This is a genomic window from Arthrobacter ginsengisoli (genome assembly GCF_031456935.1).
GTDB lineage: Bacteria > Actinomycetota > Actinomycetes > Actinomycetales > Micrococcaceae > Arthrobacter > Arthrobacter ginsengisoli.
Genome location: NZ_JAVDVQ010000013.1, coordinates 1 through 114,367 on the forward strand (window position 1 = coordinate 1; position 114,367 = coordinate 114,367).

Annotated in this window: 102 protein-coding genes, 5 tRNA genes and 1 riboswitch (1 of these 108 cut by a window edge); of the genes, 55 read left to right on the plus strand and 52 right to left on the minus strand. The window is 66.6% G+C overall.

The window, feature by feature from the left end:
• Positions 1-103 precede the first annotated feature (103 nt).
• Positions 104-409 (plus strand): hypothetical protein, encoded by a 306-nt coding sequence (locus J2X01_RS14605; protein WP_310058783.1) that lies wholly within the window; start codon positions 104-106, stop codon positions 407-409.
• A 16-nt stretch (positions 410-425) separates the two neighbouring features.
• Here the strand turns inward: J2X01_RS14605 and J2X01_RS14610 are convergent, their stop codons facing one another.
• Together J2X01_RS14610 and J2X01_RS14615 are read right to left on the minus strand one after the other, a co-directional pair.
• Positions 426-1,052: a DedA family protein gene (locus J2X01_RS14610; protein ID WP_310058786.1), complete on the minus strand. Its 627-nt coding sequence runs from the start codon at positions 1,050-1,052 to the stop codon at positions 426-428.
• A gap of 110 nt (positions 1,053-1,162) precedes the next feature.
• The gene (locus J2X01_RS14615) at positions 1,163-2,140 is read right to left on the minus strand and encodes an RluA family pseudouridine synthase (RefSeq protein WP_310059067.1); all 978 of its coding nucleotides are present in this window, start codon (positions 2,138-2,140) and stop codon (positions 1,163-1,165) included.
• 155 nt (positions 2,141-2,295) lie between these two features.
• Here J2X01_RS14615 and J2X01_RS14620 point away from each other — a divergent pair, with 155 nt between their 5' ends.
• On the plus strand, positions 2,296-2,955 hold the full coding sequence (locus tag J2X01_RS14620; protein ID WP_310058790.1) for a helix-turn-helix domain-containing protein: 660 nt from the start codon (positions 2,296-2,298) through the stop codon (positions 2,953-2,955).
• Entirely contained in the window at positions 2,948-3,640 is a 693-nt protein-coding gene (locus J2X01_RS14625) for an SRPBCC family protein (RefSeq protein WP_310058793.1), read from the plus strand. The genes J2X01_RS14620 and J2X01_RS14625 overlap by 8 nt, the downstream gene beginning before the upstream one ends.
• Before the next feature lie 211 nt (positions 3,641-3,851).
• Here the strand turns inward: J2X01_RS14625 and J2X01_RS14630 are convergent, their stop codons facing one another.
• On the minus strand, positions 3,852-4,004 hold the full coding sequence (locus J2X01_RS14630) for a hypothetical protein (RefSeq protein WP_310058796.1): 153 nt from the start codon (positions 4,002-4,004) through the stop codon (positions 3,852-3,854).
• On the opposite strand from J2X01_RS14630, the gene J2X01_RS14635 reads away from it, so the two are divergent.
• The gene (locus tag J2X01_RS14635; RefSeq protein WP_310058798.1) at positions 3,997-4,311 is read left to right on the plus strand and encodes a hypothetical protein; all 315 of its coding nucleotides are present in this window, start codon (positions 3,997-3,999) and stop codon (positions 4,309-4,311) included. The genes J2X01_RS14630 and J2X01_RS14635 overlap by 8 nt on opposite strands.
• 122 nt (positions 4,312-4,433) lie before the next feature.
• Here the strand turns inward: J2X01_RS14635 and J2X01_RS14640 are convergent, their stop codons facing one another.
• Positions 4,434-5,951, minus strand: coding sequence for an ATP-binding protein (locus J2X01_RS14640; protein WP_310058801.1), 1,518 nt, complete (start codon positions 5,949-5,951; stop codon positions 4,434-4,436).
• Between the two features lie 164 nt (positions 5,952-6,115).
• Between J2X01_RS14640 and J2X01_RS14645 the strand changes: the two genes are divergently transcribed.
• The 7 genes from J2X01_RS14645 to J2X01_RS14675 are packed head-to-tail and all read left to right on the plus strand — an operon-like array spanning position 6,116 to position 11,781.
• Complete coding sequence (locus J2X01_RS14645) at positions 6,116-7,255, plus strand: acyl-CoA dehydrogenase family protein (RefSeq protein WP_310058804.1); 1,140 nt, start codon at positions 6,116-6,118, stop codon at positions 7,253-7,255.
• A 23-nt stretch (positions 7,256-7,278) separates the two neighbouring features.
• Positions 7,279-7,659, plus strand: coding sequence for a hypothetical protein (locus tag J2X01_RS14650; protein WP_310058808.1), 381 nt, complete (start codon positions 7,279-7,281; stop codon positions 7,657-7,659).
• Positions 7,660-7,661: 2 nt separating this feature from the next.
• Positions 7,662-8,198 carry a nuclear transport factor 2 family protein gene (locus J2X01_RS14655; protein ID WP_310058810.1) on the plus strand — a complete coding sequence of 179 codons (537 nt, stop codon included), beginning with the start codon at positions 7,662-7,664 and terminating at the stop codon, positions 8,196-8,198.
• Positions 8,195-9,475, plus strand: coding sequence for an aromatic ring-hydroxylating oxygenase subunit alpha (locus J2X01_RS14660; RefSeq protein ID WP_310058812.1), 1,281 nt, complete (start codon positions 8,195-8,197; stop codon positions 9,473-9,475). The genes J2X01_RS14655 and J2X01_RS14660 overlap by 4 nt, the downstream gene beginning before the upstream one ends.
• Positions 9,465-10,022 (plus strand): aromatic-ring-hydroxylating dioxygenase subunit beta, encoded by a 558-nt coding sequence (locus tag J2X01_RS14665; RefSeq protein WP_310058814.1) that lies wholly within the window; start codon positions 9,465-9,467, stop codon positions 10,020-10,022. The genes J2X01_RS14660 and J2X01_RS14665 overlap by 11 nt, the downstream gene beginning before the upstream one ends.
• Before the next feature lie 11 nt (positions 10,023-10,033).
• Entirely contained in the window at positions 10,034-10,774 is a 741-nt protein-coding gene (locus J2X01_RS14670; RefSeq protein ID WP_310058816.1) for an SDR family NAD(P)-dependent oxidoreductase, read from the plus strand.
• A 47-nt stretch (positions 10,775-10,821) separates the two neighbouring features.
• The gene (locus J2X01_RS14675) at positions 10,822-11,781 is read left to right on the plus strand and encodes a PDR/VanB family oxidoreductase (protein WP_310058818.1); all 960 of its coding nucleotides are present in this window, start codon (positions 10,822-10,824) and stop codon (positions 11,779-11,781) included.
• A gap of 167 nt (positions 11,782-11,948) precedes the next feature.
• Here the strand turns inward: J2X01_RS14675 and J2X01_RS14680 are convergent, their stop codons facing one another.
• A complete protein-coding gene (locus tag J2X01_RS14680) occupies positions 11,949-12,569 on the minus strand; it encodes a response regulator transcription factor (protein ID WP_310058824.1) in 621 nt (206 codons plus the stop codon).
• 220 nt (positions 12,570-12,789) lie between these two features.
• Here J2X01_RS14680 and hpaC point away from each other — a divergent pair, with 220 nt between their 5' ends.
• The 3 genes from hpaC (at position 12,790) to J2X01_RS14695 (ending at position 16,126) form a co-directional block, all read left to right on the plus strand.
• Positions 12,790-13,308: a 4-hydroxyphenylacetate 3-monooxygenase, reductase component gene (hpaC, locus tag J2X01_RS14685; protein WP_310058826.1), complete on the plus strand. Its 519-nt coding sequence runs from the start codon at positions 12,790-12,792 to the stop codon at positions 13,306-13,308.
• Positions 13,309-13,331: 23 nt separating this feature from the next.
• A complete protein-coding gene (locus tag J2X01_RS14690; RefSeq protein WP_310059070.1) occupies positions 13,332-14,618 on the plus strand; it encodes an amidase in 1,287 nt (428 codons plus the stop codon).
• 113 nt (positions 14,619-14,731) lie between these two features.
• Entirely contained in the window at positions 14,732-16,126 is a 1,395-nt protein-coding gene (locus J2X01_RS14695; RefSeq protein ID WP_310058829.1) for an MFS transporter, read from the plus strand.
• 59 nt (positions 16,127-16,185) lie between these two features.
• Here the strand turns inward: J2X01_RS14695 and J2X01_RS14700 are convergent, their stop codons facing one another.
• Entirely contained in the window at positions 16,186-16,455 is a 270-nt protein-coding gene (locus J2X01_RS14700; RefSeq protein ID WP_310058832.1) for a hypothetical protein, read from the minus strand.
• Between the two features lie 508 nt (positions 16,456-16,963).
• Between J2X01_RS14700 and J2X01_RS14705 the strand changes: the two genes are divergently transcribed.
• The 3 genes from J2X01_RS14705 to J2X01_RS22045 all read left to right on the plus strand — a co-directional run bounded on the left by J2X01_RS14705 (position 16,964) and on the right by J2X01_RS22045 (position 18,363).
• Positions 16,964-17,206 (plus strand): muconolactone Delta-isomerase family protein, encoded by a 243-nt coding sequence (locus J2X01_RS14705; RefSeq protein ID WP_310058835.1) that lies wholly within the window; start codon positions 16,964-16,966, stop codon positions 17,204-17,206.
• Positions 17,207-17,257: 51 nt separating this feature from the next.
• A complete protein-coding gene (catA, locus tag J2X01_RS14710; protein WP_310058838.1) occupies positions 17,258-18,106 on the plus strand; it encodes a catechol 1,2-dioxygenase in 849 nt (282 codons plus the stop codon).
• Between the two features lie 113 nt (positions 18,107-18,219).
• Positions 18,220-18,363: a helix-turn-helix domain-containing protein gene (locus J2X01_RS22045; RefSeq protein WP_374724976.1), complete on the plus strand. Its 144-nt coding sequence runs from the start codon at positions 18,220-18,222 to the stop codon at positions 18,361-18,363.
• 609 nt (positions 18,364-18,972) lie between these two features.
• On the opposite strand, the gene J2X01_RS14715 is transcribed toward J2X01_RS22045, so the two are convergent.
• The 3 genes from J2X01_RS14715 to J2X01_RS14725 form a co-directional block, all read right to left on the minus strand.
• Entirely contained in the window at positions 18,973-19,572 is a 600-nt protein-coding gene (locus tag J2X01_RS14715) for a TetR/AcrR family transcriptional regulator (RefSeq protein WP_310058841.1), read from the minus strand.
• A gap of 186 nt (positions 19,573-19,758) precedes the next feature.
• Positions 19,759-21,345, minus strand: a complete 1,587-nt coding sequence (locus J2X01_RS14720; protein ID WP_310058843.1) for an APC family permease — start codon at positions 21,343-21,345, stop codon at positions 19,759-19,761.
• A gap of 144 nt (positions 21,346-21,489) precedes the next feature.
• The gene (locus tag J2X01_RS14725; RefSeq protein ID WP_310058846.1) at positions 21,490-22,896 is read right to left on the minus strand and encodes an aldehyde dehydrogenase family protein; all 1,407 of its coding nucleotides are present in this window, start codon (positions 22,894-22,896) and stop codon (positions 21,490-21,492) included.
• Positions 22,897-23,170: 274 nt separating this feature from the next.
• On the opposite strand from J2X01_RS14725, the gene J2X01_RS14730 reads away from it, so the two are divergent.
• A complete protein-coding gene (locus J2X01_RS14730) occupies positions 23,171-25,108 on the plus strand; it encodes a primary-amine oxidase (protein ID WP_310058848.1) in 1,938 nt (645 codons plus the stop codon).
• A 25-nt stretch (positions 25,109-25,133) separates the two neighbouring features.
• The gene (locus tag J2X01_RS14735; protein WP_310058850.1) at positions 25,134-25,577 is read left to right on the plus strand and encodes a hypothetical protein; all 444 of its coding nucleotides are present in this window, start codon (positions 25,134-25,136) and stop codon (positions 25,575-25,577) included.
• Positions 25,578-25,734: 157 nt separating this feature from the next.
• Here the strand turns inward: J2X01_RS14735 and yczR are convergent, their stop codons facing one another.
• Positions 25,735-27,237 carry a MocR-like transcription factor YczR gene (yczR, locus tag J2X01_RS14740; RefSeq protein WP_310058852.1) on the minus strand — a complete coding sequence of 501 codons (1,503 nt, stop codon included), beginning with the start codon at positions 27,235-27,237 and terminating at the stop codon, positions 25,735-25,737.
• A 61-nt stretch (positions 27,238-27,298) separates the two neighbouring features.
• On the opposite strand from yczR, the gene yczE reads away from it, so the two are divergent.
• Positions 27,299-27,931, plus strand: coding sequence for a membrane protein YczE (gene yczE, locus J2X01_RS14745; protein WP_310058854.1), 633 nt, complete (start codon positions 27,299-27,301; stop codon positions 27,929-27,931).
• Positions 27,932-27,933: 2 nt separating this feature from the next.
• On the opposite strand, the gene J2X01_RS14750 is transcribed toward yczE, so the two are convergent.
• The 7 genes from J2X01_RS14750 to J2X01_RS14780 all read right to left on the minus strand — a co-directional run bounded on the left by J2X01_RS14750 (position 27,934) and on the right by J2X01_RS14780 (position 39,844).
• A complete protein-coding gene (locus J2X01_RS14750) occupies positions 27,934-28,791 on the minus strand; it encodes a DNA-formamidopyrimidine glycosylase family protein (protein ID WP_310058856.1) in 858 nt (285 codons plus the stop codon).
• Positions 28,784-33,850, minus strand: coding sequence for an ATP-dependent helicase (locus tag J2X01_RS14755; protein ID WP_310058858.1), 5,067 nt, complete (start codon positions 33,848-33,850; stop codon positions 28,784-28,786). The genes J2X01_RS14750 and J2X01_RS14755 overlap by 8 nt, the downstream gene beginning before the upstream one ends.
• A gap of 141 nt (positions 33,851-33,991) precedes the next feature.
• Positions 33,992-34,633 carry a DUF4232 domain-containing protein gene (locus J2X01_RS14760; RefSeq protein ID WP_310058861.1) on the minus strand — a complete coding sequence of 214 codons (642 nt, stop codon included), beginning with the start codon at positions 34,631-34,633 and terminating at the stop codon, positions 33,992-33,994.
• A 101-nt stretch (positions 34,634-34,734) separates the two neighbouring features.
• On the minus strand, positions 34,735-35,451 hold the full coding sequence (locus tag J2X01_RS14765; protein WP_374724978.1) for a YcnI family copper-binding membrane protein: 717 nt from the start codon (positions 35,449-35,451) through the stop codon (positions 34,735-34,737).
• A 196-nt stretch (positions 35,452-35,647) separates the two neighbouring features.
• Positions 35,648-36,280, minus strand: a complete 633-nt coding sequence (locus J2X01_RS14770) for a hypothetical protein (protein ID WP_310058867.1) — start codon at positions 36,278-36,280, stop codon at positions 35,648-35,650.
• A gap of 192 nt (positions 36,281-36,472) precedes the next feature.
• Entirely contained in the window at positions 36,473-38,872 is a 2,400-nt protein-coding gene (ppsA, locus tag J2X01_RS14775; RefSeq protein WP_310058869.1) for a phosphoenolpyruvate synthase, read from the minus strand.
• A gap of 153 nt (positions 38,873-39,025) precedes the next feature.
• On the minus strand, positions 39,026-39,844 hold the full coding sequence (locus J2X01_RS14780; protein ID WP_310058871.1) for a pyruvate, water dikinase regulatory protein: 819 nt from the start codon (positions 39,842-39,844) through the stop codon (positions 39,026-39,028).
• A gap of 115 nt (positions 39,845-39,959) precedes the next feature.
• Between J2X01_RS14780 and J2X01_RS14785 the strand changes: the two genes are divergently transcribed.
• Positions 39,960-40,163, plus strand: coding sequence for a hypothetical protein (locus J2X01_RS14785; RefSeq protein WP_310058873.1), 204 nt, complete (start codon positions 39,960-39,962; stop codon positions 40,161-40,163).
• A 305-nt stretch (positions 40,164-40,468) separates the two neighbouring features.
• Here the strand turns inward: J2X01_RS14785 and J2X01_RS14790 are convergent, their stop codons facing one another.
• Positions 40,469-41,164, minus strand: a complete 696-nt coding sequence (locus J2X01_RS14790; RefSeq protein ID WP_310059073.1) for an SDR family NAD(P)-dependent oxidoreductase — start codon at positions 41,162-41,164, stop codon at positions 40,469-40,471.
• 147 nt (positions 41,165-41,311) lie between these two features.
• On the opposite strand from J2X01_RS14790, the gene J2X01_RS14795 reads away from it, so the two are divergent.
• Positions 41,312-42,088, plus strand: coding sequence for a type 1 glutamine amidotransferase domain-containing protein (locus J2X01_RS14795; protein ID WP_310058876.1), 777 nt, complete (start codon positions 41,312-41,314; stop codon positions 42,086-42,088).
• A 119-nt stretch (positions 42,089-42,207) separates the two neighbouring features.
• On the opposite strand, the gene J2X01_RS14800 is transcribed toward J2X01_RS14795, so the two are convergent.
• Positions 42,208-42,295: transfer RNA gene (locus J2X01_RS14800), tRNA-Ser, on the minus strand.
• A 173-nt stretch (positions 42,296-42,468) separates the two neighbouring features.
• Between J2X01_RS14800 and J2X01_RS14805 the strand changes: the two genes are divergently transcribed.
• Genes J2X01_RS14805 through J2X01_RS14820 form a run of 4 tightly spaced genes read left to right on the plus strand, consistent with a single transcriptional unit; the run spans position 42,469 to position 46,460 of the window.
• The gene (locus J2X01_RS14805; protein ID WP_310058878.1) at positions 42,469-43,518 is read left to right on the plus strand and encodes a zinc-dependent alcohol dehydrogenase; all 1,050 of its coding nucleotides are present in this window, start codon (positions 42,469-42,471) and stop codon (positions 43,516-43,518) included.
• Positions 43,519-43,521: 3 nt separating this feature from the next.
• Entirely contained in the window at positions 43,522-43,920 is a 399-nt protein-coding gene (locus tag J2X01_RS14810) for a 6-pyruvoyl trahydropterin synthase family protein (RefSeq protein WP_310058882.1), read from the plus strand.
• Between the two features lie 43 nt (positions 43,921-43,963).
• Entirely contained in the window at positions 43,964-45,202 is a 1,239-nt protein-coding gene (locus J2X01_RS14815; protein WP_310059076.1) for a glycosyltransferase, read from the plus strand.
• Between the two features lie 4 nt (positions 45,203-45,206).
• A complete protein-coding gene (locus J2X01_RS14820; protein WP_310058886.1) occupies positions 45,207-46,460 on the plus strand; it encodes a DNA glycosylase AlkZ-like family protein in 1,254 nt (417 codons plus the stop codon).
• A gap of 46 nt (positions 46,461-46,506) precedes the next feature.
• Here J2X01_RS14820 and J2X01_RS14825 read toward each other — a convergent pair whose 3' ends face one another.
• The gene (locus J2X01_RS14825) at positions 46,507-47,010 is read right to left on the minus strand and encodes a nucleoside deaminase (RefSeq protein WP_310058888.1); all 504 of its coding nucleotides are present in this window, start codon (positions 47,008-47,010) and stop codon (positions 46,507-46,509) included.
• A 61-nt stretch (positions 47,011-47,071) separates the two neighbouring features.
• Between J2X01_RS14825 and J2X01_RS14830 the strand changes: the two genes are divergently transcribed.
• The 3 genes from J2X01_RS14830 to J2X01_RS14840 all read left to right on the plus strand — a co-directional run bounded on the left by J2X01_RS14830 (position 47,072) and on the right by J2X01_RS14840 (position 49,059).
• Positions 47,072-47,938: a phosphatase PAP2 family protein gene (locus J2X01_RS14830; protein WP_310058891.1), complete on the plus strand. Its 867-nt coding sequence runs from the start codon at positions 47,072-47,074 to the stop codon at positions 47,936-47,938.
• Between the two features lie 12 nt (positions 47,939-47,950).
• Entirely contained in the window at positions 47,951-48,586 is a 636-nt protein-coding gene (upp, locus tag J2X01_RS14835) for a uracil phosphoribosyltransferase (protein ID WP_310058894.1), read from the plus strand.
• Positions 48,587-48,681: 95 nt separating this feature from the next.
• A complete protein-coding gene (locus tag J2X01_RS14840; RefSeq protein ID WP_310058897.1) occupies positions 48,682-49,059 on the plus strand; it encodes a VOC family protein in 378 nt (125 codons plus the stop codon).
• Positions 49,060-49,107: 48 nt separating this feature from the next.
• Here J2X01_RS14840 and J2X01_RS14845 read toward each other — a convergent pair whose 3' ends face one another.
• The 3 genes from J2X01_RS14845 to J2X01_RS14855 all read right to left on the minus strand — a co-directional run bounded on the left by J2X01_RS14845 (position 49,108) and on the right by J2X01_RS14855 (position 52,504).
• A complete protein-coding gene (locus tag J2X01_RS14845) occupies positions 49,108-49,866 on the minus strand; it encodes an aggregation-promoting factor C-terminal-like domain-containing protein (RefSeq protein ID WP_310058901.1) in 759 nt (252 codons plus the stop codon).
• Positions 49,865-50,024: riboswitch (cyclic di-AMP (ydaO/yuaA leader) on the minus strand. (Overlaps the previous gene by 2 nt.)
• Before the next feature lie 104 nt (positions 50,025-50,128).
• The gene (locus tag J2X01_RS14850) at positions 50,129-51,760 is read right to left on the minus strand and encodes a sensor histidine kinase (protein ID WP_310058904.1); all 1,632 of its coding nucleotides are present in this window, start codon (positions 51,758-51,760) and stop codon (positions 50,129-50,131) included.
• 3 nt (positions 51,761-51,763) lie between these two features.
• The gene (locus J2X01_RS14855; RefSeq protein ID WP_310058907.1) at positions 51,764-52,504 is read right to left on the minus strand and encodes a response regulator transcription factor; all 741 of its coding nucleotides are present in this window, start codon (positions 52,502-52,504) and stop codon (positions 51,764-51,766) included.
• 625 nt (positions 52,505-53,129) lie between these two features.
• Here J2X01_RS14855 and J2X01_RS14860 point away from each other — a divergent pair.
• Positions 53,130-53,993: a winged helix-turn-helix domain-containing protein gene (locus J2X01_RS14860; protein ID WP_310058910.1), complete on the plus strand. Its 864-nt coding sequence runs from the start codon at positions 53,130-53,132 to the stop codon at positions 53,991-53,993.
• Between the two features lie 98 nt (positions 53,994-54,091).
• On the opposite strand, the gene J2X01_RS14865 is transcribed toward J2X01_RS14860, so the two are convergent.
• Positions 54,092-54,901 carry an alpha/beta fold hydrolase gene (locus J2X01_RS14865; protein ID WP_310058914.1) on the minus strand — a complete coding sequence of 270 codons (810 nt, stop codon included), beginning with the start codon at positions 54,899-54,901 and terminating at the stop codon, positions 54,092-54,094.
• A gap of 176 nt (positions 54,902-55,077) precedes the next feature.
• Between J2X01_RS14865 and J2X01_RS14870 the strand changes: the two genes are divergently transcribed.
• From J2X01_RS14870 to J2X01_RS14905, 8 genes are all read left to right on the plus strand, one after another.
• On the plus strand, positions 55,078-55,281 hold the full coding sequence (locus tag J2X01_RS14870; protein ID WP_310058918.1) for a dodecin family protein: 204 nt from the start codon (positions 55,078-55,080) through the stop codon (positions 55,279-55,281).
• 54 nt (positions 55,282-55,335) lie between these two features.
• A complete protein-coding gene (locus J2X01_RS14875; RefSeq protein WP_310058921.1) occupies positions 55,336-55,863 on the plus strand; it encodes a SixA phosphatase family protein in 528 nt (175 codons plus the stop codon).
• A 56-nt stretch (positions 55,864-55,919) separates the two neighbouring features.
• Complete coding sequence (locus J2X01_RS14880) at positions 55,920-58,625, plus strand: winged helix-turn-helix domain-containing protein (RefSeq protein ID WP_310058925.1); 2,706 nt, start codon at positions 55,920-55,922, stop codon at positions 58,623-58,625.
• A gap of 130 nt (positions 58,626-58,755) precedes the next feature.
• Positions 58,756-59,046 carry a DUF8691 family protein gene (locus tag J2X01_RS14885; RefSeq protein ID WP_310058928.1) on the plus strand — a complete coding sequence of 97 codons (291 nt, stop codon included), beginning with the start codon at positions 58,756-58,758 and terminating at the stop codon, positions 59,044-59,046.
• 99 nt (positions 59,047-59,145) lie between these two features.
• Positions 59,146-59,919, plus strand: a complete 774-nt coding sequence (locus J2X01_RS14890) for a DUF4386 domain-containing protein (RefSeq protein ID WP_310058931.1) — start codon at positions 59,146-59,148, stop codon at positions 59,917-59,919.
• 70 nt (positions 59,920-59,989) lie between these two features.
• Complete coding sequence (locus J2X01_RS14895; RefSeq protein ID WP_310058934.1) at positions 59,990-60,439, plus strand: hypothetical protein; 450 nt, start codon at positions 59,990-59,992, stop codon at positions 60,437-60,439.
• Positions 60,440-60,556: 117 nt separating this feature from the next.
• The gene (locus tag J2X01_RS14900; protein ID WP_310058937.1) at positions 60,557-61,108 is read left to right on the plus strand and encodes a hypothetical protein; all 552 of its coding nucleotides are present in this window, start codon (positions 60,557-60,559) and stop codon (positions 61,106-61,108) included.
• A 75-nt stretch (positions 61,109-61,183) separates the two neighbouring features.
• The gene (locus tag J2X01_RS14905; protein ID WP_310058939.1) at positions 61,184-62,215 is read left to right on the plus strand and encodes an EamA family transporter; all 1,032 of its coding nucleotides are present in this window, start codon (positions 61,184-61,186) and stop codon (positions 62,213-62,215) included.
• Positions 62,216-62,776: 561 nt separating this feature from the next.
• On the opposite strand, the gene J2X01_RS14910 is transcribed toward J2X01_RS14905, so the two are convergent.
• The 4 genes from J2X01_RS14910 to J2X01_RS14925 form a co-directional block, all read right to left on the minus strand.
• Positions 62,777-63,436, minus strand: a complete 660-nt coding sequence (locus tag J2X01_RS14910; RefSeq protein WP_310058942.1) for a TetR/AcrR family transcriptional regulator — start codon at positions 63,434-63,436, stop codon at positions 62,777-62,779.
• The gene (locus J2X01_RS14915; protein ID WP_310058945.1) at positions 63,433-65,481 is read right to left on the minus strand and encodes a YhgE/Pip family protein; all 2,049 of its coding nucleotides are present in this window, start codon (positions 65,479-65,481) and stop codon (positions 63,433-63,435) included. The genes J2X01_RS14910 and J2X01_RS14915 overlap by 4 nt, the downstream gene beginning before the upstream one ends.
• Positions 65,478-66,182 carry an ABC transporter ATP-binding protein gene (locus J2X01_RS14920; RefSeq protein WP_310058949.1) on the minus strand — a complete coding sequence of 235 codons (705 nt, stop codon included), beginning with the start codon at positions 66,180-66,182 and terminating at the stop codon, positions 65,478-65,480. Before J2X01_RS14920 ends, J2X01_RS14915 begins: the two co-directional genes overlap by 4 nt.
• Positions 66,183-66,299: 117 nt before the next feature.
• Positions 66,300-67,757, minus strand: a complete 1,458-nt coding sequence (locus tag J2X01_RS14925; RefSeq protein ID WP_310058952.1) for a dihydrolipoyl dehydrogenase family protein — start codon at positions 67,755-67,757, stop codon at positions 66,300-66,302.
• Between the two features lie 105 nt (positions 67,758-67,862).
• On the opposite strand from J2X01_RS14925, the gene J2X01_RS14930 reads away from it, so the two are divergent.
• Positions 67,863-68,606, plus strand: coding sequence for a FadR/GntR family transcriptional regulator (locus J2X01_RS14930; RefSeq protein WP_310058954.1), 744 nt, complete (start codon positions 67,863-67,865; stop codon positions 68,604-68,606).
• Positions 68,607-68,707: 101 nt separating this feature from the next.
• On the opposite strand, the gene J2X01_RS14935 is transcribed toward J2X01_RS14930, so the two are convergent.
• Positions 68,708-68,781 (minus strand) — tRNA-Arg (locus J2X01_RS14935).
• Positions 68,782-69,057: 276 nt separating this feature from the next.
• On the opposite strand from J2X01_RS14935, the gene J2X01_RS14940 reads away from it, so the two are divergent.
• Together J2X01_RS14940 and J2X01_RS14945 are read left to right on the plus strand one after the other, a co-directional pair.
• The gene (locus tag J2X01_RS14940; RefSeq protein ID WP_310058957.1) at positions 69,058-70,890 is read left to right on the plus strand and encodes a phosphoenolpyruvate carboxykinase (GTP); all 1,833 of its coding nucleotides are present in this window, start codon (positions 69,058-69,060) and stop codon (positions 70,888-70,890) included.
• 226 nt (positions 70,891-71,116) lie between these two features.
• Positions 71,117-72,517, plus strand: coding sequence for an FAD-binding oxidoreductase (locus tag J2X01_RS14945; protein ID WP_310058960.1), 1,401 nt, complete (start codon positions 71,117-71,119; stop codon positions 72,515-72,517).
• Between the two features lie 109 nt (positions 72,518-72,626).
• Here J2X01_RS14945 and J2X01_RS14950 read toward each other — a convergent pair whose 3' ends face one another.
• From J2X01_RS14950 to J2X01_RS14965, 4 genes are all read right to left on the minus strand, one after another.
• Positions 72,627-73,787: a globin domain-containing protein gene (locus J2X01_RS14950; protein WP_310058963.1), complete on the minus strand. Its 1,161-nt coding sequence runs from the start codon at positions 73,785-73,787 to the stop codon at positions 72,627-72,629.
• Between the two features lie 175 nt (positions 73,788-73,962).
• Complete coding sequence (locus J2X01_RS14955; RefSeq protein WP_310058967.1) at positions 73,963-74,412, minus strand: RrF2 family transcriptional regulator; 450 nt, start codon at positions 74,410-74,412, stop codon at positions 73,963-73,965.
• Between the two features lie 20 nt (positions 74,413-74,432).
• The gene (locus J2X01_RS14960; RefSeq protein ID WP_310058970.1) at positions 74,433-74,939 is read right to left on the minus strand and encodes a hypothetical protein; all 507 of its coding nucleotides are present in this window, start codon (positions 74,937-74,939) and stop codon (positions 74,433-74,435) included.
• 4 nt (positions 74,940-74,943) lie between these two features.
• A complete protein-coding gene (locus J2X01_RS14965; protein ID WP_310058973.1) occupies positions 74,944-76,362 on the minus strand; it encodes a phosphomannomutase/phosphoglucomutase in 1,419 nt (472 codons plus the stop codon).
• 149 nt (positions 76,363-76,511) lie between these two features.
• Here J2X01_RS14965 and J2X01_RS14970 point away from each other — a divergent pair, with 149 nt between their 5' ends.
• Positions 76,512-78,710: a RecQ family ATP-dependent DNA helicase gene (locus J2X01_RS14970; RefSeq protein ID WP_310058976.1), complete on the plus strand. Its 2,199-nt coding sequence runs from the start codon at positions 76,512-76,514 to the stop codon at positions 78,708-78,710.
• Here J2X01_RS14970 and J2X01_RS14975 read toward each other — a convergent pair.
• The 4 genes from J2X01_RS14975 to J2X01_RS14990 form a co-directional block, all read right to left on the minus strand.
• The gene (locus tag J2X01_RS14975) at positions 78,655-80,139 is read right to left on the minus strand and encodes an MFS transporter (protein WP_310058978.1); all 1,485 of its coding nucleotides are present in this window, start codon (positions 80,137-80,139) and stop codon (positions 78,655-78,657) included. The genes J2X01_RS14970 and J2X01_RS14975 overlap by 56 nt on opposite strands.
• Positions 80,136-81,740 (minus strand): phytoene desaturase family protein, encoded by a 1,605-nt coding sequence (locus J2X01_RS14980; RefSeq protein ID WP_310058981.1) that lies wholly within the window; start codon positions 81,738-81,740, stop codon positions 80,136-80,138. Before J2X01_RS14980 ends, J2X01_RS14975 begins: the two co-directional genes overlap by 4 nt.
• Positions 81,741-81,840: 100 nt before the next feature.
• Positions 81,841-81,928 (minus strand) — tRNA-Ser (locus J2X01_RS14985).
• Positions 81,929-82,011: 83 nt separating this feature from the next.
• Positions 82,012-84,252, minus strand: a complete 2,241-nt coding sequence (locus J2X01_RS14990) for a prolyl oligopeptidase family serine peptidase (protein WP_310058984.1) — start codon at positions 84,250-84,252, stop codon at positions 82,012-82,014.
• Positions 84,253-84,367: 115 nt separating this feature from the next.
• Between J2X01_RS14990 and J2X01_RS14995 the strand changes: the two genes are divergently transcribed.
• Positions 84,368-86,347, plus strand: a complete 1,980-nt coding sequence (locus J2X01_RS14995; protein ID WP_310058987.1) for an FAD/NAD(P)-binding protein — start codon at positions 84,368-84,370, stop codon at positions 86,345-86,347.
• Between the two features lie 194 nt (positions 86,348-86,541).
• Here the strand turns inward: J2X01_RS14995 and J2X01_RS15000 are convergent, their stop codons facing one another.
• From J2X01_RS15000 to J2X01_RS15010, 3 genes are all read right to left on the minus strand, one after another.
• A complete protein-coding gene (locus J2X01_RS15000) occupies positions 86,542-91,089 on the minus strand; it encodes an ExeM/NucH family extracellular endonuclease (RefSeq protein WP_310058990.1) in 4,548 nt (1,515 codons plus the stop codon).
• A gap of 422 nt (positions 91,090-91,511) precedes the next feature.
• On the minus strand, positions 91,512-92,288 hold the full coding sequence (locus J2X01_RS15005) for a VOC family protein (RefSeq protein WP_310058993.1): 777 nt from the start codon (positions 92,286-92,288) through the stop codon (positions 91,512-91,514).
• 217 nt (positions 92,289-92,505) lie between these two features.
• Positions 92,506-92,593, minus strand: a tRNA-Ser gene (locus J2X01_RS15010).
• Positions 92,594-92,758: 165 nt separating this feature from the next.
• On the opposite strand from J2X01_RS15010, the gene J2X01_RS15015 reads away from it, so the two are divergent.
• From J2X01_RS15015 to J2X01_RS15045, 7 genes are all read left to right on the plus strand, one after another.
• On the plus strand, positions 92,759-93,742 hold the full coding sequence (locus J2X01_RS15015; RefSeq protein WP_310058996.1) for an NAD(P)H-quinone oxidoreductase: 984 nt from the start codon (positions 92,759-92,761) through the stop codon (positions 93,740-93,742).
• 132 nt (positions 93,743-93,874) lie between these two features.
• Positions 93,875-94,411: a PadR family transcriptional regulator gene (locus J2X01_RS15020; RefSeq protein ID WP_310058999.1), complete on the plus strand. Its 537-nt coding sequence runs from the start codon at positions 93,875-93,877 to the stop codon at positions 94,409-94,411.
• A gap of 208 nt (positions 94,412-94,619) precedes the next feature.
• Complete coding sequence (locus J2X01_RS15025; protein ID WP_310059002.1) at positions 94,620-96,920, plus strand: carbon starvation CstA family protein; 2,301 nt, start codon at positions 94,620-94,622, stop codon at positions 96,918-96,920.
• A gap of 13 nt (positions 96,921-96,933) precedes the next feature.
• Complete coding sequence (locus J2X01_RS15030) at positions 96,934-97,125, plus strand: YbdD/YjiX family protein (protein WP_310059005.1); 192 nt, start codon at positions 96,934-96,936, stop codon at positions 97,123-97,125.
• 174 nt (positions 97,126-97,299) lie between these two features.
• Positions 97,300-97,980, plus strand: a complete 681-nt coding sequence (locus J2X01_RS15035) for a bacterial proteasome activator family protein (protein ID WP_310059007.1) — start codon at positions 97,300-97,302, stop codon at positions 97,978-97,980.
• A gap of 7 nt (positions 97,981-97,987) precedes the next feature.
• On the plus strand, positions 97,988-98,443 hold the full coding sequence (locus J2X01_RS15040; protein WP_310059011.1) for a hypothetical protein: 456 nt from the start codon (positions 97,988-97,990) through the stop codon (positions 98,441-98,443).
• A 105-nt stretch (positions 98,444-98,548) separates the two neighbouring features.
• The gene (locus tag J2X01_RS15045; RefSeq protein WP_310059014.1) at positions 98,549-99,394 is read left to right on the plus strand and encodes an aldo/keto reductase; all 846 of its coding nucleotides are present in this window, start codon (positions 98,549-98,551) and stop codon (positions 99,392-99,394) included.
• 100 nt (positions 99,395-99,494) lie between these two features.
• Here J2X01_RS15045 and J2X01_RS15050 read toward each other — a convergent pair whose 3' ends face one another.
• The 9 genes from J2X01_RS15050 to tmk all read right to left on the minus strand — a co-directional run bounded on the left by J2X01_RS15050 (position 99,495) and on the right by tmk (position 107,957).
• Positions 99,495-99,674 (minus strand): hypothetical protein, encoded by a 180-nt coding sequence (locus J2X01_RS15050; protein WP_310059016.1) that lies wholly within the window; start codon positions 99,672-99,674, stop codon positions 99,495-99,497.
• Between the two features lie 36 nt (positions 99,675-99,710).
• The gene (locus tag J2X01_RS15055) at positions 99,711-100,694 is read right to left on the minus strand and encodes a hypothetical protein (RefSeq protein ID WP_310059018.1); all 984 of its coding nucleotides are present in this window, start codon (positions 100,692-100,694) and stop codon (positions 99,711-99,713) included.
• A gap of 240 nt (positions 100,695-100,934) precedes the next feature.
• Positions 100,935-102,272, minus strand: coding sequence for an MFS transporter (locus tag J2X01_RS15060; protein WP_310059021.1), 1,338 nt, complete (start codon positions 102,270-102,272; stop codon positions 100,935-100,937).
• Between the two features lie 709 nt (positions 102,273-102,981).
• On the minus strand, positions 102,982-103,329 hold the full coding sequence (locus J2X01_RS15065) for a hypothetical protein (protein ID WP_310059023.1): 348 nt from the start codon (positions 103,327-103,329) through the stop codon (positions 102,982-102,984).
• Between the two features lie 160 nt (positions 103,330-103,489).
• Positions 103,490-104,008 carry a cupin domain-containing protein gene (locus J2X01_RS15070; protein ID WP_310059026.1) on the minus strand — a complete coding sequence of 173 codons (519 nt, stop codon included), beginning with the start codon at positions 104,006-104,008 and terminating at the stop codon, positions 103,490-103,492.
• A 353-nt stretch (positions 104,009-104,361) separates the two neighbouring features.
• Positions 104,362-104,434: transfer RNA gene (locus J2X01_RS15075), tRNA-Thr, on the minus strand.
• A gap of 94 nt (positions 104,435-104,528) precedes the next feature.
• Positions 104,529-106,091, minus strand: coding sequence for an alpha/beta hydrolase (locus tag J2X01_RS15080; protein ID WP_310059029.1), 1,563 nt, complete (start codon positions 106,089-106,091; stop codon positions 104,529-104,531).
• 70 nt (positions 106,092-106,161) lie between these two features.
• A complete protein-coding gene (locus tag J2X01_RS15085; protein ID WP_310059032.1) occupies positions 106,162-107,304 on the minus strand; it encodes a DNA polymerase III subunit delta' in 1,143 nt (380 codons plus the stop codon).
• Positions 107,301-107,957 (minus strand): dTMP kinase, encoded by a 657-nt coding sequence (gene tmk, locus J2X01_RS15090; RefSeq protein ID WP_310059034.1) that lies wholly within the window; start codon positions 107,955-107,957, stop codon positions 107,301-107,303. The genes J2X01_RS15085 and tmk overlap by 4 nt, the downstream gene beginning before the upstream one ends.
• Positions 107,958-108,045: 88 nt before the next feature.
• On the opposite strand from tmk, the gene J2X01_RS15095 reads away from it, so the two are divergent.
• A complete protein-coding gene (locus J2X01_RS15095) occupies positions 108,046-109,251 on the plus strand; it encodes a trans-sulfuration enzyme family protein (RefSeq protein ID WP_310059037.1) in 1,206 nt (401 codons plus the stop codon).
• Between the two features lie 9 nt (positions 109,252-109,260).
• Positions 109,261-109,617 (plus strand): DUF2516 family protein, encoded by a 357-nt coding sequence (locus tag J2X01_RS15100; RefSeq protein WP_310059040.1) that lies wholly within the window; start codon positions 109,261-109,263, stop codon positions 109,615-109,617.
• A 23-nt stretch (positions 109,618-109,640) separates the two neighbouring features.
• Here the strand turns inward: J2X01_RS15100 and J2X01_RS15105 are convergent, their stop codons facing one another.
• Complete coding sequence (locus J2X01_RS15105; RefSeq protein WP_374724977.1) at positions 109,641-110,489, minus strand: class I SAM-dependent methyltransferase; 849 nt, start codon at positions 110,487-110,489, stop codon at positions 109,641-109,643.
• An 88-nt stretch (positions 110,490-110,577) separates the two neighbouring features.
• On the opposite strand from J2X01_RS15105, the gene J2X01_RS15110 reads away from it, so the two are divergent.
• Positions 110,578-111,324, plus strand: a complete 747-nt coding sequence (locus J2X01_RS15110) for a phosphoglyceromutase (protein WP_310059043.1) — start codon at positions 110,578-110,580, stop codon at positions 111,322-111,324.
• Between the two features lie 107 nt (positions 111,325-111,431).
• On the opposite strand, the gene phoU is transcribed toward J2X01_RS15110, so the two are convergent.
• Positions 111,432-112,094, minus strand: a complete 663-nt coding sequence (phoU, locus tag J2X01_RS15115) for a phosphate signaling complex protein PhoU (protein WP_310059046.1) — start codon at positions 112,092-112,094, stop codon at positions 111,432-111,434.
• A 205-nt stretch (positions 112,095-112,299) separates the two neighbouring features.
• Here phoU and J2X01_RS15120 point away from each other — a divergent pair, with 205 nt between their 5' ends.
• Complete coding sequence (locus J2X01_RS15120; protein ID WP_310059081.1) at positions 112,300-113,556, plus strand: sensor histidine kinase; 1,257 nt, start codon at positions 112,300-112,302, stop codon at positions 113,554-113,556.
• Positions 113,553-114,233 carry a response regulator gene (locus J2X01_RS15125; RefSeq protein ID WP_069950658.1) on the plus strand — a complete coding sequence of 227 codons (681 nt, stop codon included), beginning with the start codon at positions 113,553-113,555 and terminating at the stop codon, positions 114,231-114,233. The genes J2X01_RS15120 and J2X01_RS15125 overlap by 4 nt, the downstream gene beginning before the upstream one ends.
• A 130-nt stretch (positions 114,234-114,363) precedes the next feature.
• On the opposite strand, the gene J2X01_RS15130 is transcribed toward J2X01_RS15125, so the two are convergent.
• A protein-coding gene (locus J2X01_RS15130; RefSeq protein WP_374724979.1) for a hypothetical protein crosses the window boundary here: on the minus strand, positions 114,364-114,367 show its 3' end. 539 nt of this gene lie beyond the right edge of the window; 4 of the gene's 543 nt are visible here — the last part of the coding sequence; its start codon lies off the right edge, out of view; the stop codon is at positions 114,364-114,366.

A 114,367-nucleotide genomic window follows, 5' to 3' on the forward strand; every position in this document is an offset into this window, starting at 1 on the left:
TTTAGTTGAGTGTTCACAAACCCGGCTTAACACTCTCCGCCTTACTTTAAAAGCCTCCACGCCCGTTCCCAGCAATAGGACTTACTCATCTAGGCTTGACCGCATGCCGTCGTTCCAGACCAGACTGAAAATCACCGGGCTCAAGCCGGGCAACCCGCCGGAGGCCGTGATGGCTGCCGCCGTCGAGGCGCTGGCGACGCGGCATCACGTCGAGGCGAACCAGCTCGACCTGGCAGGCGGGGTTCCGCAATTGAACCTGCGCTTCCTCGTGGAGCCCACCTCCTACAGCGGCGAGAACAGCCAGGCGCTGGAGTCGGCAGCGATGATGCGGGACGCCGTCGAACGCGTCGCCGTGACTGGAAACCTGATGGTGCTCCGCCGCAACCGCGGCCGCTGGGCGCCGGTGTAGGCGCCGGGGCCTGGCCTCAGAAGTCCAGTTCCACGTCGGGATCGTCCACGACCGGGGAGCGGTTGCCGCGCCGCCGCGTGACAATCACGCCAACGCCGGCGCCGATTACGAGGCCGACGCCGACGCCGATCAGTGAACTCGCCCAGAACGGCAGTCCGGTGGCTGCGCCGGTGACATAGCCGAGACCCACGGACCAGACGGCCCAGAGAAGGCCGCCGAGTGCGGCGCAGAGGCTGAAGCCGCGGGTGGAGACGTTGGCGATGCCGGCCGCTGCAGTCGTCGCCAGGCGTCCCCCGGGGATGAAGCGGATGCCGATGATCGCCCCGTAGGTGGTTGACCTGCCGGCCTTCGCGATCGCTGTATGCACGGCCCGGTGGAACGAGCGGCCCCACCGCCAGCGGTCCAGGACATGGCTCAAGCGCCGCTTGAAGAGCTGGAACACCAGGATGTCGCCGAGCCAGGACGCGGCCGCCGCGACGAGCACCACCAGGAGGGCGTTGGCGCGCCCGGCGGCGGACAGTGCGCCGCCGGTGATAACGACCATTTCGGACGGAACGGGCGGGAAAATGGCGTCGCCCATGACAATCGGGATGATCCAGAAATAGATCGTGTTCCCCCAGCTGTCCGCGCTGCCGAAGTCCATGGGCACAAGGTACCGCACTTCCGGCCCGGTACCTTCCCGTGTCGGCGGACGTGCCCGGGGCGCTTCCCTCGGGGGCGCGGCAGGTCTGGGGACCCGGCAGGTCTCCGGCGCTAGCGGGCCTCGCTGAGCTCCAGCCCGCTGCGGTGTTCCACCCGCTTGCCGGTGATGGGGTCCACGAAGCGGATCCCGCGGGCGAGGAGCTGGAGCGGCTTGGCGTAATCGTCCGGCGCCTTGTCCAGCAGCTCGGGGTAGAAGGCATCGTTGACGATTCCCAGCCCCAGCGAGGCCATGTGCACGCGAAGCTGGTGGGTCTTGCCCGAGTGCGGTTCCAGCCGGTACAGCGCACGGCGCCCGGCGGCGCCGTCGGCGGCGTTGCAGGCGACCTCGGCGCCGGGCGGTTCTGAGCCGGGGCCGTCAAAGGTCCGCAGCCGCTCGATCCGGGTCTCGGCGTTGGGTTCGCCGTCGACCACCTCGGCAAGCAGGTAGCTGCGCGACTTGGTCATCCGGTTCCGGACCACCGCGGGGTAGTCGACGGCGGGGTGCCCGGGAGCCGGTTCGGCCGCCGCGACACACTCGTATTCCTTCTGGACCTGGCGCTTCTCGAAGAGCACCTGGTACTTGCCCCGGGTCTCCGGATTCGTGGAAAGCAGCAGGATTCCGGCGGTCATGCGGTCCAGCCGGTGCATCGGAATAAGGTCCGGCAGGTCCAGCCGGTTCCGCAGCCGCACCAGCGCGGACTCCTGGATGTAGGTGCCGCCGGGCGTGGTGGGCAGGAAGTGCGGTTTGTCCACCACGAGGAGGTGGTCGTCCTGGTGCAGGATGTTCAGCTCGACCGGGATCCGGGTCTCCGGCGGCAGCGTGCGGTAGTACCAGATGAAGGTATGGTTCCGCAGCGGCGTGGCGCGGTCCAGGGGAATGCCGGCCTCGCCCACGATCTCGCCGGCGTCGAAGCGGTCCTCGATCCCCTGCGGGTCGATATGGCCCCAGCGGTGCATCATGTAGTCCATCGCGGTGTCCCACGGGCCCTCGTCCGGGAGGCGGAGACGGGTCGCGTTGACGCCGTCGCGCACGGGCAGAGGGGATTGCATCACCGGTCCATTCTACTTTGCACGGCGCGGCCGAGCGCGCGCCGGCCGGGCACTGGGTCGGCCGGGCGCGCGCCAGCGGCTACTGCGGCGAGGGACCGCAACCGACAGAAAAAAAGTTCTTGACAAATAAAACTGTCGGACGCCAGACTGGATGCATGTTGGACATCGAAGTGATCGAAGACCCGGCCGCGGCGGAGGCGTCCCTGGACCCCATCCGGACGCGCATCCTGCTGGAACTGGCCCAGCCCGGGTCTGCCACGCAGCTTGCGGCGAAAGTCGGCCTTACCCGGCAGAAGGTGAACTACCACCTCAAGGCCCTGGAACGGCACGGGCTGGTGGAACTTGTGGAGGAGCGCCGCAAGGGCAATGTCACAGAGCGAATTCTGCAGGCGCGTGCGGCTTCCTACCTGATCTCCCCGGCGGCGCTGGCTTCCGTGGCCCCGGATCCCCACAGGTTTTCGGACCGCTTTTCGGCCTTCTGGCTGCTGGCGCTCGCCAGCCGGATGGTCCAGGAAATGGGCCGGCTGATCGCCGGAGCGGCCGCGGCCCAGCAGAAGCTTGCCACCTTCGCGATCGACGGTGAGGTCACGTTCCGCACAGCCGCGGACCGGGCCGCCTTCGCCGAAGAACTCGGCGTCGCCGTGACCCGGCTCGTGGACAAATACCACGATGGCGGACCGGGAGCCACGGAGCCCGGCGCCACCGCTGGCACCGGGCGCAAACACCGCCTCGTTGTCGCACTCCACCCTTCGCTCAAGACACCGCCAACGGCTCCATCCACCAACCCCTCAGCTAAGGAGCAGGACAATGACTGACAAGCGGAACTTTGAAATCACCGTGGACACCGAGCTGCCCGCCACCCCGGAACGCATCTGGGAGGCGGTCACCACCGGCACCCCCGCGTGGATGTTCCCCACGGACCAGTGGCCCGCCGTCCGGACAGTGGAAGACTACCCCAGCCATCTGGTGTCCCGGATGGACGGTCCGGACGGCTGGTTCAACCAGCTGGAGCACGTGCTGGAACCGCTCGACGGCGGCCGCGCCCGGCTGCACTACGTCCACAGCGGAATTTTCGCCGAGAACTGGGACCAGCAGTATGACGGCGCCAGCAAGCACACCGAGTTCTACCTGCACACCCTCGGCCAGTACCTGAAATACTTTGACGGCAAGCCGGTGGTCTTTACCGACGTCCAGGCCCCTGCCGCCTCGGCGACGCCTGACGGCTTTGTCCGGCTCAAGAAGGCGCTGGGCGTCGACGGGATGACGCCGGGCAGCACCGTGGAACTGGAGCTCGACGGCGTCGGGAAGCTCTCGGGTGAAGTGGACTTCGCCAACGAAAACTTCCTCGGCTTGCGCACGGCCGACACGCTGTACCGGTTCTTCGGCCGCAATGCCTTCGGCGCCACAGTCGGCATGACAGTCCACGACTTCAGCGGCAGCGGGGATCCCGCATCCACGGCCGAGGCCTGGGGCGGCTTCCTGGCGAAGGTTTACGCCTAGCCGGTCCGCACCGCGACGCGGGGCCGCTGCGACCCACCAACTGTCTGGCGACACTCAAATGCCTGGCGCCACCGAATTTCGGTGTCGCCAGGCATTTTTCGCGTCCCAAGGAACCGCGGGCGTCGCGAGGGCATTCACGCCATAACCCGTCCGGCCACTCGTTCCACAACCACTTCATCCTCAGGTCCGTGGCGCTCGGCTCTCCACCGGGTCACAGGCGGCGGGCACCGACGCCATGACGGACCTTGCTGGTCTTCCGGCGCACGGAGCCAGGGCAGGAAGCCGCGTCGACGTTGTGGAAGACCGTCAGTACCGGCCAGATGACGGCACCATCACCCGCCTGAAGAAGTATTTCGATGAGCATCCGCGAGCTCCATGTCTCCCGTGGCTTCTACGGGGCGGAAACGCTGCCGCTCACCGCCGACGACCTCGGCGCTGTTCCGGCCGCCCTGGGCGCCGAAACGGGAAACCGGAACGACACCGCAGAGATTGATGCCCTGCGGCAGGGGCTGAAATCCTCCAACGAGGGTGCCGTGAAAACCTACGGCCCGATTAACCGCTTACCCTCCGACATGCCGGACGCGTCGATGAAGCCACAGCGGAGCCATCCAGTCACGGGTGACCCCGCGCGCCGTAGCGACCCTCCGGCAAGACCCGTTGGTCCGTCGTAATGGCCTTGTTTCATGGACGCCGCGGTCATCTTTGATTTCGAGAAGCAGCCCATTTTGGCCTCTCCCGACGGCGCGAAAGCCTGAACGGCCATGCGAAATAGTGAACTACATATCAGGTGTTTTTATTCATTGGCCAATGGAAGCTCAAAAGTGAACGAGGCACCCCTGGACTCATTCTCTTCGGCCCAAAGCCGGCCATGCTGGCGTGTGATGATCCGGTGGCTAAGGGCCAGACCTATGCCGCTGCCGGTGGCTTTGGAAGTGAACACGCCGTCGAAAATTCTCCCGTCCGGGATATGTGCGATGCCCTTACCGCGGTCAGCGACGCGGAACACGCCTGATTCCGCGGTGGCGAAGGTGGTGATAGTGACATGACGCTCGCGCCGTGGCCATGTGGACATCTCGTCGATGGCGTTGTGACACAAATTCAGGATCACCTGTCCGGTTAATATCTTTTCGCAGCGGATCCAGATGGGCGTATCGCTCTTGACCACCTGAATTTCCGTTTCATGCTGCTGGCCACGGAGCTGAATGAAGTACAGGCAGTCCTCGACGATTTCGTTCAGGTCGACGATCTGTTCGGATTGTTCAAGTTGGACAACGAAGGCGCGAAGGCTGGATACGATCTGGTTGGCGCGGTTTATTTGTTTTTTGGCGTTTTCCAGACCGTACTCCAGGTCTTGAACCGCAGTGTCCGGATTGCGCAGCCGTCGGGACACACCGTCAACGAAGTTGGTGGCGGCGGCCAAGGGCTGTCCCAACTCGTGGGCGATGGCCATGGCCATGTCGCCCATGGCGTTGTAGCGGCCAAGATAGTTGAGGTGCTCGAGGTCCCGACGGTGTTGTTCCTCCGCGGCCACCTGGTCGGTGATGTCATGTAGGAGTACAAGTGTCCCTTTGAGATCATGCTCCAGCTCGAGATGCTGGCAACTGGCTCCCACCCACACCGTGGTTTTGTCGGGTCGGGACAGCTCCAGGCGGATGCTCGTGGAAGATCCGTCCGGCTGGGGCGTGGCAAGGGCCTTTTCAAGCGCCTGCTTCGAGCCGGGGGAGCAGAGCTCCAGAAATCTGGTCCCGACCAGCTCGGCGGTGCTGAGGCGGAGCTGGTCCGAAGCGGCCGAACTGGCATAGCTGACGACCGATTCGGCATCCATGACGAGGATCCCCTCCGCCATGTGACTCAGGAAGGCCTGCAGCCGCCCTTCCGTGCGTTGGAGGTCGGATTTGAGGGATTCCTCCTTTTCGATATCGCGGAACTGCACCATAACTATGGGGCGGTCTGCGAGGTCGACCCTCACCGCAATGGCCTCGGTGAGAAAATCCCGCCCGCTCTTGGAGCGATACATCCATTCGGTACGGCTGGTGCCGTGGTCTGCGGCATCCTGAAGCCACTGGACGCCGGCTGACCGCCGGAAGCGCGGGTCGGCGCTGCTCATGTCTGGTGCCTTCAGCGGTTTCAACTCGGACAACGTGAAGCCGAGCATGTCGCACGCCGCCTGGTTGGCCCACAGGATGTCCTTCGTGGCGGCGTCATGGATGAGGATGCAATGGGTGAGGGACTGCACGAGACGGGCGAAATCCGAGGGACTCGGGAACTGCTGTTCGCGTTCATCGCCGGGCATCGGCAGGGAAGTAGACACACCAGATCCTACTGCGCACAGAATCCGGACCGACATAGGTGAATTCCTTAGGCCAGGCAGGTTTTTTCGCTGGCCTAGGGAGTGAATCACCAATTGTTGCGTTCCTAACCGGGCCATAGCTTTGGAAACAGACAACGACGACGACCAACCCGTGGGAGCCCAACATGACAAATGTCCTGGATGCCGCATCACCGATCACTCTGGATGAAGTGCTGCTTACAGTCGAGCGCCGTCGCGAAGAGTTCAGTGCCCAAAAGTCAGTCCCGATGGATGTTATTGAGGCGTTCAAGAAGGCCGGCGTGTACCGCGCCGCGACCCCGCGGCGTTTCGGCGGCGATGCTTTGCCGCCGTCGGAATTCCTGCGCATCGTAGAACGCATCTCTCAGGTTGACGCCTCGGCGGGCTGGGTGGCGAGCTTCGGTTCAGCCGTCTATCTCGCAGCCTTGCCGCTGGAGACCCAGGCCGCTCTCTATAGCGGAGGCCCCGACGTCGTGTTTGCCGGCGGGCTCTTCCCCGTGCAGAAGGCTGAGCGCGTTGACGGAGGCTGGAATGTTGCAGGCGAGTGGAAGTTCTCCAGCGGATGCCGGGGGGCTGACCTCATTGGTGTGGGGCTCGCCGGCGGTGAGGGAACCCAAGGCAAGCCACTCACGGCGCTTTTGAGGCCGGAACAGGTTGAGATCGTAGAAAACTGGGACGTGGTCGGATTGCAGGGCACCGGCAGCAACGATCTGCGGGTTCACGGTCAATTTGTTCCCGACGAGTGGACCTTCATCCGCGGTGGGGAGCCCACGGTCGACGAACCCCTGTACCGCTATCCCGCTATTGCATATGCCGCCCAGGTGCTCGCGGCCGTGAATCTCGGCACCGGCCGCGCCGCCCTGGATTACGCAATCGGCGCCGGCAGTGGACGCACGGGGATCACGGGCGCGCCGAAGCTCGCCGATCGCGCCTACTACCGGATTGACATCGCCAAGGCGGAAGCTGCGCTGCTCTCTGCCAGGGCCTTCTTCTACGAGATTTCCGACGAGGTCTATGCCACGGTCGAGTCCGGCGACAGCCCGACGGACAAGCAGAAGGCGCTCCTGCGCCTGGCGTCGACTCATGTCGCCAAGGTCGGCGCCGCAGCCGTGCAGGCCGCCTACACCCTCTCGGGGACCGCCGCCATCTACGATGCCAACCCCATGCAGCGCTACCTCAGGGACGCCTCCGTCGTGACCCAGCACGCCTTCCTGGGCGACGGCATCTACGACGGGGCAGGCGCGGTCCTTATGGACATTCCACCGTCCATCCCGGCCTTCATCTGATTCTGCAGCAACAAGGAGACAACGTGACTACAAACCCATCAGAACCACTGCGCGTACTGTTCTGCATCGGCATCAACCAGAACTTTTTCGATTTGCCCAAGAGCGGCATCGGCGCCGTCTGGACCGCCTTCTCGGGCATGATGTCCGAAATGGGCCAGATGGACGGCGTCAATGTCATCGGAAACATGGATGACGACTCACACGTGGTCGGTCCCTCCGATGGTTGGCCGTGGACCTGCTACATCCTGGCCGATGTCGACCGCCAGGAAACGGTCAAGGCAGCGTGCAATCTGTTCCGCACCACCATGGTGGGAGAGCACGCTTTGTGGCACTACGCCAAGATCGAGGCGAGGATCGGGCGCGCCCTGATCATCCGGGACGACGTCCCAGTGGCTGCGGGCTGACGATGGCACGTATCTCGACGTCGGAGCTGGCACTGCGCCTCACAGCTGTCGAAGCCACAGGGGCAGTCCGCCGCACCATGAGCCGCTATATGGACCTCTGCGATGTCCCTCGGGCCGCCTTTGCACCGGAGGCCCTGGCATCACTTTTTTCCGATAACGCCATTTGGGAGGGAACCGGTCCGGCGTACAGCGGCAAGTTCGGCCGGATCGAAGGCAAGGAAGCCATCCTTGCCATGTTGTGCTCATACCTCCCCCCTTCACCGCACTTTCGGCGGAACATCCATCTCCTGGGCGAAGGCCACATCACTGTCGCCGGAGAAACGGCTGCTGGGAGCTGGATCATGCAACAGCTCTCCGAGTACCGGGACGGCGACCAGGACCTGATACTTGCCCGGCTAATCGTCGACTTTGACATACGGAACGGCAACGCCGCCATCAGCCATTTCCGGACAGAACAGCTGTTCTCCCGAACCCCGTCCAGCGCCCACATCACTGAACCAGCAACACCCGACCTGCAAAACCCTAAGGAGTACCGATGACCGCCCCAACTTCAGACCGGGCCAGCGATTTCGCATCACTGGCAGCCGAGGACCGCGTCGCGGCCAGGCTCTACACCGACCCCGAGATTTTTGACTGGGAGATGGAGAAGATCTTCTACAGCACCTGGGTGTGGGTTGCACACGAGAGCGAGATTCCCGACGCCGGGAGCTTCAAGATGTCTCACATCGGCCTGCAGCCGGTGATCGTCAACCGCGACCGGAAGGGAAACTTCAATGTCCTCCTGAACCGGTGCCGGCACCGGGGAGCGAGCGTCTGCGAAGTGCCCAAAGGCAAGGCCAATGGCTTCACCTGCCCCTACCATTCCTGGTCATACTCCCTCGAAGGGAACCTGCGCGGCATCCCGTATCCCGACGGCTACGAGGGCGTTGCCGAGAAGCGTGACCTGCCCCTACAGCGGCTTCGCGTCGAAAGCTATAACGGCCTCATCTTCGCCACCTTTAGGACGGACATCGAACCGCTGGCGGACTTTCTTGGCGATGCAAAGCTATGGATCGATCGCTTCATGAAGCAGGGGGCCGGCTTCCCAGTCAAGGTCCAGGGCGAGCACAAGTTCCGCTTTGACGGAAACTGGAAAATCCAGCTGGAAAACACCACCGACGGTTACCACTTCCCGATCGTGCACCGCTCCTGGATGGCCTCGGTGGACGCCGAAACGGCAGACATGTTGTCCTTCATGACGGACGAGGAAGCCGTGACCCACGCACTCGGCAATGGACACAGCGTTGCCATCATGGTCCCCGAGCACGTGGATCTGGAAGATGACGACGGCACGGAAGAACTCCAAGAGAGGTTCCGTCCCATCATCGACGAACTCTCCGAAACGATGCCGCCAGAGCAGGTGCGCCGCATCGTCCGATCAATGCACGGCGCGGGATACAACCTGAATCTGTTCCCGAACCTGTCACTGTCAATGTCCTTCTTCCGCGTTCTGCGGCCGATCTCCGTGAACGAAACCGAAATCCAGCACATGGCGCTGGGCCTCGACGGCGGACCGGAGAGTGTCAACCGGGAACGCCTGCGCATCCACGAACACTTCCAAGGACCCTTCGGGTTCGGCACATCGGACGATTCGGAAGCATGGGACCGGGTCCAGCGCGGAGCTGTAGCCAACCCCGAGATGCCCATCCTGGTCAACCGCGGCCTTGGCCGGGAGGTGGCCGCCGATGAGGGGTGGAAAACATCGCATGTCACGGACGAAACAGGCATGCGCGAGTCATACGCAATGTGGAAAAGGATGATGAACGATGACAACTGAGACCATCGAAGAGGGTACGGGTATTGATAACCGCCCCGCACAGGAACCTTACGACCTAGGCCTGGGCAAGCTTGCCGATCCCCTGGTGGGGCGCGCCATCGAATTGGTCTGGCACGAAGCCAGGCTCCTCGATGACAAGGCATACGAGGCCTGGCAGACCCTCTACACGGAAGACGCGAAGTACGTCATCCCTGTCGATCCGGACACGGATGACTTCGAATCATCACTAAACATGGTCTATGACGATGCCAGGATGAGGCACATGCGCATCACGCGCCTGGTTCAGGGATACTCCATGTCGGCGGTGGCTGCGGCCCGCACCACCCGGACCATTTCACGGTTTACCGTGGAGGAGCAGACAGCTGAAACGGTCACGCTGCGGTCCGCGCAGGTCTTGGTGGGCTTCAAACGTGAAAAATTCCAGGTACTTGGCGCCGATCTCACCCACCGCATCCGGTTCAACGGTAACGACGCCCGGATCGAGCTCAAGCTCATTCGTCTTGTCAACGCCGACGCCGCCGTGAACGCCTCCGGCTTCCTGCTCTAAGGACTTCGACCATGAATAAAGTCGCACTCGTCACCGGCGCAGCCCGCGGGCTAGGTGAAGTCATCGCCCGCAAACTCCACAAGGAAGGATTCCGCGTCGCCATCACGGGCACCACTGCAGCCTCCGTCAATCCGCTTGCCAACGCCCTTGACCCCTCCGGGGAGACCGCCTGGGCAGGTGCACTCGATATCCGCAGCAAGACAGATTTCGAAGCTGTCCGTGATGCTCTCGGGGAAAAATGGGGCGGCACTGACGTCCTGGTCAATAATGCCGGGCGTTCCAAGGTTGCACCTGTTCTGGAAATCACTCCGGAAGAGTTTACCGAAAACGTGGATATCAACCTCAGGGGAACTTTCCTGGGCTGCCAGGTATTTGGCCCACATTTTCGGGAACGCGGCTACGGCCGCATTATCAACATCCACTCGCTCGCAGGACACAACGGCGGGACTGCCACTGGCGCCCACTACGCCGCATCGAAGGGTGGCGTGTCCACGCTGACCAAGGTCTTCGCCCGGGAGTTTGCATCCTCCGGTGTGACCGTCAATGCCGTTTCGCCCGGACCGCTGGATCTTCCCGTCGTCTACGAAACCGTTGATCCCCAGAAACTGGACACCATAAAGGCAACCATTCCGGTTGGGCGGTTGGGGGATGCCGAGTTTATTGCCGACACAGTCGCGCTGCTCGCCTCCCAAGGTGCGTCATCGGTCACCGGGGCCTGCTGGGACATCAACGGCGGACTCTACATGCGTTAGCCGCCGGCCAGCACGTCACCAACAGAAAAGGAAAGGAGCGTTGCCCCATGGGTATGTTCAAAGTACGCGTAGCCGAAGTGCTGGAGGAAACCAGCAACATCAAGTCCTTCCGCCTCAAGCGTGCGGATGGGGCACCGTTCGGTCCCTATCCGGCCGGCGCCCACATCGACATCGTCGGCCCGACAGCCGTATTGCGCCAGTACTCGCTTTGCAGCCCGCCCGATGATCCCGACGACTATGTTGTCGCGGTCAAGCTCGAGGCGGCATCACGAGGCGGCTCGGCCGCGCTGCACGATCAGGTGGAAGTAGGCCATCAACTGGAAATCAGCACGCCTCGAAACCTGCTGTCCGTGGCACCAGGGGCGGACCAGCACGTCCTGGTGGCGGCGGGAATCGGGGTGACGCCGATGATCAGCATCGCCTATCACCTTCACAGGATCGACGAAGAGTTCGAGTTGCACTACTTCGCCCGATCTCGGGAGGAGGCGGCATTCTGCGACCTGCTCAAGGACCGAAGCGGTTTCGGCGATCGCGTCTTCTTTCATTTCGGCCTTGCCCGAGACGAACAACCAGCAGTCCTCGGCAGTGTTCTGGCGCCACTCACTAGCTCGTCTCATGTGTATACCTGTGGACCGCAGGGCTTTATGGAGCGGGTGAAAGAAATTGCCTCCGCCGTCATTGCCGAGGACAACGTCCACATCGAGCATTTCCAGGCCGGCGAGGCAACCGACACAGACAGTGACACCCCGTTTGAAGTCGAACTGGACGACGAAGTCTACGAAGTGCCCGTCGGAAAATCCATCGTTCAGGTCCTTGCCGACAACGGCATCGAAGTAGACACCTCATGCAAAGAAGGAATCTGCGGCACGTGCATCATGGGCGTTCTGGGCGGCCAGCCCGACCACCGGGACCAGTGCATGTCAAACAGCGAAAAGAAAGCCAACGACCAGATCGCCGCATGTGTGTCCCGAGCCAAATCTCCCCGGCTGACGCTGGAGCTCTTCTGACTGACGGCACCTAGAATCGGCCCGCCTCCCCGTTCCAAGGAGTGTTGTTCCTGGGAACTGACCTGCAGCCATCAGCGCCTGTTCAGCATGCACCGCAGTGAAGTCTTCCCCGCCGCGGCGGGGAAGACTTCACTGCTTTACTGGCTCCGCCCGGTCATCCGGGATCTTCAAAGAACTGACACGTGATGTTGAAGGATGTCGCGGACGAGGGTGGCAATGCTGTCGGCGCCCGTCTTCGCCTTGATCCTGGTCCGGTGAACGTCAATTGTCTTGACGCTGGTTCCCAGCTTCCGTGCGATGTTCTGACTTGGCAGCCCGTCAATGACGAGGGCCAGGATCTGCCGTTCGCGCGGGGTCAGACCCGCAATGCGCTCCTCAATTTCCCGGCGGCTTCGGTCTGCTGCAAAGCGCTGACGGGCCAGCTCGAGTGTCTCTTGGACAACGTCCAGCATGTGCTGGGGGTCGTACGGCTTCTCGAGGAAGTTCACAGCGCCCTGTTGGAGGGCTTTGACGGACATCCGGATGTCGCCGTGTGCCGAAACAAAAATGATAGGCAGCGGAGAGGAGATGCTGTTCAGCGTCTCCTGCAGCTGAAATCCGCCAGTCCTGGGCATCCGCACGTCCAAGACAAGGCACGCGGGGACGGCAGGGTCGTAGTTGTCCAGGAATGACGCGACATCATTGTAGATGCGGGAACGGATGTTGACTGATTCCAGAAGCCAGGACAACGAATCGCATAGCTCCTGATCATCGTCGACGATGTACACGAGTGCTTCCGGTAAATCCATGATGGCGACCTTGCAGAGCAGAGAAATGGGCTTAAACGACGCTATCGACGGTCGGCCCGCACAGTCAATACTGCCGCCGTAAGGATGCTACCTACCCGGCTAAAGCGATACCTGCCGGCCAGTGGGACAAATTGCAATACTTATTAACTCCAATTCCTCCTAAATTCTCATTACGAACTAATGGAAGGCCCAATGAGGGCCGCGTCGTTTGGAGGAAGAAATGCCTGAACTCAGTCAGATCCAGAAAGACTTCCGGTCTGCCATGGCGCACTTGCCGGCGGCGGTGAATGTCATCACTACTGGCGGACCATTCGGCCGGGTAGGCATCACCGTCAGTGCCGTGTGCTCGGTAACCGATTCCCCTCCCACGGTCCTGGTCTGCGTGAATCAGTCCAGCGCAACGCATGACATTTTCAACAGTAACGGTGAAATCTGCATCAACGTCCTCAGCGGCGAACATGAGGAACTGGCCCGCCACTTTTCCGGAGCCACCAAGGTGCCCATGGAGGAACGTTTTGGCTGGGATATCTGGGAGGAAAGCTCAGGATCCGTGCCGGTGCTCCGGGATGCATTGGTCAAAATCGTCGGGCGCGTTAGCGAACGCTCCGTGCAAGGATCCCATTCGGTAATTTTCGTCCGGGTCGAGCGTATTGAAGTCCAGGGGGAGCGTGACAGCCTCGTGTACTTCAAGAGGCAGTTTCATCGCCTTTCCGTGACTCCTGAGCTGGTGACTGTTTGACGTCCCCGGACGCGCTCCTTCAGATGGTTTCGGACCTCAGGGCTGGGCGGACCAAGCCGAGCCGGGTCCTCGCCGATGCCCTCGAGCGGGTGCGTGCGAAAGAACCCGCGGTGCACGCCTGGGTGAGAGTCGACGTCGACGGGTCAGCCGCGCAGGCGGAGGCGCTTGAAACCGCTGGTCGGCAAGGACCCCTTTGGGGGATTCCGGTTGCGGTCAAGGATCTGATCGACGTCAAGGGTCTTCCTACCGGCTGCGGCAGCCCTCTGCGCGGCCACGAGCCAGCAACGGCGGACGCGGATTGTGTGCGCTTGTTGAGGGAAGCCGGAGCTATCATCGTGGGCAAAACGGTGACAACCGAATTCGGATACTTCGCCCCGGGACCGACGCGCAACCCAGTGAATCCTGCGCATACCCCCGGCGGTTCCTCGAGTGGTTCCGCGGCCGCAGTGGCCGCCGGCATGGTGCCTCTGGCGTTGGGGACGCAGACCGCGGGTTCGCTTACCCGGCCCGCCTCCTACTGCGGCGTGGCCGGCTTTGTGGCCGCGAAGGACCAATTCTCAACTGCCGGGGTAACCGGGCTTAGCCACTCGTTTGACTCGCTGGGACTGATTACCAGAACCGTTAGGGACTTGCGGTATGCGTGGGAATCCCTCAGCCGATTCGAAACAGTCGAACACGATGGCCCTTTAGACTCGGTTGAACTTCTGCTCTGGGACGGAAGCGGACTCGGCGAAGTTTCCACGGAAATGTCCGCGGCACTAATCGCCGCCGAATCGACCCTCAGCCGGCAACTCGGGTTCCATTTCTCCGAATGGTCCGACCATGGAATGGTCCGGGACCTCGCCGAGCAGCATGCCACGGTCATGGCCAGCGAAGCCTCCGCAGCACGTGCCGAAGAGTTGGCACACCACCATGAATTGAGTGTGCCCTTCGCCGAGCTTCTCACCTCCGGCCGTTCCCTGCCCCACCACGAATACACCGCCGCCCTCGAGCTCATTGCAGTGTCCCGGCAGAGGGTTCTCGCCCTGCTTGAACGTTTTGACGCGGTTCTGGGCCCCGCGGCACTGGGAGCTGCTCCGGCAGGGTTGGAAGCAACCGGCAGCCCAATACTCAGCCGCCCCTGGCAGGCGCTTGGCTTGCCAGTGCTGACAATTCCGGGACCTTCCTCTTCCGATGGCTTGCCGCTGGGGCTGCAACTTATCGGTGCTCCCGGACGAGAACCCCGACTGTTTGATATCGGGCAGCGCATTGAAGAATCCTTGCGTCCAAAAGGTGTCAAGAAGGGCGCGACGCTGCCCCTGTACCACTGACTGACTGTGTCCCGCGGCCGCGAAGGCCCCTACGGATTTCCGCTCCTAAATTTCCACGAAACCCCACAAGCGAGGTAAAAATGACGTCTACCGCCCCAGCCAAAACAGGCTCTATGGCTCATGCATTACAAGTAGGCAAAATGAACAGGCGAGCATGGATCATTACGGGCCTGCTTGTCCTCTTCCAGATAATCGCTTTCGCTGACAAGGCTGTACTGGGCCTGGTAGCCCATCAGGCCATCCCCGAACTCGGCATCAGCAACGTTCAGTTCGGCTTCATTGGAAGCGCCTTCTTCTTTCTTTACGCTGTTGCCTCGGTAGTAATCGGCGTCTGGGCAGGCAAGGCACCTATTAAGTGGATCCTGCTCGCCCTGGGACTGAGCTGGGCCATTCTGCAGTTCCCCATGCTCTTTGGCGGTGGCGCCGCAGTGCTGCTGGTTACCAGAATCATCCTTGGCGGGGCCGAGGGACCCGCGACGGCGATGTCCTTGTCGTCGGCACACTCATGGTTTAAGCCTTCCGACAGGTCCCTCCCAAGCAACCTCATCGCGATCGGTTCCACCCTCGGACCCGTTATAGCGGCTCCGGCCCTGGCACTGATAATCGCAAACTTCGGTTGGCGGTGGGCTTTTGGGGCACTCGGCCTCGTCGGGCTCCTCTGGACCGCCGTGTGGTTCTTTGTTGGGTCAGATGGTCCCTATGGTGCGAAGTTCGGGAAGAAAAGCGCAGGCCTTGGAACAGGCCACTCGTTTGACGAAGTAGCTGTTGATTCCGCTCCAGGCGATGCCTCTGCCTTTGACAGGCAGCAACCCGTTCCCTGGCGTTCCATACTGCTCAGCGGGTCTTTCCTCGTCGCCGTCTTTGCGGGCTTCACGAACTTCTGGACGCAAGGGTTTCTGACAACGTGGTCGCCGAAGTATCTTGCCGGAGTCGTCAACCTCTCACCCGAGATGGTCGCCCTCTTTTTCACTTTCCCCTGGCTCTTCGGCGCCGCTGTTCTGCTTGTCCTCGGAATTCTGGGCCGCTGGCTGATGCGACGCGGTCATAGCGTCCACCGGTCCATCGGAATTCCCTTTGGGGCATCGCTGACCGTCGCCGGTCTGTGCTTTCTCCTCCTGCCGGCGACCTCCGGTGCGGCATCTGTTGTTCTCCTGACAGTGGCAGCCGGCTGCAGCGTCATCTATCTCATGGCCCCGAGTGCCATGGCCTACGCCGTCGGCCCGCGCCAGAGGCCTGTGCTCATGGCGACGCTGGGCGGCATCGCGTCCATAGGCGCCATCATCTCCCCAACAGCCGTTGGCCTGTTCATGGACGCCGCCGGATATCGGACGCCGGAGCCTGGCAAGAAAGACACGATCGACATGATCGCCCATATGACAGACGGAGTGCACCAGTCGTTCGGTGTGGCCGGAACGCTGCTTCTGATTGCCGGAGTGCTGTCAATGGTTTTTCTGAACCCGGACAGGACGGGCCTCCGGTTGCAGGGAAAGCTCGCGCGACTCGGCTAAAAGCCGACGAAAAGAAGGGCTCTGTTGGTTTCCCAACAGAGCCCTTCTTTCATTGTCGGTCAGCGCCACGCGGCGTCAGCGGTCCAATACTCGGAGCCGTTGGCGCTTACTCCGCGTTTCCAGTCCGATGTTCGGCGCAGCTGGGGTTCCACCCTGGCAGTTACCGCATCTGCTGCGGCAGGGCCGTCCTCGTCCACCTGCCAGTGGACCCAGTTCACTTCAAGACCGGCGTCGTCATGCACGAACAGATCAACATGGTGCCACCCGTATCCGAACGTGTCCGTGTAGCAAGTCAGGAACATCCGGTCGTGGTTCTTGGGATGCGGCATACAGGTACTCCTTTGCATCGTATTTCAGATACCGTACGACGCAATGTCCCTGCGCCAATAGGGGATAAACCCTTACTCGACGTGGTGATACTTCGTCTGTCGCCTTTACGAGCGGAAGGAAAGAATACTTCACATGGGAGGGCATGTGGAGACACAAGACTCGGTGCTGGCGATCATCAACAAGGCATTCGAGCCCGCCATCGTGGGCCTGGACCCGCTGGATCCGCTGGACCGGGCAAGATTCACCAGATCCTCGCCAGGACCGTCCATAACAAACCGCCAAGGGCGGCTTGGACATTGCCCTCTGGGGCATCATCGGCAGGGCCGCAAGCATGCCGGTATCGGCGCTTCTCGGCGGCTATGCCGCGGAGATGAATGTGAGCCACATACTCGGTTTCAAGCCGGCGCCGGAGCTTCTGGACGAAGCACTTCGGGTACGCGGTGAATACGGGATGACCACCTTCAAGCTGAAAGTCGGCCGCAAGCCACTGATCCTGGACATTGAGGCGTGCCACACGCGGAAACGGCCAAATCAGCCGAGAAAGCACTCTCGCAGGCCCTGCAGCGCGACGGCCAAGGGCGCCACCTCTGGCGAGTCTTGGGGCAGTACGCGAATTACTCGGTCTTCGATGTGGCTGGCAACGACGAGCTGCACGAAATTCTCCAGGGCCTGCCCCTGTACCCCTACCTGGCCATTCAAGTCACACCCCTGGCCCAACACCCTTCCTCCCTCGCAGCATCCGAAAACTAACCACCCATTTCCGCTTCGACGCGGAGGCGGAACGCAAAGAAAGGACATCAAATGTCTGCAGAAATTGAAGCAACGGCCGCTGATTCCGGAGCCAAGGCCACCGAGCGCTTCCGGTCTGACAAATCCTCGGCCTTGGCAGTGAGCGCCGACCGAGTCAGTCGACTCGCCTCCCGTGCCATTAACGCCCTCGTTGAAACCGTTCTGGAAGAAAAGGTCACCTACGAGGAGTACAACGCGCTGAAAACGTGGCTCATTCAGGTTGGCGAGACCGGAGAGTGGCCGCTCTTCCTGGACGTGTGGCTGGAACACGCGGTGGAAGAAGTCGCCAACAGCGGCCGGGCAGGCAGCAAGGGCACCATTGAAGGCCCGTACTACGTCCCGGGATCGCCGGTCCTCGAGTCGCCTGCGACCCTCCCGATGCGCGAGGACGAACCAGGGACGCCGCTGGTTTTCCAGGGCAAAGTAACTTCAGTTGCGGGTACAGCCTTGGCGGGCGCCTCGATTGAAATCTGGCACGCCGATGATCTGGGCTTCTACTCACAGTTCGCCCCCAATATTCCCGAGTGGAACCTCCGGGCGACGGCGCTCACTGACTCCGAAGGTTTCTTCCGGATCCACACGGTCCAGCCTGGGCCGTATCAGATCCCTACGGACGGTGCCTGCGGGCAGTTGATTGAGGCTGCCGGATGGCATGCATGGCGGCCGGCCCACCTGCACCTGAAGATCGCGGCAGCCGACCATCAGCTGATCACGACCCAGCTGTATTTCACGGCCGACAAGCACCTTGGCGATGACATCGCTTCGGCGGTGAAGCCCGAGCTGGTACTCGACCCGCAGGACAAGGCAGACGGTACGGGTCGAGAGGTGACGTACGACTTCGTACTCGCAACGGCCCAGTAGCACCTTTCCACCGGATGGCACCGTCCACGCGTTCCCTTGATGGGGGATGTGGTGCCATCCGGTGGATTGCCGTGTCAGGCCCGGACCGTTTCCCGGCGTGTTGCTCTCGTGTCATGAAACAGGGGTATTCGAATTCCGCTGCGTGCCGGCTACTCGGCATCCACCGGCACACAGGCCACCATTGGCTGAACAGACGAAAAGGCCAACGGCCTGCTTCGCCAAGACTTCCAGGAAGGAACGGACCTCAGCGCCATTGACGAAGCTGAGGTCCATCTCGCGGTCGATGAAGTCAATGGCTGGCCCCGAGCCATCCTCGGAGGGGTCAGTGCGATCGACAGATTCGCTTTCCGCGAGGGTGGAGCATGAACGTGACAAATCGCAACTTCCGCTAGGGTGTCGAATATGGGTCCGGCAGCCGTGCGAAATGTAAAGACAGTGGCGCTGGCTCTCCTGGTCCGGGCTGTTTCGACCGGTGCACTGCTGGGCGCGTGTATCAGCGCGGTCATATCAGCGATTTCGACCGTTCAGGCGGTCCTGTATCCGGAGCAGTTTGGGCCCTGGGGCATGAATGGTGGCCAGATTTTCTTCATGGCCATGGTTGGGCTCGTTGTCGGAGCCGTTGCCGGACTGGCAACGGGTGCCGGTTCCGCAGCGGCGCTTTGGATTGACGCCACTACGTCCTCCACTGGCAGGATTCGGAGCCGGCTTCGCCACAGTCTCCGGGTTGCTGGCAGCCTTTCATACTCGTCGGCTTATCCGCCGATACCATTCCACCGGCCAAAGCAGGCCCCCTGAACGTTCGGCCGAGTACAGGGCCACGGCCAGGCGCGTCCAGTCTTTAAAGCAGAAATGCTCCCGCGCTGGATTTACGTCTGGGGGGTTTGAAGGAGATTCAACATGGCCTCCAGCTGGGAAATGAGCTGGAGCCGAGTGCTGGTGCCGGGGGCGAGGGCAACGCTGATTTGCGCCCCAAGAAGCATATTCATAAGGATTCCGGCAAAGTCTTCATCGCTCACCGTCGAGAAGGTCTCTCCTGCAGCCCGGGCATCCCTCAAGTGGACCAGGATTCGTTCGCGCCATAGTTCCATCGACCGTTCGTGGAGCGCTGACTTAGACGTATCTCCCAAGGCGCGTTGCCAGAATCCGATCACGATCCGGGCTTCGCTCTCCTTCTCTTCATCCAGCGGGAGCACCTCGTGGCAGAACACACGGAGAGCGGCCAGGCCGGTATTGATTCCGGTGGCCGTGTCGATCCTTTTGTTAGTTTCGTGAAAGACATGCTCGAAGGCAAAAGCAAGCAGATGCTCTTTACTGCCGAAATAGGGCTTGAGGGCACCATTGGCGAATCCGGCCTCAGCTGCGATTTCTCGCATGGTGGCGCCTTCAATGCCGTCGCGGGCAATGAGCCGCCACGTGGCACTGACCACATCTGCACGCCGCTGGTCATGATCGACAATTTTCGGCAAGGAGACCTCTCTCTACCCGACGCTTTTCCCTGGACTTCCTCTAGGGTAGTCGCACCCTCGTCCGGCGCCCTTGGGCGGCAGCCTTGGCTCTGTCCATTCAAGCGAAGAACGGGGTAATGCGGATCGGCATCCCCCGTCCCATGACAGGGGACGGAGGATGCCGCGCAGGAGTCCAGCTATTTATTGCTAATTGACCCGAACTTCGTCGCAGTCCGGCGCCTGGAGATCATACTCGTTCTCCCCCGGAGTGCCTTCGCCGCCATGGCCGATGTACTCGTAAACAGCCGGAGACTTGATTTTCAGGTGATGGCCCCACCACAATCCGGCGGCACCGGGGACGATCGCGATAGCCGGCAGCACCCAGGACAGAGGCGATGGGCCGGAGGATCCGATAAGAACATCGAAGTTCGCCAGGATAAGCACGAACACGCCTCCGAGAGCCAGCGCGCTTAGCACCGGGGCAATGACAGTGGTCCAGAGGGCAAGCTCATGGTCGTTGCGGCGGAAGTATCCAATGACAGCCAGCGAAACCAGAACCAAGAGTAAAACGAGTCCGGCGGCGGCGGAGTTCGAAAGCCACGTAAAAAGGGTCAGAACCGGAAAGAGCGGACCCAGATCGGATGCATTGCCGGCAACAGCGAACGCCACGATGACGATCAGCGCGGTTATGGATTGAGCAACAGATCCGGCGACAGGCGCATGGGTGCGGGGGTTCACATAAGCCAGTCGCTGAGGCACCACGTTTTCCCTCGCCAGCGAGAAGACGTAGCGGGCCACAGCATTGTGGAATGCCAGGAGCGCCGCAAAGAGACTCGTCAGAAACATCATCTGCGCAAGGTCAGCCATGAGTGTCCCGACGTTTTGACCTAGAAAAGCAAACAGCAACCCGGGGCCTAATTCCCTAGACGCCGCCACGATTTGGCCAGGGCCAGTACCGGTCATCATGGCCCAAGCGGAGAATGCGTAAAAGACGGCGATAATGGCTACAGATATATACGTTGCCCGGGCAATGGAGCGTTTCGGGTCTTTCGACTCCTCGCTGTAGATCGCCGCCGATTCAAAACCCATGAAGCTGGCAATACTGAATGCCAAGGCAGCGCCGACTCCGGCGGTAAACAGATCGCTTGGCATGAGGCCCGTCGCCGAAACCCCTTCCGGCTGGACAGCAAATGCGGCAACGTCGAAGACGATGACTGCAAGAAATTCCAATCCCACCATCACGGCCACTACCCGCACAGAGAAATCAACCTTGTTGATGCCGAGCCACGCGACCACCAAGAAGGCAACTCCGGCAGTTGCCCACCACGGGACATCCGCCCCGGTCTTCTCATTGATGAACGTAGCCGAAGCAAAGCCGAAGAGGCCATAGACGGCGATTTGGATGGAATTGTACGCGGTGAGGGCTACGAAAGAAGCTCCTACACCGGTCCTCTTGCCAAGGCCCTGGGCGATGTACGCATAGAACGCCCCGGCATTTCGGATTCGCGAACTCATGGCGGCATAACCCACGGTAAACAGGGTCAGGCAGGCTCCGAGCACAAGGAAGGAAAGGGGAACACCGAGCACCCCTGTAACCGCAAAGTTGGCAGGATAACCGCCGGCGACCACCGTGAGCGGTGCCGAGGCGGCAATGGTCATGAAGACCAAAGCGGGAACACCAAGAGTGCGCCGGCTCAAGCCCGGCGGTTGGGCAACGGCAGGGACTTGCGGAGATTCGTGGGACATTTTCAGCCTCCGGGGAATAGTTGAGGTGATGACGCAGAGGGTCTCCATTGACCGACTCTGCATGGCTTCTTTCCTGCAAAATATGGGGTGGCCGACCAGTGACCACGCAGTCCGGGTTCGTCAGGAACGGGACGCGTGATCACGTTGCCGTTCTTTGCCGGAGGAGGAATCGGGTGGGCCGCCCGGCCGGGGTCAGCCGTTGATGACCTGCGGAACGCCGAGGGCCTTGAGGCCTTCGACGCCGAATTCGAGTCCGTAGCCGGATTGCTTGGAGCCGCCGAAGGGAATCATGGGGTTGACCATGCCATGGGCGTTGATCCACACGGTCCCGGCTTCGAGACGCGCCGCGACCTTGCGGGCTTCGGCGGGGTCGGCGGACCAGACGGAGGCGCCGAGCCCGACGTCGAGCGCGTTGGCCTTGGCCACGGCGTCGTCCACGGTGGTGTAGCGGATGATGGGCAGTGCGGGCCCGAATTGCTCCTCGGCGACCAGCGGGTTGTCGTTGTCGACGTTGGCGACGAGGGTGGTGGGGTAGAAGTATCCGGGCTGGTCAGGGTCCGGGTTGCCGCCGAGCAGGATCTTGGCGCCGGAGTCGCGGGCGGCTTCCACGAGCCTGGCGACGATGTCGTACTGCTGGCGGTTTTGCAGCGGGCCGAGCACGTTGTTCTCGTCGAGCCCCACGCCCATGGGCATGGCGGCGGCGACGTTGGTGAGGGCTTCGCAGACTGCGTCGTAGATGTCGGTGTGGACGTAGAGGCGCTTGAGCGCGGCGCAGGTCTGGCCGGTGTTGATGAAAGCGCCCCAGAACAGGCCTTCGGCGATGGCCTGGGGGTCGGCGTCGGGCAGCACGATGCCGGCGTCGTTGCCGCCGAGCTCCAGGGTGAGGCGTTTGACGGTGTCTGCGGAGGACCTGATGATGGCCTTGCCCGTGGCGGTGGAGCCGGTGAACATGATCTTGCCGATCGCGGGGTGTCCGGCCAGGGCCTCGCCGACGTCGCGGCCGCCGGAGACCACCGTGAGGAGGCCCTCGGGGAGTTCCTGGTTGAGGATTTCGACGAGGGCCAGGACGGACAGCGGGGTGTATTCGGAGGGCTTGACCACCACGGCGTTGCCCATCCGGAGTGCCGGCCCAATCTGCCAGATGGTGATCATCATGGGCCAGTTCCAGGGCCCGATCGCGCCGACGACGCCGATGGGCCGGTAGTGCAGTTCGGCGCGGGTCTCGCCGTCGTCCACCACGGTTTCCGGCTCCATTGGAGTGCCGGCGGCGGCGCGGAGCCAGGCGGCGCAGCCGCCGACCTCAAACCGGGCATTCGGGCCGTTGAGCGGTTTGCCCTGCTCGCGGGAGAGCAGCCGGGCGAGTTCTTCGGCAGAGCGTTCGACGGCGTCGGCGGCCCTGAGCAGGGCGGCGGACCGGGCGTCGTGGCCCAACGCTGCCCACGCCGGCTGCGCGGCCTGGGCGCTGGCGACCGCTCGCTCAAGGTCCTCAACAGTGTGGACGGGTGCCTCCCCGACGGGCTGCCCGGTGGCGGGGTTCAGAATTGTCCGGCTGGATCCCGGCGACGGTTCCATGGTGCTGGTGGTTGTGCTGGTGCTCATCGTGCTCCTTTTAGGGGGAGGAAGGGGTTGCCCGTGTCACGGGGGAGGTTTTGCTGGTGGCCATCGGCGCACTCCGCGCGCTCTTAGCGCGCTGCCGTCACTGTCCGGCACATTCTGCCGTGTGACACAACACACATTAGAAGCTCCGTCATCTTTTTTCAACACCTGTCGAAAAAAAATCTCAGGGCCCGTCTTGCACTTGTGGGCCGGGTCACAATCGCGTATTATCTACAGTCATAGAAAAACAATGTTTCGAAGTCGAACCGGAGGATCCATGCGAACTTCAGTACTGCAAACGGCCGTCCGCCACGCGTTGGCGTCCCCTGACGAAATCCATGAAGCTCAGTCGCTGTTGAGTGCTAACGGCCTGCTGGGACCGGAGAAGCGAATCGCTTATCTCGGCCTTCTGGATCCGTCGCGGGGGCAGGAAGCGGAGGACCGTCGGTTCCGCGCGTTCATCCATGACGTGTCGGGTGCTGCGCCGACGGACGCGGTTGTTTCCGTTTCCACGGGGACGCTGATCTCCGCCCTGGAGCTCGACACAACAGTCACCGGAGAGCTTCCCGTACTGGAGGAGGAGTTCGAAATTGTCGAGCAGCTCCTGGCCGAGGACGAACGGTGGCTCAAGTCCTTGGCCGCCCGGAACCTGGATGTCAGCAAGGTCCGCGTCGCCCCGCTGTCCGCCGGTGTTTATGAGTACCCGGAGGAGAGGGGCCGGCGCATCCTCCGAGGGCTTGCCTTCGTGCAGGATTTTCCCGAGGACAGCGCGTGGGCGCACCCGGTCGATGGCCTGGTTGGATACGTCGACGTCGTTAGCAAAGCCGTGACCCGGGTGATCGACACCGGCATCTTCCCTGTGCCGGCTGAACACGGCAACTACACCGATCCGGAGCTGACCGGCCCGCTGCGGACCACCCAGAAGCCCATCAGCATCACCCAGCCGGACGGGCCCAGCTTCACCGTCTCCGGAGGAAACCATGTGGAGTGGGAGAAGTGGAGTCTCGACGTCGGCTTCGACGCCCGCGAAGGCATCGTGCTGCACAATATCGCCTTCCGTGACGGCGAACGGCTCCGGCCCATCATCAACAGGGCTTCCATCGCCGAGATGGTGGTTCCTTACGGTGATCCGTCGCCGATCCGGTCCTGGCAGAACTACTTCGACACCGGCGAATACCTGGTGGGCCAGTACGCCAACTCGCTCGAACTGGGTTGCGACTGCCTCGGCGACATTACCTACCTCAGCCCGGTGGTCAGCGACGCGTTCGGCAATCCGCGGGAGATCCGCAACGGCATCTGCATGCACGAAGAGGACTGGGGCATCCTGTCCAAGCATTCAGATATGTACACGGGCATCAACTACACGCGCCGCAACCGCCGCCTGGTGATTTCCTTCTTCACCACGATCGGCAACTACGACTACGGCTTCTACTGGTACCTCTACCTCGACGGCACCATCGAATTCGAGGCCAAGGCCACCGGCGTCGTCTTCACCTCCGCCTTCCCCGACGGCGGATCGGACAACATTTCGCAGCTCGCTCCGGGCCTGGGCGCGCCGTTCCACCAGCATATCTTCAGCGCCCGGCTGGACATGGCCATCGATGGGTTCACCAACAGGGTCGAGGAAGAGGACGTCTTGCGGCAGGCCATGGGGGTTGGAAACCCCCGCGGCAACGCCTTCTCCCGCACGCGCAGGGTCCTCACCCGGGAATCAGAAGCCGTCCGCGAGGCCGATGCCGCCAATGGCCGCACCTGGATCATCTCCAACCCGGAGTCCCGGAACCGGCTCGGCGAACCCGTCGGATACAAGCTGCACTCCCAGAACCAGCCCACGCTGCTGGCCGACCCGGACTCGTCCATCGCACGCCGCGCCGCGTTCGCCACCAAGGACCTCTGGGTCACCCGCTACGCAGAAGAGGAGCGCTACCCCACCGGCGACTTCGTCAACCAGCACAGCGGGGGAGCCGGCCTGCCGGCCTACATCGCCCAGGACCGCGACATTGACGGCCAGGACATCGTGGTGTGGCACACCTTCGGGCTGACCCACTTCCCCCGGGTGGAGGACTGGCCCATGATGCCGGTGGACACCGTCGGCTTCAAGCTCCGCCCGGAGGGCTTCTTCGACCGCAGCCCCGTCCTGGACGTGCCCGCCAGCTCGCAGCCGTCCTCCGGCTGCCATGGCGATGGCGACGCCGGCGGACACTGCCATAGCTAAACGCCTTCGCGTCAGGAATCACGAAATGACCACGACGGCGGGACGGGTCCGGTCAGCCGGACCCGTCCTGCACCCGCGAATCTGCGCAGCCCTTACGGCCGTGTCCTGCCTCGTGCACCTGTGGCTTGCGGCCTCGGGACACCACGACGCCTGGCTCGGCGCTCTCATGATTGCTCTGGCCGCCGTCTGTGTCCCCTGTACGGTGCACATCTGGCGTCACAGCAGAAGGGGAGCCCTTCATCAGGTCACCATTTCGGCCCTGGTGATGGTGTTCCTGCATACCGTCTTGCTACTCGGATCGGGCGGCGCCGGTCACGCCCACGGCGGGGGACCGGCGTCGAAGGTTGTGGACACCTCCGGCGCTGCTGAACTCTTGCTGGTCATCGGGCTGGAACTCACGACGGCGTTGCTCGCCGCGACGCTCGTTGCCCGGCTGAGGACTCGCGTCCTGACCGAGGGCGAATGTTAGGTGCCGGCAGGCGCGACTTCCGTCCGCAAGAAGTCGTCCGAACGCCCGGCTCCGTCAGTTGGCGTCGTGCGTTTCGTCCAAGCATCCGAGAAGAAACCGAAAAGCGCGCAGCAGTTCTGGTCGTGACCGGGTCCGCGGGGCGCGCCGGCGTTGTGGTTCAGGCGATGGCCGCGGCGGGCGGGGTTCCGAGATCGCGCCGCAGCTGCGGTGAGGCCTCCAACCTGTCCTGGGCAGACCGCAGCGCCGCCACCGCGGTTTCGAGCTGCTCCGGCGGCAGGGTGAACGGCACCCGAAGATGGTGCTCGAACGCGCCGCCGGTGCCGAAACGGGGTCCTGCCGCGAGCCGGATGCCGAAGTCCGGGGCCACCACGGCGAGTGCGGTGCTGATCGGGGCCGGCAGCCTGCACCATACGGACAAGCCGCCATCGGGCCGTTCGGCCTCCCAGCCCGGCAACCGTTCGGCGATGAGGTCCAGCAGTGCATCCCGGTTCTCCCGCAGCGAGGCCAGCCGCGCCGGGAGCGGTTCGGCGAGCGCGTTGACAAGGTGGGCCGCGGCGAGCTGTTCCACCACCGGACCGCCGAGATCCATGGTGGTGCGGGCGGCGGCGAAGCGCTGGATCAGGGATTCCTCGGCCCGGATCCAGCCGGTCCGCAGCCCGGCCCAGTGCGACTTGCTGAGCGAACCGATGGAGACCACGGCGGGGCTGAACGCGGCCAGCGGCGTGGACACGGCGCCGTCGAGGTTCAGCTCCCGCAGTGTCTCGTCGACAACGAGGACGGTGCCCGCTGAGGCCGCGGCCCGGACCAGGCGGCGCCGCTGGGAGTCGGGCATCAACCGCCCGGTGGGATTGTGGAAGTCCGGAACCACATACGCCATTGCGGGCCGCTGCTGCATCAGCGCGGTCTCGATCGCCTCCAGGTCCCAGCCCGGACGGGCACCGGAGCGGGTCTCCGCGTGGGCGGCGGGCATGGCCACCGGCACCAGCCGGCAGCCGGCGGCCCGGATGGCGTCGATCGCATTGGGGTAGCTGGGGTGCTCCACCAGGACCTTGTCGGACCGGCCGGCCAGTGTGCGCAGCACGATGTTCAGGGCGTGCTGCGCACCGGAGGTCACCAGTACCTGCCGCGCCGTGGTGGGTACCCCGGCCGCCGAATAGTGGCCCGCGATGGCCTCCCTCAGCGCGTGCACACCGAGTGCGTCGTAGCCGAAGCCGGGCAGCATTGCCGGAAGTTCGGTCAGGGCGGAGGCGAATGCCCGGTGCACCACCTCTCCGCTGGCCGGCAGAGAGGCGTAGGCAAGGTCGAGAATTCCGTCCGGAACGGCCAGGCCGGGAGCGCCGCTGAGGTTCGCACGGACGCCGCCGCCGCGGCTGCCGCGCGGACCGGCCTGCGGGATGCACGTCCGGCCGCGGCTGCCCTGGCCGCTGCTGAGGAAGCCCTGTTCGCGGAGCAGGGAGTAGGCGGCGGTGACGGTCGTCCGGCTGACACCGAGCGTCGCGGCCAGGGCCCGTTCGCTGGGCAGCGCAACCTCGAGCGGCACGCGGCCGTCGAGGACGAGAAGGCGGACGACGTCGGCGAGCTCCCGGTAGGCCGGGGCGGCACCGAGGTTCCACGCACCGAGCAGTCGGGACAACGCACTGGGACTTAAAGATCCGGACATGTGGCCAGTATTTCAAACTGGCTCTGGAATGCAAGGCCAGTTGTCGGGGAGGATGGGGACCATGATGACCCGCAGGCTCCTTCAGCTCCTAATCGGACTCGCCATGTACGGCATGTCGCTGGCCATGTTCATCCGCGCCGGCCTCGGTCTGGACCCGTGGGACGTGTTCCATCAGGGGCTCGCGGTCAAGACCGGCCTGAGCATCGGCACCGTCGTGGTGATCGTCAGCTTCCTAGTGTTGCTGCTCTGGATCCCGCTGCGGCAGTGGCCGGGGATCGGCACGCTGTGCAATGCCGTGCTGGTGGGCGTCTTCGCCGACGTCGGGCTGGCGCTGATCCCTGAGTTCTCCCACCCCGGCGGGCAGGCCGGCATGCTCGCGGGGGCCATTGTGCTCAACGGAATCGCCTCCGCCTGCTACATCGGTGCCCGGCTGGGACCCGGTGCCCGCGACGGGCTGATGACCGGACTCGCGCAGCGTACCGGCTGGTCCGTGCGGACGTCCCGGACGGGCATTGAAATTGTGGTGCTGGCCGCGGGCTGGGTGCTCGGCGGCTCCATTGGTATCGGGACCGTGCTCTACGCCGTGGCGATCGGCCCGCTGGTGCAGCTCCTGCTGCAGCGGTTCACCGTTCCGGAGCTGACGAAGCCGGAGCTGCCGGTGGCGGCGCCCGATCCGGCCGTCACCGCGCCCTAGGTTCAGTCCGGCAGCGGCTGGCACCCCGGGCAGTAGTAGATGTCCCGCTCCTGGGTGCCCGGAGCCTTGGCGAGGACTCCGCGCCGCACCGGCGTTCCGCACTTCAGGCACGGCTGGTGTTCGCGGCGGTAGACCCAGTAGCCGGGCAGCCCCGAAGTGCGGCCCACGGCCACGCCTCTCGGACCCAGGACAGTGGTCCGGCGCCCTGCCCCCAGGTTGGCTTCCAGCAGCAACTTGGCGTCCGTGATTATGGCCGCCACGTCCGGCACGGCCGAGACGGGTGCCGCCGGATGCACGCCGGAGAGGAAGCAGGCTTCGCAGCGGTAGATGTTGCCGATCCCCGCGAGGTTCCGCTGGTCAAGCAGGGCGACGCCGATCGGGACCTCCGGAGCGGCACGGATCCGCCGCTCCGCCTCGGCCGGTTCCCAGTCAGGCCCCAGCAGATCCGGGCCCAGGTGCCCGACGATGGAGTCCTCCTCCGAGGTGCGGACCACTTCGAGGATGCCGAGCGAGAACCCGACGGCGTCTGCCGCGGCGGTGCGCAGCACGCAGCGGGCGGTGAAGCCGGGCTTCCGCCAGCGGCCGCCCGGAGGGTAAACCTGCCAGGCGCCTTCCATCTTGAGGTGGGAATGGATGGTCAGCCGGTCCGGTTCCGCCGGGACGCCATCACGGGGCCGTGCCGGGCCCTCCAGCCGCATCAGCAGGTGTTTGCCCCGCGGGACCACTTCGGTCACCGTCCAGCCGCCCAGTTGGAGCGTCGCGAACCGCGGGACGCGGAAGTCGGAGGAGATGAGCTGCTGGCCCGCGAGTGCGGCATGGAGCTGGGCGGCCGCGCGGAAGACCGAATCGCCCTCAGGCACGGATCCTCAGTCCCTTGGGCGTGGAGTAGGCCCCGGCGTGGGCCAGGGCTGCGGCGACGGGCGTGTCGAGAATGCCGTGGCCGTTGACCTTCTCCATGATCAGTTTGTCCACCGCGCCCCTGGTGACCACGCTGACCAACGCCGCGCCGGCCGCCGCAAGGACCCCGGAATCCTGGCTGAAGGCCAGCAGGGTCTTGCCGCCGCGCTCCACGTAGAGGACCAGGGCGCCGTCGACCAGTACGACCAGGGCGCCGGCCTTCCGGCCCGGACGGTGGCCCGTTCCCGCTTCGACGTTCAGTGCGGGCCAGGGCAGGGCTGCGCCATAGGGGTTGGCGGGGTCCGTCGCGGCGAGGGCCAGGGCCACCGGTTCAGGTTTGTGCAGCTCCGTGTCGTCGGCGTAGGAGCGCAGCCGGTCCACCGTCGCGGGAACGGCAAACTGTGCCGCGCCCAGGTGCTCGATGAAGTAACCGCGCCGGCACCGGCCGGCTTCCTCCAGCCGGGCGAGGACCTTGTACATCAGCCCGAAACCGCCCAGGATGTTTTCCGCCATGACCGAGCCCCGGGTGACCACGCCATACCGGTCCAGCAGCAGCTCGGCGGTGGCCCGGGCGTGGATGGTGGCATCCAGTTCCGGGGCCGGGGCCGGGAGCGCGGACCAGCGGCCTGCGGCCAGCGGGGGAGTGGGTGAAACGCCAGTGACGGAGCCGTACCGCCCGCCGGTCAGCCCGGGGGATCCGAGCAACCCGGTGCCGTGGGCGCGGCCCAGCCGGCTCAACCTCGGGGCCCGGGCCCGGGGCGCGCGGGCGACCTGCCGGTGCGCGGTGTGGCCGCCGGCAATCATGGCCCGGACCGGGGCGAAGGTGTCTCCCGTGATCCGGCCGGCCCAGGCAAGGTCCCAGAGCGCGGAGACGACATCCTGGTCGCTGAGCACCGAATCCATGCCGCCGGCGACTTCTGTCAGCTGCCGGAAGAAGTAGCCGCCGCCGTTGTTGCGCAGGTGGTCCAGCAGCCGCTGCTGGGAGTCGCCGGGCGCGAAGTCGATGGCCGGGTTCAGGGTCAGTTCCGCTGAATCGGCCAGATGCAGGCTGATCCAGCCGTCGTTGCCGGGGAGCGCACCGGCGCCGGACCAGAGCACTTCGCCGGCAGCCATGAGCTCATCGAGCATGGCCGGCCGGTAGTCGGACACCCGGCTGGCAAGGACCAGGGGTTCCCAGGCGGACGCCGGGATGGGCACCCCGGACAGCTGGTCGACGGCCGTGATGATCCCGTCCAGCCCGCGCAACGCCGACTGCCCGCGTTTGCCCGGGACACGGACGTTCTGCCAGGCCGGCAGGAAGCGGCCATAGGCGGCGGCATCCACGGGCTCGACCTCGGCGCGCAGCGCGGCCAGCGAGCGGCGGCGGAGCTTGCGCAGGACGTCGGCATCGCACCATTCACTGACTCCGGCCAGCGCCGGGGCCAGCGGCACGGCGGTCCCGGCGCCGGAGGCCGAGGCGCCGACTTCGGCTTCCGGAGCCGGTGCCGGCGGGGGCGCGGCATGCGGGCGGAACTCGCCCTCCACCACCCGGCCGTCCGCGGCGAGCCGCTTCAGCGCGGTGCCGACGACGGCGACGCCGAGTCCCAGCCGGGCGGCCGCCTCGGCGGAGGTGAACGGCCCGTGCGTGCGGGCGTAGCGCGAGACGAGGTCACCGAGCGGATCGGCGACCGGCTCGATGAAGGCCAGGGGCACCCCCATCGGCAGCGGCACACCGAGGGCGTCGCGCAGGCGGGCGGCGTCCTCCACCGCGGCGTAGCGCTCGGCGCCGCCGATGTTGACTTTGATGGCGCGGTTGGCGCGCTGGAGCGCCACCAGGTGTGCGGCGGCATCGGCGACCGGGGCCGTGGCCTCGACCGCGGGTTCGGCGACCGCCGCCTCGACAACCTCAACCCCCGGGCCCGGCTCGGCCGGTTCAAGCCGGGCGGCGACGTCCTCCGGGGTCAGCGGGCCGAGCAGGCGGAGCAGGTCCGCGACGCCTTCGAGCCCGCGGACCTTCCGGTCCGGAGCAAGCCGCTGCAGCTCCAGCTCGGTGGCGTCAATGACCTTGGCATCGAGCAGCTCGCGCAGCTCGACCCGGCCGAGGAGTTCGTTCAGCAGGGTCGAATCGAGCGCCAGCGCGGCGGCCCGGCGCTCGGCCAGCGGGGAATCGCCCTCATAGAGGAACTGCGCGACGTAGCCAAAGAGCAGGGATTTGGCGAAGGGCGAGGGCTGCTGGGTGGTGGTCTGCAGGATCCGGAGCTCGCGCCGCTCAATGGATGCCGCGATGTCTTTCAGTGCCGGAAGGTCGTAGACATCCTGTAGGCATTCGCGGACCGTCTCGAGCACTATCGGGAACGTGGGGTACTTCCGGGCGACGTCCAGCAGCTGTGCGGAGCGCTGGCGCTGCTGCCACAGCGGCTGCCGTTTGCCCGGATTCTGCCGGGGCAGCAGCAGGGCCCGGGCGGCGCACTCACGGAAGCGGGAGGCAAACAGGGCGCTGCCGCCCACCTCCGAGGTCACGATCTGTTCGAGTTCCTCCGGATCGAACAGAAACAGCTCGGCCCCGGGCGGCTCGTCCTCCATCATCGGCACGCGCAGCACGATCCCGTCGTCGGCCGCCATTGCGGAGCCGTCCAGCCCGAAGCGCTGCTGCAGCCGCTGCCCGACGGCGAGGGCCCAGGGCGCGTGCACGGGCATGCCGAACGGGCTGTGCAGTACCACCCGCCAGTCGCCCAGCTCGTCGTGGAACCGCTCCACCACCAGGGTGGTGTCGCTGGGGACCACCTCGGTGGCCAGCTTCTGCTCCGCGAGGTACTGGATCAGGTTGTTGGCAGCGAAATCGTCCAGGCCGCTGGCCTTGCAGCGTTCCATTGCCGGTCCGACGTCGGACGCGGACAGCTCGCGCACGAACGCGCCCAGGGCGCGGCCGAGGTCCACGGGCCGGCCGAGGGAGTCGCCCTTCCAAAACGGGAGCTTCCCGGGCTGGCCGAAGGCGGGGGAGACCAGGACCCGGTCGTGGGTGATGTCCTCGATCTTCCAGCTGGTGGCACCCAGGGCGAACACGTCACCGACCCGGGATTCGTACACCATTTCCTCGTCGAGTTCGCCGACCCGCCGGCCGCCCTTCGCCGCTGCGGCGGCCGGGCTGGCCGCCCGGCCGTCCCCGCTCGCGGAGCCGGGGGATCCGGAGGAACCGGTCCCTTCCGTCTCGGTGCCGATGATGTAGACGCCGAAGAGCCCTCGGTCCGGAATGGTGCCGCCGGAGGTGACCGCCAGGCGCTGTGCGCCGGGGCGCCCTTCGATGGTGCCGGCGTTCCGGTCCCAGATGATCCGCGGACGCAGTTCGGCGAACTCGTCGGAAGGGTAGCGGCCGGCGAGCAGGTCCAGGGTGGCCTCGAACGCGGAGCGGGGGAGGGACGCGAACGGCGCCGACCGGCGCACCGTGGCGAACCATTCCTCCACGTCGATGGAACCCAGTGCCGTGGCCGCGACAGTCTGCTGGGCGAGGATGTCCAGCGGGTTCGCGGGGACGTAGAGCCGCTCGATCTTGCCGGCGAGCATCCGTTCCACTGTGATGGCGGTGTGCACCAGATCTGCGCGGTGCTTCGGGAACAGCACACCCTGGGAGATTTCGCCGACCTGGTGACCGGCGCGGCCCACGCGCTGCAGTCCGCTGGCCACGGACGGCGGGGATTCCACCTGCACCACGAGGTCCACGGCGCCCATATCGATACCGAGTTCCAGCGAGGACGTGGCCACGACACAGCGCAGCCGGCCGGATTTCAGGTCGTCCTCGATCAGGGCCCGCTGGTCCTTGGAAACCGAGCCGTGGTGGGCGCGGGCCAGGACCGGATCCGCGCCTGCCGTGCTGCCGGCCTGGGCCATCATGTGCGCCGGTGTCGCGGTGGACGCAGGCCGCGCCGACGGTGGCAGCGCGGGGGAGCCGCCGGCGGGTGTTCGCGCCGGCACGGACTCGATGTCGGGGGCCCCGGCGCCAAACTCGCCCCAGCCGCCGCCCGCCGCCATCAGTTGCCGCTCGGCATGGATCTCATTGAGCCGGGCGGTCAGGCGTTCGGCGAGCCGCCGCGAATTGGCAAACACGATCGTGGACTGGTTGGCCAGCACCAGGTCCACGATCTTCTCCTCCACGTGCGGCCAGATCGAGGCCTGCGGCTGCAGCCCGGACGCCGGACCCGAGTCGAACGCGCCGGCCGCGCCCTGCAGATCGGACATATCCTCCACAGGGACGGAGACTGTCAGGTCCCAGCTCTTCTTCGAGGGCGGGGCGACGATTTCCACCGGTGCGGAGCCGGCGAGGAACTGCGCCACCAGCTCCTTGGGCTTCACGGTGGCCGAGAGCCCGATCCGTTGGGCGGGTTTTGCGAGCAAGGCATCCAGGCGTTCCAGCGACACGGCCAGATGCGCGCCGCGTTTGGTGCCCGCGACGGCGTGGACCTCGTCGACGATGATGGTGTCGACCTCGCTCAGCGTCTCCCGCGCCTTGGACGTCAGCATGAGGAACAGCGATTCGGGCGTGGTGATCAGGATGTCCGGCGGGCTGTTCAGCAGCGAGCGGCGCTCCGACGCCGGGGTGTCACCGGAGCGGACGCCGACGGTGATCAGCGGCGCGGGCAGATCGAGGCGTTTGGCGGTCTGGGTGATTCCGATCAGCGGGGCGCGAAGGTTGCGTTCGACGTCGACGCCCAGCGCCTTGAGCGGCGAGATGTAGAGCACCCGGGTCTTGCGTTTGGGTGTCCTTCGCCGGGTGCCTTTCACGGCGTCCAGACCGGGCAGGCCCTCGGGCTCGGCGGGGGCTGAGACGAGCAGCCGGTCGAGCGCCCAGAGGAAGGCCGCGAGCGTTTTGCCGGAGCCCGTGGGGGCGACCACGAGGGCATGCGCGCCGGAGGAGATCGCGTTCCACGCACCGTCCTGGGCCGGGGTGGGCGCAGCGAAGGCACCCAGGAACCACTCCCGGGTCGGCCGGCTGAACCGGTCCATGGGGTCGGCCGCGAGTATCCCGCCGGCGAGCTCCTGCCGCTTCATTCCTCCATCATGCCTTAACCCGCCGACAGGAAATGGCGCGCCGTCCGGGAGCCAGGATCGCCGGGCAGCCGCCCGGCCGTCGGCGTGCGCAGGCAACCGGGGGCCGACACCGCCGGGGCGCGGTAGCGACAGCGCCGGGAGTTACTGGGCCTGGAAAACACCAATGGTGAGCAGCCTGGTGGCCGGGTCGCTGCAGGCGTCCCTGGGCTGGGCGATGAACAGCGAAGCGGTGTCTTCGGGAGGGTAGACCCGGAAACCGGCGGCCGGGGCCATCGTGCAGTCCGGGTGGTTGGCGGCCTGGCTGTAGCGCAGTGTGGCGGCCCCCGCCTGCCCGGGTGCGAGCAGGACGTCTGCGGCCGGAATGGATTCGTCGCGGGCCGCGGGGGCGCCGATCGGGGCGCCGTTGGCGTCGGCGGTGAGGGAGACGCCGGCAAAGCCCCGCAACAGGCATGGCTCGGTGCCGGAGTTCGTCAGGATCAGCTTCATGTAGATGCTGCCGGCCGCGCCGCCGCCGGTGGAATCGATCGAGGCCGTCAGGCCGGAGGCCTTGCACAATCCGGGGGCGGTGGTCGTGGGCTGCGCCGGAGCGGGGGCCGGGGAGATGGGGGCGGTGGCCGCGCCGGACGTGGCCGGCTGGCTCGCTGTGGTTGCGGGGGCGGGCGCCGCGGTGCTGGACGTCTGGGCCTGCGGCGTGCCGGTGCCGCAGCCGGCAAGGAAGAGCGCTGCCGCAGCTGCCACCGTCGTCGTGAATACCAGTCTGTTCGTGATTCGCTGAGCCGTCATGGCACCACCATCATTCCCGCCATGGCCTGAGTCAACGACGCCACGACGGTGGCGCCGGATTGATGCCCGGATTGTGATTTCCGGGCATCAATCCGGGTTAGCTACTCCTTGGGTGCGGAGTGGGGTCCGGAGCCCGGTGCCGAAGCGCGGACGGGGGCGGACGTGTTGCCCCGGCTCCGGGCCAGGGCCAGGCCGCCGAGGGCCAGGCCGCCAACGCCGGCGGCAAGTCCGGCCCAGCTCCGGGCCTGGGCGCCGTCGTCGCTCACGGCTGCGGCCTGGACGGGCGTCGCGGTGGTGTCCGCAGCGCTGGCGGCGTGGGCAGTGTGGCCATCAGCCGCGGCGGCGGTCACGGTGACGGACGGTGCCGGCGCCTTGAGCGAGTGCGGATCCTGCCCTTCGGCGGGGAGCTGCGACCAGTCGGTCTGGCCGGCCTCACAGTTCTGCAGCGTCGGGAAGTACAGGGTCTGGCCGGCGGCGTCGGGCAGTTTCACCGAAAGTACCAAGGCATCGCGGAGGGCGGGTTCCAAAGGTGCCTTGGCGGTGTAGACGATCTGGCTGGTCCGCTTGGTGATGGTGGTGCCGTCGGCGAGCTTCCTCGGCTCGGCCAGCTGTTCCGTGACCTTGGCGGCCGTCCAGTTCGGGTTGACCGTGGGCTGCGCATCGTTGAGTTCGGCGGGCAGGGTGATGGTCACTTTGGTAGTGCCGGACTCCTCGCAGCCGTGCGGGATGCCGAAGGTCAGCAGGGCGTACGTGTTGGCGGTGGTCTTGTCAGGGGTGACGCCGACGTGCGCCGAGGCGCCGGAGATGCCGGCGAGCATCAGGGCAGCGGTGCCGCCGGCGACAGCGGTGGCGGTGAGGGTGCGGCGCAGGACGGGGTTGGAGGAAATCTTCACAAGGGTTGCCTTTCAGGGGTGCGTCTGCCCGGGGCAGACGCTTAAGACGGGGGGCGACCGGGGCGGCAGTGCTGATGTTTTGGGCCCGATGGGGGCACCGCGGGGCCGCGGCCGGAAAGAATTAGGAAACTGCGACGGCGGCAGGCGGTCCGCGGCGGCAATCGCGCCGGAGGTTCCGCCACGGCAGCGGCGCGGACCCGCCCGGCCAGCCGGTGGCTGCCGGTACAACGACGGCGTCGGGCGTCACCGCAACGGGGAGCCGGAGCAGCGGCCGGAGCCAGGCCGCCAGGGACCACAGCGCCTGCTCGCCCTTGGCGAGCAGGGAAGCGCAGAGAAGCGTCGCCAGCGCGTGGCCGGCCAGCATCAGCAGGGAAAGTTCTGAATCCAGCCCCGACGCCGCGAGCTGGCTGTCAACGCCGGCCGGGAGCGGAACCGTTCCGAGGTGGTGCGGGGGGACGCCGCCGGCCGGTCCGGACGCGGCGCCGGCCAGTGCCGGGCTGCTGAAGGCGGTGAAGGCCTGATGCAGCACGAGTTGTCCGGCACCCAGCAGCCCCGCCATCGCGGGAAGGTTTAGCTTCAGCCGCGTCGCCGTGGTGGAAGCCAACCCGGTCAGGGCCAGCAGGGCGAGCAGGATGCCGGCGGACGGCAGCGCTCCGCCGGCAAGGGTGTGGGCCCCGGCCGCCAGCGACAGGACGGTGAATGCCACCATGGCTGAGCGCAGGGCGTGGAATGGTGCCCTGGCAGCGATGCGCATGGAACACTCCCTTCACCGGCGGCCATGGTTGCCCCCGCGGGGTCGTATTGGGTTGCGGGGCCGCTCCTGATCCTACCGGAGGGTTCTGCCGGGCGAAATGGGTCCCCGGGCGCGGGGGACTAGCTGGCACGCAGAAACACCCCGGTCCGAAGACCGGGGTGTTCTTGTCCGACTTGGGGTCAGATCACCGTATTAGCTGGCGGTGGCGCCGGCAGTGGCTGCCGCGCCGGCGAGCCGGAGCCAGGTGTCCACCACGGTGTCCGGGTTCAGCGAGACGGAGTCGACGCCTTCCTCGACCAGCCATTCGGCGAAGTCCGGGTGGTCGCTGGGCCCCTGGCCGCAGATGCCCACGTACTTGCCGCGCGCCTTGCAGGCCTTGATCGCCATGCTCAGGAGCTTCTTGACAGCAAGGTTTCGCTCGTCGAAGCTGCCGGCGACGATGGCGGAATCGCGGTCCAGGCCAAGGGTCAGCTGGGTCATGTCGTTAGAGCCGATGGAGAACCCGTCAAAGTAGTCCAGGAACTCATCGGCGAGCAGCGCGTTGGACGGCAGCTCGCACATCATGACGACCTCAAGGCCGTTTTCGCCGCGGCGCAGGCCGTTCTCTGCGAGCAGGCCGATAACGCCGCTGGCCTCGTCCAGGGTGCGCACGAACGGGATCATCAGCTTGACGTTGGTCAGGCCCATCTCGTTGCGGACGAAGGACAGGGCCTCGCACTCCAGGTCGAAGCAGTCCCGGAAGGACGGCTCCAGGTACCGCGAGGCGCCGCGGAAGCCGATCATCGGGTTCTCTTCGTGCGGCTCGTAGGCGGGCCCGCCGATGAGGTTGGCGTATTCGTTGGACTTGAAGTCGGACATCCGCACAATCACCGGCTCCGGCGCGAACGCCGCGGCGATCGTTGCCACGCCTTCGGCGAGGCGCTTGATGTAGTAGTCGCGCGGGCTGTCGTACGCGGCGATCCGCTCGCGGATTTCCGCCTTGACATCATCCGGCTGATCGTCCAGGTTCAGCAGCGCCTTGGGGTGGATGCCGATCTGGCGGTTGATGATGAATTCCAGCCGGGCCAGGCCAACCCCGTGGTTGGGCAGCTGCGCGAAGGTGAAGGCCTGCTCCGGGGTGCCGACGTTCATCATGACCTTGACCGGGGCCTCGGGCAGCTGGGTGATCTCGGTTTCCTCGACGCTGAAGTCGATGAGTCCCTCGTAGATGACGCCGGTTTCGCCGTCGGCGCAGGAGACGGTCACGTCCAGTCCGTCGGAGAGGACATCCGTGGCGGACCCGGTGCCGACGACGGCGGGAATCCCCAGTTCCCGGGCGATGATGGCCGCGTGGCAGGTGCGCCCGCCGCGGTTGGTGACGATGGCGGAGGCGCGCTTCATGATCGGTTCCCAGTCCGGGTCGGTCATGTCCGCGACGAGGACGTCGCCGGTCTTGAACGCGGCCATCTGGTCAATCGAGGTGAGGATGCGGACGCTGCCGGCCCCGATCCGCTGGCCGATGGCGCGGCCCTCGACGAGCACGCGGCCGGAGCCGTTGAGGCGGAAACGGCTCAGGCTGCCCGAGGTCCTGCGGGACTGCACGGTCTCGGGGCGCGCCTGCAGAATGTACAGGCCGCCGTCGATCCCGTCCTTGCCCCATTCGATGTCCATCGGGCGTCCGTAGTGGTTCTCGATGGCGACGGCGTGGCGGGCGAGCTGCTCGACGTCGTCGTCGGTGAGGCTGAAGCGGTTCCGCAAGGAGGCCTCAACCGGGACGAAGTCAATGGTGTGGCCGATTTCGCGGTTGCTCGTGTAGGTCATCTGGAGCGCCTTCTCGCCCAGCCCGCGCTTGAGGATGGCGGGGCGGCCGGCCTCCAGGGCGGGCTTGTAGACGTAGAACTCATCCGGGTTAACGGCACCCTGGACCACGGCCTCGCCGAGGCCGTAGGAGGAGGTAACGAAGACGGCGTCCTGGAACCCGGATTCGGTGTCCATGGTGAACATGACGCCGGAGGCGCCGACGTCCGAACGGACCATGCGCTGGATGCCGGCCGAGAGTGCCACCTCAGCGTGCTCGAACTTGTGGTGCACCCGGTAAGCGATGGCGCGGTCGTTGTAGAGGGACGCGAAGACATCCTTGATGGCGACGAGGATGTTCTCAATGCCGCGGACGTTCAGGAAGGTTTCCTGCTGTCCGGCGAAGGAAGCATCGGGAAGATCTTCCGCCGTCGCGCTGGAGCGCACAGCCCAGGAGAGGTCCTCGGAGCCGCCGTGCTTTTCCACCAGCTTCTGGTACGCGGCGCGGATCTGCGCTTCAAAGTCCGGCAGGAAGGGAGTCTCGCGCATCAGCGTGCGGATCTCCTGGCCCGCTGCGGCGAGGGCCGTCACGTCATCGGTGTCCAGGCCGATCAGCCGGTCGGCAATTTTCTGGTCCAGGCCCGAATCGGCCAGGAAGCTGCGGTAGGCGTCTGCTGTTGTGGCGAAGCCGTCCGGAACCCGGACGCCGGCAGAAGTCAGATTCTGCACCATCTCGCCGAGGGAGGCGTTCTTACCGCCCACCCGGTCCAGATCCTTGAGGCCGAGTTCTGAGAACCACAGGATGTCTGTCGTCATGGTTGCTGCTCCTTTGCAGATGGTGGCAGGCCAAAATGGCCGCCCCGCGTGTGGTGGTCACCGGTTATTGGGCACAAGTCCTGTCCACAGTGACAGGTCCGGGCCGGTGTTTCCAACCTGATGTGTCCCACACAACATTTGTTAACCGGTGACTTAGTGCTTGAGGTTCATCTTTTGGAGGATGGTGGCGGCCATTTCCTCCACCGAGACGCTGGCCGAATTGAGGTACGGGATCCCGTGCGACACGTACAGCCGCTCGGCGCTGCGCAGCTCGAAGCCGCACTGCCGCAGCGAGGCATAGGGCGAGCCGCGGCGGCGTTCGGTGCGGACCTGGCTCAGGCGCAGCGGATTGGTGGTGAGGCCGAAACACTTCGACACGAACGGCCGCAGCGGCCGGGGGAGTCCTTCGCGTTCAAAGTCCTCGTCCACCAGCGGGAAGTTGGCGGCGAAGATGCCGTGCTGCAGCGCCAGGTACATGGTGGTGGGCGTCTTGCCGCAGCGGGACGGGGCCACCAGGATGACCTGGGCCTTTTCGAGCGCGCGCAGGCTCTGGCCGTCGTCGTGCTCCATGGCGTATTCGACGGCGGCCATCCGCGATTGGTAGCGGGCGGCGTTGCCCAGGCCATGGGCCCGGCCCGGTTCCCCGCTGGCCGGTGTGCCCAGGGCGCTCTCCAGCACGCCGACATGGGTTCCGATGAGATCCACGATGATCCCCTTGCAGGTGGCCAGCGTCTGGCGGATATCGCTCCCGACGGCGGTGGAGAAGACGACCGGCCGCAGCCCGTTGGCCGCCAGGTTGTCGATCACCTTTACGACGGCCCGGGCCTGTTCGATGGTGGTGATGAAGGGGACTGTAATGCGGTCAAAATCGTTCGCGGGGAACTGCGTCAGCAAGGTGTTGCCGAGCGTTTCTGCGGTGATGCCCGTACTGTCCGAAAGGAAGTAGACCGGGCGGGGAGCGTCATTGGTCATGATCGCATTGTGCACCAGTACGCGCCGCCCGTCCTTTCGTGACGCACTTGACGCGCCGCCGCACCGGACTGCCGGCCGGGAGTAGGCTGTGTCCCACGTCACCAAAGGAGCCCGCATGAGCTACAAATACCGGACCGTCAGAGTCCGCGGTACGGACCTGGTCGGAACCATTGCCCGCCGGCATGGGGGTGCGCCCGAAATCTACGAAACCTCGAAGGACCCGAGCACCTCCGTGGTTCCCGTGTTCTTTCCGGAGACCGGAGAAGTCCGCTTCTTCGACCGGTCGGTGCTGGAGGACGTGGTGAGCCCGGCCGGCTGAAGAACCTCTGCGGGCACAACCAGGCAGGTCCGGGTCCGATCAACCACAGGAAAACCAAATTTTCAAGTCAAATGGCGCCTATTGCCCGCCTGGGATTCGCCGTTTACTCTTGCGTTGGGATCTGGCCCGGGCATCTTTCTGGGGAGAGACCAATTCGGTGTTCCGATCGAGCCGGATTCCGTAAAGGCTGGCTCCATGGTCTCAAAACGATGGAGCCAGCTTGCAGGACTATTCAGCCGGATCGACACCCTGAGCCGGGGGATGCCCTGGGACGTAGAAAACCGCACTCTGCCATTTAGTTAGCCTTATCCAAGGGAATCACTTTCCTTCTTCATGAAGTAGTCCACGCCGGTGTATCCCCCGTCCGCGACGATGGACGCCCCGTTGACGAACGATGCGTCGGCACCGAGAAGAAATGCCACAAGTTTGGCTATGTCATCGGGCGTCCCATTGCGGCCCAGCGGAGTAAGGCTTGCCGCTTCGTAGGATTCTTCGGTAATGCCGTTGTCGATCCAGCCGGGAGTAACGGCATTGACTCGAACTCCTCGGGGGCCAAGGACGTTGGCGAGACTTCGGGTGACAGAAAGAAGAGCCGCTTTGCTGGCCGAGTAGGCGATGCTCCTGAAGGAGCAGATAAACGCATCCGTGCTGGCTATGTTCACGATGCTCCCGCCGGGGCCCATATGGAGGCCGATTTCCTGGGAAAGGATGAGGGGCGCGGTGACATTTACCTCGAAGGCCCGATCCCACGCATCAAGCGAAAATTTCCCAAAAGCCTCCTTTTCGAGGACGCCGGCATTGTTGACGAGAGCATCGAACGAAAATTCACTCCGGATCTGGCGAGCGAAGTCCAACGATCCGGATCTGTTGTTCATGTCGAGCTGGCGTATTTCCACCCCATGCTTGCGACTCGACTCCCTGGCCTCTTCGAGGCCCGTGTTGTAGGTCGCAACTACAGTCCAGCCGCTTTCTGCGAGATGTTCGGCGATGGAGCGGCCAATGCCGGGCGCCCATGTAAGAGCCGCATGAACATCCGAAAACTAGGGCCACAACCAGGAGCGGAGGGCGCTGCCTGACTGTCTCAGGCGGGGAAAGAGGGCCCGAATTTGGCTGGGCGTAGGGTGGAAGTTAGACGAAAGGAACACTTCATGAAGAAAATCCTCATGGTCCTGACCAGCGTTTCCGAGATCGGCGATACCGGAGAGAAGACCGGCTACAACGTGGCCGAAGCTGCACATCCCTGGAAGGTCTTCAAGGATTCCGGGCATTTCGTCGACTTCGCGTCCATCCAGGGCGGCCAGCCCCCGCGCGACGAGGTGGACCCAGAAGATCCCATCCAGGTTGCCTTCACGGAGGACGAGACCACGCGCGCCGGTCTCTACAACACTGCCCGCGTCGACGTCGTTGATCCCGGCCAGTACGACGCCGTCTTCCTCGTGGGCGGCCACGGCACCATGTGGGACTTCCCGGACAGCGAAGGCTTGCAGAATCTGGTGGCCAGCGTCTACAACGCCGGCGGTTTGGTGGGCGCGGTCTGCCACGGGCCGGCCGGCCTGCTGAACGTGGAATTGGAGAACGGGTTCCGCCTCGTCGAGGGCCGGAAGGTGGCCGCCTTCACCAACGACGAGGAAGTTGCCGCCGGGAAGGACAAGGTCATCCCGTTCTTCCTGGCAGACCGACTTGAGGAACAAGGCGCCACCCACGTCTCCGCTGATGTCTTTGAGGAGAAGGTCGTCGTTGACGACCGGCTGGTGACCGGCCAGAACCCGGCCTCAGCCGCCGGCGTGGCGAAGGAGATGGAAAAGCTCTTCGCAGAGGTCATCCACCAGGAAAAAGCCGAGGAACAGCACGAGACGGAGGCTCTGCGCGCCGAGAAGGACGCCGGGAAAAACGCCAAGAAGGCTGCGGCAGAAGCGGAGCACTAACACCAGCCACACTGTCCACTCACCGAGGGGTGCACCGCTGCGTTACTGCGTGACGAATTCCTGGGCAAAGCAAAACCCCCGCTTCCCTTGTTTATACGGGAAGCGGGGGTCTTGCTACTTGGCGGTGACGGTGGGATTTGAACCCACGTTGGCTTTCACCAAACAACATTTCGAGTGTTGCACCTTCGGCCGCTCGGACACGTCACCAACCTGAATAGGGTACCGGAGCAAAGCGCTGATCCACAAAACGGGCCCAGACCCGGGCCCAAAACGGTGCGAAAGAGGCCGCGAGCGCCGCCCGGCAGGACCGTGACCGGCGGCGCGCCCGGACCGGCGGCCCTTCCGCGCGACTGGGCAGGGGGACTAGATTCGTCAGCAAGATGACTAAACCGGACAAGCAGCCAGCACAGCACACCACAGCCACCGCATATTGGACCGTCGGCCCCGAGAAAGGGGAGCTCCGGCGCGAGGGCCTGGCAGCCCCCGGCCCGGGCGAGGCGCTCGTTCGCACCTTGTTCTCCGGGATCAGCAAAGGCACTGAACTCGTCGTGCACAACGCCCGCGTGCCGGAATGTGTGGCCGAGGAAATGGCAGCCCCGAACCAGGAAGGCTCCTTTCCGTCTCCGGTGAAATTCGGCTACCTCTCCGTCGGCGTCGTCGAGGAGGGCCCGGCCGACTGGCTGGGCAGGACGGTGTTCTGCCTGTACCCGCACCAGGACCGCTACGTCGTCCCGGTGGAGTTGCTCACGGTGGTTCCGGACGACGTTCCTGCCCGCCGCGCTGTGCTGACCGGCACGGTCGAGACCGCCATCAACGGGATCTGGGAGGCCGGGCCCCGGCTCGGTGACCGTGTCGCCGTGATCGGCGCCGGCCTGGTCGGGGGCATGGTGGCCAAGCTCCTGGGCTCCTTCCCGCTCGGGCGGCTGCAGCTGGTGGACGTCGACCCGGCCAAACGGGCGTTCGCCGAAGCGCTCGGCGTGGAGTTCAGCCACCCGGATGACGCGCTGGCTGACTGCGACATCGTGATCCACTGCTCCGCCTCGGAGGAGGGCCTCGAGCGTGCCCTGCAGCTCGCGGGCGACGACGGGGACGTCATCGAGATGTCCTGGTACGCCGACCGCAAAGTCACCGTCCCGCTGGGGGAGGACTTCCACGCCCGCAGGCTGTCCATCCGCGCGAGCCAGGTCGGTGTGGTGGCCCGTGCGCGGCGCCACCGCCGCACCAACGCCGACCGGCTCCGGCTCGCCGTTTCGCTGCTGAGCGATCCCGGGTTCGATGTGTTCCTCACCGGCTCGTCCATCCTCGACGAGTTGCCCGAGGTCGTCCAGCAGCTCTCCGACGGCACCCTTGGTGCTCTCTGCCACGTCATTCAATACCCGGACAGCGACCACCCTGCCACCGCATCAACCACAACAGAAGCCACGAGGTAATCCGTGTTCAGTCTGACCGTCCGCCGCAACTTCATGATCGCCCACAGCCTCCCGCGCCCCGTCTTCGGCCCCGCCCAGGGCATGCACGGCGCCACTTTCGTCACGGAAGTGACCTTCCGCCGCCGGACCCTGAACGACGACTCGATCGTGCTGGACATCGGCGAGGCCGGCGAGGTGCTGGATTCGATCCTCGAGGGCATGAACTTCAAGAACCTCGACGAGCACCCGGACTTCGCAGGCAGGCTCAGCACCACCGAGGCCCTGGCCCAGTACGTCGCCGACGCCGTCGCGGCCAGAATCCGCACGGGTACTGATGGGCGCGAGCTGGCCGGCCTGGAGGTCACGCTGCGCGAAACCCCCGACGCCTGGGCCAGCTACGCGCTCGACTTTGAGGCCAGCTAGGGCTTTGGTGCCGGCCAGGGACACAGTGCCCGCCTTGAACTGGATGCAGCCGGACGGTCTCCGACTCCGACTCCGGCTCGTCGTGCCCGGCAACGTGCGCCACAACTCGGGCGGCAATGTCTACAACGCCGCCCTCACCCGGGAGCTCGCCGTCCTGGGAGTGGAGGTGGACACCTGCCCGCTCGACGGCGGCTGGCCGGTGGGCAGCGCCGCGGACCGGCGGCGGCTGGGCACCCTCCTGGGCGCCGACGCCGCGACCGGGGATGGCGCCACCGGGGATGACGCCGGCGACGACGGCCAGGGCGCCCGCCGCCGCATGGTCACCCTTGTCGACGGTCTCCTCGCCTGCGGGGCGCCGGACGAGTTGGCAGCGGCGGCTGCCGCCGGCCGGCCCGTCTGGATCCTGCTCCACATGCCGCTGGACGACACTGGACAGCACGAAACCGGCCTGGAACGCCGGGCCCTGCGGGCTGCGGCCGGGGTGATCTGCACCAGCGGCTCTGCTGCGGCCGTGATCCGGAACCGGCACGGGATGGACGGCGTCCGGGTTGCCCTGCCCGGCACGGACACCGCCGCACTGGCATCCGGTTCCGTGCCTCCGCACTTCCTTGCCGTGGCCGCCCTGCTGCCAAACAAGGACCAGTCGCTGCTCCTCGCGGCCCTGTCGGCCCTGTTGGATCTGCCGTGGACCGCGTCACTGATCGGCTCGGACACGGCGGATCCGGGTTATGCCGCGCTGGTCCGGGACATGGTGCAGCACCTGGGACTACAGGACCGCATCCGGATTCCGGGGGAGCTGCGAGGCGCGGCGCTGGACGCGGAATGGGCCGCAGCCGACCTCAGCCTGCTCATCTCGCAGGCCGAGACTTTTGGGCTGGTGGTCACCGAGTCGATTGCGCGCGGCGTGCCCGTGATCGTCCGGGCCGGCACCGGCGCCGTCGAAGCGCTGTCTGCCGGCGCGCCCGCGCCGACGCCCCCGGGAGCTACAGTCCCGAAAGCAACGGGCGGGCCGGCCGCCCTGCCGGGAACCGCCGTCGCCCTCGACGTGGACCCGGCTCCGCTCGCAGTGGCGCTGCGACGCTGGCTGGCCGACCCCGCGGTTCGCACGCACTGGCGGGCCGCTGCCCTTGATGCCCGGGACCGGCTTCCCGGCTGGGACGCCACAGCCCGGACCGTGCTGGAAGCCTTGGATCCGGAGCACCCGGCGGGCCCGCCGTCGGCCGCCCTGCAGGAAAAGCCCGCCGCGGAAGATTCCCCTGCCGCACCAGCTGGTGGACAATGACCCCATGACGCCCGAGCCACTGACCGCGCAGCCCCGGACGGCGAATATGCCGCCGGCCCTGACCCTCACCCCGGAGCGGCTCCGCGCCTGGGCCTGGCACAAACAGGGCCTGGACGGTTCGCTGGCCGGCTGCACCTCGGAGCAGGTCTTCGCCCAGGCGGGCTGGGCGCGCTCCGTTGGCGGCGCCAACCCTTACCTCACGCTCTTCGCCCGCGCCGGCATCCGCCGCGAACAAGTCGACGCCGACGTCCTGTCACACCGGATCCTCGAACTCCCGACGGCGCGCGGCTGTACTTACGTCCTGGGCCGGGACGACTGCGCCTGGGCGCTGATGCTGGGCAAGGATGCCGGCGAGGCCTTCCGCGTGCTTGGCAGGCTGGGGGTGGACCGCGGCGAAATCACGCTGCTGGAGGAGCAGGTGCTGCACACGCTCGCCGAGGCCGCCGCCCCGCTGGATCCGCGGCAGCTCAAGGAGGAACTCGGCGACTCGGTGCGGAACCTCGGCGAGGAAGGCAAGAAGAAGGGCGCCACCACCACGCTGCCTACGGCCCTCGGCATCCTGCAGTCGCAGGGCCGGATCCGCCGGGTCCCGGCCAACGGTCGCCTCGACCAGCAGCGCTACGCCTACGAATTGTGGAACCTGCCGCCGAGCCCGCTTGACGACGACGAAGCCCGCGCCGAGCTGATCCGCCATTACCTTGGCTGGACCGGAGGCGCAACGTTCAAACAGTCGCAGTGGTTCACGGCCTTCACCGTGGCCCAGAGCAAGGCGTCGCTGGCTGCGGCCGGCGCGGTGGAGGTTCCCACTGCCGCCGGGGAGATGCTGTGGATGCTGCCCGACGACGTCGAACGGCTCGCCACGTTCCGGGAGCCGGCCCACGAACAGATCCAGCTGCTCGCCGGAACGGACTCGCTCGCGCTGCTGCGGCGGAATGCCGCCGAGCTGCTGGCAGCGGAGGACCAGCACACGAACGCCCTGGGCTCGCTGGCGCTGCAGGCGGACCTCCCGGACCATCCCATTTTCGACCGGGGCCGGATTATCGGGCTGTGGCAGTACGATCCCGGCAGGGAGCGGATCGTGCCCTGGGTGTTCCACGCCCCCACGCCCGCTGTGACCTCGCGGATCGCCGAGGTCGAGGCGTGGATCCGCGAGGACCTCGGCGACTTCCGAGCCTTCAGCCTCGACTCGCCGGCCACCCGGCAAAAGCGAATCGACGCCCTGGCGGCAGCCGCAGCAGGCTCCGCCGCCGCCAGGTAGCACGGCAGGGAAACATCGGGGATGGGGGACTGGCGATGGCGAAGGTTCAGGCGCCGCGGTGTCCGGCAAAGAATTCCCGCAACAGCGCCGCGCACTCGGGCTCGCGGATCCCGCCATACACTTCCACCCAGTGGTTGAGCCGGCGCTCGCGGAGGATGTCGAACACGGAGCCGGCGGCCCCGGCCTTCTCGTCCCAGGCCCCGAACACGACCCGGGGGATCCGGGCCAGCACCACAGCCCCGGCGCACATGGCGCAGGGTTCCAGCGTCACCACCAGGGTGCAGTCCTCGAGGCGCCAGCCGTCACCGGCCTTTCCGTCCCGGGCGCTGAGTTCCCGCAGCCGGGTGGCCGCCTCACGGATGGCCACCATCTCAGCGTGCGCTGTCGGGTCCCCGAGTGCTTCCCGTTCATTGCGACCGCTGCCGAGTACCGTGCCGTCCGGACCGATGACGACCGCGCCGATCGGAACGTCCGTCGTGGCCAGCGCGGCGCGCGCCTCGGTGAGGGCAAGGCCCATCCATTCGGCATGGCGGGGCTCAGGGGAAGTCATGGCTCAATGATAGTTTCGACCGTAAGCAAGCTGTGCAACACCGAAGAGTCAGGAGACGGCCGTGACCACCCGGACTGAGAGCTGGCTGACGCGGCGCTGGGGCAAATGGGTGGTGCCCTACGCGGCGCTGTGGATCACCATGCTCATTGGCGGCGTGATCGTGGTGTTCCTGGCGCTGCTAAGTGCCGAGGTCTACAACGACGTCGTGGACGACGCCGGCCTCGCGAACCTGGACAAGCCGACACTGGCGTTCATGGAGCAGTTGCGCAGCCCTGGCCTGGACGCCTTTATCACCGGGTTCACCAATATCGGCGGCGGCATCGGGATGCCCATCCTGGGCAGCATCCTGACGGCGCTGCTGATCTTCACCTCCCGGAGCTGGCGGCCGCTGATCCTGATCGGCGGCGCGGCCGCCGTGTCGGTGACTGCCACAACCCTGGGCAAGAAAATGATCGGCCGCGTCCGCCCGGACCATGCCGACGCCGTGCCGCCTTACGAGACCTCGCCGTCGTTCCCGAGCGGCCACACGCTGAACACCACGGTGGTGATCGCCCTGGTGGTGTATCTGGCCTGCCTGCAGATCAAACGGACCAGCGCCCGGATCGGCCTGATCGCCGCGGGTGTGATCTTCATCGTCGCAATGGGCCTCAGCCGGGTCTATCTGGGCCATCACTGGATGACCGACGTGATTGTCGGGTGGGGCATCGGGCTGGCCTGGGTGGGGATTGTGATCCTGGCGCACCGGTTCTTCCATGTGCTGCGGCGCCGGGAACGTGCCGGCGAAGCGCCGACCTTCGAGCATCCCGCACACCTCCATGACGGTGCCGTCGCCGGCAATGCTGGCGGCCCTGCCGACGGCACTGCACAGGCCGACGCGAACGACGCCGATACCCCCGGCCCTGCGGGACGGTCCCCAGCGTCCGGGTGATAGTTTTGACGCATGCGCACTCTCGTTGTGGACCACCCGCTGGTCGCCCATAAGCTCACCGTTCTGCGGGACAAGAACACCCCGTCGCCGGTCTTCCGCCAGCTCACCGAGGAACTCGTCACGCTCCTGGCGTACGAGGCGACCCGCGAAGTCCGCACCGAACCGGTGACCATCGAGACGCCCGTCAGCACCACCGTGGGCACCGCCTTCACCAAGCCAACCCCGCTGGTGGTCCCGATTCTCCGGGCCGGGCTCGGCATGCTCGAGGGCATGACCAAACTGGTCCCCACCGCCGAGGTCGGCTTCCTGGGCATGGCCCGCGACGAAGAGACCCTGGACATCATCACCTACGCCGAGCGCCTCCCGGAGAACCTCACGGACCGGCAGATCTTCGTCCTCGATCCCATGCTCGCCACCGGCGGCACGCTGCGCGAGGCCATCAAATTCCTTTTCAAACGCGGCGCCTCCGACGTCACCTGCATCTGCCTGCTGGCCGCCCCGGAAGGCCTGGCGAAGCTGGAAGAAGAGCTCTCCGACGCCAACGTGACGATCGTGCTCGCCTCGATCGACGAGAAGCTCAACGAAAAGTCCTACATCGTCCCGGGTCTGGGCGACGCCGGCGACCGCCTCTATGGCGTGGCGGGCTAAGCCAGCCGTTCGGTCGGGGACCCGTCCCCGCGGCGGTTCCCCCGGGGTTGAAATTTTCCTTCCGGAACAGACCATCCCGGGTTAGCCTGAGCCCCATGGACTGGAAACTTGAACTTGTCTTTGTCCCGGTGTCCGATGTGGACCGCGCCAAGGATTTCTACGTCAACAAGGTGGGCTTCAACGCCGACTTCGACGAGCGGCCGATGGACGGCATCCGCTTCGTTCAGCTGACCCCGCCGGGCTCCGGCTGCTCGATCGCCATTGGTGAGGGCCTCAGCGATGCGCCCCCCGGCACCGCCCCCAGCATGCAGCTTGTGGTCAGCGATATCGGGGCGGCCCACCAGCAGCTCAAGGACAACGGCGTGGACGTCAGCGACATCGATGTCCAGGACTGGGGTCATTTCGTCTATTTCGCCGATCCCGACGGCAACAAATGGGCAGTGCAGTACATCCCCAACCGCGGTGGCGGCTAGATCTTCCCTTCGGGAAGGCCGGACCGGCTGCAAAAAGACCAGAAGTTGTTAGTACCAGTTGTTGGCGTAGTGGAAGTTCAGGGCGCCGCAGGGTGAGCCGTAGCGGTCCTTCACGTACTTCAGGCCCCAGTTAATCTGCGTGCGGTAGTTGGTCCGGTAGTCCGCGCCCGCGCTGGCCATCTTCTCTGCCGGCAGGGACTGGACCACGCCGTAGGCGCCGCTGCTCGGGTTGGTGGCAGTCGTCTCCCAGTCCGATTCCTTGGTCCAGAGCTTCATCAGGCACTGCATCTGGCCGGCGGCCCAGCCGTAGGAGCCCAGCTGGCCGGCGGCGTAGGCCTGCGCGCCGGCAGGGTCATTGACGGCAACGGGGGCGGGCGCCGGTGCGGGCTCCGGAGCCGGCACGGCGGCCGGGGCCGGGGCAGCGACCGGTGCCGGCGGAGCCGCCGGGGCGGGTGCTTCGGCGGGCTTCACCTCGGCGGACGGGGCCGCGGCGCCACCGGTGGGGATCACGGCCTGGTTCGCGACCCGGACGCGTTCAAAGTCCAGGTGCGTCAACGGATCCGCCGTCGCGGCGGCCTGGGTGTTGCGGGCGGCTGTTTCGGACGCGTGTCCCGCGGCCCCGGCCCCCACGATCACCGCGCAGGCGGCGGCAACAACCGCAGCCCGGCGGCCGGTGGATCCGATTTTGCCGGCAAACCGGGCCCGCATCGAAGCGGGCTTGGCTGGGTCTGCGCGGTGGCGCGACGGCTTGGAGCGGGTCGTTTCTGCAGCGCCGTCAGGGCGTGATTGTGCCTTGAAATCAGTCATGATCGCCTCTCAACGCCTGCGGAGTTAGCTGTCGGGTTCGGATGAGGTCACCCGGCCGCACGGAAGTTCACGTGTCGGCTTCACCCCAAGGGCGCAAGATGCAAATTGCCCGGGAACTCTGGGTCCCCCGCCTCTGCCTGGTGCAGCGGAATCCGGGAGGCGGCAGAGCTTGGCGTGCATCCGGATATGCGGGCCCAGTGATGGCCGCACCCTGAAGACCGTACAGGACCCGGGCGCCTAAGTCACATTTCGGTAACGGAGATCACGATGGCGGCGTGGCGTCTTGCAACCTCTCCGGCTCGTCCTCTGGCGCGGTCGGCGCTGCCGGCAGGCGCACGGTGAACTCCGTCCGTCCGGGGACCGACGTTACGCTGACGGTCCCGCCATGGGCCGCAGTAATCGACTGCACGATGGACAACCCCAGCCCGCTGGTTCCTTCGGCGGAGGCGCTGGTAACAGGGGCAGCGCCCTCGGGAGCAGCCGACGGCGAACGCGGCGGATGAAGCGGAAGGCTGGGGAGGGGCCGCCGCCCGAGTGCCTGCGTCGTGACGGCCACCGGATTCTTCCGGGAGGCGTCCGCGCGGGTGAAACGCGCAAAGACGCGGTCCACGAACTCGGGGGCGATTCCGGGGCCGTTGTCCGTCACCGTCACCACGGCGGTTCCGTCCGGCATGAGCTTCACACCGGTCACGACCGTCGTGCCCGGTCCGGTGTGCTTTCGCGCATTGGAGAGCAGGTTGGCCAGCACCTGGTGGAGCTGGGTCGCGTCGCCGCGGACCACCACGGGCTCCTCCGGGAGCTCCAGGTGCCAGACCCGGTCCGGTGCCATGACCTTCTCATCACTTACGGTCTCGACGGCCAGCTGGGTGAGATCCACCTCGCTGAGCTTCAGCGGCTGGCCCTCATCCAGCCGGGCGAGCAGAAGCAGGTCCTCCACCAGGGTTGTCATCCGCTCGGACTGGCTCTGCACCCGGGCGAGGGATTTCTCGCCGTCGGGGGTGAAGTGCTCGGTCATCCGCATCAGCTCGGTGTAGCCGCGGATGGCGGTCAGCGGCGTGCGCAGCTCATGCGAGGCATCCGCGACGAACTGGCGGACTTTCATCTCGCTCTTGTGCCTGGCCTCCAGCGCGTTGGACACATTGTCCAGCATCAGGTTCAGGGCATGCCCGACGCTGCCCACCTCGGTTCCCAGGTGTGCTGCGGACGCCGGAACGCGCATGGCAAGTCCCACTTCGCCGGCGTCGAGCGGCAGGCGGGAGACCTGGGTCGCCACCTCGGAAAGCTGGTCGAGCGGCTTCATGGTACGGCGGATCAGCGCCGTTCCGGCGAGGCCGATCACGACGAGGCCGCCGGCGGACACAAGCACCATGGTCCAGACCAGGGAGGCCAGTGTGTTCTGCTTCTCCGCAAGCGGCAACCCGGTCACTATCACGGCGCCGTCCGGGGACTCGGCCGCTACCAGCCGGTAGGCCCCGGCGGACAGCGTCCGGTCCACCGGCGCCGTCCGGGGGGTGAGTTTGAGGAGTACGGCGTCGTCTTCGTCCGTGAGGGACTTTCGGGTGGCATCCTCAGCGAGGAAGCCGGCACTGCGGACGGAATCCTCCACGATCCGGGCATTCAGGGTGCCAATTCCCTGGCCCCGTGCCTCCAGGGGATCGCCGCGGCCGCCGGAGCGGCCAAAGTCGCGGGCCCGGACCGCTGCCTGCTCCAGCTGCGTGTCGAGCTGTCTGGTCAGGAAGACGTTCATCGAGGCATAGCTGACGACGCCGACGGCACCGCAGATCGCCACGAGCAGGGCCATGGCCACGAGGACGAGCCGGGTGCGCAGGTGCCAGGTGGACGGGTTGCGCCAGCTGAGCCCGGAGGGGCGGATTCCGCCGGAGCGTTCATGCACGGATCAGTCCGCCGGCTTCAGGACATAGCCGGCGCCGCGCACCGTGTGGATCATGGGCGGGTGGTTGGCATCGACCTTCTTGCGAAGGTAGGAGATGTAGAGCTCCACGATGTTGGCCTGGCCGCCAAAGTCGTAGTCCCACACCCGGTCCAGGATCTGGGCCTTGCTGACGACACGTTTCGGGTTCTCCATGAGGTAACGCAGCAGTTCGAACTGGGTGGCCGTGAGGTGGAGTTCTTCACCCGCCCGCCGGACCTCCCTCGTATCGACATTCAGGACGAGATCCCCGACGACGAGTTCGGCTGTATCCATCGCAGCCACCCCGGAACGCTGGACCAGCCGGTGCAGCCGCAGGAGCACTTCCTCCATGCTGAACGGCTTGGTCACGTAGTCATCACCGCCGGCAGCGAGTCCGGTGATCCGGTCCTGGACAGCGTCTTTGGCGGTCAGGAACAACGCCGGCACCTCCGGCGCGAAGGCGCGGATCCTGCCCAGCAGCTCGACGCCGTCGAACCCGGGAAGCATCACGTCGAGCACCAGCACGTCGGGGCGGAAATCCTTGGCAAGCTTCACCGCTTCGGGGCCGTCGGCGGCGACGGCAACCGACCAGCCCGCCATCCGCAGGCCCATGCTCATAAGCTCGGAGAGACTCGGCTCGTCGTCCACGACCAGGGCGCGGATGGGGGACCCGTCCGGGTGGGTGAGCTGGGGGAGATTGTTGGTCATGGAGTGCGAAGTGGCCATGGGACAACTCTCCGATCTGACGGTTAGGCGCGGCTTTGGGGATCCTGTGCGGCACCTGTGAATCCCAGCCTAGCGAGCTGGACGTTCCCAAAGCGGCCATCCGGGCGGCAGATTCCGGAAATACCGGGTGACCACTCTGTGGGACGGTGGACATCCGATGCTCAGTAGGCGAACTGTTTTACGGTTTCGAGATACGATGACCGATTTCTCGTATTAGAGGAGTCTCGGCGAAGAATATTTGATAACGAAGTCATTCCGGGGGCAATTATTCACAAGTATGGTTTTTTCCGCAGCCAGCCAGAATTGTGATCTGCGCTACAAATGCCCGTTTCGTCTCACATCGTGGACTGATGCGTGCATTGTTACTTGCAAGTTTTCATTGTTACGTTGCACACTTCAAGTGTGAACAAGAACTCAACAGCACCTGCATCCGCAGTTTTTTGGATCAGCGCACCCGCTGGTACCCAGAACCGTTGTTGTCGAATGCACGCCTAACTTTTACACCCCAAAGGTTTCTAGGCATTCGCCCCCAGCCCAGCGTCGGGCGCCCCTCCCCAGTTTTCATTGCGGGGAAAAGTAGCATTCGAGCCGCGATGACGGCCATTCACATTGAGGTAAGCAATCCATGTCAGTTGCATCCGGATACGTCCACATCTCCGTCCGTAACGCCAGCAAGGCCGGCCAGGCCTCCGGCATCCGCCAGGGCTTCGGCGGCCGCGCTTCCTTCGCCCCTTCCGGTTCCGGCAACAGCATTCCTGCCCCGGGCTATGCCCCGCAGGGCTACAACCCCAATTCCTACGGACAGCTCCGCGCCGTTCCGCCGGCGCCGGCCACGGCTCCGACTCCCGTGATTGCGCCGGGCAGCGCCGCCGCCGTTCGTCCCGTCCCGAGCGACAACGTTGCCCGCGGTTTTGTGCTCTACATGGGTATCGACGAGGAAACCGCGGCGGCCGCCGGCACCTCGATAGCCAAGCTCGCCCAGGAAATCCGGGCCTACGCCCAGTCGCTGGTCTCCGGCGCCGAAAGCTACGCGGCCGTTGCTGTCGCCCCGGCCAGCGCCCCGGGCTCCGCGCTCGACGTCGTCCGTTCAACCTTCGGTGACCCCACGGTGGGTGCCCGCCAGCGTTCCGAGACGGCCCGCCTGCAGCAGCCGCAGGATACGCGTCCGTCCGGCGTGCTGATTGACCTTGCCCGCCGCGAGGTGGCGCTCGACGGCGAATCCCTGAACCTCACGTTCAAGGAGTTCGAGCTGCTCAACTACCTTGTGGAGAACGGCACCCGTACCGTGGGCCGCGACGAGTTGCTCGAAGGCCTGTGGCGGAATGCCGAAGAGGTGCCCAACGAGCGCACCATCGACGTCCACATCCGCCGCCTGCGCTCCAAGCTCGGCCGCCTCGCCAACACCGTGCGTACGGTCCGCGGCCAGGGCTACCGCTTCTACGAGCACCCCGAGGTTGTTGTCTGGGCCGCCCCGGAGTACTCGATCTAGATTTCCGGCCCGCGCAAAAGCGCCCGTCCCTCATGGGGGACGGGCGCTTCTTGCGTGTTCGCGGCTATTCCCGGCGCACCGGCGGGGCGGACTGTTTCTTAAGTCCCGGCGTCGACGCCCTGCCAGAAGGAGCTGACGCGGGCATTCCAAAGTTCCGGAACCTCTTGGAAGGGCTGGTGGGCCTCGCCCTCGATTACTTCAAAGATGGCGCCTGGGATTCGCTCCGCCACGGCACTGCACAGCTCGGGCCGGATGATCATGTCATTGCCGCCGGCGAGCACGAGCGTCGGGGCAGTGACTTGGGCAAGGCGGTCCGCTGTTTCGTGATTCATGAAGGCGTCGATAAATGCCTGCAGGTCCTCGGTGCTCTGTTTGTGCGGGAAGGCAAGCACCCCCTCAATGATCTGCTCGACCGTACCGTCGTTGTGCGACCGGGGAGTGTAGATGTCCAGGAAGAACCCCTCAAGGAAGGCCCGTTCGGTGGGCGCCACTTCCACCAGCCACCGGATGAAGCGTGCCCAGGAACGCAGATAGGAATCTGTAGTTGCCCAGGTGCTCTGCAGGACCAGGCTCCGGACCAGCCCCGGGTGGCGCAGCGCCAGCTCCTGGGCGATGATGGTGCCGCCTGAGAATCCGGCGATGTGGGCCGACGTTACATCGTGGCCCCGGAGGACGGCGGCTGCGTCGTCGGCGAGATTCTCTACCGTGAGCCGCCCGCTCGGCATTGCGGTGCGGCCTGCGCCTGGATTGTCGAAGGCCAGCAGGCGATAGCGGTCGGCGAGACCGTCCAGCTGGAACTGCCATGACTCGACCGTGTCGCCCAGGCCCCCGATCAGCAGGACATCCGGCCCGTTGCCGACCTGCTCCGTCCAGATCTCAACTTTGCCGGCGCGTATATGCGCTCCCATTGGCCTGCCCTTCGCTAGTGCCAGCGCTTCGGACCCATCCGGGGCAAGTCTGTTGCACAGCGTTGTTGGGCGCAACAGCCAACCGCAAGGTGGGGTTGCGTTGCCCTTTGGACCCTGTTGGCGCGGGGGAGAGCGGCGTAGTCTCGGACCGTTGAGCCGACTATTGGGAGGAAGACATGTCTGTTGCACGGATTACGACCCTAAGCGCGAACTCCAAGACCTCGTTTGATGCCGCTATCAAAGAGGGTATCGATCGGGCTAACAAGACCCTGCGCAATGTCACCGGGGCATGGGTGAAGGAGCAGAAGGTTGAAATCAACGACGGCGCCGTCGTTGCCTGGCACGTTGTGCTGGAAGTGACGTTTGTCCTGGACGACTGAGCGGGGATTGGTGGGATGCGCGCCCGGGACCAGCCGCCGCACTAGGATTGGTCCATGAGCGCGCATCACATCAAACGGCTGGTGATCATGCGGCATGCCAAGTCGGATTGGCCCGGTGGCATCGCGGATCATGACCGGCCGCTCGAAGAGCGCGGCCACCGGGACGCCCCGCAGGCCGGAAAATGGCTGCTCAAGCACGGTGTGGTCCCCGATTTTATTCTCTGCTCCAGCGCGCTGCGCACGCGGCAGACCTGCACCTGGGTCTGCAGCGAACTGGGCGACAAGGCTCCGACGCCGAAACTTGAGGACGGGCTCTACGCTGCCCCGGCCTCGAGGATGCTGACGGTCATCAACCACGTGCCGGATACCGTGACGACCCTCATGGTGATCTCGCACATGCCCGGCGTGCAGGACCTCGCTATGCACCTGGCCTCCCGCGATTCCAACCATGATGCCTACATGGACGTCGCCTCGCGGTACCCCACGAGCGCCCTGACGGTCCTGGAGACGGACAAATCCTGGGCCGAACTGGACGGCCAGGACGCCAAGCTCACACACTTCAAGGTTCCCCGGGCCAAATAGCGCCCTGGCGCTGCCCCGGCAGACGGTCTGAGTGGAGCCGACCCTATACTTGGGGCATGCCGACGCGTGTGCTGGCCACGAAACTCCATGTTCCAGTTCCCCGTCCGCAGGCCGTTCCCCGGCCCCACCTGCTCAAACGGCTGGACGAGGGTTTCAACTCAGGGCGCAGGCTGACGGCTGTTTCCGCACCTGCTGGTTTTGGCAAGACCACGTTGCTGAGTGAATGGATCGCCCACCGCCGGGGAAACGGGCCGGACGTTCGGGTCGGATGGCTCTCACTTGATGAAGGCGACAACGAGCCCCCCCGCTTCCTTGGCTACGTTCTGTCTGCGCTGCAGAATGCGGAAGAAGGCATCGGGGCAGAGGCGGTGGGGCTCCTGCAAAGTTCCTCGGTGCTGCCGGTCGAAGCGATCCTGACCGTCCTGATCAACGACGTGGCACGAGCAGGCCGGAAGATCATCCTCGTGCTCGATGACTACCACGTCATTACCGCCCCGGCCATCCACGAAGCACTCATATACCTGCTCGACCACCTGCCCTCCCAACTGCACCTGGCTTTAGCCACCCGCTCCGACCCGCCCCTGGGCCTCGCCCGACTGAGAGCCCGCGGCGAACTGACCGAACTGCGTGCCGCCGACCTGCGCTTCACGCCCCAGGAAAGCGCTGACTTCCTCAACGACGTGATGGGCCTGCGCCTTTCGGCCGGTGACATTGCTGGCCTCGACGCCCGCACCGAAGGATGGATCGCCGGCCTGCAGCTGGCCGCTCTCTCCATGCGGGGACACCAGGACAGTTCGGGGTTCATCCGCGCGTTCACCGGCAGCCACCGCTTCATCATCGATTATCTGGTCGAGGAGGTGCTGCAACGCCAGACCGACGACGTGCGCAGTTTCTTGCTGGACACCGCTGTCCTCGACCGGATGACCGGCCCTCTCAGCGAGGCCGTCACCGGGCAGACCGGCGGCAGCGCGATGCTGGAAACCCTGGACCGCGGGAACCTGTTCGTCGTTCCGTTGGACGACTGCCGGGAGTGGTATCGCTATCACCATCTTTTCGCGGAGGTGCTCCGGTCGCACCTGCAGAAGGAACAGCCCGAACGGGTGCCGGCCCTGCATCTCCTCGCCAGCGGGTGGTACGACCGCAACGACATGCCGGAAGATGCGGTGAAGCACGCGCTTTCCGCCGCGGACTTTGAACGGGCGGCGGGGCTGATCGAAGCGACTTTGCCTGCGATCCGCCGCGGCAGGCAGGATTCGGTGCTGTTGGGCTGGCTGAAGCAGCTACCTGACCAAGTGGTCAGACGCCGGCCGGTGCTGAGCGTCTTTTACGCCTGGATGATGCTGGTCACCGGCGACCTTGAAGCCGTGGGGTCCCGGCTGCGTGATGCCGAACAGGGGCTGGACGCTGCGGCCCGCACAGCGGTCCAGGGGGACGAGTTCCGAATGCTGCCGGTGACCATCGCCATCTACCGGGCATCGCTGGCGCAGGCTCTTGGCGATGTGGCGGGCACCGCAGAACACGCCCGGCGCGCACTCAAGCTGGCACCGCCAGGGGATCATCTCTCTCATGGCGCCGCAGCCGGATTCCTGGGCCTGGCAGCCTGGGCGGGCGGAGACCTCCTGACAGCAGTGCCAATTTTTTCAAAGGCAGTAACGAGTCTGCACATGGCCGGTAACATCGCCGATGAACTGGGCAGCACCATAGTGCTGGCCGACATGCTGACGGCCCGTGGCAGGCCGCTCGAGGCACGGCGGCTCTACGAGCAGGCCATACAGCTGGCCGTAACCCAGGGCGAATCCGTTCCACTTGCCGACCTGCATGTGGGGATCAGTGAGTTGCACTGTGAGTTCGGCGATCCGGTAGCCGCCGCCCGGCATTTGCAGACCAGCACGGCGTTGGGGACGCGTGCGTCCCTGACGGAAAACCGGTATCGGAGGTTGGTGGCCCTGGCCCGGGTGAGGGAGATCGAGGACGACCCCGACGGGGCTATTGGCTTGCTGGATGAGGCTGAGCGCCTGTACATCCGAGGATTCCTGCCCGAGGTGCGGCCGATCGCGGCAAAGAAGGCGCGAATCCGGATCACACAGCTCAGGCTGTCTGAGGCCCGCGACTGGATCCGCGAACGCGGGCTGTCTGCCACGGATGACATCAGCTACCTGCGCGAGTACGAACACCTCACCCTGGCCCGCCTTCTCATCGCCGAGTACAGGCTCCACCGGACAGACGACACGATCCGCGAAGCCCTGCTGCTGCTGGACCGGCTGCTCGAAGCAGCGGAGGCATCCGGACGATCCGGAAGCGTGAACGAGATCTTGGTGCTGCAGGCCATCTCCCGCCAGGAACGGGGACACCTGGAGCCGGCGCTGGTCTCCTTGGAACAGGCCTTGGTCCAGGCCGGGCCCGAGGGCTATGTCCGGCTCTTTCTCGATGAAGGCAAACCCATGCAGACGCTACTGGGGGAGGCCGGGAACCAGGGGATCGCTCCGGAACATGTGGGCCGGCTGCTCCTGGCCTATGGAACAGCAGCAGCCGATACCCCCACCGCCCCCCTGGGCGTCGATCCCGTCGCGGAACTGCTCAGCAAGCGCGAACTGCAGGTGCTCAAGCTCTTCAACACCCCGCTTAGCGGCCCGGAAATCGCCCGCGAACTGTTTGTCTCGGTCAACACGCTTCGTACGCACACCAAGCACATTTTTTCGAAACTCGACGTGAGCAGCCGCGCGGCGGCAGTCCACCGTGCGCAGGAGCTCCGGCTGATCTGAGCAGCCGGGGCACGAAGGTCACCCCATCAATCACCACATGTGGTGATGCCGCGTCACCACCGGCCCGGGTAGTTTCTGGTTATCCCCCGGCACCGGCCCGGGGCCTACTTGGAACAACAGGAGACCTGCCGTGGACCAGCAGCATGTGCCCGCGTGGTACGAAGTGCGCATCAAGGACCACCTTAATGATCGCTGGGCCGACTGGTTCGATGGCATGGTTCTTACCCGCGAGAGCGACGACACGACCACGTTGTGCGGGCCGGTGATCGATCAGGCGGCACTGCATGGCCTGCTCGGCAAGGTACGGGATCTCGGCGCGACGCTGATTTCGGTACAAGCCGTTGGCAACCCGGACGCTCTCCGGGAGATTCCGCGGGCCTGCGGCCCTGCGCAGGGCCCAACTGCCAACGAGGCACCCTAAACGGCTTACCGGCCTTCTTCACTTCTGTCGACCCCGCCCGGTTCGACGTCCCCACCATTGCGCGCCGCTAGGCACCCACCAATCCACGAGGAGAATGACATGACCGGCACCGGCCGAACCGCGGCAACGAAACGGGTTCCGATGAACTCACTGAGGAAGACCGCCCTTATCGCAGGCGCGTTCTACCTGATCACCATCTTCGTCTCGATCCCGGCCCTTGTCCTGAAGGGCCCCGTACTGAGCAACCCCGGTTACATCCTCGGCCCCGGACCCGACACCGCCGTGATCTGGGCCGGATTGCTCGATGTAATCGCAGCCCTCGCCTGTATCGGCACCGCCGTCGTGCTGTTCCCGGTGGTAAAACGGCAGAACGAGGCCGCCGCGCTGGGCTTCGCTGCAGCCCGCGTCCTGGAAGCCGCCATCATCGTCGTCGGCGTCGTGAGCCTCCTCTCGATCGTGACCCTGCGGCAGGACCTCGCCGGCGCCGGCGGAGCAGAAGCGGCCTCACTTGCCACCACCGGCAGGTCGCTCGTCGCTTTCCACAATTGGACCTTCCTGCTCGGCCCCGGCATCATCCCGGCCCTGAACGCACTGCTGCTGGGCTACCTGATGTACCGGTCCGGCCTGGTGCCGCGGGTGATTCCCTTGGTGGGACTCATCGGAGCCCCCCTGCTCCTCGCTTCTGCGGCCGCAACCCTTTTCGGCATCAACGACCAGATCTCCGTGTGGTCGGCCATCGCTGGCATCCCGATGCTTATTTGGGAGTTCTCACTGGGCAGTTGGCTGGTGGTCAAAGGCTTCAAGCCCTCTCCCATCACTGCTGGAGAGGTCGCTGCGGGCACCCCGGCCGCGTACCGGGACGTCGACGCCTAATTGACGGGAACCCTGCCGGCCCCACCGAGGGCCCGGCGACAACACCAATTCGGATACACCTGGAGGATCCATGAATACCAGAGAAGCAACAAGATCAGCCCGGGCGGAGAGTGTCGGCGTAGCGGAGTTGCCGCTCTACCGGCTGCACCTGATGCGTGCCGGATACGCCCTGATGGGCTTCGGCCTGGCAGTGTTCCGGTGGCCCGAGTACCTCAACCATCCGGAGCCATGGCTTCTGCATGAGGGAGTCGTAGCCTGCCTCCTCACGGCAATGTCGCTGCTGGCGTTCCTGGGCCTGCGATACCCGGTCCAGCTGCTGCCGCTACTCCTGTTCGAATCGGCCTGGAAACTGATCTGGCTGTCGCTGGTCGCAGTTCCCGGCCTGATGGCCGGTGACGTGGATGAGGCAACAGGGAAAGTGCTGGTCAGTTGCTCGTTGGTCGTCGTCGTCCTGGCCGTCACTCCGTGGCGGTTCGTGTGGCAGCAGTACGTCATCGCCAGGGGAGACAAATGGCGATGACCCACGGCAGGACACGTCGAACCGACACCGGATGCATAGTCATGCAGGCGATTCTGCGGTTTACTGATGCTGTTTACTCGTGGACTTAAGGCGATCGAGAGAAAAGGCGGAATCATCGTGGATTCAGGACAGCTCATAGGGATCATCATCGGCGTCGTGGTCGTGCTCGCGATCATCGTGGTGGCCGTCATGCTCAGCCGCAAGCGCAAAGTGGAAGCGAACCGCAACAAGGCAGTCGAAATGCGTGAACAGGCCCGGACCGAAGAGATCGGTGCGCGGGAGCGCGAGGCGCAGGCCGCCCGCGCCGAGGCGGACGCGAAGCAGGCGGAAGTCGAGGCCGAACGCCTCCGCGAGGAGGCCCGCGAGCGGCAGCAGGAAGCGGAGCAGGTCCGTGCCAGCACGCAGGAACAGCTGCGGAAGGCGGACGAACTGGACCCAGATGTTGTCACCACCGAGCGCGAGGCCCAGTCCCGGGACCAGCTGCCCGCAGAAGCCGCAGGCAATGGAGAGCTCCGCCGCGACCGCAGCGCCCGGAACCCTTCCGTCCCGGACCAGACTCCCAACCCGGATGGCAGCCAGACGACCAACAGCCAGATTCCCCAGCAACCGGTCCGCGGCGACGTGCCCCGCACCGACAATCCCCACACCGACAATCCCCGCAACCTCTGACCCTTCACCTGCCACCTGACCGCCGGTACGGGCGATTCGGCCGCGGCGCCCGGCCGGACCCGGCAGAGTGGCAGTGTGAACCCACGCCATTCCGCCCTGGCCCTGCTCGTCGCCGTGCTCTGGGGAGTCAACTTCGTCGCCATCGACCTGGGCCTCCACCCGGGCGGGACGGAGATGCCGCCGCTATTGTTCGTGGCCATGCGCTTCGCCGTGGTGGTCGTTCCGTGCATCTTTTTTATCCGCAAGCCGGACGTGAGCTGGAAGGCGATCATCGGCGTCGGGCTGCTGATGAGCGCCGGACAGTTCGGCCTCCTGTACCTGGCCATGGCCCTGGGAATGCCCGCGGGCCTGGCCTCGCTGGTTCTGCAGGCGCAGGTGCTGCTGACGGTGCTCCTGGCGGCCGGCTTCCTCAGCGAACGGCCGAGCCGACGGCAGCTCGCGGGCGTTGTGCTCGGTGTGGCCGGACTCGCTGTTGTGGCGGTCGGCCGTAGCCTGGTCGCCCCGGTGCTGCCGCTCCTGATCGTGCTCGCCGCGGCGCTGTCCTGGGCCGCCGGCAACATCGTCGCCCGCAAGGCGAAGGCGGCCTCCGGGCTGGGGCTCGTGGTGTGGTCGGGGGCCGTGGTGCCGCTGCCCCTGCTGGGACTATCGCTGCTGGTCGACGGGCCGCCGGCGGTGGCGCTGGCACTGCTGGAAGTCCAGCCCATCACATTGCTGAGTGCCCTCTATACGGCCGTCCTGGGTTCCCTTGTGGGCTACGGCATCTGGAACCGGCTGTTGGGACTGTACCCGTCCTCCGCCGTTGTGCCGTTCACCCTGCTGGTTCCAGTAGTCGGGATGACCACGGCGTGGCTCGTGCTGGGCGAGGTGCCGACCCCCGCCGAGGTGACAGGCGGACTCCTGCTCCTCGCCGGGGTCGCAACGGCGGTGCTGCCCCGCTGGACTTACCCGCGGGCTCAGCGGCGGGTGGAGCTCCGCGCGGCGGGACGTGCCGGGGACTTGGCAGGGGGCTTGGCGGCGGGCTTGGCAGCGGAGGGCCCCCCGGCCGAGGACGCCGGCCGCTTGAGCCCGGAGGATGCCGCCCGGGGTGGGGGAACCCGGGCCGACTGAGACGTGGCCCGGCCTGCGGCCGTCCTCGGCGCGGGGCGTGCGGTGGCGGTCCGGGACGGTGCACGACGGGCGGCCGCCGCCCGGGGTGCCGCGCCCCTCGCGGCCGCTGGACGCCGCCGCGGGGCGGTGCCGGCGCGCGGACGCCTGCCCCGGCCCGGCAGGACGGTGCCGGCGACCAGCAGCAGCAGTGTGGCTGCGCCGGATGCCGCGGCGAAGTAGAAGTAAAGGTCCGGATGGTCGGCATCCACCCGGGTGGACAGAGCGTCCGGATCCGCGTTGAAGGCCAGGCCCCACTGCCGCAGGAAGGCGATGCTGAAGGCAATGAACAGGATGCTCCCGATCCCGCTGGCGACCAGGGTCCGGTGCCGCCGGCGGATCACCACCTCGGAGACGCAGGCCACGTAGGCTGCGGCGGAGGCCGCCAGGAACCACAGGAACACTGTTCCGTGCAGCGTAATGCCTGTCAGCGCCAACAGCGCGAGCGCGGCGAGAAACGCACCGATGGCAATCCTGCCGCTGTTACCCATGTGGCCCATGTGAATAATCATCCCCGAGCGGGCGCTACTTCACGACGTAGCCGCGCATGGACGCCATAATTGCCGTGACACTTTGCTCGCGGGTCCGCTCCGGGTTGTAGGTCTGGCGGTCCAGGCCCACCACAAAGCAGGCCCCGAAGATCGCTGTCGCCAGGCTGCCCCGGGACACGGCCGGATCTACCGGGTAAACGGCAGCCACCGCCTCGATCGCCGCGCCGACCACGGCGAGCAGCCGGCCGCGGAGCTCGGTAAAGGTATCCTGCCACTCGCTGGGGGTCCGCCAGTTCTCGCTGACCCACAGCCGCGCAAACGAGGGGTACTCGTCCATGAAATCCATGGCCTGGCCGATCATTTCGTCCATCGCCGCGAGCGGGTCCGCAGAGTCATCCCCGACGCTCAGCAGCCGTGCCAGGAGGATGTCCACCCCGTGGCGCAGCAGCTGGGCGATCAGATCCGATTTGCTGCCGAAGTTGTAATACACCGTCCCCTTGGAGACCCCGGCGGCCGACGCGATCTCATCGACCGTCACGCCTGCCACGCCGCGCTCGCCGATCAATTCCATCGAGGCCTCAAACAGCTTCTGCTTGGTCGCGTTGGTGCGGGCCGGCCGGAGCTTTTTTGCCGGTCCTTCCGGAGTTTCCGCGTCGCCGGAAGTTGCGGTGCTGCTGTCCGTGCGGCTGGTCATACGGCGATCTCCGGTTTCAGGGTCTTCAGGGTCCAGTACTTGTGCTTCCGGACGGCCAGGGTGGCCATGGCCGTTCCCAGCAAAGTGTAGCCAAGCAGCCCCAGCATCGTGGGCAGGATGACGGCGAGGTCTGCGCCGTAAATCAGGTGCCGCATGCCGTTGACCACGTATCCCATCGGCAGGAGTTGGTGCACCACGTGGAGCGGCTGGGGGGTGGTCTGCCAGGGGAACGTGCCCCCCGAGGAGACCAGCTGCAGGACAAGCAGGATCAGCACCACGAGCTTGCCGGGGGATCCCAGCAACGCGACGATTCCCTGGATGATCGCGCTGAACGCCATGGCGGCGGCCAGCATGAGGAACCACATCAGCCAGGGGTGGGCGGGGTTGAGCCCCAGCCCCACGTCGACCACCAGGGTCAGCAGGCTCGCCTGGACGGCGGAGACGGCCAGGAACGGAAGCCAGCCGCCGACGGCGATCTTCCACGCCGGGGCATTCGACGCCAGCGCCCGCTGGGTGACCGGCCGCATCGCCTGGATCAGCATAAAGACGCCGATCCACAGGGCCAGCGTGAGGAAGAACGGTGCCAGGCCCGCCCCGTAGGAGCCCGCCGTGGCCTGCGATACGTTGCTGACGGCGACCGGATCCGCCATCACCCTGGCCAGGCTGTCCTTCTGCGCGTCGTCAGGGTGGGGGACCTGGCCGGCGCCCTTGGCGAGTTCAGCTGCGAGCGTTCCGGCGCCGTCGGCGGCCGTGGCCGCGCCGCTTTCCAGCTGCGCGGCACCGTCGTTGAGGTCCTGCGCGCCCCGGGAGAGTTGTGCGGCGCCGTCCAGGGCGCTCTGCTGCCCGGCGGCGAGGGTGGCGGCGCCGCTGGTCAGCTGGTCCGCGCCCGCGGACGCCTGGCCGATGGCGGCGCCGAGGGCAGGGGTTGCTCCCGCCAGCCTGGCCGCACCGGCGCTGACCGCAGCGGACCCGTCCGCCAGTTGCTGGATCTGCGCCGCCGCGGCCGTGAGGGACGCTGCCGGGCCCGCGGACGCCGGCGTGGCCGGGTTGGCGTCGAAGTCCGCCAGGATGGCCTCTGCCTGGGCCGGGGTGATGGTCCCGGCGGCGACGAGCCGGCTGTTGGACGCGGTCACCCGGCTGCGTTGTGCCTGGGCGTTTGCCTGTTCGGCGGCGGCCTGCTGACCGGCCAGGACCCGCACCTTGGCATTGAGCGCGGCGTTGCCGGCCGCCACCTGCGCGGCGCCGTCCGCGAGCGTCCGGGAATCGGCAGGCAGGGTGGCGGTCTTGTCCTGGAGCTGGGTCAGTCCGCCGCTGAGCTGGGCTGCCCCCGTACTGAGGGTGTTGGCGCCGTCCCGGAGCTTGAGCTGGCCGTTGTAGAGTTCGGCGGCGCCGTTCTTGAGATCGCCCGTGCCCTGGTGCAGGGCGACCGTCCCATCGTGAAGGCTGGCGGTGCCCCCGGCGAGTTGCCCGGCGCCGTCGGACGCCATGAGCATCTGCGAGTGGATGGTCCCAAATCCGGTGAGGAGCTGATTGGCGGTTTCCTCACCGACCTCGGCGGCCACCGTGGTGTGCACGGCGGTGGTGAGCTTGTCCACGATGGTGCTCAGGAGGTAGTTGTTCGCGTCATTGGTGGTGACATTGAGCATGGCCTGGTTGGCGGCGTCGAAGCTGCCGGGGGAGACGAGGTTCGCCGAGAAGTCCTGGGGGATCTTCAGGGCGAAGGCGTACTTGCCCGTGCTCACTCCCTGGTCCGCTTCCGCCGTCCCGGAAACGGTCTGCCAGTTGAAGACGTGGCCGTCCACGAGGCTGTCCGCGACCTTCCGGCCAGCCTCGAGCCGGGTGCCGTCGGCGGAGGTGGCGCCGGAGTCCTCCACCACGAGCGCCGCGTCGATCTGGTTCAACTTTCCGTAAGGATCCCAGTTGGCGTAAAGGTAGACGGCCCCATACAGCAGGGGCACCAGGGCCAACGCCAGAATGGTCAGCTTGGGCAGCAGGCCGCCGGTCATGCGCTTGAGTTCGGAGCGGGCCAGCCGCAGCACCGTCACTTGGCGTCCTCGGTTTCGGGCGTGCTGGATTCAGCAGGCCGGCCGGCGGGAAGGTCTCCGTCAGGCGGCCCCGCGTTCCCGATCGCGGCGGTTGGACCGGTCCAGCCATCCGGGACGCTCATCACAACGGCGACGACGGCGAGCGGACGCCCGGCGTCGTACGCCAGTTCCTCCAGCTTCGGCAGCCAGTCGCCCGGATCGCCGTGGCGGTCCGGCGAGTCCACCACAAGCAGGTCGGTGTGCGGGTTCGCCAAGGCAAGCGCTGTGAGCAGGTCGATCCGCCGGGCGGCCGGAAGCTGCTCCGCCCACAGCCCGGCGATGTCCTCGAAGCGGTTGACCTTGAGCCATGGCTCGCTGAGCAGCGAACCCCGGTAGCGGCGCGGGATCAGGGCCAGGTCCTCAGTGGCGAGATCGCGGACGCTGAGGTGCTGCTCGGGTTCGTTTACCCCGGGGCTGTCCACCACGGCGCTCGCCTGCCGCAGGGTCTTGATCCGGGTGCTTCCGTTCCACTCCGCCCCGTCCCAGCGAAAGTGGCCGGCGGAAGGCTTGAGGCGTCCGCTCAGGGCCAGGGCCAGGGCGGTGCGCTGGTCCGCGCGTTTGCCGGAGACCAGCAGGAGTTCGCCGCGCCGGACCTGAAGGGAGGTGGCCGGCAGCAACTCATCCCGTCTGCCGCCAATCGAGAGTTGTTGCACGCCGAGCAAGAGGAGCCTTTCGCAGAAGAATGTCTACGACAAAGCTAACCAAACTGACCGGTCAGTTCAAATAGAAGCGTACAATTGTGATCAAGCAGACGGCCCCGCTCCGGTCCCCGGACCGGTTCAGAGCCCGTACTCCTCGAGCAGCCGGAGCCAGACCTCGCTGATCGTGGGGTAGGACGGCACGGCGTGCCACAGCCGGTCCAGCGGCACTTCGCCGACGATGGCGATGGTGGCGGCATGCAGCAGTTCGGCCACATCCGGGCCGGCGAACGTGGCGCCCAGGAGTACCCGGCGGTCCTCGTCGACCACGAGTTGGGCCCAGCCCTCGTATCGTTCGGCGTGCAGCGAGGATCCGGCCACCTGGATGGGCAGTTCCACGGAGGACGCCCTGAGGCCGGCGCGTTCTGCCTGCTGCACCGTCCGGCCCACGTTGGCCAGTTCCGGATCGGTGAACACGACGTTGGGAATCGCGTGGTCGTTGGCGGTCCGGGCGTAACGGCTCCAGGGGGCGGCCCCGCCGCTCAGCTCGCCTTTGGCCCGCGCGGCAATGGCGTCACCTGTGGCACGCGCCTCGTACTTTCCCTGATGGGTCAGCATGACGTTCCCGGCGGCGTCGCCGGCGGCGTACAGCCACGGGTCGGCGTCGTTCCCCGTACCGCCCAGCACCAGGCCCGTCGAGTCGGTGCTGAGCCGCAGCTCCTTCCCTTCCGCGGCGGCGAGGCCGACCCGCTCCAGCCCGATTCCTTCGAGGGCTGGATGCCGGCCGGTGGTGACCAGGAGCTTGTCCGCCGTCACGGTGCCGCCGCCCGCCAGTTCTAGGGTGAGGGAGCCGTCGTCGTTCTCCCGGACGCGCTCGGTTCCCGTGCGGAGCTTGAGAGCGATGCCGTCCGCGCGCAGCCCGGCGGCGACCAGCGCCGCTGCCTCCTCCGGGAAGGCGCCCAGCAGGGCGCCGCGGGCCACCAGGGTGACCGAAGCGCCGAGGCGGGCGAACGCCTGGGCGAGTTCGGTCCCGGCCACGCCGCCGCCCAGAACAGCCAGCCGGTCCGGGATCTCGCTCACGGCGGTCGCCTCCCTCGTGGTCCAGTAGTCCACCTCGGCCAGCCCCTCCAGGGGCGGTGCCGTGGGCGTGGACCCCGTGGCCACCACGACGGCCTGCCGCGCCGTGAGCGCGTAGCTGTTGCCGTCCAGTCCCGCGACTTCAACCTTGCGCGGGCCGGTGATCCAGCCGTGGCCGCGGATCAGCTCGATCCCGGTGTCCTCGACCCACTTGACCTGGCTGTCGTCCTGCCAGTTGGAGGTGAAATAGTCGCGGCGTTTGAGTACCGCGGCTGAGTCCAGGGTCAGGGTGACGGCCTCTGCGGCGCCGGACACGGCCTGTGCGCCGTGGAGTGCGGTGCCCGGGCGGAGCAGCGCCTTGGAGGGCATGCAGGCCCAGTAGGAGCACTCGCCGCCCACCAGTTCCGCCTCGACCAGGACCGCAGTCAGCCCGCCCTGCACCACCCGGTCCGCGACATTTTCGCCCACGGCGCCGGCGCCGATCACAATGACGTCGAATTCGCGTTCAAGCTGTGCTGTCATGGCAAAAGCCTACGCCGGGCCCGTGTCGATGAGCCTCGCCGGTGGCCCTGTGCAGGACGTGGGACCACCGCTACTGTTGGGACCACACTGGGGGAGGACGGGGCGATGGTGGCAGGCAACACGGCGGGCGGGGCCATGCCGCAAGCGAGGTTCAGTGCCCAGGCGAGGCTGAAGGCGCTTCAGGCGGACATTATGGAACTGATCCTGGAGCGGGAGCTGGAAGCCGGCGATCCGCTGCCGACAGAGCATGAGCTCGCCGCCGTGCTGGGCGTCGGCCGGAACACCCTGCGGGAATCCCTGAAAGCACTACAGGCCGTGGGCGTGATTGAAGTCCGTCATGGTTTCGGCATGTTCGTGGCCGCCAGCAATTTTGATGCCCTCAGGGATGGCCTCACATTCCGGGCCCGGCTGTCGCTGCGGCATCACGGGCAGGAAGCCCTGCAGCTTGTGGATGTGCGGCAGGCGCTGGAGGTGGGGCTGATCGCGGGGGCGATGGACCTGATGACCCCTGAGCACCTGGCGGCCCTCGAGGAATCCGTCCTCCGGATGGAGGCTCTGGCCGCTGCCGGGGAGAACTTCGTCGAGGCGGACGCCCAGTTCCACCGCCGGCTGTTCGAGCCGCTCAACAATGAGCTGCTGGTCAATTTGCTCGATGTCTTCTGGCAGGTCTACCGGCGGCTGCACCTCGAGCTCGGTGGAGCGGCAGGAACCGATCTCCCGGAAGCAGCCGCCGTGCATCGGGGGATTTTCGCCGCCGTCGCGACCGGGGACCGGGCGCTCGCCGCCCACCGGCTCAACGGCCACTTCGACGGCATCCGGTCCCGGATCAGCCAGGCCGTCTCGCCGTAGCGGTGCGCTGCCGCCGTCGGGCGCTGCACAGTCAGGGGTTAAGCAGTCGGACGTTAAACAAAAGATCCGCACCGGGGGACCGGTGCGGATCTTTTTCGTTGTGCGCCCAAAGGGATTCGAACCCCTGACCTTCTGTTCCGTAGACAGACGCTCTATCCAGCTGAGCTATGGGCGCATTCTCGGTTCTTGGAACTTCTCGCTCCCCGAACCTCGAATTACTTTACGCGAGATGGGGCCGTAGTTCCAAATCGAAACAGGTGTAATCTAGCTGACTAGACCGGTCTACGTGACCTTAGTCACAAAAAGTGGTCCCTTGGCATTGGTGATTCCTTGAATTTCCGCGGTTTTTGATTTCGGGGCCCCCGGACATCCCACATCTGGGCCCGATTCTGGGGGGTGATCTAGCCCTACATTTAGGACACACCACTGAACCCGAGGAAAGGTAACCGTAATGGGAGATCTGGCGCGACTGCCGTTGCTTGAAAAAGCACCCACCACACATGCTGGCCTGCTGGCATGGGTTGAAGAGGTAGCTGAACTGACCCAGCCGGACCGGATCCACTGGGTGGACGGCTCCGAGGAAGAGAACACCCGGCTCACGGACGAGCTCGTCGCCGCAGGCACGCTGACCCGCCTGAACGAGAAGCTGTTCCCTAAATCGTTTGCGGCATTCTCCGACCCCGCCGATGTGGCCCGCGTCGAAGAGCAGACTTTCATCTGCTCCGAGAACGAACGCGACGCAGGCTTCACCAACAACTGGATGGCTCCGGCGGAGATGAAGGCGAAGCTGCGAGGCCTCTTCAGCGGCTCCATGCGCGGCCGCACCATGTACGTCATCCCGTTCGTCATGGGCCACCTTGACGCCGAGGATCCCAAATTTGGCGTGGAGATTACGGACAGCGCCTACGTTGTCGCCTCCATGCGCATCATGGCCACCATCGGCACCGAGGTCCTGGACAAGATCACCGCCACGAACGCCTTCTTCGTCCCGGCGCTGCACTCCCTGGGCGCTCCGCTGGCCCCCGGCCAGGCCGATGTCGTGTGGCCCTGCAACCCGGACAAGTGGATCGTGCACTTCCCCGAGGAGCGCTCCATCTGGTCCTTCGGCTCCGGCTATGGCGGCAACGCCCTGCTGGGCAAGAAGTGCTACGCCCTGCGCATCGCGTCCGTGATGGCCCGCGACGAGGGCTGGCTGGCCGAGCACATGCTCATCCTCAAACTCACGTCCCCGGAGCAGAAAAAGTACTACATCTCCGCGGCCTTCCCGTCGGCCTGCGGCAAGACCAACCTTGCCCTGCTGGACCCGACCATCGAGGGCTGGAAAGTCGAAACCCTCGGCGACGACATCACCTGGATGCGGATCGGCAAGGAAGGCGAACTGCGCGCCACCAACCCCGAGGCCGGCCTGTTCGGCGTCGCCCCGGGCACCGGCTGGGGCACCAACCCCAACGCGATGCGCGCCATCGCCAAGGGCCACAGCATCTTCACCAACGTCGCCCTCACGGACGACGGCGGCGTGTGGTGGGAGGGCATGACTGAGGAAGTGCCTGCACACCTGACCGACTGGCAGGGCAACTCCTGGACGCCCGATTCGGACAAGCCCGCTGCCCACCCGAACTCCCGCTTCTGCACGCCGATCGACCAGATCGACATGCTGGCCGAGGAATACTTCAGCCCGGATGGTGTTGAGCTCTCCGCGATCCTGTTCGGCGGCCGCCGGAAGACCACCGTCCCGCTGGTGACCCAGTCCCGCACGTGGTCGAACGGCGTTTTCATGGGCTCCACGCTGTCCTCCGAGACCACTGCGGCTGCGGCCGGCCAGGTGGGCGTGCTGCGGCGCGACCCGATGGCCATGCTGCCGTTCATCGGCTACGACGCGGGCGACTACCTGAACCACTGGGTCAACCTCTCCGCCAAGGCCAACCAGGAGCGCCTGCCCAAGATCTTCCTGGTCAACTGGTTCCGCCGCACCGCCGACGGTGGCTTCGCGTGGCCCGGATTCGGCGACAATGCACGGGTTCTCAAATGGGCCATCGAGCGCATCGAGGGCAAGGCTGACGCCGTCGAAACCCCCATCGGCTACGTGCCGGCGGCCGGCTCGCTGGATCTCACCGGCCTGGACCTGACGCACTCCCACGTGGAAGATGCTGTCCGCGTCGACCCCGAGGAGTGGGCGGCCGAACTGGCCTCCATCGAGGAGTGGTACGGCAAGTTCGGCGACTCGCTGCCGGCCGCCCTGCGCTCCGAGCTCGAGGGCCTGAAGGAGCGGCTGGCGGCCCAGTAGCGGCCAGCGACCTCAGCTGACAACGACGGCGGCCCCGGACCTTGCGAAAGGTGCGGGGCCGCCGTCGGGACTTAGGTCCCTAGACCGCAGCCGGCCGGGGACCCTAGGCTCAAACGCATTCATCAGCCGGGCCGTCCGCCGACTGGAGAGCAGGCTGGGGGCATTCCATGCGCGCGCTGCTGTGCCCCCAACCTGCTCGCAGCGTGCGGGTGCTCAGGAGTCCACCTTGCTTGTCAGCGACGATATCCAGGCCTTGTCCAGGGCTGTCAGCGGCCCTGTCGCTTTGCCGGACAGCCCCGAATTCGCGGCCGAGACGTTCGCGTTCAACGCCGCAACAGTCCACCGGCCCGACGTCGTCCTGGGGGCCGAGACCGCGCAGGACGTCGCGGCCGGCGTGAAATGGGCGGCAGAACGCAGGCTCCCGGTCGCGGTCCAGTCCACCGGGCACGGCGCTGACTCAGCGGTTGACGGTGGCCTGCTGATCAGCACGCGGCGGCTGCAGGAGCTGCAGATCGATCCGGTCGAACGCACCGCACGGGTAGGTGCCGGCGTGAAATGGCGCACCGTGCTGGAGGCGAGCCTGCCCTTCGGTCTGGTCGGGCTGCACGGCTCCAGTACCGACGTCGGCGTCGTCGGCTACACGGTCGGCGGCGGGCTGCCCATATTGGGCCGGGCCCATGGTTTTGCGGCGGACCATGTCCGCAGCATGGAGGTCGTCACCGCGGACGGCGCATTGCGCCGGATCGACGCCGGGGCCGAAGCCGAGCTGTTCGCGCTGATGTGCGGGAGCAAGGGCAACCTCGGAATCGTGACAGAACTTGAGTTCAGCCTCTTTCCGCTGGGGGAGTTCTACGGCGGCGGGATCATCTATCCCGGGGCGGATGCGGCCCTCATCCTGGCGGCGTTCCGTGACTGGCTGCCCTCGCTGCCGGACGACGCCTCGCCGTCAATCTCCCTGCTGCGGCTTCCGGAGATGGACTTCGTCCCCGAGCCGCTGCGGGGCCAGTTTGTGGTGCATCTCCGCTTTGCCTTCCTGGGCAGCAGCGAGGAGGGCGACAGCCTGCTGGCCCCGATGCGTGCGGTCTCCAGGCCGCTGATGGACACCGCCGGTCCCATGAGCTATCTCGACGTTGACCAGATCCACATGGACCCGTCGGATCCGCTCCCGTTCATGGACGGCGGGGCCCTCCTGAAGGACCTCGGCGAAGAGACGGTCGCGGACTTGCTGGAGCTCGCGGGTGAGGGTTCGGACTGTCCGCTGCTTCTCGTCGAGATCCGGCCGCTCGGCGGGGCCCTGGCCCGTGCTGCATTGTCCCGTGCCGGGGAGCTGCCGAACGCCGTCTCGGGGCGGGACGCGGCGTTCCTGCTCTTCGTCCTCGGGTTCAACATGCCCCCGGTTGCCGAGGCCGTCGCTGCATTCGTCCGCGGGATCCTTGCTGCGATGGCGCCCCACTCCACGGGATTCACGCTGGTCAATTTCCATGGCGTGCCCGGCGATGAGGCCGACCGGGCCAGGGCCTGGTCGCCCGCTGTCTACGAACGGATGAGGGCCGCGAAGTCCAGCTACGACCCGGGGAACCTCCTGCGCTTCGGTCACACCATCACCGGGGTGCCGTCCGTGACCTGACGCGCCGTACGGCGGCTGCGCAGCGCAGCGCGCGTCACCACGACGGCGGCCCCGCACCTTTGTTGCGAAAGGTGCGGGGCCGCCGTCGGACTCTCAATCGATGAGTGTTTTAGCTGGCCAGCCAGATGTCCGGGCCGAAGACCTCGTAGTGGATCTTCGTGGCCGGGATGCCGGCATTGATGGCCTCGTTGCGGATGCTCTTCATGAACGGCAGCGGACCGCACAGGTACAGCGAGGCGTTGGCCGGCAGGTCCACTTCGCGCAGTGACATGAAGCCCTCCTTGGTTCCGGCGACCGGCCGTTCCAGCCAGACCTGGAGGTCGGCGCCGTCGAGGCGCTCGACGTCGTCGGTCATCTGGCTGCGCAGCGCCCAGGACTCCAGATCGCTTTCCGCGTGTAGGACCAGGACCTGGCGGTCCGAGCCGGAGTCTGCGAGGGAGCGCAGGATGGACGCGGTCGGTGTGCAGCCGATGCCCGCGGAGGCCAGGACAACCGGTCCGTCGCCGTCCTTGAGGGTAATTTCACCGTAGGGGTTGGAGATCTCGAGAATATCGCCGACCTGGACGTTGTTGTGGAGCACCGGGGAGACCTCGCCGCCGTCGTCCTTCTTGGTGGTGAAGGCGCGGCGGGTGCCGGCGTCTGCGGACAGCGAGTACTGGCGGACCTGGCGCAGCCCGTCTGGGAGCTGGACCTTGACGCTCACGTACTGGCCCGGGAGGGCGGCGGTGATGGGAGTGTCGTCGGCCGGTTCCAGGGTGAAGGTCATGGAACCGGTGCCGGCGGCCGTCTTGGCGGCGACGCGCCACGGGCTCCACATTTTGCCGTTGGCCTGCGCGGCGTAAAGGCCCTTTTCGAGCTTGATCAGCGCGTCCGCCATGAGCCAGTAGACCTCGGTCCAGGCTTCGGCGATTTCCGGGGTGATGACCTCTGCCAGGTCTTCAGCGATGGCGGCGAAAAGGTGCTCGTAAACCACCTGGTACTGCGGTTCGGTGATGCCGAGGGAGGCGTGGCGGTGGGCGATGCGGGCCAGCACGGTCTCCGGCAGCGTTCCCGGATTGGTCACGAGGTGGCTGGCGAAAGCGGCGATGCTTCCGGCCAGGGCCTGCTGCTGGTTGCCGGAGCGCTGGTTGGAACGGCTGAAGAGCCCGTCCAGCAGTTCCGGGTGCGCTGCGAAGAGGCGGGCATAGAACTTGGGGGTGATTTCACCGATCCGGGAACCGACCAGCGGGAGGGTGGCCTCGATGACGGGGAAGGACTTGTCCGAGAGCATGTTGACTCCTGAGATAGGGGCCCGGGGTCTTCAACCGGACCGATGAAAATACTTGTATTTGAAATACAAGTATTTATGCCTCAGTTCTACATTACGTAGAAAACATCTTCAAATCGGAGGGATTCCCGGGCGTGGCGGTTCTGTGCAATGCGGGTCGGGCGAGGGCGGGGCCGATTCAGAGGCCCGGGCGCAGGCCGATCGCCTGGAACACCGGCGCCATCTGCCGGGAGGTCGGTAGGGAGGCGACGACGATGTCGTCCAGTTCGCGGTAGAAAGCCTCGCGGGCGCGGGACAGTGCCCCGCGGAGCCGGCACTCGTTGATCAACGGACAGGACCCGCCGGGAGCGACGCAGTCGGCCGGGTCGGTGCGGGTGTCCAGCTGGCGCAGGAGCTGGCCCACGGTGGCGGCGCGCCCGGCACTGCTGAGCCGCGAGCCGCCGTGCCGGCCGCGCTCGACGTCGATCATTCCCAGCTCGCGCAGTTTCCCCATCGCCTTGCTGACGTGGTTGTACGGCGTCGCGATGGCGTCAGCGATGCTCTGGGTGGTGAGGAGTCCGCCGTCGGGAGCGGCCGCGAGCACCATCATGGCGCGCAGGCTCACATCCGCGAAGGCGTTGATCTTCATACGACCAGTTTACCGGCGGTCTAGTCCACCCAGACGCCGGGCTCGTTCGTATCGGCGGAGAGCTCGCCGAATTCCAGGTCGTGCGTGTGCGGGTTCACGGCATAGGGCAGGACCGCGGCGAAGAGTGATCCGTCCCGGTGTTCCGCGGCGACGTGGATGGCGTCCGAGGCTTCTTCCAGCAGGGTGATGTCGCACACGATGGCGGCGGCGCGGAACTCGTCCCGGTGCTGGCGCAGCAGTTCCGTGAGGTCGCCGATCATCGAATCCGCATCAAAGTCGGCGTCCGTGCCCTCGGCCGCGTCGGCGGGCGTGACGGCAACCAGCCGGACTTCGCCGTCGTTCTCGACCACGAGGGCGAACGGCAGGAACCCGCCGTTGCGCTCGAGCTGCTCCTGGGCCGCGCCGACGCCGGTGCCGAGCAGATTTTCCAGATCCGTGGCACTGGCCTCCGGTACGCTGCCGCGCCAGGACGTCTCAGGGCCAGGCGCGGCGCTCTCGGTGGCGGTTTCCGCCGGCCGTTCCGACACGGTCCTAGCCCCGGACCAGCGCCAGGACGCGGTCGCGGACGCGCTCCATCGTGGCCTTATCCGTGGCCTCGACGTTCAGGCGGAGAAACGGCTCGGTGTTGGAGGGGCGCAGGTTGAACCAGTAGCTGCCGTCCGTGGCGATGAAGGTGCTGCCGTCGAGGTAGTCCACCTCGACGTCCTCGGCGCGGAAATCATGGCGGACCCGTTCCACGGCGCCGGCCTTGTCTTCGATTTCCGAATTGATCTCACCGGAGGACATGTATGGCTCGTATTCGCGGCCGAGTTCGGACAGCGGGCCGTCCTGTTCGCCCAGGGCGGCCAGGACATGCATGGCGGCCAGCATGCCGGTGTCCGCGTTCCAGAAATCACGGAAATAGAAGTGGGCGGAGTGTTCGCCGCCGAAGATGGCGCCCTCGGCAGCCATCACAGCCTTGATGAAGGAGTGGCCCACCCGGGTGCGGACGGCCCGGCCGCCGTGGCGTTCCACCAGTTCGGGGACGGCGCGGGAGGTCAGCAGGTTGTGGATGACGGTCGGGTTGGCCTCGCCGAGCCCCTGCGCGCGGCCGATCTCGCGGCGGGCCACCATTCCGGTGATCGCGGACGGCGAGACCGGGTCGCCCTTCTCGTCGATAACGAAACAGCGGTCGGCGTCGCCGTCGAATGCCAGTCCAATGTCCGCCCCGTGCTCGACGACGGCGGCCTGCAGGTCACGCAGGTTCTCCGGCTCCAGCGGGTTGGCGGGGTGGTTCGGGAAGGACCCGTCGAGCTCGAAGTACAGCGGGATGATCTCCAGGGGGAGCTTGGGCAGCAGGGCGTCGCCGAGCACGGCGGGTGTGGTGAGGCCGGCCATGCCGTTGCCGGCGTCCACGACCACCTTCAGCGGACGCGAGCCGCGGAGGTCCACGAGGCTGCGGAGGTACTCGGAGTAGCCCTTGAGGACGTCGTGGACGCCGATCAGGCCACGAACCGGAGCTGCGGGGATGGAACGGGAGTTGAGGTACCCCTCAGCCCGGGCCTGGATTTCCTTGAGCCCGGATTCGGAGGAGATCGGCTCGGCACCGGCCTTGGCCATCTTGATGCCGTTGTACTCCGCGGGGTTGTGGCTCGCGGTGAAGGTGGCGCCGGCCGCGTTGAGCGCCCCGCAGGCGTAGTACAGCTCATCAGTGGAAATGAGGTCGAGCAACTGGACGTTGGCTCCGCGCGCGGCGGCACCGTTGGCAAAGGCCTTGCTGAACTCGGGGGAGGAGGGGCGCATGTCGCCGCCGACCAGCACCGTTTTGCCCTCCAGCTGCAGGACGTCTACGAATGCAGCGCCCACCGCCTCGACGATTTCGGCGGTGATTGACTCGCCGACAATGCCGCGCACGTCGTACGCCTTGAAGGAGGCGGAGAGGTCAAAAGTCTTTGTCTGGTCCATAGTCACGCGTCTTATCTTACGTTGCAGCCGAACACGGCCGTGGCGGAGCGTCGACGGTATCTTCACCCCGCGGACAGCGGCGCATCCGCTGTGATTGTCCACATAGCGGCGTCCGTGGCTTCGCCGCGGTCGGAGGGGGCTGGGATACTGAAGCAATGGCCAATCACCAGAACGCTGCAGTCCTTTCCGCTTCCTCCCGCGCCGATGCGAACCCTTCCGGGGGCGCCGGGACACGGGAGCAGGCCCAGGAAGTACTGCGCGAACTGGTCGGGCACCCGGCGGCGGAGTTCCATGACGGCCAGTTTGAGGCCATTGAGGCCCTCGTCGACGGCGGCCGGCGGGCCCTCGTCGTGCAGCGCACCGGCTGGGGAAAGTCGGCCGTGTACTTTGTCTCGTCGCTGCTCCTGCGCCGCCGCGGCGCCGGACCCACCCTGATCGTTTCCCCGTTGCTGGCCCTGATGCGTGACCAGGTGGCCGCCGCGGCGCGGGCCGGGGTCCGTGCGGTGGCCATCAACTCCGCCAACCAGCTGGACTGGGACACCGTCCGCGAACAGCTCGCCGCGGACGAGGTTGACGTCCTGCTGGTCTCACCGGAGCGTCTCACCAACCCCTCCTTCCGCGAAAACCAGCTGCCCGAACTGATCCGCCGCACCGGGCTCCTGGTCATTGACGAGGCGCACTGCATCTCGGACTGGGGCCACGATTTCCGCCCCGACTACCGGCGCATCGCGGACCTGATCACCCAGCTGCCGGAGTCCGTTCCGGTGCTGGCCACCACGGCCACGGCCAACTCCCGGGTGGTCCACGACATCGAGGAGCAGCTGGGCGCCGGCGTGCTGACCATCCGCGGGGCCCTGGGCCGTGAATCGCTCCGGCTGGGCGTGCTGAGCCTGCCGGACTCCCGGGACCGGCTCGGCTGGCTGCTCACGCACCTGAAAGACCTGCCCGGCAGCGGCATTATTTACACCCTGACGGTCTCCGCCGCCGAAGACACCGCCCGGCTCCTGGCCGAAGCCGGCCACGAGGTGCTGGCCTACACCGGACGCACCGACCCCGCGGACCGGGAACGCGCCGAGCAGCTCCTCAAGGACAACCAGGTCAAGGCCCTTGTCGCGACGTCCGCCCTCGGCATGGGCTTCGACAAGCCGGATCTCGGGTTTGTGGTGCACCTGGGGGCGCCGTCCTCGCCGGTGGCCTACTACCAGCAGGTCGGCCGTGCCGGCCGTGGCGCGGCCAACGCCGACGTGCTGCTGTTGCCCGGTTCCGAGGACCGGGACATCTGGCAGTACTTCGCCACCGCGTCCATGCCGTCGGAGCAAAAGGCCGGTGCGGTGCTGACCGCCCTCGCCGAAGCGGGGACCGCCGTGTCCACGGTGGCGCTGGAGGCCCGCGTGGATCTGCGCCGGACGCCGCTGGAGCTGCTGTTGAAGGTCCTGGCGGTCGACGGGGCCGTGGAGCGGGTGGGCGGCGGCTGGCGTTCCACCGGGCGCCCGTGGACCTACGACGCCGAGCGGTACAGCCGGATCGCGGAGGCCCGGGTGGACGAGCAGGATTCCATGATGATCTACCAGGACACCGCCGGCTGCCGGATGGAGTACATCACCTCGGTCCTCGACGACGAGACCGCCCGCGCCTGCGGCCGCTGCGACAACTGCGCCGGGCAGTGGTTCCCGGCGGATATTGCCGCCGCGGCCACCGAGGCGGCGGGCCAGACACTGAGCCGTGCCGGTGTCCCGCTGGAACCCCGGCTGCAGTGGCCCAGCGGCATGGACCGGCTCGGTGTGCCGGTGAAGGGCAAGATCAGGCCGGAAGAGAGCGTTGCCAACGGCCGGGCACTGGCACGGCTCACGGACCTGGGCTGGGGAGGCGCCCTGCGCGAGGCCTTCGCCGCGGGAGCCCCCGACCGCACTGTGGACCCGGGCATGCTGCAGGCCTGTGTCCAGGTGCTGCGCGAGTGGGGCGCCGGGGACGCCCGCACGCCCGGCTGGAGCGGGGCCGGCCGTCCCGCCGCCATCATCAGCGTCCCGTCCCGCGGCAAGCCGGCCCTGGTCGACTCGCTGGCCCGTGGCATCTCGGAGATCGGCCGGATCCCGTACCTGGGGCAGCTGCAGCTCGAACACGGCGGACCGACCGGCGGGCGCGGCGGCAACAGCGCCTACCGCCTCGCCGGGGTCTGGGAACGCCTCGTGGTGGGACCGGAGCTGGAAGCAGCCCTGGCCGGGATCCAGGGTCGGAGCGTGATGCTGATTGACGATCTGGTCGACAGCCGCTGGACCGTGACCGTCGCCGGCCGCGCCCTCAGGCGCGCGGGCGCCGGGGCGGTGCTGCCGCTGGTGCTGGGCCAGGCCGGCTGACCTCGGCCCCGGCGTGGCGGGGCAGCGTCAGGCTGTCCAACGTGCTCACCAACATCACCACCGCAATCGCCAGGAACGCGGCGCGGTACGGTGCCGCCGGATCCCCTCCGGCAGCCCCCGCGCCGCCCAGCAGAGGACCGCTGGTCTCGAAAACCCTGATCAGCAGCGCTCCGATGGCGATCCCGGCCGCCGTCGCGAGTTGCACCAGGGTCGCGGAAACGGCATTGGCGGACGGCAGCCGGGCGGGAAGCATGTCGGCGTACTGCACCGAGGCGTAGGCCGAGAAGCCGATGGACCGGAAGGCTCCGCTCGCCACCAGCAACGCGAAAATCAGCGGCTCCGGGGTGCCGGCGTCGAGCAGGGCGCACAGCGCAAAAGTGGCCGCCGAGGCCAGGGACGCGAAGACCAGCACCGGTTTGAAGCCGAAGCGCCGGATGAGCGGGGTGGTGGCCGGTTTGATCCCGATGTTGCCCACGAACACCGCCGCGACCAGGACCCCGGCGCGGAGCGGATCCCAGCCGAAGCCGTTCTGGAACATCAGGGGCAGCAGGAAGGGCACAGCACTGATGGTCAGGCGGTAAATGAAGCCGCCGGTCGCCGTGGCGCGGAACGTCCGGGCGGAAAAGACCCCCAGGTCGAAGAGCGGTGAGCGGGCCCGCCGCATCCACCAGCCGGCGGTGCCGAGGAACAGGAACCCTGCCGTGATGCCGATCGCCGCCAAGCCACCGGACTCGCGGCCGCCGGCCAGTTCCAGGCCCACCATGACGGACCCGACGCCCAGCGTCGTGAGCGCCAGCCCCAACCAGTCAAGGCGCCGTTTGCGGTCACCGGCAGTAGCCGGGACCAGCCGCATTGCCGTGAAGAACGCCGCGAGTCCGAGCGGGAGATTGATCAGGAAGATCCAGTGCCAGGACAGGAACGTGGTGAGCGCCCCTCCCACCAGCGGGGCGAGGACGGGTGCCAGCAGTCCGGGCCACACCAGGTAGGCCGTGGCGCGCAGCAGGTCCTTCTTGGCCGTTCCGCGGAGCACCACGAGGGTGCCCACCGGGACCATCATGGCGCCGCCTGCGCCCTGCAGCACCCGGCTGAGCGTCAGCATGGTCAGGTCCTGGCTGAGCGCGCACAGCAGCGAGGCCACCGTGAACGTGGCTATGGCCAGGCAGAACACGCGCCGCGCCCCCAGCCGCTCGGCCAGCCAGCCGCTGAGCGGGATCCCCATCGCCACCGTCATCAAATAGGCGGTCATGGTGATGCTGACGTCCGCTGACGGGACGGAGAAATCCGCCGCGATGCTGGGGATCGCGGTGGTCAGGACAGTGCCGTCGAGGAACTCCATAAAGAACGTCCCGGCGACGAGCAAAGCCAGGCGCGGACTCCAGGTGTCAGCGGTTCTGCTGGCAGCCGCCCTGTGCGGCGAGGGCTCGCTCATGCGGGCAACGGGCCGGACTCCAGCACCGCCATGGCCGCGTTGTGCCCGCCGATCGCGCTGACGGCACCGCCGCGCCGGGCGCCGGAGCCGCAGAGCAGGATCCGCGGGTCATCCGTTGCGACGCCCCAGCGCTGCGCCGGGGTGTCCCGGGGCGCATCGTCCTCGACGAAGGGCCAGTCGAGGCCGCCGTGGAAAATGTTGCCCCGCGGCATGCCGACCGCCCGCTCGATGTCCAGGGTGGTCTTGGTTTCGATGCAGGGCCGCCCGTCCGGGCCGGTCAGCAGCAGCCCTTCGACGGGTTCGGCCAGGACCGAGTTCAGCGACTTCAGGACTGCGGCCTGCAGTTCCGCCCGGCGATGGTCGTTGTTTTCCGGAGTTATCAGCCGGTCCGGGACGTGCAGGCCGAACACGGTGAGGGTGTGCGCTCCGGCAGCCTGGAGCTCCGGGGACAGGATGCTGGGATCCGTGAGGGAATGGCAGTAGATCTCGCAGGGCAGCGGGTCCGGGATGGTTCCGGCCGCGGCGGCGACGTAGGCGGCGTCAAGCTGTGACCAGGTCTCGTTGATGTGGAAGGTCCCGCCGAAGGCCGCCTCCGGGCCGACGCTGCGGTCCAGCAGCCGGGGGAGCCGCTGCAGCAGCAGGTTCACCTTGACCTGGGCGCCCTCCCGGAGGTGGTTCGGGTTCCGCGCGGCGTTCGCGCCGGCGCCCCTCAGCCGGTCCAGCACCACCGGGGCCACGTTGGCGAGGACCCACGAGGCGGAGGCGGTGTGCTCGGCGCCGTCGTGGCGGTAGCTGACCTCGCCTCCCGGGCGGACGGCAGTGACGTCCGCGGACGTTAGGATGGTCGCGCCGGCGTCGCGGGCGGCCCGTTCCAGTTCGCCGGAGACGGCGCCCATGCCGCCGACGGGGACGTCCCAGTCGCCCGTTCCGCCGCCGATCAGGTGGTAGAGGAAGCAGATGTTCTGCTGCAGGTCCTCGTCGCCGGCCCGGGCGAAGGTGCCGATCAGCGCATCAGTGAGGACGACACCCCGGACCAGGTCGTGCTGGAGTTCCCGGGCGATCGTGTCACCGATGGGACGTTCAATCATGGCGTCCCACGCCGGCTCCGCCCCGGATCGGGCCGCGAGTTTCCTCGCCTCGGAGCGGGTCGGCAGCGGCGAGGTCATGGTGGGCCAGAGGGCCTCGGTGAGTTGCCGGCAGCGGGCGTAGAAATCGGTAAAGGCATGGAATTCGCCGTCGGGCGCCCCTACCGCGGCAAAGGACGCAGCGGTTGCCGCGGCATCCCCGTTATCGACCAGCAGGGCCTTGCCGCCGTCGTGCGGGTCTGGGGTGTAGGACGAATACCGCCGCCGGGCCAGCCGGATGTGCAGGCCCAGATCGTCAATGACGCGCTGCGGGAGCAGGCTTACGAGGTACGAATACCGCGAGAGCCGCGCTTCGACGCCGTCGAACGCCCGGGCGGACACCGCGGCCCCGCCGGGATGCTCAAGCTTCTCCAGCAGCAGGACATTCCGGCCGGCCTGGGCCAGGTACGCTGCCGCGGCCAGTCCGTTGTGGCCGCCGCCCACGATGATCGCGTCAAACACGTTGTTCCTCGACATGGGCTTATCCTGCCACCAGGCCGCCGGGAAGGCGTCCGGTGTCCGGCACCCGGACGCGCCGGGTACGCAAAAGGCCCCGGTCCAGGACCGGGGCCAAACGCGGAGACGGGGGGATTTGAACCCCCGGTGGAGTTGTGCCCCACACTTCATTAGCAGTGAAGCCCATTCGGCCGCTCTGGCACGTCTCCAATTGCTAGTAACTAGCCAACCAAGGATACGCAGAAGGGGCCACGCAGTGCAAAACGAGCAGCGCGGGGTCGCTCCGCGCCGGTCAGGCGCCCCCGCCGGCCAGGGACCGCCAGAGGAAGTGCTGGCTGCGGCTTTGCAGCGCCGCGGCCTGCCGGTTGTCCGACGCGCCCGCATGGCCGCCTTCCAGCGCCTCGTGGAACCAGACGTTGGGGATGCCCATCGCCTGCATCCGGGCGGCCATCTTGCGCGCCTGGACCGGGCCCACGCGGTCATCCGACGTGGCCGTCCAGATGAACGTCTCCGGGTAGTCCACCCCATCCCTGAGCAGATGGTACGGGGAGAACGTCTTGATGAAGTCCCATTGCTCGGGAACGTCCGGATCGCCGTATTCGGCAATCCAGGAGTACCCGGCGGACAGCTTGGAGTAGCGGCGCATGTCCAGCAGCGGGACCCCGCAGGATACCGCCCCGAAGAGCTCCGGATAGGTGGTGAGCATGTTCCCCACCAGCAGCCCGCCGTTGGATCCGCCCACGCAGCCGAGCCGCGCGCGGGACGTTACACCGCGGGAAATTAGGTCCGCGGCCACGGCGGCGAAATCCTCGTAGGCCCGGTGCCGCTTGTCCTGCAGGGCCGCGCGGTGCCACGAGGGGCCGTATTCGCCGCCGCCGCGGATGTTGGCCACAACGTAGACGCCGCCGCGGGTGTGCGGGGCTTCCCCGCCGTTCCCGGCGGATTCCCCGGTGCGGCGCTCCAGCCAGGCCCGGCCGATCGCGCCGCTGTAGGCCGGTGTCCGCGAGATCTCAAAACCGCCGTAGCCGGACAGCTGGGTGGGATTCTGGCCGTCGAGCGCGAGGTCTCTGGACGCCACCTGGAAGTACGGCACCCGGGTGCCGTCCCTGGACACGGCAAAGTGCTGCTGGACCTCATAGGCCCCTTCGTTGAAGAACGACGGCGAGGACCGGATCACCTCGTGGGTGCTGTCCACGCCGCCCCGGTCGCCGCGCTTCAGCGTGCCGCGGGTCAGCGTGCTCGGCGTGGTGAATCCAGTGGCCACGAGCCAGAAGTCGTTTCCCGCGCCGGGCGCCTCGCCCTCGGCGACCGGTGCGGCGCCGTCGGTCCCGTCGTCGTCCGAGTCATCGGCGGTGTCCTCGTCGTCGACGGCGTAGGCGTTGACGTCGTGAAGCGGCGGGCAGGCGTCCAGCACGGTGGCGGCCCAGGCGGCGTCTGTGCCGGGCTGCTGCGGATCGAGGACCCGGATCTCTGAGGAAACGTCGCGCAGCAGGTTCAGCAGCAGGAAATCCCGCGTCCAGCTCCAGGACTGCAGGGAGGTGTGCTCATCCGGGGTGAACAGCACGGACAGCTCCCGGCCGCCGGCAAGGAAGGCCTCGAAGTCGGCTGCGAGCAGGGATCCTGCCGGGTAGCTCGTTCCGCCGACGGTCCAGTCCTGCTGCGGCCGGAACAGCAGCCATCCGCGGTGCGAGCTGAGGTTGACGTCCGCCGGCACGTCGAGCTGCACCCACTGGCCGTCGCGCAGCACCGAGGTGGTCTTCTCGAAGAAGCTGATCCAGTCCACGGCGAAGGTCCGCTCGAAGCCCGGGGTGGAGTCATGCGCCACAAGCGCCATCATGTGGTCTTCGGGGATCTCGAACAGCCGCTCCGCCGCGGTCAGGGATCCGCCGCGGCGCAGTTTGACTCCGGTCCGGGCGTAGGACGACGTGGTGCTGGGCAGTCCCTCGGCCGTGGAGGAGACCAGCAGGGTGTCGGCGTCGAGCCAGGAGACGTTGCCCTTGGCGGTGGGCAGGTCAAAACCCCCGGCCGCCGGGTCAACGAAGCTGCGGGATTCGACGTCGAACTCGCGGTATCGGTTCGCGTCGCCGCCGTCGGGGGAGAGGGACAGCAAGGCCCGCCGGTGTGTCCCACCCGTGGCCGGGCGCAGGAAGTTGGCGCCGTGGAAGACCCATTCCTCGCCTTCCGCCGCCGCGAGCGCATCCACATCCAGCAGCAGATCCCACTCCGGTGACCCGCTGCGATAGCTGTCCCAGCTGGTCCGGCGCCAGAGTCCCTTGGGGTTCGCCCGGTCCTTCCAGAAGTTGTAGTACCAGTCGCCGCGCTTTCCCACCATGGCGATCCGGTCGGTGGAATCCAGTACTTCGAGGATGCTGTCTTCCAGCGAGGTGTACTCCGCGTCTTCCAACAGCTCCTCGGTGCGGGCGTTTTGTTCGCGGACCCAGGCAAGCTGTTCCTCGCCGTAGATCTCCTCCAGCCAGATGTTCTCGTCGACGGGTTCGGGCGCGGGCGGGGGAGCAGCTTCGGCGGTGGTCATCATTCCATCCAAACAACATCGGCGCGCCAGTGGCAAGTCACACCAGGCGCTGCAGCCGCGGGCGGGGGCGCCAGGCGGTCCGGGCCGGGTGCCGGTAGCGGATACGCTGGATGCCGTGGGCATATCGCAGAGCATCCGGACGGCAGTGATTGGCGCCGGCCCCCGGGGCACAAGCGTGCTGGAGCGGCTGCTGGCCAACTGGGCGCCCGCCGGACCGGACACCACCTTGCACATTGATGTTATCGACCCCTATCCCGCAGGGCCGGGACACGTCTGGCAGCCCGGCCAGTCCCGGCTGTACCTGATGAACACGCAGTCGTTCTATCCCACCGTCATCCCCGAGGACCCTGACCTCGCGCGCCCGCTGGCCGGCCACACCTTCGACCGCTGGCGTGAACTGCAGCAGCACCAGCCCCACCCCTCCCTCACCGCCGAGGATCGCGCCGAACTCTCCGGGCTGGGGTCCACGGACTTCCCCAGCCGGGCCCTGTACGGGCGCTACCTGCGCTCCACCCTGGACGAGCTGCTGTCCCGCCTTCCGGCCGGCGCCACGGTGGACTTCCACAACACGGCGGCGACCTCCGTCCGCCACGCTGCCGCGCCCGGGCCCGGAGACGACGGGCGTGTGCGGTTCGACGTCGGACTGGCCGACGGCGGGGTCCTCACCGTCGATTCCGTGGTCCTGGCCCTCGGCCACCTGGAATCGCGGCTCAACCCCGAACAGCGCGACCTCCAGGCGGCGGCGGAGGAGCTCGGGCTGCTGTACCTGCCTCCGGCGGCCCCGGCCGACGTCGACTGGTCGCTGGTGCCGGCGGTCAAGCCGGTGCTGGTGCGCGGCATGGGCCTGAACTTCTTCGATGCGATGGGCCAGCTGACCGAAGGCCGCGGCGGACAGTTCCTGCCCGGCGAGAATGGCGGACTGAGCTACCTTCCCTCCGGCCGCGAACCGCTCATCATCGCGGCCTCCCGGCGCGGCACCCCGTACCGGGCCAAAGCGACCCTCGCCGGGTACTACCCCGAGGCCGTGACGCTGAGGTACTGCACGGAAAGCGCCGTGGCGAAATTCGCGGAGGCGGGAATCCGGCCTGCCTTCGACCATGACCTCTGGCCGCTCCTGCACCGCGACGCCCTCTGGGCTTACTACTCGACGCTGGCGCGCTCGCAGCCGGGTGCCATCCTGACGGAACCGAAGGAGTTCCTGAAGGCGCTGGAGGAGGCGCTGCATCCGCACGCGCACTCCGCCGCGAAATGGGACGACCTGGTGGACTCCGTGCTGGAAATCCACGTCCGCCCCGCCCACCGGCTTAACCTGCTGGGGCTTGCGGCACCGCTGGCGGGGAGGTCGTTCGCCACCCGCGCGGAACTCGACAACGCCGTCGTCGAGTATCTGCTCGACGACGCCCGGCGTTCCGCCCTGGGGGAGGATGACCCGGTGAAGATGACCATCGGCGCCCTGCACCACGGCAGGGCCGTGCTGAAGACCGCCGTCGCGGACGGCGGCATCACCGATGAATCGTGGGTCGCGGGCCTGCGCGGCTGGTTCGAATCCTTTGTGGAGGGCCTGGCCAGCGGACCGCCTGCACTGCGGTCCGAACAGCTCGCTGCCCTGGTCAGCGCCGGCGTCGTGCGGTTCGTCGGCCCGGACCCGAAGTTCGGCGTGGACCGCAAAGCCGGGACCTTCACGGCGGTCTCGCCCTGGGTGGGGAACAGCGCGGACGACGCTGCCGGGGAAGTCGTGCAGGCCGTGGCCATGGTCGAGGCCCTGGCGCCGGCCAACAAGGTCGCCGTCAACCAGTCGCCCCTGCTGGAGCATTTGCTGGCCGAAGGTCTGGTCCGCCCGCGGCTCGTGATGACGGTCGAGGGAGCCCCGGTGCCGACGTCCGGACTGGACGTGACGCCGCACCCCTACCGGGCGCTGGGCGCAAACGGCTCGGTGACCGAGGGCCTGTATGTCCTGGGGCTGCAGCTGTCCGCCGTGCAGTGGGGGACCGCCATCGCGGCCGAGGCCCGGCAGAAGAGCGGACCCGTGTACCGCAGCGGCCAGCGCACGCTGCGGGACGCCGACGAGATTGCCCGTGCCATCCTCGGGCGCTGACTGAGTCCCGCCGTCGGACCACCAGAGTATGGGCATGCCCCGCCTCCGGCCCCGCGAAAAGTGGGCATGCCCCGCCTCCGGTCTCACGAAAAGTGAGCATGCCCTCCGTACGGGCTGAGCGAGGGACATATGGGCTATATGTCCGTTGCTGCAGCCCGGGGGAGGGCATGCTCACTGGTGCGGGGCTACGGGCGCTAGCCCTTGAGGCACTGGCGGTAGGCCGCCATTGCCTTGCCGTAGTTCGCCTGGCCCACGATATCCGCGGAACGCTCCGGCTTGACCGGCGCCGTGCACGTCGGCGGGACCGGAACGCTGGCTGCCACCAGGACGGCCGTCTTTACCACAGTGCCGGATTCGACGGCGGTGAGCACCAGGGTGCCTGTGCCGGGTGCGGCGCCAGCGGGAACCGCCACCGCAACCGTGGCGGCGCCCGCGGAAACCGGCACCGTAGCCAGGGTGGTGATGACGCCGTTCGCGTCCGTGAACTCGGCGCGCAGCGAGCTGTTCACCGGGCTGCCCAGCGAAGTGAGATCCAGCTTGGAGACCGCCAGGGTGATGGACTCACCGCTCTTGACCTCGGCGGTGGTGGTGTTCACCACGGCAACGGAGCGGCGCGCGAAGTCCGGCGAGACCGGGCTGTTTGCCTGCAGGTACTTGATCCACGCGTCGCGGTCCACGAGTCCGGAATCCCTGGTGTCGGTGCCGGACTTGAAGATGCGAAAGTTGTCGCCGCCCGTTGCCAGGAAGCTGAACGTTCCGATCCGGTAGGACTGCGCCGGGTCAATCCGCTCGCCGTTCACCCGGATCGAGGTAATCCGGTCCCCGGCGGCGCGGGCGCCGTCGTAGGTGTAGTTGACGTTCTTGGACAGGCCCAGCTGCTGGTAGGCGCGGCTGGGAACCGTGCCGTCCGGGTTGGTCTGCCACTGCTGCTCCAGGAGCGTCTTGAACTGCCCGCCGGTCAGCGAGGTGGTCCACAGGTTGTTCACGAACGGCAGGACCGCGTTGGCCTCGGCATAGCTGATGGTCCCGTCCGGTGCGTGGTACAGCTCGTTGCGCAGCCCGCCCGGGTTGACGACGCCGATCTCGGCACCGCCGAGTTCCGGGGTCTTGAGCGAATCAACCAGGGAGTCAGCGACGAGGTTGCCCAGGGTGGACTCGCTGCCACGGTCGTCGCGCTTGGCCGGGGAACCGGCGAACGCCGTCGTAATGTCGGCGGTCACCGCGCCGACCGGCTGGTTGCCGACCACTGCTGCGTCTGCCAGGGCTTTCTCGACGATGGTCTGGACCGCGGCGACCCGGGGGTAGTCGCGGACGAGAACGTCAGCGGGCTGCTCCAAGGTGGTGGTGCGCTGGACGTTGCCGGCCTTGTAGCTGGTGACCGACATGGTCTTCGTGTCGATGGTCAGCCGGATCTGGCCGATGAACTCGCCGTAGTTGCCGGTCTGGACGATCGGGCGGGTCTTGCCCTCAACGCCGGGGACCGGGGCATCCCACGAATACTGCTTGTGGGTGTGGCCGTTGAAGATCGCGGCAACATCCGGGGTGACCTCGGTGACCATCCTGGCGAAGGGGCCGCCGGCGGCGACTTCCTGCTCCAGGGTGGAACCCTCCGGGGCGCCGGCGCCGGCGCCGTCGTGGTTTTCCACGATGATCACGTCGGCGAGTTTGTCCGTCTTGATCTTGGCGGCGACGCGGTTGATGGCTTCGACGGCGTCGCCGAACTCGAGGTCGGCGATGCCCGCGGGGGTGACCAGGGAGGGGACTTCCTGCGTTACGGTGCCGATCACGGCGACCCTGACGCCGTTCAGGTCGAGCACGGTGTATTCCGGCAGGGCCGGTTCGGTGGTGCCCTTCTTGTAGACGTTGGCGCCCAGGTAGGGGAACTTGGCGTTGCTGCCGCCCGCGATGACACGGTCGCGCAGATCGGCCCAGCCGCCGTCGAACTCGTGGTTGCCCACGGCCGAGGTGCGCAGCTCCAGGGCGTTCAGCACATCGATGGTCGGCTGGTCCTTGGCCACGGCCGAGGCGAACAGGGAGGCGCCGATGTTGTCGCCCGCGGAGAGGAATGCCGTGGCGCCGGGGGCAGCCGCGGCCCGCAGCTTCTCGATGGTCCCGGCGAAGAACACGGTGTTGGAATCGATGCGGCCGTGGAAGTCGTTGATGCCCAGGAGGTTCAGTTCAACGCTGGCGGGGGTGGACGGCAGGTTCAGGCCCACCACCACCGGGTCGTGGTCGCTCGCCCGGAACTGGTCAGGAGCGTAGTAATCGGTCACGTTGTTGTTGTAGCGGCTGTACTCCAGTGCCACGGACTCCACCGAGTTGATATTCCAGATGTCCGCGCCGGTGACGACGGCGTTGGCTCCGGGTGAGGCGAGGATGTGGTCCAGGGAACCCACCAGGCCACCGAAGAGGTAGGAGTGCTTGGCGGACCCGTCGGCGTTCGTGGCCTTCTCGTCCTGGTTGACGTACCCGGCGGCCGTGAGGACGTTGATCGGGTCCTCCTTGGCGTAGGCGTTGAAGTCACCGATCAGGAAGACTTTGTCGGTGCCTTTGGATTTCTGCAGTTCGTCCGAGAACGCCAGCAGCGACTGGGCCTGGGCCGTGCGGGCGAGGTTCGAGGCGCCCTGGCCCTTGTCGGTGTCGTCCGGCGTGGCCGCTGAGCCCTTGGACTTGAAGTGGTTGGCGATCGCGATGAACTTCTTGTCATCGGAGGCGCCGACCGGCTTGAAGACCTGTGCGAGCGGCTTGCGGGCCGTGGCGAACGCGACAGTGTCGTTGTGGATGATGGATTCGCCCACCGGCTCTGCTGCGGACTTCTTGAAGATGAAGGCGGTGCGGATCATGTCCTCGTCGGCCAGCGGGGGTGCGTTGGCGGGAGTGCGGACGTAGTCCCAGATCCCCGGCGTGGCGATGTTGAGGTTGTCGACCAGCTTGGCCAGGGCGTCGTCGCGGTCCTTGCCGAACTGTGCCGAGTTTTCGATTTCCATGAGGGTCACAACGTCGGCGCCGGACTTGGAAATGGCGGCGACGATCTTGTCCTGCTGGCGCTGGAGGTTTTCGGCATTGGCCGCGCCGCGGGCGTCGCAGCCGCCGCGGACGGTGATCGGGTTTCCGTCGCGGTCCGTGTAGTAGGTGCATCCGGTGAGCTGGTCGCCCGTGGTGGGGAAGTAGTTGAGCACGTTGAACGAGGCGATCTTGAGGTTGCCCCCGACCGATGCCGGGGTGTCCGTGCGGGTGGTGGCGCCAAAGCTTGCCGGCTGGACCGTGTCCGCGTTGGCGGGGGTCAGCTGGGTCAGCGGCTGGAACTTCCAGGAGCTGTTGGTGTAGCTGAGCACCACGTTGGTCTTGAAGGTCACCGGTGCGCCGACGCGGACGGGGTCCGCCGTGGTCAGGTACGGCAGTTCCAGGGCCTTGGTGGCGGCGTCCTTGAGGAAGTTGGTGGTGGCGCCGTCGTCGAGTTTGATGCCGCGGGCGGCATTGGCGGCGACGGTGGCGGTGTATTCGGCCGAGCCGAACGGCGCGACGGCGGTGGGCTGCTCCAGCGGGGTGGTGCCGCCGGCCAGGCCGATTTCGCCGTACTGGTTCAGCGAGTAGTTGTCAGTGACCGTGACGGGTCCCTGCGGGGTCAGCAGCATGCCTTCGAGCGCTTCGCGGAAGGCTTCCCCGGCCGGGAGGGCAAAGCCGGTGGCCTTGACCTCGGGGGCGGCCTCGGTGAGCTTCTTCATGTCCGCCGCGGCGGCCACCGTCACCTGGGTCATGCCGAAGTATTCGCTGACGGCGCCCGTCACCTCGACGTAGTCGCCGATCTGCACGGAACCGGCTGTGGCGGCCGAGTAGACGAAGATGGCGTCTGACGCCGTGTGGTTGGCGGGGGTCAGGTCTCCGCCGGTGCCGGGGGTCTGGATGTAGTAGCCGGCGAACCCGCCGGTGGGGAACGCCGCGGTGACCTTGCCGCGGGTGGTGACCGAGGTCCCGACCAGCGGGCTCGCGGCGCCGTCGCCCTGGATCTCGGAGATGGTCCGGGCTGCCGGCGGAGTGCCGGGTCCGGGGTCGACGGGAGGATCGACCGGGGTGGCGGCACCGTTGGTGGCCTTGGGGGTGATTGTGGCGTTGAGGCTGAAGTCGGCGGAGTTGTTGTTGCTGTCCCCGCCGTTGCTGCGGTTCAGGCTCTTGACGTCACCGGTGCCGGAAGGTGCTGTGGCCGCCAGGGTTTCGAAAGTCAGCGAGCTGCCATAGCCGAGGAGATCGGCCACGTTGACCGGCTCGACGACGGAGCCGGTGCCGAGATCGGTGACGGCGGTTGCCTGCTTCGCCAGCACGACCGTTCCGCCCCCAACGGCGGGGTTGAAACCGGTGGCCGTGGTGTCAGCGGCGGGCAGGTCCAGCCCGACCGTGCCATTGCTCCCGCCCTTGAGCAAATAGAGGCCCTTGGCCGCGATGGTGCCGGTGAGGGGTACAACACTGCTGGGGACGCCGGTACCCGTCGCGGAGCGGTACTGGAGGGACCAGCCGTCCAGCGAGACCGGGGCGTCGGACGTGTTGTACAGCTCGACGAACTTGTTCTTGAAGGCCGCTCCGGTGCTGCCGCCGCTGAGGTAGGCCTCGTTGATAATCACTGGCGAACTGCCAGCCGCTGCCGGGGAGACCTCCACGGCAAACGCCGGCACAGCCGCCAGCGGGGCTGCGATGAGCCCCGCCGACAGCGCTGTGCCCAGCGCGGTCTTCCAAGGTATGTGTTTCATCCGCTCTAACTCTCATTAGGTGCCCGGGTAAGGGCTGGGTGGAAGGTGCCCGCGTGATGCCGCGGACCGGCCGGTCATTACTCCTGGTCAAGCAATTCCCGGCACATCAAAACAGGGGTGAATGAACACGATGTGTCTGGCATGTGCATTCGGCGAGACGTCCCCCAGCGGAACGCGTCACACCAGGCCCGGGAACCCCCAAGGCCCGCCCCAGGGACGGGCCTGGCGTGGCTCCGGAGCCGCGTCAGGTGGATCATGCCCGGCCACTCCGGGCCGGCATGGCAAAAGAATACCGGCCAGTAGCCCACGTGGAAGTGGCTGGCCGGTATTTCCCAGGGCAGTTTTGCGCAAGGATTTCTGAAGTTTTTCCTCAGCTTTTCCTGAGGTCAGAAGCGGGGCTCAGATGCCCCGAACCGGCGTATCTAAGAGGTCGCTCCAATGATCTTGAACATCGCACCGGTCGGGTCAGTGAGGGTGGCCAGCCGTCCGAACGGGGAGTCCTCCGGCCCGTCGATCACCTTGGCGCCCAGGGATACGGCCTTCTCGACGGAGGCGTCCGCGTCATTCACGGCGAAGTAGACCTGCCAGTGGGAGGGGACCTCCGCCGGGAGGTAGCCCGAAGCATCCATGATCCCCGCCTTGGCGTCGTCTCCGGCGCCCAGCGTGGCGTAGCGGAACTCAGGGGTGTCACTCATGACCTCGGTGTCCCAGCCGAAGACGTCCTCGTAAAACGTGACCGCTGCGGCGTAGTCCTTGGTGTGAAGCTCATGCCATGCCGGTGTTCCGGCTTCGGCGGCGAGCTCGTAGCCCTTCATCTCGCCGGGCTGCCAGAGGCCGACGGCCGCCCCGGTGGCGTCGCCGATCATGGCCATACTTCCTTGTTCGGGCACATCCATGGGTTCCACGTAGACCTGGCCGCTGTGCTCCAATGCGTTTTTGACCGTCGCTCTGGCGTCGTCGGTGCGGAGGTACGTGGACCACACATCGGGGAAGTTCGCCTGGCCTTCCTGCTTCTGCATCATTCCGGCCACGGACCTGCCGTTCCTCCGGGCCGTGATGTAGCCGCCGTATTTTTCCTGGTCGCCCGTCTCGAAGGTCCAGTCAAAAAGCTCGCCGTAGAAGGCCTTGGCTTTTTCGGTGTCGGAGGTCATCAGGTCGATCCAGCACGGCGCTCCGTTGGAGTGGTGGGGTGTGGGCATGGTGGGCTCCTGCTCTGTTCCGCGGCCGGAGGAGTGCTGCCGGGCGCCGGGAATCTTGTGGGTGGTGAAGACAAAGTGAGACTATGCCGGAGCCCCGACGGTTTCAATGGTTCCCCGGTACCGGCCCCCGGCGGGACCGGCCTGCCCGCGCCCTGCAGATCCTGCGCGCAAAAATGCCCCTGCTTGAGCGCTAGCGCTCAAGCAGGGGCATTATTCGCGGAAGGTAAGAGATTCGAACTCTTGGTACGGGGTTACCGCACACTGGTTTTCAAGACCAGCTCCATCGGCCGCTCGGACAACCTTCCCTAACGAGTAGTGTTTCATAGGCAGTCGGCAGCAACAAAAAACGCCGTGCTCCCACGAACCGGCGTCGCTCCTCCGCCTACTCTGGAAGAATGCGGTTGAGACGTGGTCTGCCGCAGGCGGATCCAGAAGGCCGCAAGAAGTCTGTTACTGATCGGGAGTTCTCCATGAAGGCTGTTTATATCTCAGAGCCGGGCGGACCCGAGACCCTGGAGGTCCGCGACGTCCCTTCCCCGGTGCCCGGAACCGGCGAAGTGCTCATCGACGTCGTCGCCGCGGGGCTGAACCGCGCCGACGTCCAACAGCGCAAGGGCCACTACCCGCCCCCGCCCGGTGCCTCGGAGATTCCCGGGCTGGAAGTCTCCGGCCGGATCGCAGGCTTCGGGCCGGGTGTCAGCAAGCCTTTCTCCGTTGGGGACAAGGTCGTCGCCCTGCTGGCCGGCGGCGGCTACGCCCAACAGGTGGCCGTGCCGGCGGGCCAGGTCCTGAAGGTTCCCGACGGCGTCGACCTCGTTACGGCCGCGTCCCTCCCGGAAGTCGCGGCGACGGTCTACTCCAACCTGATCATGACCGCGCAGCTGCAGCCGGGCGAGACCGTGCTCATCCATGGGGCCACCGGCGGGATCGGCACCATGGCCATCCAGCTCGCGAAGGCCTTCGGCGCCGTGGTCGCCACAACGGCGGGCAGCGCGGAAAAAGTCGGCACCGCCAAGGCGTTCCTCGGCGCGGACATCGCGATCAATTACGCCGAGGAGGATTTCCCGGAAAGCCTGCGCGCGCAGAACGGCGGTAAAGGCGCGGATGTCATTCTCGACGTCGTCGGGGCCAAATACCTGACCCAGAACGTGGAAGCGCTGGCGGACTACGGCCGGCTGGTGGTGATCGGCCTACAGGGTGGCGCGAAAGGCGAGCTGGACCTCGGCAAGCTGCTGAGCAAGCGTGCCGTGATCATTGCCACCGCGTTGCGCCCGCGGCCGGTGGCGGAGAAGACCGTGATCATGGATGCCGTCCGCGACGCGGTGTGGCCGCTACTCACCGACGGCCGGATCCGGCCGCTGGTGGCAAAGACCTTCCCGCTGGAGCAGGCCGGTGCCGCGCACCGGTACTTCGACAGCGGCGACCACGTGGGAAAAATCCTGCTGGTTATGTAGCACACATATTCCAGTTCTGGAATATCCCGAATTGCTTCGCGACAAAGAATAACGGTAATGTAATTCCATACGCGGTATACACGCGTCTTGGGGCGCGTGTATGCTGTCGTCCCGCTACCCTCCGGGAGCATCATGACGATCCGCCACAGCCTTCTCGCCCTTTTGCAGGACCGGCCGCGCTATGGCTACCAGCTCAGGATCGAATTTGAGGATCGCACCGGATCCTCCTGGCCCCTCAACATCGGGCAGGTCTACACCACCCTCGATCGCCTCGAACGCGACGGCCTTGTCCGCAAGGACGGTTCCGACGGCGAGGGGCACGTCATCTACAGCATCACCCCCGCAGGGCTCGTCGAGGTCCGCAACTGGTTCACCATGCCGGTGCCGCGGACCAGCCCTCCGCGGAACGAACTGGCCATCAAACTGGCCCTGGGGCTGACCCTTCCCGGCGTAGACGTGGGCGCCGCTATCCATGCCCAGCGGGCCGTATCCATCCGGGCCCTGCAGGAGTACACCAAGGCCCGGCGGGACATGGCATCCCAGCACCGGGCCACGGACACGGCCCGGCTGTTGGTGCTGGATTCCCTCATCTTCCAGACCGAGGCCGAGGTACGCTGGCTGGACCTCTGCGAAGCCCGGCTCATGCAGCTGGCCGGGCCATCCGCCTGATACCCAGGCAGGCAGGGCACACCGCGGGTATTTCCAAGTAACCCCACCGGTGGCCCGGCCTGCCGTTCACCGCGCCGGCCCGGCCGTTCATCGACCCGGCGGGCCGGCTGACGCAGAGCCATACCCAAGAAACAGCACGATTGGTAGGGTACTTTGGGGCACGTTTTTCGAGTGGATTTGCCCCGTTGGGGTTTCTCTAGGAGGAGACATGGGCACAATGCCAGATGGCACGCCAAAGAACGTATTAGTCGACGACGGCCTAACGCCGGACCCGACGCTGCCGTCCACGGCCTTGGACGCCTCCGCGGCCGAGGCAGAGGACCGCAAATGGACGCCGACCAAGATCGCAGTCTGGGCGGCAATCTCCCTGCTGGGCGGCGTGGCGTGGTTCATGCTCGCGATTGTCCGCGGTGAAACGGTCAACGCCATCTGGTTCGTGTTCGCCGCAGTGTGCACGTACCTGATCGGCTACCGGTTCTACTCCAAGGTCATTGAGCGGTACCTGCTCAAGCCGAATGACCGCCGGGCCACTCCCGCAGAGTACAAGGCAGACGGCAGGGACTACGTCCGCACGGACCGCAACGTCCTCTTCGGCCACCACTTCGCCGCCATCGCCGGCGCCGGACCCCTGGTCGGCCCGATCCTCGCAGCCCAGATGGGCTACCTCCCGGGCACCATCTGGATCATCATCGGCGTCGTGTTCGCCGGAGCCGTCCAGGACTACGTCGTGATGTTCTTCTCCATGCGCCGCGGCGGACGCTCCCTGGGCCAGATGGCCCGCGAGGAACTCGGTGTCATCGGCGGCACCGCCGCGCTGGTCGCCACCCTGCTGATCATGGTGATCATCGTCGCCATCCTGGCCCTCGTCGTCGTCAACGCCCTGGCTGAAAGCCCGTGGGGCGTCTTCTCCGTCGGGATGACCATCCCGATTGCCCTCTTTATGGGCGTCTACTTGCGCTTCATCCGCCCCGGCAAGATTATGGAAGTTTCCCTGATCGGGTTCGCGCTGCTGATGGCCGCCATCATCGGCGGCGGCGCCGTCGCCGCCACCGAATGGGGCCATGCCTTCTTCACCCTGGACAAGGTCACCATCGCCTGGGCGCTCATCATCTACGGTTTCGTCGCCGCGATCCTGCCGGTCTGGCTGCTGCTGGCTCCGCGGGACTACCTCTCCACGTTCATGAAGATCGGCGTCATCGTGATGCTGGCGCTGGCTGTCATTGTGGTCCGCCCGGAAATCTCGGTCCCGGCCTTCAGCGAATTCGCCAGCGGCGACAACGGACCGGTCTTCCCGGGCGCGCTGTTCCCGTTCCTCTTCGTCACGATCGCCTGTGGTGCGCTCTCGGGATTCCACGCCCTGATCAGCTCCGGCACCACGCCGAAGCTGATCGAGAAGGAACGCCAGACCCGCTACATCGGGTACGGCGGAATGCTGATGGAGTCCTTCGTGGCCATCATGGCCCTCGTTGCGGCAATCTCCATTGATCGCGGGCTCTACTTCGCGATGAACGCCCCGGTGGCGCTCACCGGCGGAACCGTAGAATCCGCGGCCGCCTGGGTCAACAGCCTTGGACTGGCCGGCGTGAACATCAGCCCGAACATGTTGGCCGAGACCGCCGCCAACGTCGGCGAAGCCAGCATCGTGTCCCGCACCGGCGGTGCGCCCACGCTGGCCGTGGGCCTTGCGTACATCATGCAGCAGTTCATTGGCGGCACCGCCATGATGGGCTTCTGGTACCACTTCGCCATCATGTTCGAGGCGCTGTTCATCCTCACCGCGGTCGACGCCGGCACCCGGGTTGCGCGCTTCATGCTGCAGGACTCGATCGGCAACTTCATCCCGAAGTTCAAGGAGCACTCCTGGCGCCCGGGCGCGTGGCTTGCCACCGCCGTCATGGTCGGGGCCTGGGGCGCCGTGCTGCTCATGGGCGTCACGGATCCGCTGGGCGGCATCAACACGCTGTTCCCGCTGTTCGGCATCGCCAACCAGCTGCTGGCCGCCATCGCCCTGTCCGTCTGCCTGGCGATCGCAGCCAAGAGGCGCTCCTTCAAGTTCCTCTGGATCGTGGCGGTTCCGATGGCCTTCGTGTCCGTCGTGACCATCACGGCCAGCTACCAGAAGATCTTCTCCTCCACCCCGGCGGTTGGCTACTTCGCCAACAACGCAGCCTTTTCCGAGGCCCTCGCGGAGGGCAAGACCTCCTTCGGTGCGGCCAAAACCGTTCCCGCCATGGAGGCCGTGGTCCGGAACACCGCGATCCAGGGCTGGCTCTCGGTGATCTTCGTTGTGCTCAGCATCATCGTTATCGCGACGGCGCTGATCGCCACCTACAAGGCGTTCCGCAACGCCCAGGCCGGTCGGATCAACGCCGACAACGAGGATCCGGCGCTGCCGTCCCGTGTCTTCGCCCCGGCCGGACCGGCTCCTTCGGCGGCCGAGCGTGAGCTCCTGGCGAAGTGGAATGAGCTGCCGGCTGACCGGCGGGCCGAGAAGACTGCCCACCACTAATGCGGAGGCACAGATGAACGCTGTAGTCGCAGGGTTCCGGGGATTCGCCCGGTATCTCGGCGGTGTGATGGGTGCGGATGCGTATGCGAAGTACCTGGCCCACTACGCCGAAGCCGGTCACGGTTCCGCGCCGATGACCGAGCGGGAGTTCTGGCGGGACCAGACGGACCGTCAGGACGCCAACCCGCAGGGCCGGTGCTGCTGACCGGTGTCCGCTGATCTGCGGTACTGCTGACGGAGGGCGCGGCCGGGCACATCAGTGCCCGGCCGCGCCCTTTGTCGTCTCTGCGAGCCTGGAGCGGGTGCCGGGTGTTGAGCCGCGGGGTATTGCCCGCGGGTGGCCCGTTGCGCGGCTCCGGGCTCATGAGAGTATGAAGCCATGAGCGATCCACACGACACTCAGCCCACCGTGGATACCCCGGTCGAGGGCACCACCCTGGACTCCCGGCCAGCCGGCGACGACGGAAAAGCGGCCCGGGACCAGCCGCTGGAGCCCGGACAGGGACAACCCGTCCAGCCCGCGGCGCCCGCAGGGGCCCGCCCCAAGGCCAGCCCGCTCCAGCACCTCGTGGACGAACCCGGGAAGGTGATGCGGATCGGCACCATGATGAAGCAGCTCCTGGACGAAGTGAAATCCGCCCCGCTCGACAACGCCGCACGCGCACGGCTGGCCGAAATCCATGAACGCTCGATCAAGGAGCTCGAGGATGGCCTGGCGCCGGAACTGGTCGAGGAGCTGGAACGGATCACGCTTCCCTTCCCCTCGGACGGAACCCCGTCGGACGCGGAGCTGCGGATTGCCCAGGCCCAGCTGGTTGGCTGGCTGGAGGGGCTCTTCCACGGCATCCAGACCGCGCTGGCGGCGCAGCATGCCGCCCGCGAGCACGCCGCCGCGCAGGCGCAGCTCCGCCAGTTGCCGCCCGGAACGATGATCGCACCCGGCGTGATTATCGGCGAGAACGGCGAGCCCCAGCGCGCCGCAGCGCCCAGGCCGGGGGCGGATCCCTCGCAGCCTCGCGTCCCTGCCGACCCGGACCACGGTCCCGGCCAGTACCTGTAAGGCAGCGTTGGGATTCTTCAGCGCCGCCCGGCAGGGACGGAAAGACGACGTCGAGCTCGGCAAGGGCCTCTGGCGGCGGGCCCACGACCGGTTCACCCGGGGCCTCGACCGCTACCACCAGATTCTCGAAGGTTTGGAGGACGAGGCCCTCTATGCCGAGCTGCTGGAGATCGGCAACGACCTGTCCGCGCTCTCCGGGAGGGTCCGGCAGGTCTGCGTGGCCGCCCAGCGGTATGCGCCCAGCGAGGGACTCGACATTCCGGGGCCCCTGGCCGGGGTCCACCGCGCCTTGTCGATGGCCGGCAACTCCCTGGCGACCACGGCCGAAGCGGCCGCGATGCTCCGGCTCGCCATCGGCCCCGTCCCGGCCGGAGCGGAGTCGGTACGGCGCCGCGCCGCATCGGTGCTGGAGCAGGTCAACGACGCCGAACGGCGGCTTGAGGAGGCGGCGGCCGCAGGCTGACGGGTCAACGCGGCGCACCAGGGGGCCGAAATTCCCGGTTAAGCGCCTAGCTTAGCGGCCTCCGATTCACTGGCGGCCCGGGGCGGGCATTGGCAGGATGGCTGGATGACTTTTTCACCGGTACTGACTTTCAATGACGGCAACACCATCCCCCAGCTTGGCTACGGAGTGTGGCAGGTTGAAGACGACGTGGCCGAGAAGGTGGTCGTCCAGGCTTTCGAGGCGGGCTTCCGCCACATCGACACCGCCAGGATCTACGGGAATGAGGCCGGAGTCGGGCGGGCGATCACACGCTCAGGCCTCCTGCCGGAGGACATTTTTATCACCACCAAGCTGTGGAACGCGGACCAGGGCTACGAATCCACGCTGAAGGCTTTCGAGGAATCCATGGAGCGCCTGGGCCTGGAGACCCTGGACCTGTACTTGATCCACTGGATGCAGCCCAAGCAGGACAAGTACGTGGACACCTGGAAGGCCCTGATCGAGCTGCAGAAGCAGGGCCGGGTGAAGACCATCGGCGTCTCGAACTTCACCAAGGAAGGCCTGCAGCGCCTGATCGATGAGACCGGCGTCGTGCCGGCCATCAACCAGATCGAGCTGCACCCGTTCTTCAATCAGGCCGGGCTGCGGGAATTCCACGCTTCCAAGGGCATCCTCACCGAGGCCTGGTCGCCGCTCGGCCAGGGCGGCGAGCTGCTGGAGAGCGCGGTCATCGGCCAGATCGCCGCGAAGCACAACGCCACTCCGGCGCAGGTTGTCATCGCCTGGCATCTGGCCATCGGCAACGTTGTCATCCCCAAGTCCGTCACCGAGGCCCGCATCCGCGAAAACCACGCCGCGCTCGATGTCAGCCTGGACGAGACCGTTGTCCAGGCCATCAACGGCCTGGACAACTCGGCAGAAGGTGCCGGCCGCATCGGCGCCGACCCGGCAGTCTCCGACTTCGCCTAAGCCAGGAGAACAACCGGCGGCGCGGGCGTCCACCGCAGCGGGGCCTTCATCCGAACCGGGTGGAGGCCTTTCTGCAGCCGGATGGACGCCGCCGTCCGGCTTAGGCGGCCTGCCGGCTTTCCTGCACCGGTACCGCGTCGATGATGGCCCAGCCGTGCTCGTCCGCGACCCGGCGGCTGGCGAAGCGTTCGGCATCGGAAAGGTCATCGAAGGTCTCACTCCGGATGTGGTCGCAATCCGAATCCAGGTAGGTGACTTCAAAGTACTGGTTGGTTTCCATGAATTAAGTGTGCAGCGGGCCTCTGACACTCTGAGGTCATCCCTCCGGCGTGTTGCCAAGCCGCAGCACCCGTTCCCGGGCCAGATCCTCGGTGCGCCGGGCTTTGTCGGCGGCCCGTGCGGCCTGCTGCGCCTGGGCCATGGCCAGTTCACGCCATTTCCTGGCGGCTTTGAGTTCCTGCTCGCGCTGGGACAGCTGCTCCCGCAGGCTCCGCACGGTCCCGGAGAGCTCGTCGGTCAGCGCGGTGGTCGAGGCAAGTTGCTCCTCATGGTGACGGGCGTCCTCAGCGGCGGCCCGGGCCGCTTCTTCCGCTTCAGTGAGCGCTGCCCGGGCCCGTTGCAGCGCGGACGGCGTGGATCGCCGGGGCTCCTGCCGAACGGCCCGCAACCGGGGCTGGCCCGTTTCTTTCCGGGCAGTGCTCCCGGTCCGGGCCGACTGCCCGGACGAGGCGGGCCCGGAAGGGGCCGGCGCGGGTTCAGCCGGGGCGGGTGCGGAGGGCTCCCAGCCGGGCAACGCCACGGCACCGGCAAGATCCACCAGGTCGACCCCGTCGGCGGACAACCCCCGGAGCAGGCAGCCGGACTGCACGGCAGCCGCGGCCCCCTCATCCGCTGTCGCCGCGCGCAATGTCTCCTCCACCTCGGCCGCGATTGTTCCGCTGATCTTCCGTCCCTGCTCTTCGGCGACCGCCAATGCCGCTTTGACCGCGCTGCCCAGGAGTCGGCGGCGTTCCTGCCCCAGCCGGCGGAGTTCCGGAGCGTCGAGGGATGTCTGCGCGGCGCGCATCGACTGCCCCAGCGCGGCGAGTTCCCGCAGGGTCTCCGGCCGCCGGGACGCGAGCATGTTCACCGTCCACGCAGCCACTGAGGGTTTGGGCAGCGAACGCACCTCTTCGGCACGGGACCGCTGGCCTTGAGCCGCGGAAGCGTCTTTGGCCGCGGTTGTCCGGGCGGAGACAAAATCGTCGAACGGGACGGCATACAGGCGTGCCGCAACGTCCGCCAGCCACTGCTCTGCCATGCAAGAATCATAGAAGCCCGGCCCAGGCGATACTGCCGCAACCCGGCAAATCCCTGCGGAAATGGGCACCAATGATCGAAATGGCCGGGCTTTCGCCTTCCTGGGCGCCTGCGGACGCACCGCGCGGTCCGGACGGCTCTCCTGGCCGTAGCGGCGGCAGCCGGGGCCTTCTTCATCCATCAGAGCATCATCACGGGCCACTCCGGCGCCGCATCCGTCTGGGCCCGTTGACCAATCCCTTCACACGGGGCCGGGCGCGGTCCCCGGCTGCCGCGCGGGGCTGCGGGTCCTGCGCAGCGCCACAATCAGCACCACGAATGCAACCAGCTGCAGGACCGCCACGGCCGCGATCAACAGCGGCCCGGTGTCATAGAGAGCCCCGTAGAGTGCCCCGCCAGCCAGCGCCCCGGCCCCTTCGAAGGCGGCGAAGACCCCGTAGGCCGTTCCCTGGCGCTGTTCCGGCACCAGATCGGCGACCAGCGCCTTGACGGTCGAATCCTGGATCCCCAGTGCGGTGCCCCAGACGAGGACACCGGAAAACGCCACCCCGGCCGCCGGCGCCAAGGCCAGGGCCGGTACGGCAGCGATCAGCAGGGGAAGCGCGAGGAGCACCCGGGCTCCGGAACGGTCGTAGAGGACGCCGGTGGCCAGGGCGCCCAGGGCCGCAGCGGCCATCGCGCCGGCGTACAGCAGCGGGACGACGGCGACCGGAACGGCCGCCGTCGTCGTGAGGTGGTAGGAAATGACACCGAAGGCCACCAGCCCGGCGCTCCAGAAGAAGGCGGCGACGGCGAACAGGGCAAAGCTCCCCGCGAGCAACGACGCCGGGCGGCCGGCGCCGCCCGCGGGCACAGGTTTGACGGCGGCATCCTCAACGGCGGCTTCCGGGCCCCCGCCGCCGTCGCGCGAAGCCGCCTGGCCGGGGCCGGGGCCGGGACCGCGGGGATCCGGCACGCGTCGGCGCAGCCAGAACAGCAGGAGCATGGCCGCCACCGCCGGGACGGACAGCACCGCGAACGCGGCCGACAGGTTTCCGGTGGCGGCGAGTACCGCGGCGACCAGGACCGGTCCGAGCAGGGCGCCAACGAGGTCGAGGGACTTGTGGACGGCGAAGCCGCGGCCGCGGCCGACAGGCTTGGCGACCGCGGCCAGCAGCACAGTCTTTGCCGGGCTGCGGACGGCTTTCCCGACCCTGTCTCCGATGATCAGCACTGCGGCCAGAAGCAGCCCGGATTCTCCCGCCCAGGGCACCACGGCGAGCAGCGGCACACAAACCGCAGTGAGCGCATATCCCGCCAGGGTGAACGTCCAGTATCGGCGGGTCCGGTCCGCCCAGGGCCCGAACACCAGCCGGAGTCCCTGCGCCGCGGCTTCGGCGCCGCCCGTCACGAGGCCGACGAGCAGCGCGGAGGCGCCCAGTTGGGCGAGCAGGGGGCCAGCCAGCGGGCGTGCGCCGTCGGAGACGACGTCGGCGGCGAGGCTGACGAGCCCAAAGCCGATCACGGGACCCCAGAGAACCCTCCGGCTGGCGCCGGGCAGGGGCGGCCCGGCTGCCTTCGTCCGACCCGGCCGTTCCATTTCCCAATCGTTTACTGAGGTGCTGCGCAAAGACAAGAGGGGCCGCGCCTGGGACCGGCCTGCGGTTGGCGAGCTTTGCGGGCCTCGGTGTAGCCGGTCCGGAACTCATCGCCGGTGGTGGCTGCGTCAGGGGAGTTGGACGACACGAGCCCCCGTGCCGGCGTCCGAAAGTGACAGGTGGCCGCAGCCAACGAAGACGTTGGCAGGGTCGGTCTTGACATTTATCATTGTCTCGCCGCCGAACCAGGAACGTGACCATTTGCCTGGTGGCTTTCCGGCCGCCCATCGCCGTCTCAGTACCCGCGCCCTTATCCACTGACTAGACAAATCCCGTTCGAGTTTTTGTGAATCAGCCGTGTGGTTCGACGGTGAATACGACGACGTCAGTGGCTTCCTTGTCGGGGCTCGTCACGTTCAGCGTGTAGTCGTACTCACCATCCGTGCCCAACGAGCTGCATACCGACGTTACGCCGCCGACATTCGGCTGCCGCAAAGACTATCCAGGTCTTACGCTTCACCGTGTTCCCCCAAAACCATCAGTACCAGCACGCCTGAGCCCGGGACGCCCGGGTGGTGTTGACGGCATCGTATGGTCATGCCCCCGCTCATGTCTTCTATGTTGGCCACAAAACAACCATGCGGAAGTCGGGCCGGCGGGCGTCGCTTTGTTGTGCGCGGAGGGGATTTGAAACGCTGCGCCGATTCGACGTTAGGGGCCGGAGGTTCGTTCGGCAATGATCCGTGACAGATCTTCCGAGTCCGGGCACAGCTGGTTGTCGATCGGGCAGTGGCCCGTGGCAATCGGTCCGTCGGGGCCGCCAGCGGCTTCCACACACATCGAGCAGACGGTCGTGGCTTCCTCCAGGATCACCGGGTCCGTCTCCTCGAATCCGCAGAGCGCCTTCCGCCACTCCAGATCCCGGCAGCAGACCAAATGCGCCAGCTCATCAGGGTTCTCACCCCGCTTGAACTTCATCTCCCACGCCGGTACCCGGACGAGCTCCAGTGCCCCGCCGTCCTCGAGCATCGGCGTGTCCTGGGTGGTTGTCTCCGTCATCACGTCTGCCTTCGTTAGCTATCGGGTGCTGCCAGGTGCGCTGATCTGGATCCTATGCGCTCCGGCGAGCGTATCCGAGAGGGCCGGATGGCCAACGACGAGGGGCTTCGCGAGGCCCTCTTAGTGTTTGCCGAGGAGCTGCCGTACCGGCGCCGCAGGGTCAGGTAGTGAGCGGCGGCCCGATGATCTCGATGTTGTGGCGTGCTGCGATCGCGGTTAGCGAAGGGCCGTCGACGGGTTCAGGTTCCGGCAGTTCCCTGCGCGCTGCCGGCGCTCCTGCCTCGGCGGCGAAGATTTCAAAGCCGGCCGGCACGGTGATGACGAGGGAGCGGAAGGACTCTTCCGGCCCGGCAAGAAATGTGTGGGTGGAACCTTGGGGAAGAAAGACGAAATCGCCCTTTTGCACGGTGAAGCGCTGCCCGTCGCTCTCGAACAGAGCCGTGCCCGAAATAATGTAGAAGGATTCATCCTCAACCAGATGCCGGTGCATCGGTGGCGCGTAGCCGGCCGGATGCAGTATCTCCACTATGGTCAGCCGCTGCTTCGTCTCCGGGCCGCCTGCTTTGACCATGACCAATGTATTCGTGAACCACAGGGCGGTCCCCTCGTCGGCTGCAAGTTTGTACGCCCTGCCCTGCACGCCGGTGGCCGGCGCGGTCGTATCATCGATCCTGTCCATGACGCTCCTCAGCTTGGAAGTGCCTGCCATGCTACTCAGGATCCCGATCCGATCAATGCCGTGCAGCATACTGGCGTCCGCAACCACCACGGGACGGAACCGACGTAACACCGCCGGGACCCCACCTCACGAGGTTCCCAGGCTGGCCTGGGCCCGGTCTGCCGCGTCTTCAGGGGAGCAGACCGACGCGCATGTTCGGAGTCCTGGAATCAGTCCATGACCGGGATGACCGGGATGAGCGCCACCGCCAAAGTGTGCCATAGGTGTGCCCTGGCCCTACATGCCGTTCTGACCGAAACCAACAAAAAACCCCGCAATCCCGCTGAATCAGCGGAAATACGGGGTTTTTCCCGAGCTTCCTGCCAGAATCGAACTGGCGACCTTCTCATTACGAGTGAGACGCTCTACCAACTGAGCTAAGGAAGCAACCGCATGAAGTTTCCGGTAGACCCGGGCGCTTCATGCCAGAGACAACTGTAGTAGAGTCCTCCGGCCCGGGTCAAAATGAGTGGCGAACGCCTCAGCAGACGGTGTTGTCCGCCGGGGTCTTGCCATCGACGAGGTAACCGTCCACGGCATTGCCGATGCAGTCGTTGGAACGGCCGTAGGCCGTGTGGCCCTCGCCCTCCCACGTCAGCAGCGAGGCCTGACCCAGCTGCTTGCGCAGGGAGCTGGCCCATTCCACCGGCGTGGCCGGGTCGCCCGTAGTGCCGACCACGACGATGTCGGTTGAACCCGTGTACTCCACCGGCGCCGGGGTCCGGACGTTTTTGTACGGCCAGTCCTTGCAGTTGGTGCCGCCGTACGCGAAATACTTGCCGAGGATGGGCGCCTCCGCATTCAGCTGCTGCTCATCCGCGCGCATCCCGGCGGTGTCCGTCACCATCGGGTAGTCCAGGCAGTTGATTGCGGTGAAGGCAAAGGTGCTGTTCGAGGAGTAGCTGCCGTCGGGTTCCCGCTGGGCGTTGAAGTCGGCCAGCCGCAGGAACGGCGACGCATCATTTTTCATGATTGCGCCCAGGGCCTGCGTGAGCAGCGGCCAGTTGTCGTCGTTGTACAGCGGGACTATCATGCCGGTGACCAGCGTGGACACCGAGACCAACCGACCGTCCTTGGCTCGCATGGGGTTTGCCTCCACGGCGGCGATCACATCCTGGATCTGCCGGATCCCGTCGTCGACGCTGCCGCTCAGCGGGCAGCCGCCGGTCTGGAGGCAGCGTTCCACGTAGGCGCGGAGCGCTTTTTCAAAGGCTTTGGCCTGTCCGCTGGTGAGTTCCTCGTAGCTGAGGGATGGATCCATCGCGCCATCCAGGACCATCCGTCCGACGGTGTCAGGGAACAGCGAGGCGTACGTTGAGCCTAGGAACGTCCCGTAGGAGAATCCCATGTAGTTCAGCTTCGAGTCGTTGAGGGCCGCGCGCAGGATATCGAGGTCCTTGGCCGAACTGACGGTGTCGATCTGGCCCAGGACCGGTCCGGTCTCTTCCTCGCACTTGGCGGCGATCACCTTGTTGTCCGCCAGGGTCTCGGCCAGGCCGGCGTTGGTGTCCATCGCATAGATCTTCTCGCGGGAGGCGTCGCGTTCCTGATCGGTCAGGCAGGTGACCGCGGCGGAGCGCTGGACGCCGCGCGGGTCGAAGCCCACGATGTCAAAGTTGGCGCGGAGCTTTTCCGAGAAGTGGGTCGCTCCGGCGTCCCTGACGAAGTCGTAGCCCGAGCCGCCGGGTCCGCCCGGGTTGATGAGCAGGCTGCCCTGGCTGGTGCCTTTTGTGGACAGCTTGAGCGCCGCGATTTCGATGCTGTCGCCGTCCGGTTTGCTGTAGTCCAGCGGGACTTTGATCTTGGCGCATTGGAAGTCCGTCTCGCAGGGGGTCCAGTCGACCTGCTGTGTGTAATAGCTTCGGAGCTCGGCGGGCGCGGCGGACGCGATCTCCGGGTTGGGGGCACTGGAGGTTTTGGCCCCGCTGTCGCCGCCGAACAGGGAGCACGAGGCGAGCACCACAGCCAGGGCCATGGCGCCTGCTGCCCGCATGCCGATCGCGACGGATCGGGATCTGGCGGGCTCTGCTCGTGCAGACTTCATGCGGTTCTCCTTGGAGGATAGAGACTGGGCGGATCGTCGGTTCACCGGGGACGGGTCACTTAATGATCCCTCAGATGAGGCTGGCTGCCATGGACTCGATCGTCAGCAGCGGAGCCACATTGGTCGTCGTAATCCGTTGGCGGGCCTTGTTGATGGCGTCCATGCGGGCAAGCGTGGTCTCGGCGGTGGAGTGCAGCGCGAACTCAGCAAGCTCACTTCTGAGCTCAACGTTGACCAGCTCCACGGCGTTCCCCATCTGGATGATCAGCACATCCCGGTAGAAAGACAGCAGATCGGTCAGCGTGCGGTCGAGGGAGTCTGTCACGGAGCGCTTGGCGCGTCGCTTCTGGTCCTCCTCGAGCTGCTTGACCTGGCCGCGCATGGCCGGCGGCAGGGTGCCGCTTTCGGGCGCTCCGAGGGTGGCGAGGAGAGCGGCCTTTTCGGCCGCGTCGCGCTCATCGTTGGAGCTGTTGGCTTCCTCGGTGGCGATCTTGACGAGCTTTTCCGCCATCAATACCGCGGCGGTCACGCCCCGGAGCCCCAGCGGGAACCGCACTGTTTCGAGCCGCCGCTCACGGGCTTCCGGATCCCGCGCCAGCCGGCGAGCGATCCCGACATGGCTCTGTGCTGCGCGGGCAGCACGTTCGGCAACGGCCGGATCCACGCCGTCGCGCTTGACCAGCAAGGCCGCGACGTCGGCCGCGGGCGGCAGCCGCAGCGCCACGGCGCGGCAGCGGGAGCGGATGGTGACCAGCACGTCGGCGGGGGAGGGCGCGCACAGCATCCAGACGGTGCGGGGCGTGGGTTCCTCGATCGCCTTAAGCAGCACATTCGTGGTGCGCTCCGCCATCCGGTCCGCGTCCTCGACGACGATGATGCGCCAGCGCGCCGAGGCTGGCCGGTTCCCGGCCGTGGAGACCAGCTCCCGGGCCTCGTCGATCGTGATGGTCACCTTTTCGGTGCGCACAAAGGCCACGTCGGAGTGCGTTTCCCCCAGGATGGTCAGGCAGGCGGCGCATTCACCGCAGCCGCGCAGGCTGACATCGTCCTGGTCGCAGTTCAGCGCGGCGGCGAAGGCCTTCGCCGCGTTGGACCGGCCCGACCCCGGCGGCCCGGTGAAAAGCCACGCATGGGTCAGGCCCTCACCCTGGGCCGCCCGTCTCAGCTGGGCCACGACGGCGGGCTGGCCCTGGAGGTCCTCCCAGACACTCATGCGGTCACACCCCGGCGGAGGGACAGGAGCGATTCGACCCGTTCGAGGATCCGCGCGGACAACTCAGCGACCGGGAGACGGGCGGGGAGGACCAGGTACTGCTCCGGCCGGGCCTCGGCGAGGTCGAGGAAGGCGGTCCGGATCCTGCCGTGGAACTCGTCCGCCTCGGATTCCAGCCGGTCCTCGGCAGCGTCGCCCGCGGTCCGCCGAGCGCGGCCGACCTCGGGATCAACGTCGAGGAGCACCGTGAGGTCAGGCTGCAGGCCTGAGGTGGCCCAGTCGTTGATGTCCCGGACGGCCTGCGTGCCCAGGTCCCGGCCGGCGCCCTGGTAGGCAACCGAGGAATCGATATAGCGGTCGGTGAGGACGATCTCGCCGCGGTTCAGGGCGGGGCGGATGACCTGGCTGGCGTGGGCGGCGCGGGAGGCCGCAAAGATCAGGGCTTCGGTGTGCGCATCGATGTGGCCGTGGCCGTGGTCCAGGACCAGGGAACGCAGCTTTTCACCGATCGGAGTCCCGCCCGGCTCCCGGGTCCGCAGCACCGTGAGGCCTCGGGATTCAAGGGCCGCCGCCAGCTCAGCGGCCTGGGTGGACTTGCCGGCACCGTCGCCGCCCTCGAAAGCGATAAACAGTCCGGGGTTCTGGGTAGTCACTGCTCTAGCCTACCGACAATCCCTGACAGGAATGCGCCTGAGCGTAACGACTTGGCCGCCCCGCGCCGCGCCAAAGTACCCTGTGACCATGAGTCTTTCCGAACAACAGGCCGCCTCGCTCTCCGCAGAAACAGTCGTTGTGGCGGCGGGCCGCCCGCCGCGTGAACGCGACGAGCCGGTCAACCCTCCGCTGGTGCTCTCCTCGACCTATTTCGGCACCGGACCGCTGGGCGACGGCGACCGCGGCTACGGACGGTACTCCAACCCCACCTGGGATCCTTTCGAGGAAGCCCTCGGCCAGCTTGAGGGCGCAGAGCTCCCCGGCCTGCTCTACGCCTCCGGCCTCGCCGCCGTCAGTTCGGCCCTCTCACTGGTTCCGGCCGGGGGAGTGCTGGTCATGCCCTCGCACAGCTACGCAGGTTCCCTGGTGATGGCCACGGAACTCGCCGCGAAGGGCTTCCTGGAACTGCGCACGGTGGACATTGCCGATACCGACGCCGTGCTGGCTCAGCTCGCGCCGGCGGACGGACGGCCCGCCAGCATGCTCTGGCTGGAGAGTCCCACCAACCCGATGCTCGGCGTCGCGGATATCCGCGCCCTGACGGCCGCAGCACACCAGGCCGGCGCCGTCGTCGTCACGGACAACACCTTCTCCACGCCGCTCGTGCAGCAGCCCCTGACCCTGGGGTCGGACGTCGTCCTGCATTCGGTGACGAAGTACCTCTCCGGTCATTCCGACGTCGTGCTGGGCGCCCTGGTGACGTCCGATGCCGGACTCCGCGCCTCGCTGCTGCATCACCGCACCATCCATGGCGGGATCGCCGGGCCCTTCGAGGCTTGGCTGGCGCTGCGCGGCCTGCGCACCCTGGCGCTGCGGGTCGAGCGTTCGCAGGCCTCGGCGGCGGTCCTGGCCGAACGGTTGAGCACGCACCCCCGCGTCGGCAGCATCCGGTTCCCCGGCCTTGCCTCCGATCCCGGCCACGAACGGGCCAAAAGCCAGATGAAGGGCTTCGGCTCGGTGCTTTGCATTGAGATGGCCCCGGTTGCCGGGGTCAGCGGCAGCGGGGAAAGCCTCAGCGGAGCGGACGCGGCGGACCGGATGATCCGCGCCCTGAAGCTGTGGCTGCCGGCGACCTCGCTGGGCGGCGTCGAGTCCCTGATCGAACGGCGTCGCCGGCATGCGGCCGAACCTGCGAGTGTGCCGGACAACCTGGTCCGGCTGAGCGTGGGGATAGAGAACGTCGAGGACCTTTGGGCCGATTTGGAGCAGGCACTCGCGGGTCTGGGCCGCTAGGCTGGGGTGATGGACGGAAGAGCGCTTATTTACTATGTCGAAACCGGGATCTACTTTCTTCTAGCCCTCGTGGCCCTGGCCCTTGAAGTCTGGGCGTTCTTCGATTGCCTGCGGCACAAGGGGAACGCCTTTGAAGCCGTGTCCAAGCGCACCAAAACGTTCTGGCTGGCTGTCACCGGTGGCGCCATGGCCGTGGGACTGCTCTCCGTGGTGGGCGGCGGCGGAGGTGGCATTCTGGGACCGCTGGGACTGTTCGGGCTTGTCGCCGTGACTGCAGCGTCCGTGTACCTCGCCGATGTCCGCCCGGCCGTCAAGGATGTCGGCCGCGGCGGGAAACGCAACATGGGTCCCTACGGCCCCTGGTAGTCCCCACCCATCGGTTCCACCCACTAAACTCTCGGTGCCACGGCTTCCCAGCCCACCGTCAGCTCGCCCAACCGCCACCGCGACGGCCCGTCCTGGACCGGCCAGCCGCCGTCGCGCAGTGAACGGCACATGGCCGTCCAGCGCTGGCGGTTCCCGAACGAGGCCAGCGGGGCGGCCTCGAGCCAGGACTTGTCCATTGCCTGCAGGAAGGCCTGAATGTTCTCACCCGGCACGTTCCGGTGGATGAGGGCTTTCGGCAGCCGCTCGGCCACTTCCGACGGCAGTGCAAAACTCCCGAACCGCATGGACAGGCTCAGGCTCAGCGGCCGTTTGGCGTCCAGCGCCACCCAGGTGACCCGGCGGCCGATCTCGTCGCAGGTGCCGTCAATGAACAGCCCGTCAGGGGCCAGCCGCCCCTGCACCAGCTGCCAGACCGCCGCGACGTCCGCCTCCTCGTACTGCCGCAGCACGTTGAACGCCCGCACCAGGACGGGCCGGCCGGCGACGGGAAGTTCGAAGCCGCCGAGCTGGAAGCTCAGCCCGGGCCGCTCCAGTTTCCTGGCCAGCCGGACCCGTTCGGGCTCGATTTCGACGCCGACCACCCGCACATCGGGCCGGACCGCTGAGAGCCGTTCAAAGAGTTCGACGGCGGTGGCCGGGGAGGCGCCGTAGCCCAGGTCCACCACGAGGGGATCGGCCGCTCCGCGCAGCCGCCAGGCCTGCGGGCCGGTCAGCCAGCGGTCCAGCCGCCGCATCCGGTTGGGGTTGGTGGTGCCGCGGGTAATGTTGCCCACCGGCCGGCCGGCGCGCGGTCCGCTTTTCGCCACACCCATGTTCCGCGGGGACGCCACGCGCTCAGCCTTCTGCACCACAAGCCAACCCTATCCTTCGCCGTTGCGTTGTGGCGCGGACGATGTAACGCACGGCACCGTCCGGGACCGCTCGGCTAGGATGAAAACCATGACTTACAAGCTGATTTTGCTGCGCCACGGCCACAGCGAATGGAACGCCAAGAACCTGTTCACCGGCTGGGTGGACGTCGACCTCAACGATCAGGGCCGTACCGAGGCGATTCGCGGCGGCGAGCTTCTCGTGGAGCACAACCTCCTCCCGGACATCGTGTACACGTCGCTGCTGAAGCGGGCCATCAACACCGCCAACATCACCCTCGAGAAGGCCGACCGCGGCTGGATCCCGGTGAAGCGGGACTGGCGGCTCAATGAACGCCACTACGGCGCACTGCAGGGCAAGGACAAAGCCCAGACCCTCGCCGAGTACGGCGAGGAGCAGTTCATGACCTGGCGCCGCTCCTACGACACCCCGCCGCCGCCCCTGGCCGATGACTCCGAGTTCTCCCAGGCGAAGGATCCGCGCTACGCGGACCTCGGTGACGCCCTGCCCCGCACCGAGTGCCTCAAGGACGTCCTGGTCCGCCTGATGCCCTACTGGGAATCGGACATCAAGGAGGACCTCAAGGCCGGCAAGACCGTGCTGGTCACCGCCCACGGCAATTCGTTGCGCGCCCTGGTCAAGCACCTTGACGGCGTCAGCGACGAAGCCATCGCCGGTCTGAACATCCCCACCGGCATCCCGCTGGTCTATGACCTGGACGACGACTTCCAGCCGCTGAATCCGGGCGGCACTTACCTCGATCCCGAGGCCGCCGCCGAAGCCATCCAGGCCGTTGCGAACCAGGGCAAGAAGTAACGGCGAAACCGACCAGGAATTAACGACGACGGCCGGCCACCTCCCAAGGTGACCGGCCGCCGTCGTACTTTCTGCCGTTCCGCGCCGCTGACTCGGCGCGGGCAAAACTAGCTGTGTTCGATGGCGCTCGGCTGCCAGGCGCCGGTGACCAGGTAGGTGACCTTCTGCGCAACGGAGACGCCGTGATCGGCGAAACGCTCGAAGTAGCGGCTGGCGAGGGCGACGTCGACGGTCGTCGCCGGGGACTCCTGCCAGTCGCTGCGGGCGATCGCCTTGAAGACGCTCAGGTGCAGATCGTTCACTGCGGCGTTGGCCTTCATGATTTCGCGGGCCACCTCGAGGTCCCGTGTCTCCAGCAGCACGGTGAGCTTTTCGGCGATCAGCAGGTCCTGTTCGGCGAAGCTCTTGAACGTCTCCCGCAGCTGGGCGGGAACCACCGTGGCCGGGTAACGGAGCCGCGCGAGCTGTGCGATGTGGCGGGCGAGGTCGCCCATCCGCTCGAGCGAGGCGCTCATCCGAAGGGAGCCCACGATCATGCGCAGGTCGCTGGCCACAGGACCCTGCAGGGCGAGGATGTCGATAGCTCGCTCATCGAGGCTGTTCTGCAGGAAGTCGATCCGCGCATCGGCAGCGATGACGTCCTCGGCCAGATCGATGTCGGCGCCGACGAAGGCCGTCGTTGCTTTCTCAACGGCCTCACTGACCAGCTTTGAGATTTCGACGAGTTGTTCCCCCACTTGGGTGAGCTCTTCCTGAAAAACCTTGCGCACGTGTGCGTCCTTTCCTCGGAAATTGCCGGCCACCACAGTGTCCGGTCCGTTTCGGTTCACCTCTCGGCGCTTCAACTGTCGAGTCTCTCAGCGCCCGGTGAACTGTTACGCGTCAATAGGTGAACGTTAGCTGAACCGGAGCGGCAATAGCGGTAGATGTCAGTTTCTGACACGGGGCACAGCATAAGCTGGAGCCGTGGATCCAATGCTCATCGGCGTGATCGCCGGCCTGATCGGCCTATCGCTTGGCGTCTTCGGCGTGCTCGCGTTCCGGGTCAGCGAGCAGCAGCGCAAAATCGTCGATGTCGAGTTCGAGGACCCGTCGATTCCCGAGGGAGCCGCCGCGGTGCTGGCTGTCATCGGCCGGGCCTTCGTGGTGGTGGACGCCATTGACGGCGTCGTCCGGGCCAGCCCCGCCGCGTATGCCTATGGACTGGTCCGCGGGCATACGCTGGTCCACGACCAGCTGCTGGAAATGACCGCCAAAGTGCGGCGCGACGGTGTCATCCTGGAAAAGCAGCTCGAACTGCCGCGGGGTCCGCTGGGCCAGGGCACCATCATTGTCCAGATGCGTGCGGCCATGCTCGCCGCGGAATACATCCTCCTGCTGGCCGACGACCGGACCGAGTTCACCCGGACCGAGGAGGTCCGGAATGACTTCGTGGCCAACGTCTCCCACGAATTGAAGACGCCGGTGGGAGCCATCTCGCTCCTCGCGGAGGCGCTCGAATCCTCTGCGGATGACCCGGCGGCCGTCCGCCGCTTCGCCAAGCGGATGCACAAGGAATCCGCCAGGCTGGCCGCCCTCGTGCAGGACATCATCGAACTCTCCCGGTTGCAGGGCACCAACGTCACGCAGCAGGCCCGGGCAGTTGATATCAACACGGTGGTGTCCGAGGCCGTGGACCGGTCCCAGCTGCCGGCGGAAAGCAAGAACATCGAACTCGTCGTCGGCGGACACGCGGACGCCATGGTCTATGGCGACCAGGACCTGCTGGTAACGGCGCTGCGGAACCTGATCGACAACGCCATCCGCTACTCCCCGGAGAACACCCGGGTCGGAGTCGGCATCCGGTCCAAGGACGGCCTGGTGGCGGTGTCGGTGACCGACCAGGGAGAGGGGCTCTCGCCCGAGGACCAGGAGCGCGTCTTCGAGCGCTTCTACCGTGTCGACGCCGCCAGATCCCGGCACACCGGCGGCACGGGCCTCGGCCTGAGCATCGTCAAGCACGTGGTCGCCAACCATGGCGGCGAGGTGACCCTCTGGTCCAAGCCGGGTCAGGGCTCCACCTTCACGATCCGGCTGCCGGAAGTCGAGGATCAGGACCTCGACACCGTTCCGCCGGCACGCAAGCCGTCGGCACCGGCTGACGTTCCGCCCGCGCCGCGCGGCCTGTCCCAGAACCCCAGATCAATACGAAGTGACGCCACCGGCGCGCACGAGCAAGGAGCTACCGCTTGAGCAGGATTCTGATTGTCGAGGACGAAGAGTCGTTCAGCGACCCGCTGTCCTACCTACTGGGCAAGGAAGGGTTTGAGGTGGAGGTGGTGGATAACGGCCTGGACGCCATCACCGAATTCGACCGCAACGGCGCCGACCTGGTGCTGCTCGACCTGCAGTTGCCCGGACAGTCGGGCACCGAGGTTTGCCGGCAGCTGCGGCAGCGCTCGTCAGTCCCGGTCATCATGCTCACGGCGAAGGATGCGGAGATCGACAAGGTCGTGGGGCTGGAACTCGGCGCCGACGACTACGTCACCAAGCCGTACTCGTCCCGGGAGCTGGTGGCCCGCGTCCGCGCCGTGCTGCGGCGCCAGGGCGAGCCCGAGGAACTGGTGTCCAGCACCGTCCAGGCGGGTCCGGTGCGGATGGATATTGAGCGGCACGTGGTTACCGTCAGCGGCGAACAGGTCTCCCTGCCGCTGAAGGAGTTCGAGCTGCTGGAAATGCTGCTGCGGAACTCCGGCCGGGTCCTGACCCGTGGCCAGTTGATCGACCGGGTCTGGGGATCGGACTACGTGGGGGACACCAAGACCCTGGATGTGCACGTCAAACGGCTGCGCAGCAAGGTCGAGCCGGATCCCTCGGCGCCGCGGCACCTGATCACGGTCCGCGGCCTGGGCTACAAGTTCGAACCCTGAGTCCGGAAGGGCTTCAGCCCGGAGGCCTTTGAGCCCGGAAGGGTCTGGAGCCCTGAACCGGCGGCACGAACAGACCAACACAAAAAAGGAGAGGCACCCCGGCCGGGGTGCCTCTCCTTTTGCGTGGATGCTAG

Coding starts and splice junctions, on each gene's coding strand:
- J2X01_RS14605 (WP_310058783.1), top strand. CDS start 104: ATGCCGTCGTTCCAGACCAGACTGAAAATCACCGGGCTCAAGCCGGGC.
- J2X01_RS14610 (WP_310058786.1), bottom strand. CDS start 1,052: ATGGACTTCGGCAGCGCGGACAGCTGGGGGAACACGATCTATTTCTGG.
- J2X01_RS14615 (WP_310059067.1), bottom strand. CDS start 2,140: ATGCAATCCCCTCTGCCCGTGCGCGACGGCGTCAACGCGACCCGTCTC.
- J2X01_RS14620 (WP_310058790.1), top strand. CDS start 2,296: ATGTTGGACATCGAAGTGATCGAAGACCCGGCCGCGGCGGAGGCGTCC.
- J2X01_RS14625 (WP_310058793.1), top strand. CDS start 2,948: ATGACTGACAAGCGGAACTTTGAAATCACCGTGGACACCGAGCTGCCC.
- J2X01_RS14635 (WP_310058798.1), top strand. CDS start 3,997: ATGAGCATCCGCGAGCTCCATGTCTCCCGTGGCTTCTACGGGGCGGAA.
- J2X01_RS14630 (WP_310058796.1), bottom strand. CDS start 4,004: ATGCTCATCGAAATACTTCTTCAGGCGGGTGATGGTGCCGTCATCTGG.
- J2X01_RS14645 (WP_310058804.1), top strand. CDS start 6,116: ATGACAAATGTCCTGGATGCCGCATCACCGATCACTCTGGATGAAGTG.
- J2X01_RS14655 (WP_310058810.1), top strand. CDS start 7,662: ATGGCACGTATCTCGACGTCGGAGCTGGCACTGCGCCTCACAGCTGTC.
- J2X01_RS14660 (WP_310058812.1), top strand. CDS start 8,195: ATGACCGCCCCAACTTCAGACCGGGCCAGCGATTTCGCATCACTGGCA.
- J2X01_RS14665 (WP_310058814.1), top strand. CDS start 9,465: ATGACAACTGAGACCATCGAAGAGGGTACGGGTATTGATAACCGCCCC.
- J2X01_RS14670 (WP_310058816.1), top strand. CDS start 10,034: ATGAATAAAGTCGCACTCGTCACCGGCGCAGCCCGCGGGCTAGGTGAA.
- J2X01_RS14675 (WP_310058818.1), top strand. CDS start 10,822: ATGGGTATGTTCAAAGTACGCGTAGCCGAAGTGCTGGAGGAAACCAGC.
- J2X01_RS14680 (WP_310058824.1), bottom strand. CDS start 12,569: ATGGATTTACCGGAAGCACTCGTGTACATCGTCGACGATGATCAGGAG.
- hpaC (WP_310058826.1), top strand. CDS start 12,790: ATGCCTGAACTCAGTCAGATCCAGAAAGACTTCCGGTCTGCCATGGCG.
- J2X01_RS14690 (WP_310059070.1), top strand. CDS start 13,332: ATGGTTTCGGACCTCAGGGCTGGGCGGACCAAGCCGAGCCGGGTCCTC.
- J2X01_RS14695 (WP_310058829.1), top strand. CDS start 14,732: ATGGCTCATGCATTACAAGTAGGCAAAATGAACAGGCGAGCATGGATC.
- J2X01_RS14700 (WP_310058832.1), bottom strand. CDS start 16,455: ATGCCGCATCCCAAGAACCACGACCGGATGTTCCTGACTTGCTACACG.
- catA (WP_310058838.1), top strand. CDS start 17,258: ATGTCTGCAGAAATTGAAGCAACGGCCGCTGATTCCGGAGCCAAGGCC.
- J2X01_RS22045 (WP_374724976.1), top strand. CDS start 18,220: ATGAAACAGGGGTATTCGAATTCCGCTGCGTGCCGGCTACTCGGCATC.
- J2X01_RS14720 (WP_310058843.1), bottom strand. CDS start 21,345: ATGGAGACCCTCTGCGTCATCACCTCAACTATTCCCCGGAGGCTGAAA.
- J2X01_RS14725 (WP_310058846.1), bottom strand. CDS start 22,896: ATGAGCACCAGCACAACCACCAGCACCATGGAACCGTCGCCGGGATCC.
- J2X01_RS14730 (WP_310058848.1), top strand. CDS start 23,171: ATGCGAACTTCAGTACTGCAAACGGCCGTCCGCCACGCGTTGGCGTCC.
- J2X01_RS14735 (WP_310058850.1), top strand. CDS start 25,134: ATGACCACGACGGCGGGACGGGTCCGGTCAGCCGGACCCGTCCTGCAC.
- yczR (WP_310058852.1), bottom strand. CDS start 27,237: ATGTCCGGATCTTTAAGTCCCAGTGCGTTGTCCCGACTGCTCGGTGCG.
- yczE (WP_310058854.1), top strand. CDS start 27,299: ATGATGACCCGCAGGCTCCTTCAGCTCCTAATCGGACTCGCCATGTAC.
- J2X01_RS14755 (WP_310058858.1), bottom strand. CDS start 33,850: ATGAAGCGGCAGGAGCTCGCCGGCGGGATACTCGCGGCCGACCCCATG.
- J2X01_RS14760 (WP_310058861.1), bottom strand. CDS start 34,633: ATGACGGCTCAGCGAATCACGAACAGACTGGTATTCACGACGACGGTG.
- J2X01_RS14765 (WP_374724978.1), bottom strand. CDS start 35,451: ATGCTCGCCGGCATCTCCGGCGCCTCGGCGCACGTCGGCGTCACCCCT.
- J2X01_RS14770 (WP_310058867.1), bottom strand. CDS start 36,280: ATGCGCATCGCTGCCAGGGCACCATTCCACGCCCTGCGCTCAGCCATG.
- ppsA (WP_310058869.1), bottom strand. CDS start 38,872: ATGACGACAGACATCCTGTGGTTCTCAGAACTCGGCCTCAAGGATCTG.
- J2X01_RS14780 (WP_310058871.1), bottom strand. CDS start 39,844: ATGACCAATGACGCTCCCCGCCCGGTCTACTTCCTTTCGGACAGTACG.
- J2X01_RS14785 (WP_310058873.1), top strand. CDS start 39,960: ATGAGCTACAAATACCGGACCGTCAGAGTCCGCGGTACGGACCTGGTC.
- J2X01_RS14795 (WP_310058876.1), top strand. CDS start 41,312: ATGAAGAAAATCCTCATGGTCCTGACCAGCGTTTCCGAGATCGGCGAT.
- J2X01_RS14805 (WP_310058878.1), top strand. CDS start 42,469: ATGACTAAACCGGACAAGCAGCCAGCACAGCACACCACAGCCACCGCA.
- J2X01_RS14815 (WP_310059076.1), top strand. CDS start 43,964: ATGCAGCCGGACGGTCTCCGACTCCGACTCCGGCTCGTCGTGCCCGGC.
- J2X01_RS14820 (WP_310058886.1), top strand. CDS start 45,207: ATGACGCCCGAGCCACTGACCGCGCAGCCCCGGACGGCGAATATGCCG.
- J2X01_RS14825 (WP_310058888.1), bottom strand. CDS start 47,010: ATGACTTCCCCTGAGCCCCGCCATGCCGAATGGATGGGCCTTGCCCTC.
- upp (WP_310058894.1), top strand. CDS start 47,951: ATGCGCACTCTCGTTGTGGACCACCCGCTGGTCGCCCATAAGCTCACC.
- J2X01_RS14840 (WP_310058897.1), top strand. CDS start 48,682: ATGGACTGGAAACTTGAACTTGTCTTTGTCCCGGTGTCCGATGTGGAC.
- J2X01_RS14845 (WP_310058901.1), bottom strand. CDS start 49,866: ATGACTGATTTCAAGGCACAATCACGCCCTGACGGCGCTGCAGAAACG.
- J2X01_RS14855 (WP_310058907.1), bottom strand. CDS start 52,504: ATGGCCACTTCGCACTCCATGACCAACAATCTCCCCCAGCTCACCCAC.
- J2X01_RS14860 (WP_310058910.1), top strand. CDS start 53,130: ATGTCAGTTGCATCCGGATACGTCCACATCTCCGTCCGTAACGCCAGC.
- J2X01_RS14865 (WP_310058914.1), bottom strand. CDS start 54,901: ATGGGAGCGCATATACGCGCCGGCAAAGTTGAGATCTGGACGGAGCAG.
- J2X01_RS14870 (WP_310058918.1), top strand. CDS start 55,078: ATGTCTGTTGCACGGATTACGACCCTAAGCGCGAACTCCAAGACCTCG.
- J2X01_RS14875 (WP_310058921.1), top strand. CDS start 55,336: ATGAGCGCGCATCACATCAAACGGCTGGTGATCATGCGGCATGCCAAG.
- J2X01_RS14880 (WP_310058925.1), top strand. CDS start 55,920: ATGCCGACGCGTGTGCTGGCCACGAAACTCCATGTTCCAGTTCCCCGT.
- J2X01_RS14890 (WP_310058931.1), top strand. CDS start 59,146: ATGACCGGCACCGGCCGAACCGCGGCAACGAAACGGGTTCCGATGAAC.
- J2X01_RS14895 (WP_310058934.1), top strand. CDS start 59,990: ATGAATACCAGAGAAGCAACAAGATCAGCCCGGGCGGAGAGTGTCGGC.
- J2X01_RS14910 (WP_310058942.1), bottom strand. CDS start 63,436: ATGACCAGCCGCACGGACAGCAGCACCGCAACTTCCGGCGACGCGGAA.
- J2X01_RS14925 (WP_310058952.1), bottom strand. CDS start 67,757: ATGACAGCACAGCTTGAACGCGAATTCGACGTCATTGTGATCGGCGCC.
- J2X01_RS14930 (WP_310058954.1), top strand. CDS start 67,863: ATGGTGGCAGGCAACACGGCGGGCGGGGCCATGCCGCAAGCGAGGTTC.
- J2X01_RS14940 (WP_310058957.1), top strand. CDS start 69,058: ATGGGAGATCTGGCGCGACTGCCGTTGCTTGAAAAAGCACCCACCACA.
- J2X01_RS14950 (WP_310058963.1), bottom strand. CDS start 73,787: ATGCTCTCGGACAAGTCCTTCCCCGTCATCGAGGCCACCCTCCCGCTG.
- J2X01_RS14955 (WP_310058967.1), bottom strand. CDS start 74,412: ATGAAGATCAACGCCTTCGCGGATGTGAGCCTGCGCGCCATGATGGTG.
- J2X01_RS14970 (WP_310058976.1), top strand. CDS start 76,512: ATGGCCAATCACCAGAACGCTGCAGTCCTTTCCGCTTCCTCCCGCGCC.
- J2X01_RS14975 (WP_310058978.1), bottom strand. CDS start 80,139: ATGAGCGAGCCCTCGCCGCACAGGGCGGCTGCCAGCAGAACCGCTGAC.
- J2X01_RS14980 (WP_310058981.1), bottom strand. CDS start 81,740: ATGTCGAGGAACAACGTGTTTGACGCGATCATCGTGGGCGGCGGCCAC.
- J2X01_RS14990 (WP_310058984.1), bottom strand. CDS start 84,252: ATGACCACCGCCGAAGCTGCTCCCCCGCCCGCGCCCGAACCCGTCGAC.
- J2X01_RS15000 (WP_310058990.1), bottom strand. CDS start 91,089: ATGAAACACATACCTTGGAAGACCGCGCTGGGCACAGCGCTGTCGGCG.
- J2X01_RS15005 (WP_310058993.1), bottom strand. CDS start 92,288: ATGCCCACACCCCACCACTCCAACGGAGCGCCGTGCTGGATCGACCTG.
- J2X01_RS15015 (WP_310058996.1), top strand. CDS start 92,759: ATGAAGGCTGTTTATATCTCAGAGCCGGGCGGACCCGAGACCCTGGAG.
- J2X01_RS15020 (WP_310058999.1), top strand. CDS start 93,875: ATGACGATCCGCCACAGCCTTCTCGCCCTTTTGCAGGACCGGCCGCGC.
- J2X01_RS15025 (WP_310059002.1), top strand. CDS start 94,620: ATGGGCACAATGCCAGATGGCACGCCAAAGAACGTATTAGTCGACGAC.
- J2X01_RS15030 (WP_310059005.1), top strand. CDS start 96,934: ATGAACGCTGTAGTCGCAGGGTTCCGGGGATTCGCCCGGTATCTCGGC.
- J2X01_RS15035 (WP_310059007.1), top strand. CDS start 97,300: ATGAGCGATCCACACGACACTCAGCCCACCGTGGATACCCCGGTCGAG.
- J2X01_RS15045 (WP_310059014.1), top strand. CDS start 98,549: ATGACTTTTTCACCGGTACTGACTTTCAATGACGGCAACACCATCCCC.
- J2X01_RS15050 (WP_310059016.1), bottom strand. CDS start 99,674: ATGGAAACCAACCAGTACTTTGAAGTCACCTACCTGGATTCGGATTGC.
- J2X01_RS15055 (WP_310059018.1), bottom strand. CDS start 100,694: ATGGCAGAGCAGTGGCTGGCGGACGTTGCGGCACGCCTGTATGCCGTC.
- J2X01_RS15060 (WP_310059021.1), bottom strand. CDS start 102,272: ATGGAACGGCCGGGTCGGACGAAGGCAGCCGGGCCGCCCCTGCCCGGC.
- J2X01_RS15065 (WP_310059023.1), bottom strand. CDS start 103,329: ATGACGGAGACAACCACCCAGGACACGCCGATGCTCGAGGACGGCGGG.
- J2X01_RS15070 (WP_310059026.1), bottom strand. CDS start 104,008: ATGGACAGGATCGATGATACGACCGCGCCGGCCACCGGCGTGCAGGGC.
- J2X01_RS15080 (WP_310059029.1), bottom strand. CDS start 106,091: ATGAAGTCTGCACGAGCAGAGCCCGCCAGATCCCGATCCGTCGCGATC.
- J2X01_RS15085 (WP_310059032.1), bottom strand. CDS start 107,304: ATGAGTGTCTGGGAGGACCTCCAGGGCCAGCCCGCCGTCGTGGCCCAG.
- J2X01_RS15095 (WP_310059037.1), top strand. CDS start 108,046: ATGAGTCTTTCCGAACAACAGGCCGCCTCGCTCTCCGCAGAAACAGTC.
- J2X01_RS15100 (WP_310059040.1), top strand. CDS start 109,261: ATGGACGGAAGAGCGCTTATTTACTATGTCGAAACCGGGATCTACTTT.
- J2X01_RS15110 (WP_310059043.1), top strand. CDS start 110,578: ATGACTTACAAGCTGATTTTGCTGCGCCACGGCCACAGCGAATGGAAC.
- J2X01_RS15120 (WP_310059081.1), top strand. CDS start 112,300: ATGCTCATCGGCGTGATCGCCGGCCTGATCGGCCTATCGCTTGGCGTC.